Source organism: Spirosoma fluminis (genome assembly GCF_054778895.1).
Genome location: NZ_BAAGZD010000041.1, coordinates 517618 through 632960, shown reverse-complemented (window position 1 = coordinate 632960; position 115343 = coordinate 517618). Strand labels below are relative to the sequence as shown.

The window sequence follows — 115343 nt, the reverse complement described above, 5'->3', positions numbered from 1 at the left end:
TATACGATCTAACTTGATGGTACGCTCCTGACCAAAGGTATCGAACGAAAACGAAGCCTCTGCCTTGGTTAACAGACCAAGAGCTATACCGAGCCAAAGCAATCGGTTGATAAACAGCATATCTGAAAAGCTTAGCAACGCGGTTGAATCAGCTGTCCAGTTGATGTCGTCAACAGATGCGCGAATCATGCCTACTCCAAACGGATCTAGTAGCAGCCATAAATCAGAGTTAGCCAGTTCTTCCGATTGGGTACTACTGAGCAAGAAGTATAGCACCGTCAAAAATAGAGCGATATATGCCCCCCGAATGCTACGCAAAAAGACAGTCAAGGAAAAGGTCAGGCTAACAACAACGAATACATGCTCAACCACTAAACATAGGTACCCGTCGATCAGCGCCAGCCACGGAATAGGCTTATTGTCAACAAACGAAGCCGCCAGAGCAACACCCATTGGGTAGAGGGTCGCTAGTAAGAGAACACTCACAAACGCTCCCAGGAATCGACCCGCAAAGTAGGCCCGGCTGTTAATAGGTAAGGTGTAGAGGTAAAGGGCTGACTGGTATTCGAGATCTTTTGTGATAGATTGCCCGGCTACTAACACGGCAACGATGGCCAGGACCACCCCCAGCGATGCCAACGTAAAATAGGAATTGGCTGAGGCATTAACACTAGCATAAGACTCACTTACTAATATGGAATACCAAATGCCCTGCCCAAGAATTAACCCGCCTAACAGGAAAATAATGGGCTGACGTAGGTTATACTTAAGCTCAAATCGGGTAACGGTCAGGATTGCGTTCATTGAGCCGTAAGATACGCCGGAACCTGAATGAAATCAACCGGTTATAATCCGCTTCGCGTAAGTTTTGCCACGCCAACTCCCGAGTCGGCCGCGCCGTAGTATACCCAGATGCTTCCGTCGGGTTGCGGTACCCAGCCATTTGAGAACACTACGTTCGGAAAGAAACCTTCCCGCTCCCAGGGTAGTTCGGGCTGGAGCATGGGCAGCTCCGAACGGTCCAGCACTTTCGACGGATCATCTTTGTCGAGCAGAGCCAACGCCAGGGAATAGGAGTGGTTGGCATCCGCGCCGTGATAACAGACCAGCCAGCCCTCGTCGGTCAGGATGGGTTCAGGCCCCGCGCCAATCTTACCGCCTTCCCACGCATAGGCTGAACCTGAGAATCCCCGGCCGCCAAACAAAAATTGATGCTGCCCCCAATGAACCCCATCTACGGACTCTGACAGCCAGATCGACGGCTTTCCGATCTCTGATACCATCGGCCGGTGCAGCAGCATGTACTTCCCGTTGATTTTTTGGGGAAACACCGCTACGTCTTTGTTCGGGGGCGGCAGAATGATACCCATGCGCTCAACGGTTTTAAAATCATTGGTCAGCGCCATACCCACGGCTGGCCCATGTTCGGAAACGGCGGTATACAGAATCCAGTACTGACCGTCCAGGAACGTAATGCGGGCATCTTCGATGCCATAGGATTCGTCCAGGCGGGCTGGGAAAAGAAACGGTTTTTCGTCGATCGTAAACCGAATGCCATCGGTGCTGCGCGCCAGGCGAAGGTGACTCAACGAAGTCAGGTATTGCTTGCCGTCGATGGTAACAATACGGGGATCATAGGGTTCCTGAGGTTCCGGCAGGTACTTAACGGTTAAGGAAGGAACGCCGTCGTGGTCTTCAATCAGGGGAACGGCGATATGACCAGCCCGGGCGGGTGGGGCTTCGGCGACACGTAGCAGCAGGATCGTTTCGTCGCCGACCCGACAGGCCGCCGGATTAAAAGCGCCGAGTACGTCAAAACCCTCAATCGAGGGTTTTACATCCTTTGTTTGTAAAATTGGCTGCTCAGATAGCCGTTGTAATTGATAGTTTTTCACAATATTTGCGCGTTGTGTTCCCGGATTTTGGGCGACTGACGGTTCCTGACAGCCGCAACGGGAAGCCTACCTGTAAAACCCAAAAGGCGCTTCGCTGTTCTTAGGCCGTTTACTCAATTAGTTGACGAACCGGTTAACCATATTCGAAAGAGCCGCGTTATGACCAGAAACCAGAATCAACCTACACATATTTCAACTATGATTAACCTGCCAACGTTTGATCAGGACGATGACGTGCTGATGCTGAACCCTGATCCGGAAACCGCTGCTTTCGACGACGATGATGAGTTCGACGAAGGAGCTGATTTTGACGAACTGGGGTCTGGAGCGACCAGCGGCTACGGTGAAGATGATCTCGGCGATATTGATGATGAAGCATTCGGCGATGACGACGATCTGAGCGAAGAACTGGACGACGACATTGACGATGATCTCGACGACGACAGTATGGACTAATCTACTTTTTTAGGCAAGTTTGATTGCGGATTTCTGATTGTATGCCTCAATCCGTGGTGTAACCGGGAATCCGCAATCCTTAATCTCAATAGTTATGAACCCATCCGAAATTCAGGATTCCGAAGAAAACAAAGGCGCAGCGGGCAGCAACAATGGCCCCGGTAATACTGCGCCTGATAGTGAAACTCAATCGTCGGCCGCCAGCGCCGATGGTGGACGTACCACCGAAGAAGGTTCACGCGCAACCAGCGACCCCGCCGAAGGCCGGGATGAGTAAACCCTAATTCTTATCCGTGCCAGATTAGCATTCGCTGATAATCTGGTGCGGGTAATCAATTACTGTTCGTTAAGTACCGATAAAAGCGTCTGGCATTTCATTTCGGTTTCCTGCCATTCCCGTTCAGGTACCGAGTCTTCGGTTAAACCAGCACCCGCGTACAGCGTGGCCTGCTTTCCTTCTAGTTTCATGCACCGGATATGCACAAACAGGTCAGTTGCTGACCCTTCGTTTGCTGCGTTCATATTTACGGGGCCAATAAAGCCGCTGTACAATTCCCGGTCGTGGGCTTCGTGCTGGTTGATGAACGCGAAGGCGGCCTCGCGGGGCATCCCGCAAACCGCCGAAGTCGGATGCAGGAGCCGTAGCATAACCGTACCTAGTTGTGGGTAACGCACCCCATGAATGTCGACCGTAAACTGGGTGCCGAGGTGCATCAGATTGCCTGCCACAATCGTTTTGGGCCCTTCTTCAAGGTATTCACGCAGGCGGATTTTCTTAAAGCACTCAATAATATAACGGCTGACGAGAGCCTGTTCTTCAATTTCTTTTTGGGACCATAAGGCATCCGCCGGACGTTTTTGCGTGCCATCGGGGTTAGCCGCCGATTGCGTTCCCGCCAGCGATACCGTTCGGAACATCCCCTCCGCATCGACACTGACCAGGCGCTCGGGCGTAGCACTGATCCAGATTTGGCCTTTCTCTGGAATCGATACCGCCGACACGAACGCGGTTGGGTAGCGTTCGCACAACTTATCGAAGAAAGCTACCGCATTGGGAGCATCCGTAAATGCAACCCGTTTGGTACGTGATAGGACCACCTTCCGAAACTCACCGCGTTGCATAGCCTGAACGGCTTCCGCTACGGTTCGGACGTAAATGGCCTGGGCGGTCGGGTCAGCAAGCTCAACAAGTTTCGCCGGGGCCGACTGGTCAGCCGATCGGGAGATAGGCCGGTTAGCCAACGCTTCCCGGAAGTGAGTGGCGGCTGACTTATCGTTTATGGTTAGCTCCGGCGCACCCGTATCCGAGAAAGTAGCCTGTACATCGGCCCTGATGAATACGGTTAATGCCGCCGGACTGTCGACTCCCGCGTCGAGATTCGCGAAGGGGCTAACCAAAAAACCCGCTGGCAACTCCTCCAGATCGGCCGTCACGCGGGGTAGTACTTCATCGAACGAGACGATCAGGTGCTTCTCGCGCTTGTTGGGCAATCGCCACAGCGCGGCTGGAAAACCTAGTGAGTGGGCGGTTTCCCAAATGTCAATGGCGGCTGGCTGACCAAGTCGCTGCCGATTAATGGATAAGTCAGAAGTTACGGAATCGATAGCGTGATCAGGTTGCATAGCCAATAGACGTCTTTCTGTTTGACTTCTAAAGTAGTAACAGATTGTGATGCAAAATTGTGCACTGAAAGTAGTTATTTAACGGTCAGATGTTTACAAACACCTATAACGAGTTTACACCTGTCTGGACTGCTGAATCAACGCGGATAGTTATCGGCTGTCTCCGAGAAAAGTACATCAACACATTCGGCAGACACCAGTTTTCTGCGAACTTTACGCTGGGCCCTACAACTGGGTCGCTCAACTCCTATGATCCGCATTTTTCAGCAGGACGAAACGGCCGTCCGTAAAATTCGTGATATCGACTCGTTCTCCAACACCGAACGCACGCTTTGGGTTGATCTTCAGAACCCGACACCAGCCGAGATCGAGAGCGTAGAGGAAAAGTTTGACGTTGATTTTTTGAGCCAGCAGGAGCAGCAGGAAATCGAAAGCAGTTCGCGCTACATCGAGGAAGATGACTACATGATTGCCAACTCCAACTTTCTGGTGTCCGACCCCGAACAGCGCTACGTAACGGTGCCGGTCAGTTTTATCCTGAAAGACGATACGTTGTTTACGTACCGACACGCCGATCTGAAATCGTTTGCTGATACAGTGAAGCGGATCAAGTCGCGCCGGGCGGTTTTCTCCGACGGGGCGCAGATTATGATCTATATTTTTGAGTCACGGATTGACTACGATGCCGACCTGGTCGAAATGGTGTCGGGCGAAATCAAGGCCATTAACCGGATGCTCGATCTGGATGCTACGCTTGATCGGGAAATGCTGCTGAATATCAACGATTACCAGGAGCTGACCATGTCGATTCGGGAGAGCGTAGTGGATAAGCAGCGCGTGATTTCGGCCATGATTCGGTCGGATGGCTGGTTCAACGAAGCCGAACAACTTCGGCTGCGGACGCTCATCAAGGACATTAATTCGCTGATCGACCATACCAATTTCATTTTCGAGCGGCTCGAATTCTTACAGAATACCTTTCTCGGGCTTATCGATCTGGAACAGAACCGGATCGTTAAAATCTTTACGGTTGTCTCGCTGGTATTTCTGCCGCCAACCTTGCTGGCAAGTATCTGGGGAATGAACTTCGATGAAATGCCCGAGATCCACTGGAAATACGGGTACGTATTTGCCCTGGCCATGATGGTGTTATCGTCGGCCCTGACGGTCTGGGTCTTCCGGCTTAAGAACTGGCTATGAGTTCGTGGTTATTGGTAGTCATTCATTGTTCGTTGATGGCATTTGTGCTGTTGTGGCAACCAATGACCACCCAATGACACAATGAGTGACCAGTGACAAAAATAACCAAGCGGGTAGGCCGTGAGTTGTAGCAGGTAAACTCAACACATTATGGATCATCTCACCAGCACGAATATTACCCGTTCATTGGGCAGTGGCCTCGGTGGTGCCATTGCGCTGAACCTGCTGCACGAAACAGTACGTCGGTTCGTACCTACGGCCCCACGCGCCGATCTGCTCGGTATGCGCGCGATTGCCAAAAGCTACCGCAAAGCGGGCGAACAGCCACCCGCCGAAGACAAACTCTACGCGCTGGCTATGGCGGGTGACGTAGCGTCCAACGCACTCTATTATAGTTTGTTGGGTACGTATTCCAGGCATCCGATTGCCACGGGGGCGGCTCTGGGACTATTGGCGGGCGTTGGGGCAGTAACTTTACCCGGACCGATGGGCCTGGGAGAAAAGCCAACTAAACGTACCACCGCCACAGCCGCCATGACTATTGGCTGGTACTTTTTCGGGGGCCTGGTAGCCGGCGTCATCTACGACCGGCTTCGTCGGCCAACAACCGCGTAGAGCGGATCACTCCAACGGCCGGGGCTGCGGTCCAGTACCTCAATGTCCGTGAACGTCCCGGCCTGTTCATAATATGAACGAACCAGCTGCTGATGCCCTCGATCATCGAGCGTCTGCCAGATGGCGACTGCCTTGGTGGGAAACATCCGATTCGAGAAAACCGTCAGAAACGGCGCGCCGGGACGTAGCACCCGGCCAATTTCCTGGTACACGGCCACCGGATTTGTTAAGTACTGCACCGAAACCGTAACCATTCCTCCGTCGAAACCGGCGTCGGCGTAGGGGAGGTAGGGGGTTTTGTTTAAATCCTGAACGACGTAATCGGTCAACTGCGGGTTTTCGTGCAGTTCCGTTTCGTTCATGCCTAGTCCAGCCACCCGCGCGTATGATACGTCGGCCGGCAGATGACTGCGCCAGCTGCTCATCAGATCAAGAACGGCCCCGTTTGTGGGTAAATATTCGCGGAAAAGTTGGGTAGCCGCCGTAATGGCTGCTTCGTCGATGTGCACAACCAGTCGCGGCTGGCTGTAGAACATGGCATCGTCGGTCGGATCGTATCGCGCAAAAGGGTTGTTGGGCTGCATAACGGGAGAAGCTTGTATAGCTTGACGCAACTGCCTGTGCAGTCGCAGAGTTTTCGAGATGAGGCATTAAACCCTGACCCGATCTGGCTGTCTAACCAGCACACAAGGCATTTCGCCGTTAATTGTCGGGACACATGAACGCGTCAATAAATAAAGCTGTATGGGGTCTGCTGATGTTGCTGACCATCGGGCTGGCTGGGAACCAAACAGCCGTGGCTCAGCCGGGTTTCAACGTACCGGTTGAGTCGTTTTATACGGAATTGGCTCCCTACGGGCAGTGGGGGCAGCACCCAGCGTATGGAAACGTATGGCGGCCCAATACCGGGCCGGAGTTTCAGCCCTACGCCAGTAATGGGCACTGGGTGGTTACAGAGTACGGAAACACCTGGGTTTCTGATTACGACTGGGGCTGGGCACCGTTTCACTACGGTCGGTGGGTACTGGACCCGGCCTATGGCGGATGGATCTGGATTCCGGCCTCTGAATGGGGGCCTGCCTGGGTGTCCTGGCGTTCGGGTGGTGGCTATTATGGCTGGGCTCCCCTGGGGCCGGGCATCGATATTAACGTAAACATCAACATTCCGGCGCCGTACTGGACTTTCGTGCCACAGGTGTATATCACCAGCCCAAACCTATACAGCTACCGGGTGCCGCATCCCCGGGTAATCAACATTTACCAGAACACGACGATCATCAATAACGTCTATCGGTACAACAACCGGGCGTATGTGTACGGCCCGCAACGCGTTGAGATCGAGCGCGTAACGCGCCGACCTGTTCAGGTATACCGGGTCGATTATATGGACCGCCCCGGACGGTCGGTTGTCGGCAATGGGTCCGTTGGTTTCTATCGGCCGAACCCATCAGTAGCCTACGGTCGGAATTACGAAAACTCGGGCCGCTCCGACAATGGCCGTAGTTATAACGACTATACAGCACCCAATCGGGGCTATACGCCAAACTATGCACCCAACGATCGGCGCGGAGGCTATGCGAATGGCAACGCACCAGCTGAATCCAGGACGTATAACCGGCCGGGTCAACCCGACGGCAACGACCGTGGCTGGAATAACCGGAGGGCCAACGGTACATCGGATGGGTACTCGCCCCAGCCGAACCGGACCTACGAACGACCAGACCGTCAGGCACCCGTAGTTAACAGCCCTGCGCCTAATCCGAGCCCACGCGCTGAGAATACGTATCAGCAACCCTCACCTGACGTTCGGGGGCAAGGGTATCCGCAACGTGACCGGGCGCAGAATCAATGGCCGAGCCAGAACCGGGGCGGAGAAGCGAACCGCACGGGGCACTCACGCGGTCCTCGGTAGCCAGAGCTAACGGCAGCAAACGTTACGTAGTATTGATAAAGACAACAACTGCGTAACGTTTGCTTTATAACGATTACGAGCCAGCTATCCGATGCATAGCTGGCTCGTTGCTTTACGGGCGATAAGACTGTATTGCTGGGGGCAAAGCGGTACTTTTGCGGGGTATGCGTTATTTTATGGAAGTCTCTTACCGGGGCACGGCTTATCATGGGTGGCAGGCACAACGTAATGGCGTAAGTGTCCAGACAACGCTCGAAGCCGCGTTGAGCCGTCGCTTTGGCCAACCTGTCTACATTGTTGGCAGCGGTCGGACGGATGCCGGTGTTCACGCGGAACAGCAGTTTGCTCATTTTGACAGCGACGCACCTTTGCCACTGACCAGCGAACTGCTTTACTCCCTGAATTGCATGTTGCCTGACGACATTGCCATTCACACTATATTCCCCGTTCGCCCCGACGATCACGCCCGGTTTTCGGCCGTAGCCCGCTATTATCAGTACCACATCACCCGGCATAAGCGCGTATTTCAACCCGGACTTACGTATCATTTTCGGCCTTATCTGGCTATTGATCAACTTAATGCCGCCTGCGAAATTCTGCTAACGTATCGTGACTTTCAGAGCTTCAGCAAAGCCCGCGCGAACGTAACAAATTTCTTATGCCGACTCGATTTTGCCTACTGGGAGCAGACCAGCGACGATCAGCTTACCTTCCACATCAAAGCGAACCGGTTTTTGTGGGGAATGGTCCGCACGATTGTGGGTACGATGGTCGAAATTGGCCAGGGGCGGATGAGCCTTGCGCAGTTCGAGCGGATTATTCAGGCCAAAGACCGCACGATTGCGGGTAGGGCTGCCCCCGCCAACGGGTTGTATTTAATGGAAGTAACTTATCCCGTCGAAGTCTTTCAGCACCGCGTTTTGTTGGAGTAGGGATTATGGGTGGGAACAGTCCTTCCGTTTGCCGGGGAGGCACAGCCGTCATCAACGTAGCGGTGGGTGGTAATCCGGTTAGGTATGAGTGGTACAAGAATAACCTCACCACGCCCAAAATTATGGAAACTCCGCAGCTATTCTGCGGTACCGCTACGTAGAGTCTGACCTTTATTTACGATGGCTGTTGGGCAGCCTGTCCGGAACAGGAGCCGTATGAGCAAGCTGTTACGTCCGACGAGCCTGGACCAACGGTTGAGTTACGAGTTCTGGTGAATCGTCGGAATCTTTTCGTTACGGATATTCGTATAAACCAATCAAAACGAACAGATTGCATTTCGGAGCCGATTTGTTTGGCTGGATAGTTGTAACTACTTATCTTGATGAGGCCCGTTAATTAACTGCGCTTTTTAATGCGTATCCTGGTTTACACAACGTTATTTTTTTGTTGGATGCTGCTTGCTGGTGGCAGTGTCCAGGCCGCTGACCCGGTCATAAAGTTGTCGGATACAACCCAGTTTGTGCCGGTCGGTCGCCAAACGGCTATCTTGGAGGACAAAAGCGGGCGGTTAACCCTTGCTCAAGTCAGGCAGCGGACAGACTTCAGACCCAGCCCTTCTGAGAACTTCCAGTTTGGTTTTAGCAACAGTGCGTATTGGGTTCGATTTGAGCTAATCAACCAGAGTCGGGAAAACACAAAGCACTGGCTGCTGGGCCTGATCGATGCGGCCACCCTCGATTATGCTGATCTGTATCTGGTTTATCCGAATGGCCAAATTAAACACCAGACTGGCGGGCTGAAGCGTCCTTACGTTGACCAGGGTTTTTTTGCGACCACTCCGTTCTTCCGCGTTGAACTGCCCCCCAATACCCCTGTCACTGCCTATTTCCGCATTCAGAGCAGCCTGGCTATGTTTGGCAAAGTAACCGTCTGGGACGAATACTATAATCTCAGCAAAGGGCGGGTCATTATTTTTGCCATCTGGATGTTTTTAGGGCTGTTTATTCTTCGGTCGCTGAACAATTTTGTGCTGGCCCGTTTCATTCCTGATCCGCAATTTCGCTTCTACGCCGTCTGTACGTTTCTGCTGTATATATCGACCCTTTCCCGCACGGGTGTGTACCCCATCCTTTTTTCAGGATACCCTGGTCTGCTGGACTGGATGCACTACGGTATGGGTCGTCTGCTGCCATTGGGATTGGCTGCCTGGATGTATAGCCTATTGGACAACCGACCTCTCCTCCGTCCGCTCCGGTGGCTGTTGCTGAGTATTACAGGTGTTTGCGCGGTAGGCGTTTTTCTTCCCTTTTTCGTTCAAACAGCTGCGATTGGCCGGTTTAATGCGATCATCGTTCTGGTGATGTATGGCCTCTTTTTCCTGAATGTGTTTCTGATCTGGTTTACCAGGTCAAGGTCGGCGGTCCATTTTGTTTTGCCCATTGCCCTTTGCACAATTCCTTTTTTTCTGTTTCAACTGCAATCGTTGTCGGTGATTCCGTACCGACCCGTGATTAGTCAGCTGGCTCTGCTTGCCCTGGCTATTGAGATGGTATCGATGTCGCTCGTACTGGGGCGGATCGTACAGTCCTACATTAAAGATCGGGTTGCCACGGCAAATGCACTGACTCGTGAGAAGCTGGAAGTTGATAAACTACAGGAGCTGGACGCCGTCAAGACGCAGTTTTTTACCAATATTTCGCACGAGTTTCGGACACCACTTACCTTGCTGCTTGGTCCGCTTTCCGACCTGAAACAGAAGTTCCCTGCCGAGCCGCTGGTAGCCTTGATGGAGCGGAATGCCAACCGCCTGCTGAGTCTGATCAACCAGTTACTCGACCTGAGCAAGCTCGAAGCGGGTGGGTTTCAGGTACAGGCGGAACGGGGCGATCTGGCTGCATTTTTCCGTACACTGGCCAGTTCGTTTAATTCTTTGGCCGAGAGCCGGCAGATTCGGTTCAGTTTTACCCAAACCAAAACCGACTATGAGCGCGTATTTGACCGCGACAAACTAGAGAAAATTGTTACGAACCTGCTTTCCAACGCGTTTAAATTCACCCCAGTGGGTAATGAGGTACGCATGTGCGTACGCTACCCGGAAGCGCCAACGTCGGGGCTGGTGCAACTAATCATCGAGGATACGGGTATTGGTATCGCCCCTAAACACCTGACGCACATTTTTGAGCGTTTTTATCAGGTCGATGGTAAAATCAACCGCTCATACGAAGGAACCGGCATCGGTCTGGCGCTGGTCCACGAATTGGTAAAGGTGATCGGCGGGACAATCAGGGTTGAAAGTACAGAAGGTGTTGGCACTCAATTCACCGTTGAGCTGCCGCTGCTGGTTAGCGCAGACAGCGCTCAACCTGTGTCGAGCGCTGATGTACCGAGTGCCGAGCGAGCTTTAACTATGTTGCCCCCCGAACCGACGTTGGGCAACCAGTGGGCTTCTGTTGATACGCCAGCCATGGTGGATAATATGCTCCTGATTATTGACGACAATGCCGATATCCGAGCTTACGTGCGGAGCATCTTTGAAGCCGACTACCAGATTCTGGAAGCTGTGGATGGTCAGGAAGGGCTGGAAATGACTACGGCTACGTTGCCCAATATAATAATCTGCGATCTGATGATGCCCCGGCTCGACGGTTTTGCCTTCTGTAAAGCCCTGAAAACCCAGGAGGCTACCAGTCATATTCCGGTGGTGATGCTCACGGCAAAAGCAACCGTTGACGATCGTATTCAAGGGTTTGAACTGGGAGCTGACGATTACCTGACTAAGCCGTTTAATCGCGCCGAATTGCAGGTCCGGGTACGTAACCTCGTAAAGCAACGCCAGCATCTGTACCAACGGTTTTCGGCTGCAGCGCCCGACCCGACTCCCGCTAATGAGGTCCAGCAACCGGTTGAATCTGTAGCGATGAAGGCGGAGCAGCAGTTTCTGGAACGGCTGAAGGCGGTCGTGTGGCAACATATTGACCGGGCTGACTTTACAGTCGAAGAACTCGCCGAAGGAGTTAATATGAGCCGCGTTCAGCTCCATCGTAAACTAAAAGCGTTGGCGGGTTCGACGGCTACCGAATTTATCCGACATATCCGATTGGCCAGAGCCTCCGAACTGTTACGTATGGGTGGTCAGAGTGTTTCGCAGGTAGCCTACACCGTTGGCTTTGATAACTTGTCATATTTCGCCAAGGTATTTCAGGAGCGCTATGGTGTACCTCCTTCTCAGTACGGTCGGGTCGCGCCAGACCGGGTCGCGCCAGCCCAGGTCACCGCACCGGCGGACCGGCCAGACCAGACTACGGCATCGTAGAGAGGTACTACGTACTGACATGAATGAGTCGTATAGTCATCGCGTTCAAAAGCCTGAGTTTTCAGGCTTTTTTTATGCCTGTGTAACATGAGTGGTAAAGAATGTAACGTGAGCGTTAGCGCCTGATTTGGTGTTTGTGGTACTTGCCGGGAGTATAGGATCATACATTGTGCAACTGACCGGTCACCTATCCTAAGCTTAGTTTTAGAACTAATTCTCTTAATCAGCGCTATGATGAAGAATAAATGTACCGATGAGCAATTAGCCAACGCCTTTTTGACTGACCATTCAGAAGATAGTTTCAGCGTGCTCTACGCTCGTTACGTCCATAAAGTTTATAAGACCTGTTTATCACTGACCAGGGATACAACCGCAGCTGAAGATTATACGCAGGACATCTTCATAAAAGTATTCGAGCGGTTAGGCTCGTTTCGGAACCGCTCCTCATTCTCCAGTTGGCTCTATGCCATTTCTTACCACTACTGCCTGGATCAGCTTCGACTCCGCAAACGAATGGCTGTGGAACCGTTGCCGCCTGAACTGACGGATGAGTTGGAGGACTTGTCTTTAGGGCCGAATCGGGCAGAGGCAACAGAAGATCGGCTGGCTTCCCTGGAACATGCCCTGAAGCAGTTACCGGCCGAAGAGGTCAATCTGCTGAAGCTTAAATATGAGCAGGGCTTATCAATTCAGGCCATCGGCGAACAGTATAACCTCTCCCAGAGCGCAGTAAAAATGCGGCTCAAACGCAGCCGACACAAACTCCAGCAGGCCTATTGTAAACCAGTATTTTGAGCAGTCTGGACAACAAAAAATTGTCATTTTGCCTAAAATGTAACAACAGTGTTAAAGAATGTAACACCAGTGTTAGCCTCTGGACAACTACCCCCCTTACATTTGACCGCCTACAGTAGTGGTAGTTTTATAGCGAATATAATCTGCTTCCTTTTCAAGCAACTCCTTATGAAACACCTGTGTACTCTTCTCGTTTTACTCTCTGGCTGGCTCAGCGCATCAGCTCAGCAGGTACAACCCGTTATCTCGCGACAGGAACGTCGGGAGGTATCTCGCCCTAAACCGGCGGCAAGTCAACTCAGGACGGTTGCCCCTGTTAAGGCAACCATCATGCGGCCTCTGCCCAGCGGTCGGCTGGCCGCTGTTACCTCAGAAACGTTTGCCTACTCGGAGACTATTGTAACCTGGACCGTACCAGCTGGGGTCACTTCCCTAACGATTGAGGCCCGGGGCGCAGAGGGCGGCACATCCCCGAAATCGGTATATGCGCCAGGGAAAGGAGCAATCATTACAGGTAAAGCCACCGTTACACCGGGTCAACAGCTATCTATTCTAGTAGGAGGGCAGTATATTGCTTTACCTTCGGGCGGGGGTGGTTCGTTTGTAGTTACAGGTAGCAACCCCATTCAGCCACTGATCGTTGCCGGGGGCGGTGGTGGCAGCGGTGGTGCCGCTGGCAATACCATCAACCTTGATTCAGAGTCGAAGCATGGTCAGCTAACCAACAACGGTGGGGCGGGCACTGCTCCCAACAATGGGGGCGGTGCAGGCGGCACAGGCGGCAATGGCGGTAGTATTGCTGGATTAGAAGATCCAGCAGCGGGCGGTGGAGGCCTATTCACAAATGGCCAGAATGCGCCACAATACCAAGTAAGTGGCGGTCGAGCGTTTGTCAATGGTGGGGCCGGTGGCCTTTTCGGAGCCGCGGGCTTCGGCGGTGGCGGTTTAGGCTATTACCAAACCACTGGTTTTTTAGCGGCAGTTGGTGGGGGTGGAGGTGGCTACTCAGGGGGGGGCAGTGCTGGTATTATATATGACATTGGTAGTGGCGTTGGTGGGGGGGGCGGCTCGTTCAGCATCGACCCCAATGGCACCGCTACAACCGGAGCCCAGGATGGCAACTCGGGCAATGGCCTGGTGATCATCTCCTATGTTCAAACGCTACCTATCCGTTACGTCAAACAGGACGGTACGGGTGACGGCTCTAGCTGGCAACAGGCCAGTGGCGACTTGCAGGCCATGATCGATGCCGAGGGTGTGCAAGAGGTCTGGGTGGCCCAGGGTCTTTACAAACCCACCACCGGCACCGACCGCAGCATCAGCTTTGTGATGAAAGCGGGAGTTAAGGTTATTGGGGGCTTTGTAGGAACTGAAGGGCAGCTGGGAGATCGGCCGACGATCACACCCATTACGGGGCAACCAAGTAATAGTATACTGTCGGGCGACCTGAATGGAGATGACGGCCCTAACTTCGCCAATACCTCTGACAATAGCTACCATATTATCAGAAACGATGGAAACCGTCTGGACAATACAGCGGTACTCGATGGGTTTGTTATCAGTGGCGGCAATGCGAATGGCAACGGTAATATTGACACACGGGGCGGGGCCATTTACAACTTGGGTAGCAATCCCAGCCTAATCAATTGTAGTCTGCAAAACAATTCAGCTGCAATCAATGGCGGGGCCATCTATAACGTGAATGGCAATCTTGGCCTGATCAATTGTAGCTTTCAAAACAACACGGCCTCTAATGGCGGAGCTATTTATAACAATGTCAGTAGTCCCAGCCTGGTTAATTGTTCGCTACAAAACAATTCGGCTACATCAAATGGCGGGGCCATCTACAATAATATCAGCAGTCCCAGCCTGGTCAATTGCTCGCTACAGGGCAATACAGCTACAATCGATGGCGGAGCTATTTACAACCGGGACAACAGTAACACCAACCTGATCAACTCGGTGTTCTTTGGCAACGGCGGTGCTAACACCTTTGTACTAACAGGAGTGGGCAGCTTATCAGCCAGCTACAGCGTGTTCGAGCCTTCGGTAAGCGGCTATACCGACGCGGGCAACAACCTTACCACCACCCTGACACCTTTTGTGAGTACCACCTCCACTCAACTGCGGGACTGTTCACCAGCTATCAACACGGGCAGCAATGCCGCTTACTCGTCGGCTAACGGCCCCTCGACTGACCTGGCCGGTGCCACCCGTCAGTACAACGGTGGCGTCATTGATCGGGGGGCGTATAAGTACCAGGGCACTCCCACTAGTCTGACGGTGAGTAACCCGGCCATAAGCACCGCTACGGTGGGCCAGCCCTTCAGCCAGAGCTTCACGGCTCAGGGGGGCAGTGGCTCCTACAGCTACTCAGTGGTCAGCGCCAACCTGCCTTCGAGTCTGAGCCTGTCGGCCAGTGGCGTCTTATCGGGTACGCCCACCCAGGCGGGCAGTTACTCGGTGTTGGTCAGTGCTCAGGATGCCAGTGGCTGTGTTGGAGTGGCCAGTTCGGCTTACACCCTGACCATTACAGATGCGACCCCAATACTGACCGGCTTTGCCGCCAGTCTCAATGTAGTTTGTGTAGGTAGCCCTGTCACCTTTACCGCTACGGTGGGTAACGTAACGGGTCTCTACACCTACACGCTCAGCAACGGCAGTAGTACCCCCACCAGCGGCACGGCCAACGGCAACTTCAGCCAGAACGTAACGGCCAGTGGGCCGGGTACTCAAAGCTTTACCCTAACGGTGAGCCGTAATGGGCAGGTGGCTTCGGCAGTTACGTCACTAACGGTGAACACCCCACCCAGCCTGAGTCTGACCAGCAGTGGACCGCTTTCGTTCACCAACGCCAGCGTGACCCTAACGGCCACAGCAGGCTTTGCCAGCTACGTCTTTAGTTCAGGAGCCGCTCAGCAGGGGGGCAGCAGCGGCAACACGGCCAGGGTCAGTACGGTAGGCATCTACTCGGTCACGGCGACCACCAGTGGAGGCTGTTCAGTCACGGCCAGTACAACGGTGACGGGTGGCTCAAGTAGCCTGACGGTCTGTAGGGGAGGCACAGCGGTGATCAGCGTAGCGGTGAGTGGTAGTCCGGTCAAGTATGAGTGGTACAAGAACAGTCTGACTACGCCCAAGATCATGGAGAGCCCGCAGTTGTTTAGAGGTACCGCTACGTCAAGTCTGACTATTATCAATGCCCAGACCAACACCCAGGGTGACTTCTACCTCAAGACGACGGATGGGGCAGGGACCGTTACTATCTACGGCCCGTATCGGCTGTATGTAGACGCCAGCTGCCGGGCTCGTGTGGGTGCAGAAGTGGCCATAGCTGAATCCGCTTTAGAGGTATCTGTACTGGGCAATCCCTTGGTAAATGGTCAGTTACGGGCGGTGGTCAAAGGCGCGGCTGGTCAGCCCCTAACCGTGAAATTGATTAACGCGCAGGGATATTCACTACGTCAGCAGGATTGGAAATCAGCCGCTCAGGAACAAACCGTGGAGTGGGATATGAGCAATCAGGCGGCAGGCGTGTACATGCTGTACGTCCATACGGCCGGACAAACCAGGCAATTGAAAGTGGTTAAGCTGTAAAGGCAGTCAGAAATAAACACGTAGCAAAGGCGGGTGTTCCCTGGTTAGCGTCCGGGGAACACCCGCCTTTCTTCATTAACTTTCTTTCAGTAGACGTAGCAAAACGCCGTTGGTCCAGCCGAAACCGTCCTGATTCGGGTATTCGCCACCCTTAGCGGCTCCCGTATTGATAACGTCGTATTTCTCCACCATTTTGCCAGCGGCACTGTATACCCGTAGGTTTTCCGTCATCCAGTTGAGCTTTACCCGGTTGGCCAGTTCCGTCTGATTGTAGTTTCGAAGCCCCTGAATAGCCAGCCATTGTAAAGGAGCCCAGCCATTGGGCGAATCCCACTGCTCGCCCGTACGTACCGTTGTGGTTATCAAACCGCCAGGCTTCAGGAAATCACGTTGCAGCACCCGCGCTACGCCCTGCGCCTGTTCGGGTTTCGCTACCTTCACGAAGAGAGGGTACACAGCGGCCAGCGAGTAGATGGTAGCCGGTTTTTGCGCCACAAAATCGTAATCAAAAAAGAACTGACGCCGTTCGTTCCAGCAGTACCGCAGAATAGCGTCGCGCCGTTGCTGAGCCAGCAGCAGGTACATTTTATGCCGACGCTGATCACCTTTCAGCCGATAGCCTTCGGCCAGTGTCCGCTCCAGGTTAACCAGCAGACAGTTCAGATCGATCGGAATAAAATCGGTGGTGTGAATGGTACGTAGGGTCTTGCCATCCTTGAACCAGCGGCTGCTGTAGTCCCAGCCCGACTCGGCTCCGGCCCTGAGGTGCCGGTAAATCGTTTGCGGATCTTTGCTTTTTCGGGCCGTTTCTACGTCTTCTTTATACGACTCGGGCCGGGGTGTATTTTTATCGTCGTAATACCGATTCAGGTACACCCCATCGGCCAGTCGGACAATACGCCGGTAAACGGGATTCTGAGCGGTTAGCTGCGGTTTGCCGTTCATCCAGAAGTTATATTCCTGCTGCAGATACGGCAGGTAGTTGAGCAGCACCCGCCGACCCTGGGTTTCGCTCAGCAGGTTGACCATAAACGAAAAGAACGGAGGCTGCGACCGGCCCAGAAAGTACGTGCGGTTGCCGTTGGGAATGAAGCCGAAGGTGCGGATGAGGTACGCAAAATTATCGACCATATTCCGGATCAGCGCCGTCTGGCCGGACGCCTGTAAGCCCAGCATGGTAAAATAACTGTCCCAGTAATAGATTTCGCCGAATCGGCCGCCGGGCACTACGTACGGCTTCGGCAGCGGAATCAGTGAGCCCGCCAGCGGGTCTGGTTTTGATTTGGCACTGGCGGGTCGGGTCAGAACCGGCCAGAGTTCGGTAATGTGCTGCTGAGCTGATTGGTTCGCCTTGCTCGTGTAGCCCGAGGCCGGGGTAACGGGCAGGGTGAAGTGCTGCTCTACAAACGCCTTTACCGTAAAGCCCCGTTGCTGACGGGCTTTTTCGTAATTTGCCAGGATGATTGCCGGGCTAACTTTCGGAGTACAATCGGCAAAAGTCTTTGAATCCGGGAAAACGGCCTTTAGTTGAACGTCTTCAAAAAGTTTACCGAACTGCTCATCGGGACCCGCCAGCGTCTGACCCGGCTGAACGACGGGCTTCTGGTCCGTGATGGGCGAAAAACCCAGAAAGAGGAGCGCAGCGGTAATAAGTGGTTTGTTTACTCGATTCATGCAGTAGTTTTTCGTAAGATTAGCGTACTTGCCACCCAAATTGTTTTGCCTTATGTTTATTCGCGTATTCGCCCTGCTAGTTTGTCTAGGGGCCGTTTCGCCCACGCTATTCGCTCAACGTACAAGCACTGATACAACGTATAAGCAGCCCCTGCGGTCGCAGTATCATTTTTCGCCCCGTCAGAACTGGGCCAACGACCCCAACGGGCTGGTGTATTACGATAGCGAATATCATCTTTTTTTTCAGTACAATCCGTTCGGCATCCGCTGGGGGCACATGACCTGGGGGCACGCCATCAGCCGTGATCTGGTGCACTGGCGCGAATTGCCGCCCGCCATTCCGGAGGAAGGCGAAACCATGATTTTTTCGGGAAGCTGCGTGGTTGATAAAAACAATACGAGTGGCTTCGGTCGCGACGGAATCGTTCCGATAGTCGCGGTCTATACCGGCCATCGGCCGAATAACCAAAGCCAGCATATCGCCTATAGCCTGGATAAAGGACGTACCTGGACCAAGTACACGGCGAACCCTGTCCTTGATTTGAAGAAAAAGGATTTCCGCGATCCCAAAGTATTCTGGTACGAACCAACCCAGAAATGGGTAATGATTGTATTGCTGCCAACCGAGAAGAAAGCGCTTTTTTACAACTCGGCTGATCTGAAGCGGTGGACGAAAACCGGTGAGTTTACAGCCGCCGACAGCCCCGCCAATATCTGGGAGTGCCCCGATCTGGTGGAGGTACCGGTGGACGGCACAACCGAGCGGAAACACCTGCTGCTGCTTTCCATGGGCAGTAACGGAGCGGCTGGCGGTTCGGGCATGCAGTATTATGTCGGGCGATTCAACGGGTCAACCTTTGTGAACGAGCTGAAACCCGGCGCGCCCCGGTTTGTAGATTGGGGGAAAGATTACTACGCGGCCATTACGTATAATAACCTGCCCATCCGGGGTAATCGAGGAGCGATCAGCATTGGCTGGATGAACAACTGGCAGTACGCAAACGATATTCCCACGACGCCCTTTCGGGGAACCATGTCGCTGCCCCGCGAACTGCGCCTGGCCAAGGTCGGCACGAGTTATGAACTCCGACAGCGCCCCATTCAGGAGCTGAAACAACTGGTAGGGAAGGGGATGCAGGGGAATGGATCAGACCTGGCCCTGCTGAATGAAAGCTTAAGTGCGGGTGGGGTTTCGGGCGATACGTATCTGCTGACCATGGAACTGGATGCAACCAAGCCCGCGTCGGGCGTTCGGATCCGTAAAGGTGTTTCGGAAACGGGCGTAAACGAAGAGACCGTTATTGGATACGACCCGACCAGGTCGCAGGTGTACGTCGATCGTACGCGGTCGGGGCAGGTATCGTTCAAAAAAGAATTTCCCGGACGATTTACGGCTCCTTTACAGGCGCAAAACGGCCGGATTTCGTTACAGATATGGGTCGATCGTTCTTCGGTAGAAGTGTTTGCCAATGAAGGGCAGGCCACCCTCACGAATCAGATCTTTCCAAGTCCGACGAGCCGGGGTATTGAGTTTTTTGGAAATGGGATCGGTTCCGTATCGATTCAGCCGGTGGAGTCCATCTGGCGGTAGGCGAGTGACGTAGTGACCATAAGCGTCTGGCTCAGGCTAATTTCCCTTAAATTTTCTTAAATTGGGCCGTTGCCCGGTTGAATCAGTTATTTTTGTTTCCTAACACGAACCCCTGAATGGCTCGTAAGAAAAAGAAGGTAGGTACGTATCCCAGTGGCATGATTCTGTTCAGCCTGACGCTGGCGTTGTTTTTAATTGGTTTTTGTGGAGTGCTGGCGATTCAGTCGAAGCGGCTGGTAACCTATATCCGGGAGAACTACGAGATGCGGGCATTTCTGGATAAAGATATGGACACGACGAAAGTGGTTAAATTGTACAAGACCATTGCCGAGCGTCCGTATATCCTGAAAGCGAACGGATCACCCCAGTTGAGTTTTGTGCCCAAGGATGTGGCCGCCAAAGAGTTTATCGCCGAAACCAAAGAAGACTTTTCTAAGTTTTTGGGCGAGAACCCGTTACGGGACAGCTACCGTATCAAGTTGAGTGAAGAGTTTTTTGAAGAAGCGAAGCTGCAGGAGGTAAAACAGGATCTGGAGCAGATCGACGGTGTGTTCGAAGTCGTGTATCAGGAGAACCTGGTCGATAACATCAACCGAAACATCACGAAAATCTACGCCCTCATGGCGGCTTTTGCGGTGATTCTGCTGGTGATCATCGTCGTATTGATGAACAACACCATTCGGCTGGCGCTTCATTCACAGCGGATGCTGATCCGGAGTATGCAGCTTGTGGGCGCGACCAATGGCTTTATTACCCGTCCGTTTCTGGCGCGGGGCATGTGGCAGGGATTTCTGGCCGGTTTGCTGGCCGTTGCCTTATTATTGGCGGCCCTGCAGATTGCCATTCGTAACCTGCCCGAAATGGCCACGTTTCAGGATTATGACAAGACCGCCATTCTATTGGCCGGAATTGTGGGATTGGGCGTACTGATTGGCTTTCTGAGTACGTTTCAGGCCGTTAACCGATACCTGGGCCTGACGGTCGATGAACTTTATTAATGAATAAAGCACAGGAATAATGAACATCTGCCGGGGTTTTGTAAGCCATTATCGCTTCCCACTTGTTCATTAGATACTGATAAATAGAAAGAACATGGCAAAAGACAAACAATATGGCTCGACTACGCTGACGCGCGAAGAACCAGCCAAAAAAACGACCGCACCGGCTCCAGCTGTTACGGCGGCTCCCAAAGCTGCGCCACTACGTTCGGTTACGGCCGAATCGGGTCGACGGGACCTCGTAAAAGCGCCTGCCTTACCTTTTAGTCGTCGGAATTACACGCTGATGCTGATTGGCATTGGCGTTATTCTGGCTGGTTTCTTTATCATGAGTCTCGATAAAGAAGAGTTTGGGTTTGGCTTTCTGGGCCTGACACTCGGCCCCATTGTGGTGATGAGCGGCTTCATGCTCGAATTTTTCGCGATTCTGGCCCGGCCCCAAAGCGAATAGTTACAAGTGTCTCCGGTCATAAAGTTGTAAAGTTTATACTGCGTCCGCCAACTTTGCAACTTTATGACTGCTGGACTCTATAACTTTGCGGAATGGATCTTATTCACGCAATTGCGTTAGCCATCATCGAGGGCTTAACGGAATTTCTGCCGGTTTCCTCTACCGGCCACATGATCATCTACTCGTCGCTGGCCGGCATCGCCGGAGACGAATTCACCAAGCTTTACACTGTCGACATTCAGTTCGGCTGTATCCTCTCCGTTCTTGTTCTGTATTACCGGCGGTTCCTGCGCGACACCCGCACCACTGAATCGGTACGTTGGTTTCAGAGTCTGCCTCCTTCACTTCAAGGGCTGATTGGCCCCTATACGAGCCAGATTGACTTTTACCTCAAATTGCTGGTTGCATTTTTACCCGCGGCTGTCATCGGCTTTCTGCTAAACGACTTCATTGACTCCCTGCTCGAAAATGTGGTTGTTGTCGCCATTACCTTGTTGCTGGGCGGCATTGTCCTGGTGTTCATAGACCGGGTGTTTCAGGATAAGCCCCGCGACTACGACATTACGTTCCCGGAAGCGCTGAAAGTAGGGTTCTTTCAGTGTATCGCCATGATTCCTGGGGTGTCACGCTCGGCGGCTACCATCATCGGTGGTATGACCCAGGGTCTTACCCGCCAGCAGGCCGCCGAGTTTTCATTTTTCCTGGCCGTTCCTACCATGGCAGCCGCGTCGGGATACAAGCTGCTTAAAACCTATAAATTGCTGCAACCTGCCGATTACCAGACGCTGCTCATTGGCAATGCCATTGCGTTTGTCGTTGGCCTGCTGGCGATTCGGGGTTTTGTTGGATTTTTGAACCGCTACGGGTTTAAAGTATTCGGCTACTACCGCATTGCGCTCGGTCTGCTGCTGTTAGGGCTGTGGGCCGCGGGCGTGAAACTACAAGTGTTATAAACGTTTACTGGCGAGCCGCACAGGACGACCTGAGTTTCTCTCCGCGTCTTTACGTGTTCGCTTCGGCGATTCAATCCGTGTCACAACAAAACTTACCATCGCCAGATCCAGGCCAGGTCATTCTGATCGATAAGCCCCTGACGTGGACGTCGTTCGACGTTGCCAACAAGCTTAAATATGCCTGTAAATTCAGAAAGATCGGTCATGCCGGTACACTTGATCCGCTCGCTACGGGCCTGCTGATCCTGTGCACCGGAAAAATGACCAAGCAGATTGATCAGTACCAGGCGCAGGAAAAAGAATATACCGGTACGTTGGTGCTGGGTAAAACTACGCCCTCCGTTGATCTCGAGACCGCTTTTGACGCCGAATTCGATACGTCGGGCATCACGACCGAGCAGATACAGCAAGCCGCCGAGCAACTGACGGGTGACATTCTACAGGTCCCGCCAATTTATTCGGCCGTGCGGGTGAATGGCGAGCGGCTCTATGAGAAGGCCCGGCGGGGAGAAACCGGAAACGAAATCGAAGGTGGCATTAAAAGTCGTCAGGTTACGGTATCGGTCTTTGAAACGGATGCCACCCGGTTCCCCGAAATCGATTTCCGCATTGTGTGTTCGAAAGGCACGTATATTCGCAGTCTGGTGCGCGATCTGGGCCTTTTACTCGCCAATGGAGCGTACATGAGCAGTCTGCGTCGGACACGTATCGGAGCCTTTCGGGTAGAGGATGCCGATACGCTTGAAGGCTTTATTGCCAAGTGTCGCGCCGAATTGCCCGCACCACCGCTACCGCTATGATGATTCACCGTGGTCTCGACGACCTCCAGCCTTTAGTTAATGCCGTTGTTACGAGCGGTACCTTCGATGGTGTTCATCGGGGGCATCAGACGATTCTGTCCCGCCTGACGGAAGTGGCCAAGCTCAGTGGTGGCGAATCTGTTCTGATTACGTACTGGCCGCATCCCCGAACGGTGGTGTCGAACGATAGTCAGAACTTAAGATTACTGACAACGCTCGATGAGAAAATCGAACTGCTGGCGCAGGCGGGCGTTGATCACCTGATTGTCATTCCGTTTACGCGTTCGTTCTCGCAACTGACCTCCGAAGAATACATCCGGCAGATCCTGATCGACAAGATTGGCACGAAGAAGCTGGTGATCGGCTACGACCACCGCTTTGGCCGCGACCGGGAAGGGGGCTTTGACTACATTCAGGCCCATCAGAGTGAGTACGGATTTGAAGTCGAAGAAATACCCCGTCAGGATGTGGAAGCGGTAGGGGTTAGTTCGTCCCGGATTCGGGCTGCGTTGAGCGAGGGAAATGTACATACCGCAAATCTGTTTCTGGGGCGGGAGTACAGCCTTACCGGTACCGTCATCAAGGGGCAGCAGTTAGGCCGTACGATTGGTTTTCCCACGGCGAACTTACAGGTTGATGATCTGATCAAACTGATTCCGGCCAATGGAGTCTACGCCGTAGATGTGCTGTACGGCGGTCAGACGCTCGGCGGAATGCTCAACATCGGCTATCGCCCTACCGTTGGCGGAACGAACCAGACGATCGAGACCTATATCTTCGACTTCGACAAGGATATATACGGCGAACACATGACGCTGAAGTTCCGGGCGTTTCTGCGGCCCGAACAAAAATTCGACGGCCTGCCAGCCCTGGTCGCCCAGCTCAAGCGTGACGAAGAATCGGCCCGGAAGATATTAGGGCATTAGTTGCTATACTGATAATCAACTAACTGCCAATATTGCGGCCCGCTACGTAGCCGGTTGTCCAGGCGTTCTGGAAGTTGAAGCCGCCTGTTATGCCGTCGACGTCGAGCACTTCGCCCGCAAAAAATAGCCCCGGCTGGGTTTTACTTTCGAGGGTCTGCGGATGGAGGCTGTCCATGTCGATGCCTCCGCACGTAACAAACTCGTCTTTAAACGTACTCTTACCCGTAACCTGAAACTGGCTGTTGGTCAATCGCTCGATGAGTCGGTTCAGAAGCCTGGCCGGTAAATCGGCCCAACGCTGCTCATCAGCAATGTCGGAAGCTGCCGTAAAGGACTGCCACAGGCGAGTGGGTAGCCCAAACGGATTCTGCGAAGCAACCTGTTTGCGGCCGTTCTGCTGCCTGAAGTCCTGCAAAGCCAGGCGGAGTTGGTTGTCGTTAAGCGTTGATACCCAGTTGATACGTAACGTAAACCGATACGCTTTTTCTGCCAACTCACGGGCCGCCCAGGCCGACAACCGCAGAATGGCGGGGCCGCTGAATCCCCAGTGCGTGACCAGTACCGGCCCACGCTGTTCCTGCTTGGTACCCACTACGTATACCTTCGCGTCGGGTACGGATACGCCTGCCAGGGGTAACAAGGGATTGTCCGGCACATTAAACGTAAACAGTGAAGGCACCGGCGAAATAAGTGACTCACGTTGCTGGGGTAACCAGCCGTAGGCAGTGAGCTGTGGATAACCGCCCGTTGCGATCAGAACCCGATCAGCTAGCAGAGTTTCACCGGTTAGCAGTTGAATGGCCCACTGTCCCTGTGGGGTGCGAATGAGCGAAGCCACTCCGCAGCTCGTCCGTACCTGAACGCTGAGTCGTCGGGCCGTTGTGAGCAGACAATCGACGATGGTATCTGACGTATTGGTGCTGGGAAACATTCGCCCATCCGCTTCCGTTTTGAGCTGAACGCCCCGATTTTCAAACCAACGTACTGTGGTGGCCGCATCAAACTGAGTCAACAGCGAACGGAGCGGCTTTTCACCACGCGGGTAGTGCTTTATCAACTGCCGGTTGTCGAAACAGGCATGGGTAACGTTACAACGGCCTCCGCCCGAGATGCGGACTTTATTCAGGACAGTACGGTTTTTTTCAAGAATGGTAACGGCGGCATCCGGGAAGGTTTCGGCAGCGGTGATGGCCCCGAAAAAACCGGCGGCTCCCCCGCCAATTACAACAATAGTCAACAACGGCATAGTAGATGAACAGCAGCGTATACCTTGTAGTTCGCAACTGAGGGCGATCGAATAGGCGCGCATACGCAGATAATTGTAGTTTTGCAGGTATGTTCTTTCCGCCAAATTTTCGTTCGAAAAAGTATTATCGGCGCGGCTTCCGGCTGCGGGGTAATACGCTTGTGCTGCTGTTCATCTTTTTTCTGATCGGCCTGTTTCTGCATTACGGTGGCCGCACGCAGCCGGTAGTTGCGTTCTGGAACGACATCCGCAAGATTGTAGGGCTGGGCCCAGCTCGATCAGAGCGGAAGGATAATCCTTACAAAGCTCCTGAACCATCGGAAGATAGAGCTTCCGACGAGCGGCCGAATAAGCAGACGCCATCGGATGAGGAAAGCTCCGCCAGTGACGAGCGCGGATCGGTACCGGTTCCCAGTACACGCGGCAAAACTTTATTTAGTTTCGAAAAGCAGGTCGACTTTATCTTACCGGCTTTCTCCGCTTCGGATGATGTCGTGCGGCATAATGGCTATACCCTTCGTTTTCGGGATAAATACAAGCAGGCCGACTGGGTGGCTTACCCACTGCTTCCGGAAGAGATCAACGGCGGTACGGACCGCGAAGGCTCCAAGTTTCAACCCGATCCGGCTGTGCGGACCGGCTCGGCTTTACCCGCCGATTACACGCGTTCGGGTTATGACCGGGGGCATCTGGCTCCGGCGGGCGACTTCAAGTTTTCCCGCCGAATGATGCAGGAAACGTTTTACATGAGTAACATGTCTCCCCAGGTACCTGCGTTCAACCGGGGTGTCTGGAAGGAGCTGGAAGATCAGGTACGTCGGTGGGCGCTGCGCGACAACGGGCTTTATGTGGTTACGGGACCGGTGCTGAAACCGGGCTTACCCACTATTGGCCGCACGAACGAAGTCAGCGTGCCGCAGAAATTTTACAAAGTTATCCTCTACTGCAACAGGCCAGAGATTCGCATGATTGGCTTTCTGTTGAACAATGAAGCTTCTGAGCGTTCGCTAAAGCAGTTTGTAGTACCCGTCGATCAGATCGAGCAGCTTACTGGCATTGACTTTTTTCCCAGGCTTCCCGATGATCTGGAACGCAAGCTGGAAAGCAAAGGCCGGGGTGAAATGGTTGATGAATGGTTTTAAGTTCTTTATGATTTCAGTTTGAGCGCAATTTTGTCATCCCGAGGAAGGATCTTCGGATGAGGCTGAGAAACCTCCAACTACAGAAGATCCCTCGTTCCTCGGGATGACAAAATCGCCTAATTCTTATCCATTTTTCTAAATCCTAAACAGGGCCTTTCTTTGTAGTTAATCCGTTAGTATTCAAGGAAAGAAAACAAAAAACAGGGTGCCAGATTCTCAAACCTGGCACCCTGTTTTTAATACAGCTACACATCAGGGATAAGCCTATGTCTTCTGTTTCTTTTTCTTTGCCGCCGGGAAGAGAATGTTGTTCAGGATCAGGCGGTAACCCGCTGAGTTGGGGTGCAGGTTCAGGTCGGTGGGTTCTTCACCGATTTCGTGCCGGTAATCTTCGGGGTCGTGACCGCCGTAGAACGTAAAGAAGCCGCGGCCGTAAGGCGAATGAATATAACGAGCCTCACCAACCGAGCGATTTTCGGCCATGATCACCACTTCGGGCTTAATCAGATTTTTCTTGAAGGCTGTCGTCTGCCCCATAAAGCCTTTGATGACGTTGAGGTGATTCTGCGTCAGCATGGTCGGGATCGGGTCATATTTCGCCGAGAATTGAAACAACGAAAAATAATCGTTATGCTCGCTTAAGCCGCGTTCTTCGGGCTGGTTATCAATGTTCGAGAATTCGATCAGGTAGGGGTTGGTATACACCTGAAAGTTTCTGAACGCAAACGTCTGACTGAAATCGAGCTTGTTGTTCGCATTGGCGTCGGCGGGCGTGCCGTCGTAGAACGCATCAACGATGTCGGTGTTATGCGCTGCGAGCGCAATGTCGAAGGTGTCGGTCGCATTGCACATGGCAAACAGGTAGCCACCGCCCAATACGAAATCACGAATCTTCTGCGTAACGGCAAGTTTAAGCTGCGGTACTTTCGAGAAACCAAACTTACGGGTAATGTTTTCGGCTTCCTGTTTCTGGGCGATGTACCAGGGCTGATCCTTGAAGTGAAAAAACTTGCCGTACTGACCCGTAAAATCCTCGTGGTGCAAGTGCAGCCAATCATATTCGGGCAGTTTGCCGTTCATTACCTCTTCGTCGAACACTACGTCGTACGGAATCTCGGCGTAGGTCATTACCATAGTAACGGCATCGTCCCAGGGCTGTTTGGTTTTGGGCGAATAGACCGCTACTTTAGGGGGCTTCTGAAGCTTCACCGCGTCCATGTTTGCATCGGCAGCGGCAACTTCGGCCAGAATTTGTGCCGATTGCGCATCGGAGATAACCTCGTAGCTGACGCCCCGGATGACCAGTTCGTTAACAAAGGCCTGGGCTTGCGGCATCATAAACGAGCCGCCCCGATAATTCAGCAGCCAGTCGATTTCGGTGTCGTGCGTTTTCAGTACCCAATAGGCGATGCCGTACGCTTTTAAATGATTCTTCTGGCTCTCGTCCATCGGAATCAAAATTTTAGAGGCCCAGACACGGCCCGTCAATGTCAGAATTAGGATAAGCGGTAACAGCAGCCGTTTCATTGGTTTCCCCATTAAGATTGCTCGCGGTAGTTTTGTAATAACGAAAGATAAGCAAATTTTGTGCAGGATTTTAATGAGCGAAAGCGTGAAAGCGTAAAAGAATGGGCCTTATAACTCGCTTTCGCACTTTTGTTCTTTCGCACTTTCATTCTTTGAGTCAATGAATGTTATTGAAAATATTCGGGAAGGGCTGCGGTCGATTGCGGGAAACCGCCTTCGGACCATTCTTACGTCGCTTATCATCGCCATCGGTATTACGTCGCTGGTGGGTATCCTGACCGCTATTGACGGCATTCAGAATTCGGTGAACAGCAGCTTTGCGGGGCTGGGAGCCAATACGTTCAATATTGTGGCCCGGCAGGATGCGTTTCGGCGCGGAGGACGGGTTCAGCGGCAGGACGCCCCCATCGATTATTTTGATGCGGTGCAGTTCAAACGCCGGTTCCCGTATGGGGCTACGATTTCCGTCTCGACCATCGTTAATGGGGCCGCGCAGGCTAAGTTTGGCTCGAAAAAAACAAACCCGAACATACAGTTAACGGGGGGCGACGATCGATACTTACCCGTCAAGGGGTTCACCCTCCAGCGTGGCCGCAACCTGACTCCAAACGACATTACGTATAACCTGAACGTAGCGATTATTGGCAGTGAAGTGGCTACTACGTTGTTTGAGCGAAAGCTGGACCCGCTGAACCAGGTCATTCGGGTATCCGGCAATCAGTATAAAATTGTGGGTGTGCTGGCTAAAAAAGGAGGGTTGGCCGGAGGGGGCGATGACCGGATTATTCTGATCCCCATTGACAATGCCCGCGCCCTGGCCGGAACGCAGAAGCTTTCGTTCGACATCACAGCGTCCGTGCCCTCCGTATCGGATCAGGACGAAGCCATTGGCGAAGCACGCGGGGTTATGCGCCTGGTGCGCCGTGATCCGCTTGGCCAGCCGGATTCATTTGAGATCGAGCGGGCCGATGATCTGGCCAAAGAAACCGAAAATATTACGGGCTACCTGCGCATGGGGGGCTTCGGGATAGGATTCATTACGTTGCTGGGAGCCGCCATTGCGTTGCTGAATATTATGCTGGTCTCGGTTACAGAACGTACTCGTGAAATCGGCATTCGCAAATCTTTGGGTGCAACGCCCAAACGCATACGGGAGCAATTTCTAATTGAGGCCATTGTGATCTGTATTCTGGGCGGCATCGGTGGTGTGCTGCTTGGCCTCGGCATTGGCAACCTGATTTCAACCCTCGTTAGTCAGGGTGAGGGCGGCTTCGTTGTGCCCTGGGCCTGGATGGGACTGGGTATCGTTGTATGCGTAACGGTCGGCCTTTTTGCCGGTATTTATCCTGCCGTTCGGGCTTCAAAACTTGACCCCATTGAAGCGCTTCGGTATGAATAAAGCTATAAAGTCATACATTTCGTCAGTCAACTTTATAACTCTTATTTGCGTACTTTCTATTTGCCCACTGGCAGGTAAGCGGTGAACGTTGATCCCTTCCCGACTTCGCTGCAGGCCGTAATGGACCCACCGTGGTTTTCGGCTACTTTTCGGCAAATGGCCAGCCCAATGCCCGTACCGCTGTACTCACTACGTCCGTGCAGCCGCTCGAACAGTTGAAAAATCCGGTCATGGTGCTGCTCGTCAAACCCAATGCCGTTGTCCACTACGTCGATGGCTATCCAGGATTGGTAAGGGCGATTGTGCAACGAAGCCGGGAGTGCATCGGCGGAGACTACTCGGGCCTGAACGTGTACCCGTGGTTCGGTATGCGGTCGGGAAAACTTGAGGGCGTTACTCAATAAATTCTGAACAAGTTGCCGCAACTGAAGCGGGTGGCCTGCTACGGCAAGCGGATTCGTCATGTTATTACCGATGGTTATCTGAGCTTTCTTATCCTGAATAGCCATTTCTAAGTCATTGATTACTAAGGCAAACAAGGCCTGTAAGTTGACCAGCTCAAACGGTTCCGGCTGAGTCGATAAGCGGGAGTAGGCGAGCAGATCCCGAATCAACAGGCTCATGCGCTTAGCCGCCGACTGCATCCGCCGGAGCATGTCCTGTCCTTCGTCGGGAATCGCATCGCTGTATTGATTGAGCACCAGATCGCCGAATGATTGAATTTTACGCAGGGGCTCCTGCAAATCATGCGACGCTACGTAGGCGAACTGCTCCAGATTCTGATTGGATAGCTTAAGGTCGTTCACGAGCTGTTCGGCGCGCTGAAGCGTATGACGTAGCAGGGTCTGGTCATTAGCCGCCAGTACAATACCATCGCCCTGCTTCACGATAGAGATATCGAACCAGCCGTTAACGTGGTTGTCTTCCAGGCGGGTTTCAAAGCGTATCGGTTGTCCAGATTCAACGACCGATACGTATCGGTCGAAAACGCCCGACGTTTTCAGGTTCGGCAGTACCTCCAGCATTGTCCGGGTTGTCGTCTGGGCTACTGGATGGCCCACAACGCGGGCATTGGCTTCGTTTTGCAGCAGATACCGGAAGTCGACAATCTGGTTCGTCTGGTCGCGGATGGCTTCAAACAGCACAATCGGCATCTGGCAGCTGTTCAGAACGCCCTGTAATAAGGCGGCCTGCTGTTTTGCCTGTAATTCGGCCCGTTTCTGGTCATTAATGACAGAATAACCGCAGATGGCCCGGTTTTCGTCGAGTTGCGTGATCCAGTTATCCGTATAATTGTCATACCCATCGCTGGTGTAATGAACCTCGAACCGCTGCGGCTCGCCGGTAGCAAAAACGGCCTGATAGGCAGGCCAGTAAGCAGTTTTCATTACGCCGGGAAACAGCTTCAGCATGGTGGTGCCAGCCAGCGTCTCCCAGGAAAGACCGGTATGGTCGAGCACGGCCTGGCTCACCCGGACGTAACGCAGGTCAACCATAGCTCCGTGTTCGTCGCGAATGGCCTCCACGATGTTTAGTCCGTTCGTGATGTTCGCTAATACGCCATTGAAGAGGTTCGCCTGCTCTTCCAGCTTCTGAGCTGCCTGCTGCGCCAGCGTAATGTCAGTGAGCGTAACCACCAGGCCGTTGCCCAGTTTATTGATGGCTACGTCATACCATTTATCAAAATTGGGGAAGTAGTGGTTTGCCCGAACCGAATTACCTGTTTCATAGACCGAGACATAGTACTTCCACAAACCGGTTTGCTTGCTTTCCGGGTAAAGGTCGGTGACGAGCTTTCCTGCTACGTCGCTGGCCGTTAGGCCTTTATACTGGAGTGAGTACCTGAGCGAGGCTTCATTTAAGAATAGAAAACGAAAATTTTCGAGAGTTCCCTGATCATTCAGCACGGCTTCATAAACAACAACCGCATGTTCGGAAGTCCGTAAAACGCCGTCAACAAGCTTGTTTTGCTGTTCCAGCTCCAGCGCGTTCCTACGCAACGTAGTCACATCGTTAAAGAGCACGATAATGTGTTCCTTATCCATGTGTGTGACGGTTAATTCAAGATACTTGTCGATGGATGCGTAGTAGGACTCCGTTTTAAAAGGTTGACCAGTTTCCAATACCTCGCAATAGTTGGCGAACAGGCCCGACGGCTTGAAAGCCGGATTCAGCTCACTGATTGTCTTGGTAAAGACATCTTCCTGTTTGTAGCTGCTTATCGCAAAACTGGCGGGATTGGTGAGAATCGCCTGAAAGTCGATGATCTCACCTGCCTCATTACGTAGTGCCCGTTCAACGGTGATGCTGCTGGGCGCAGCGTTGAGAACGCTGTGGAGCAGGGCCTTCTGTTCGGCCAGCCGTTCGACCGTTTTCTGAAGTTCAAGGTTTTTTTCTTCGAGTGCCGCCTGTGTTTGTTTTAACTCGTCAATGTCTTTAAATACCGTGAAGAAACCATCGCCCAGCGGACGGCTCTGCGACTCGACCCACCGACCGGTCTGTTCGTTAAAATAATGGAAGTCTGCGGGTTCCTGTAGCTCAACGACCCGCCGTAATTGATCCGCAAAGAGGTGACCTCCGGGCGAGCGTTGGAACAGAAGCTGGTTTTCGAGCTGCGCGCTGGAAAATCCGGTAATCAGTAAGGCTGACGGCGTGTAGTAAAGCGTGCGGTAGTCAAGTATCTGTCGGTCGGCACCACGTACGGCTTCATAAGCAACGATGCCCTGCGGAGACGTAGCGAGTAGTTCAGCAAGGAGGGGAGGAGAAAGCGTGGTCATTCCCGTTGAATACGTGGTAGCCATAGACGAAAAGGTAAAGGTTGTAAAGCTAAGAAAATGAGACAACATGCACTCACCAATCCATTCGTTCCACAAATCGTGCGGCTTAATCCCACTTTTTTCTTGCATAACACCGCACAGCGCCCTACTTTTGCACCCACGTTCGCGTTCGGAGACGGGTTTAACCGACTCCGAACCGATTCTTAAGCCGGGATGGCGGAATCGGTAGACGCGATGGTCTCAAACACCATTGTCTGCAAGGACATGCCGGTTCGAGTCCGGCTCCCGGTACAATAATCCCCTGCAATGTGCTGTCAATCAGCATTTTGTGGGGGTTTTTGATTTCTATGGTCTGTGATACCGTTATCAGCCGAACAGTACGTTACTTACTGGCCATTAATTATGGCTGATCCAACACTTATCTGTTAGCTTTACTGAATACCAGTATCGTTTTTTTTAATCAAGTTGCCTCAAAGTTTCTAAGGAGAGCCCTGTAGGGAAATCGTCTAACGCAAGATCCCTATTCCAACCAACGCTGAGAATCACAGTGTACAGTAGAAATGTAAGCTGGTTCAACGGCCGAATAACGTGAATATAGGTAGCTGATTGTAAGATAGATAGGGCTAAATTCATTTGTGTTAATGTTCAGCAACGTACAATCATTGTGGGGTTCTGGCTACAGTATTGGGTAAGGTTCGTCATTGTGCGTTTTAACTTAGATTAATATATAATATATAATGCGCTGATTTTTAGTGGTTTGGCTCTAAGTGCATAACGTTGGCACAGTTTAGGTAATGCACTGAGTGGAAGGTCCTAGCTTCAGTTGTTCGCGGTCTGAATCGGCTGCTCTACCATAGATCGAGTATCATGTTGATATACGTGACACTTTTAACAGATAAACCAAAAGCCCGGCAACAATCGGGCTTTTGGTTTATTAATCCTGACGAACTTGTATGCACATAGACGAACTACCAATTGTTTTCATTGATGCCGACGAGGATGATCACCTGACCTTCAAACAGGCACTGGCTGAGTTATCGTTACCCAACCCTATACTTGTGTTTTCACAGGCGGAACTTGCTTTGGATTACTTAGTTATAACTGAGGATCAACCTTTTCTGATTATCTGCGAGATCAGCATGCCAGGTATGAACGGACTGGAGTTACGCCGACAGATTGAGCGTGACAGCAACTTACGACGTAAGGCAACGCCGTTCGTTTTCATGACCAACCCCGTTATCGATTACCTGGTTGAAGAAGCCTATGAGTTGACGATACAGGGCTTATTTGAGAAAAAGACGGTTTTTGACGATTGGAAAAGGCAGTTGGGTGCCATCATTGCTTATTGGAAGGAGTGTCAACATCCCAAATGGTTTGGAGGGTAGCGAAAACCTGTCTGGGATTCGGAAAACGAGATAAGGATAAACCGTTTACTGCAAACCTGGAACCGCTTTACTGTAAGCCTAGTGCTGAAACTGCCCCAACAGGTAGCTTGTACAAGCTACCTGTTGGGGCAGTTTCGTAGAAAAATTCTACCTTGAAAGGCCGGTTTTAGTCAACGTAACACACATGGCCCGTTACATTTCTTGAGGCTTCCGCCGTTATGTACCGAGGAGTTAGTGGTGCTGAGGCAGCGGTTTTATTAACTTTACACAAAAAAAAGCCCAATCCAGGTGGATGGGCTTACTGCATTACAAGGTATACTTAATAATATACTGATGTCAATATTAAGACGCGAGCGTAACCTTTTGGTCACCTTTTTATTGAAAATATTTCTAATTTTCCGTAGCTGACTATTTGCAATAGCCGCTAAGCCTTATGATACGCATCCCGATTTTGGAGTTCGCTTAGTATAATTTCGGTTTGGCTGTCTTGTTGAGTCAACAATAGTACAAATTCCATTAGACCCTAATCACCCTTGTGGTTAGGGTTCTTTTTTGAATGATTGCATGTGTTATACGCTGAAGAACACCAGCAGACACAATTGACGAAAGCGTATAGATTCCAAAACGAGTTTCACCCGCCCGAATCGTAAATGGCTTGGTTGGCTTAGGATCACCCGTTTGTCTAATGTGATCCGTAAAGGTCGAAGCAGCCAGGGTCGAGGTAATAAATTTTCTACGTTACCTGCACAGTTCTTTTTAAAATTGATAGGCAAAATTGATTGAACGCTGAGCGTATCTGGCGGTAAAAAATGGTCATTTTTAGTCTTTTCTGAGAAGAAACGTATCATCAGCCCAAACGAATTATATGCTGTCGCAAACAGCCCTCTGATTGTCGCATACACCCATACTGCATTACGTCGGGCAGCGATACCTTTGTTCTGTCGTGTGCTGCCTTTCACACGTCGACCAGTAAACAGGAGAATGAACAACTAACGAACAGACAGATGAGAAAACTAAAGCTGCAGGTACAAATGACCGTCGACGGATTCATCGCCGGGCCAAACAACGAAATGGACTGGGTCGCGTTCGACTGGGATGATGAACTCAAACGCTACGTGACCGCCCTGACCGAACCGGTTGACTGCATCGTTCTTGGCCGAAATCTGGCTCAGGGTTTTATCCCCCACTGGGCTTCGCAGCCGGAAGAGGAGGGGGCTGAAAAGATAAATAGCACCCCGAAAATTGCGTTTACCAAAACGCTTAAAGACACCGAGTGGGCCAATACCGTTCTGGCCAAAGGCGATCTGGTTGAGGAGATCACGAACCTGAAACAACAGACCGGGGGCGACCTTATTGCCTACGGGGGCGCTACGTTCGTGTCGGCTTTGATTAAACACAACCTGATCGACGAGTACCATTTGCTTGTCAATCCCGCTGCTATTGGGATCGGCATGCCGATCTTCGATCAACTCGACCGCAACCGCCCGCTGACCTTAGCACAATCGAAATCCTTTGCCTGCGGCATCGTAGTGCTCCACTATGAGCCAAAGCGCAACGAATGAACTACTAAAGCAGGCTTGCTTGGACCCATAAACACTACGTAACACGCGCGAGTGTGCAAGCCGGGCTATGCAAAAAGTACGCTGATACGTGTTTAAACAGGATACAATCAACAATTTAAACCGGTTCTAAGGCATGCAGCAGGACAGACCAATTACCGGCTGACTGTTCAATATATCGTCCCAGTAATCTCGGCCAGACTCACTCAGGCCATCGGGAGAAACTTTCAAGGCATGCCACTGAATTTCTGAAAGGCCAGCCTGATTCAACACGGTTTCGTGGGTAGACTTAGCGAGGTGGTAGTTTACTACGCTGATGTGCGAAGCGTTTGATTGGTAAAAGCGATAAAGGATTTCGGCGCCCTCCGAGTAGCTCTCGTTCTGGCGGGTGAAGCCGTAGGGAAACATCAGTTCGACGGTGGCCTGATAATCCGGGTTGCTATTGATGGTAATGAACCGCCCCCCCGGTTTTAAGTGATTGGCGATAACGGTGCTCATTTGCAGCAGTTCGTCGGCATTGCGGGCGTAATTGAGCAGATAGGTGGCCGTAATCAGATCGAACTTCTGCCCAAGATTCAGTTCCAGCGCGTTCTGGCAATGGTAGGTCAATCCCAGCGAATTATTGGTTTCTGCTTCGTCGGCAAGGCGAATCATCTCTTCTGAAATGTCGACGCCAACTACATTAGCGGCTCCTCTTAACTTGATCTGCCGCGTATAAAACCCTTCTCCGCAGGCGAGGTCAAGCACGGTTAGGTCAGTTACATCGCCCAGTATATCAAAAAAGGTATGTGATTCAACGTGTTTCCGCCACGGCAGCATTTTTGAGGCCTGGTATTCTTTAGCAATGGCATTGTAGTTGGTCGGCATATCGGTTCAGGTAAGGTTTAGATGTTAAAAGAGATTATTTTTACTGCCGATTCAAAAAGTATTTACTATACGTATCAGCCTTGGCAGATAGCGGCCCGATGACTTGGGAAACCCCCTCAACTTTAATAGCTTTGGTGCCGATTTACCAATAGGAGACATGAAGTTTGCTTCATTACGTCTAAACTATGGCTCGGGCAGGCCCGCTAAAAAGGCCGGTTTAACCCGAAATAAATCATCACAGTAATTCCAAACACGTTTTTCATGAAGGTATTATTTTTAGCGCTGTTGATTGGCCTACAGACCCAGTTCGCAGCAGCGCAACAGATTCAGCGGGAGACCGCCCAAAGTCTGCTCGTTGTGACCTTTAAAGATTCCACCCAGTTACGGGCCGCCACCGGGTTTATCGTAAAATCGAAGTCCCGCCGTAATTACCTAATCACGAACTGGCACGTTATTACCAACAAGAACCCGGTTTCGCAGGCCTGGCTCGATCCTAAAGCGCAGATTGAGGCCAACCGAGTTGCGATCGTGTACAACGGCAAAAACCTGGGCGATCATAACGCGAGGATTGAACGATTGGTGGATGCCAAAGGCGCTAAGCTGTATCAGCAGTTTCCGTTCGGTAAAGAGATGGTTGATATGGTAGCTATCCCGTTGACCGATACGGCCAAGAACATCAGCCTGTTTTCGGTGAATTATAAAGCTCAGCCCGACTCGGCATTCATGGCTCCAGCCGATCGGTTATTTGTCATCGGTTTTCCGCTGGGTTACGCCAGTGTCAATGCGTTTCCGATCTGGAAGTCAGGTTTGGTTGCGTCTGATCCGGATCTTCCCCAGGAAGGAAAGCCCATTTTCTGGATTGATGATATAGGTTACCCAGCCATGTCGGGCTCACCGGTTTATCGCAAAGGGGCTAGTTACTTTGACCGAAAGGGCAACTTAAAAACGCTTCCAACCGGAAATGACTCTTTTTTTGTGGGTATGTACAGTAACATTGGCATCAACGGATTAGGAACCGTCTGGAAGGCTGGCTACCTAAAACAATTCTTGGACAAGTTACCCTAACCAATACGTTGAGCCGGATACGATGGTGATACCGCTTGAATCCGTGCCCCGTTATTCGCGACTTCAAGAGCCTGGTTACTCTCGTAGCCGGGCTTCTTTGTGAACTGATTATTGCTCAACCTGCACCGAATGATCCCTGGCTATTGTGGGGAGTCGGATAGTAATATTTTACAGAGATAACTCTACTTACCAGTCATAACGGTGGTAGACAATTACCGGAATATTGTAAACAGTCGTTGTTCCTGGCATGCGTCAGCGTTAGTTCTGCTGCAGCTACGGGTAAATCAATAAACCGTTCGTCCGTAGCTGTTGGGTGCTTGTCGTTATATAATCCGAGCGATACGTGCGTTTTGTCGGAGCAGATGGCTGCTAAGCCAGCTTACAAAGAGAGTGCTCACAAAGACTACCCTAAATTTGCCGAAGACTGGCCAGTTGGTTTGTAAAAGGGTAAATTGAAACCAGTGACAAACCCGTAATGGATGCAGTAAATGCCATACGCATTGGCGGACAAACTCGTCCAGACTTCTGCCGGGCGGCTCATAAACCGCTTGAAATAACTCAAGCAGGCGCATACACTCATTAAGCAGCTCGCCACAAAAGTGAGATCATACAGGAAGTAGCCTTGCGCAGGCGTCAAACGCCCTTGCCTGATCTGTTCGGCACCGAAGCCCGATTCCCAAATCACCAGTGTATAACTCGTAATGCTCAGGATCAGCCAGAAGAGCCAGCCCCTGTTCAAGAATCTACCTTGGCTGAACAGAATGCGTTGCCAATCCACAGCTCCTAAACTACTGCCCAAAAGAAAAAAGAGCCTGTAGAACAGGAGCCGGTTAAGCTGAACGTCGAAAGGACCCCACCGCCCTACCCAGGTATAGTGGCCTATCCATAAACTAAGCGGAATCAGGCTCAGGGCTACCATCGAGTATAGCACCAGTCCAAACCAGATGGGCTGCTTACGTAGACGAATCAGCCATTGGCCCGCGATCAGGAAAGCCGTCGGCTGGAGGGTGGCAATCAGGACAGTTACGCCATCTAAGGCAAGTAACAGCCAGATGAACCAGGGTGGCCCTACTGGCCACTGTTGCGCAACGAGATAGTCTGTTAGGAAGGCAACAACGTCTGTCGAATGCGTGGCCTGATAGAAAGAAGGGAAGTACGCTGCCGGAATGAGCAGCAACTCGGTTACCAGAACGGAATTCCCAATCGGACAAAACGATCTGCCAGATACGCCTTTGTCCCTTTTTTCTTTATCCCCCGATCCACAAACAGGCCGCTGATGAAAAACATAAGCGGCATGAAAAACACGTCGTTAAAACCAATGAACGTATCTATAACCAGCCAGCGGTGCGTATCGACAATAGGGGCGGTTGACGAGATATAGTGCGTAGGATCAAAATAAGCGAAGGTTGGATAAGCCAAAGCCGCATGATGAGCGACGACCAGTACGGTAACAAACGAACGCAGGTAATCCAGCCAGACCACCCGGTCGTTGCCAGTTTTCATAGTACCATCGCGTTTGAGTCAATCCAGTCAATGATACGGATAAAGCGGGAAGGTTGCATGAACAGGACGAACCAGTTCCGGTTTTGTATCAAATCATGCCATGCGTAAAGTCAAACCAGCCTTACGTAGAGTCGTCCCGGTGCCCCGCTGTCGGTTGTTGTAGTATTGAGGACTAAAACTCCCGCGCAAATGCATCCACGTTTCCTTAATTCCTTTCCTGATTTACAAAGTAATCAGCCGCTGTTTATGAACGGCCTCACAACAGGCAACTCCCGGCTTATTTTGGGGTTGCTTCCAGATTTCCGCCAAACAAAGTCAATTCGTATTTGTGCAGGCTGGTTGTTCTGCTTGCTCTTTCTCGGCCAGGCCCTGATCAGCCTGGGGCAGACCGGAACCACTGTAGCAGGTGGACAGGGGCCTGGAGCGAATCCTAACCAACTAAATAATCCTACCGGTCTTTACGTAACGTCCAACAGTGTCGTCTATGTGGCAGATTATGATAATAACCGGATTCAGAAGTGGGCGGTAGGAGCTACGGCTGGTGTTACGGTGGCCGGGGGCGGGCCAGCCGGATCTGGGGCTCATCAGTTAAATAAACCGTTTGGTGTCTTTGTCGGCGCTGATGGGGCAATCTACGTTTGCGATGCCGGCAATCACCGTGTCCAGAAATGGGCTCCAAATGCCACAACTGGCGTAACAGTGGCCGGAGGAAATGGGGCCGGTAAAACCAGTACGCAGCTAAATGCCCCAACGGGTATCTACGTATCGGCTGATGGTACGTTATACGTTGCCGATTTTCTTAATGACCGGGTGCAGCAGTTTCCGCCCAATTCTACCTCCGCTACACCCGGGCAGACAGTGGCGGGTGGGCACAGCGAAGGAGGAAATGCCAATCAGCTCCGGCACCCGGAAGGAGTCGTGGTGGATGAAACTACAGGGACTGTCTATGTGGCTGATACGTATAATCACCGTGTTCAGAAATGGTTACCTAATGCCAACGAGGGCATAACGGTGGCCGGAAGCACGACGGCGGGGGCCGGTGCCAGCCAGCTAAATACTGCATTTGGGTTATATCGGGACAGCAACGGGTATATTTATATTGCCGATGCTTACAATCACCGTATCCAGAAGTGGGGGCCGGGCGACACGCAGGGGACTACCGTTGCTGGACTAAACGCGGCAGGCGCGGATGCCGACCATCTTGATACACCTCAGGGCGTATTTCTGGATGGGAACAAACGGATCTACGTCGTTGATCATGCCAATCATCGGGTACAACGATTTGGGAGCTGTCTCTCGCCCATAGCTACACTCAGTAACAGTGGAACAATAACGTGCGCTACAACCAGCGTACTACTGACCGCGGGTGGCGGAGGCTCCGAGGATACGTATACGTTTAGCAATGGCGCCATTCCACTCGACAACAGCGGGACCAGTTCTATGGCCAACGTTACCAAAGGAGGCACCTATACGGTAACCGTAACGAACAAGACCAACGGTTGTACATCGTTCACGACAACAACGGTCAGCAGTAATACGGCTGCCCCGTCAGTTAGTTTTAGCAATACAGGGCCGCTATCATTTACCAACGCGAGCGTTTCGCTCCTGGCGAGTGCTCAGCTGGGCGATAGCTATGTCTTCAGTGCGGGTGCTATTCGGCAAGGCAGTGGGAATACTGCCAGCGTGACTACCGCGGGTGTCTACTCCGTAACTGTGACCCGCTCCGATAATGGCTGCTCAGCTAGTGCCTCTACCACCGTTCTGGGTGGCAACAGTCCCACCGTTTGTCGCAGCGCTTCGGCTACTGTTAACGTGGTTGTGGGTGGTAATCCGATGAAATACGAGTGGTACAAGACCAGCCTCACTACGCCTAAGCTCATGGAGACTCCCCAGCTCTTCCGCGGTACCGCTACGTCGAGCCTTACGCTGATCAACGCACAGAGTAATACCCAAGGTAACTTCTATCTGAAGGTACTCGACCAGTCAGGTACCGCCACCATCTACGGACCCTACCGCTTGACGGTAGACGCTAGCTGCCGGGCTCGGGGGCTGGCCGAGGCTCAACCCGAGATACCGGTACGGGTCGAGTTAGCGCCTAACCCCATCAGTCAGGACCGGCTTCGGGCGCTGGTGCGGGGTGCTGCTGGACGTCCACTGAGTATGGCGTTGGTCGACCTCGTCGGCAAACCGATTCGTCAGCAGCGCTGGGAACAAGCGGAAGCTGAACAGCTCGTCGATTGGGACCTGCAAAGTCAGGCCAGCGGAGTATATGTGTTGCTGGTGATTAGCGAAGCCAGTGATGGGCTGCCCGTCCAGCGGCAGAGTCTAAAGGTAATTAAGCCTTAAATCACCAGGTTATGTTTTCTGGTCAACTCCCCAGGATCGACAGTACGGGAACGGTCCTGGGGAGTTGAGTAATTTTTTATAAGACATATCGGTAAAAGGGGCTGGTTCTGTCGTTTAGACAGGAGAATTTGACTGGTCCATGCAACGCCCGCTACGTCGCTTACTATTGTATCTGAGTTGTGTTAATCTCCTGCTGGCCTGCGTATATCCGGAAGATCTTACCTTACGGGGAACGGTGAACATCGTAGTCGTCGACGGAACGATTACTAACCTGGTCGAAAACCAGAGCATCCGGTTGAACCGCTCAAAAGCCGATCCCTTCACCGGCCGCTTCGGTACCCGGCCCATTACCGACGCCATTGTTGACGTAGTAGTAGATTCGATCCAGGTCATTCGTTGTGCGGAAACAGCCGACGGTACGTATCAATTGCCGGTTGATTTTAGAGGGAAACCGGGGCATGCCTATCAGTTGCGCTTTACGCTCGACGATGGCACGCAGTACGTATCCGACCAGCAGGTCATGCAGACCGTACCCACCATCGACAAAGTTACTTCGCAGTTTAATCCCAATAGTCTCTTTCCGCCCCTGCACGGGTTTTATACGGCCGGTCACGATTTATTTGTGGATTTGAACGATCCGGCGCAAGTGCGTAACTACTACCGCTGGGACTGGAAGCTGTACGAGAAGCAGGAGTGGTGCCGCACGTGCTACCGGGGCATTTATTCGCAGTATAAAGTCATGGCCGAATTACTTTCGGGGCCCTTTCCGCCGGGCAACTATTATATGTATCGGTCCGATAATACAACCTTGCTTGAGGACTGTTACGAAGAGCTGACGCCCGTACCTCCTTCCGTTAGAAACCCCGTACCTGAGTATCGGTATGACTATAGCTGTCGAAGTCAGTGCTGGGAAATCATGTATAGTTATACGCTCAATCTGTTCGATGATCAGTCTACCAACGGGGGCTCGATCCGTCGGCGTAAGGTTGCTCAGATTCCGTTCTATGATCATAACCCCGGCCTGGTTGAGATTCGTCAGAGTTCGTTGACGGCGGACGCGTACCGGTATTTTAAACTGGTTCAGAATCAGACGCAAAACACGGGTGGATTGGCCGATACGCCCCCGTCGGCGCTGGTCGGAAACCTACGTAACGTAGCGAATGCCGAGGAAGCGGTTGTCGGCTATTTCACGGCATCGGCTGTATCGGCCGAACGCTACTGGCTCGACCGTAAAGATGCCTCCGGGCCCTCACTGGGTGGCTCCGGCCCAACCGGTTACTCGGGTTTAGCGGGCGGGGAGTTGTTCTACGCGCTTAACCTGCGTCAGCCCCAGCCTGAACCGTCTCCGCCGTATCAGGCTGAACTTTACCTGATCGATAGCCCACCCCGGCCGCCCACGGCTTTGTGTGCACCCAGTGATAGCAAAACTCCCTTCAAACCCGTGGGCTGGCGGGATTAACTTTTCGGCCTGAGAAATCTATAGGTAAGCAAAACGTCGCATATCATTTCCCGGTAGTACGTTAGCCTGCTCAGTTCGATTGAATAGGAACGAAGGGAAGGTTGAAGAGCATGGAATTTGTTAAAACCTTGCTAGTTTTACCGTTAAACACCATACTATAATGATGCGATTTTTACGCGACTCACTTCTGCTAGGCCCGTTACTGGTATTGGCTATGGGCTCCTGTCTTCAGGATCATCGGTCTAACATCACTCCCGACGGAAGACGTTTTCAATTGAAAACGATGACCACTACGGGTAGCGCAACGGACAGTCGAACCTTTAGCTACAACAGTGCAAATCAGCTCATCGGTATTCAAACCAGCGTAGCCCGAGGCAGTGGATTTACGATCAATCAAACTAATACATATAACAACCAGGGATTGCCCGTTCTGCACAAAGCGGTTGTGCCAACTAGTGGAGGGGACCTTGGCGGACGAAAAGTATTCGAATACAACAGTGAAGGCAAGATAAGCCGGGTGACATTATACAACATATTCCCGCCCCCCATTTATGCGTACCAGGAGTACATCGTTTACGACGACCGAATTCAATACGATGCCAAAGGCAGGGTTACGCATGTTGAGCGCGATCGGTATATGCAACCCGTGCGAGGAAGCAACTTTAAGGAAGGATCGGCCGTGATTACGATTGAGTATGACAGTCAGGACAATCCAGTTGTTGTCAACACCGTATCGACGTTAACATCTATACCGAATCGAGTTATCCGCAGCCGGGCGGTGTATGAGTATGATGATAAGCCTAATGTCCTTAGCGGAATAGATTTCCCGTCTCTACGCGAGTACGGATTTTATGCACCCTACACGGTGGCGAATTCCTATGAGCTTACTTCCTTCATGAAGCATAATCCACTAAAAATAAGCGTATACGAATCTAAACCATTAAGCAACGATCTAGACGATCTCGTTTTAACGCAAACTGAGTCAGCCGTTTATGAATACATGGATGGTTTGCCGACGAAAGCTACCTGGACGGAAAGCGGTACCTCTTTCCCCCCTGGCTATGTATACACCTATACCTTTGGTTACAATTTTTATTGATCATGTCATTCCGCACATTCGCGTTCTGGGCGGCTCCACATAATAGGTTGTTATTTCTGGTGAAGCTAACATAAGTAGAATTGGAAAGCCCGGCTACCGATAGATAGCCGGGCTTCTTACTGCTAAGCGGTACAACGAAGTCTAAAAATTGCTGATTAGCCAACGATTCCAACAATCTGATTGAAGACCTGATTGCACAGAATGGTTGTTTTTCCCAATCCGGCCAACATATTGCCTTTTGTGGTACTGGTTGCCACAACGCTCGAGGCTGTATATGACCGACCGAACAAAATCTAGTGTTAGATAAGCCTAACCATTTAATCAAACGCTAATAGTACAACTTTAAAGATAGGACCTGGTACTGTGGGGGCTATGTAACCGACAAGCACAGTATGAATTTCTTGCTGTTGTAACTTGTTGGCTTGGTTTATTTGACTTAGCTGGCGAATTTTAATGTGCAAAACGCTTTCCCTTTCTATTCACCGTCAACTGTTTCCAGAAACCCCAACCGTGCACGACGAGTTGGGATTTCTGTTTTAGCTACGTCGAACCACATCTGGGCAGGTAACCACCGATGCCCGGTTGGGCGATGACTACAAGCTACCGTACATAATGGAAAGAAATTCCTCGTTGGTAGAAACAAGTACCCAGATTAGCAACGCTAACGTAGTGGCCAGGCCAGTCTTTAGTATGGATTGCGGGGCTCGATGAGCGAGAAACCTGTCATACGCAATGGCCAGGTAGCTAGCTGAAAGACAAGTTACAGGGCGAAGTACCCAAAAACACCGATGAACGAACGGAGTTCATAGTACCGTAATAGCCAGTACGTTATTCGCAGAAAGATTCGACGAGCCTGCGAACTGTTACGTACCGATCAGAATTCGATAACGTCGATTAGCGATACGTTGGGCTTTGCGTCGCCCGCTCATTTTTCGGCCGCGTTTAAACGAACACTGGGAATGGCCCCACGCGAATTTCAGCGAGGTAAACCGGGCCGTTAAACAGCGAGATTAAGTAAAGACAAAGCAAGGATCGAATACAGCAGGCAACTGCCGATGCTGACCTTTGTGGAGTACATAAATGCAATCTGAACAAACGAAAACGAAGACAATGGCAGCAACAATTCTGATAGCGGGCGGAACCGGCAATCTTGGCGGACGAATTATTCGTGAACTGCTGACGCGGGGTGCGGAAGTACGGGCGCTGGTACGCTCCAGCTCTGACGACGAAAAAGTAAAGAATCTTGAGCAGCAGGGTGTACAGGTGATTCAGGCCGATATGTCGGATGTAGCGCAGTTAACAAAGGCCTGCGAAGGCGTTTCCTGCGTCGTTTCATCGCTGCAAGGGCTGCGCGACGTGTTGATTGACGCGCAATCCCGCTTACTCAACGCGGCTATTGCGGCTGGCGTGTCTCGATTTATTCCTTCTGACTTTGCCAGCGACTTCACCAAAATTCCCGATGGGGAGAACCGGAATTTTGACCTACGGCGCGAGTTTATGCGCCATATCGACACAAAACCCATTGCGGCTACGTCGATTTTGAATGGTGCCTTCGCCGATATGCTGCTGTATGGCATGCCGCTACTGGACATGAAAAAGCAGCAGGTCACGTACTGGGAAACCCCCGATTGGCGAATCGACTTTACCACGATGGATAATACGGCAGCGTATACAGCAGCCGCAGCCCTGGATTCCTCCACACCTCGAATACTACGTATTGCCAGTTTCCAGATTTCGCCGAACGAGCTCGCTGCTGTGGCCGGTTCAGTTACGAAGCAACCGTTCAACGTGGTCCGCCTGGGGAATATCGATGAACTTGCGGCCTACAACCAACGGGAACGGGCGGCACATCCTGAAGGCGAGCAGGAGGTGTATCCGCGCTGGCAGCAAAGTCAATACATGCAGAGTATGTTCAGCGTGCAAAATGCTCCGCTCGACAATGACCGCTACCCGGACGTATCGTGGACCAGCGCGCAGGAACTGCTGACGGCGCGGTAATCGTCCAGAATAGAAAAATGCTGACGCGAAGCTTCGCCACAGTGGAGCTACGCGTCAGCATTTTTCGTGAACAACAGCTATTTGCTTTTCTGTCTATCCGTAAATTACGTACCATAAAAGAGGTATCGCTGCCTACAGCCTTTGATGGCTTATGAGTTCGGCTGATAGGGGCCACCCGGAACACCCCATCCCCAATGCGGCATTGGCTCGTCGGGCTGAACGGGATTATCGGTTGTCGTTGAATTCAATACCGCAATGCGGCTGCCCCACTCCAGATACCCGACCAGGGCCGAGCGAAACTCGGGGTCATCGGGTAACCCTAACTCGTCGGCGCTTTCGAGCAGCAACGTCATCCAGCGCTGCCGCATCCGTTCGTTGAGGTGTTTGCCGATATGGTGCGTTACCATACGGGCGTGGCTGCCTTCATCCGCCTGTGTGTAGCGGGGCGGTCCGCCGAACACTTCTCCGATAAAATGAGCGACATGCTGGGCGTGATCCGGCGACATGTGCCGAAAAACGGGTTCCAGCAGCGCATCCTGCCGTACTTTTCTGTAAAACAACTCCGTTAGTTTCTCCAGCCGGTCGTTGCCGCCTGCCCAGTCATATAAAGTTGGGATTGCTTTCTGCTCCATACTACGGGTGTCGGTTTTGGCGGCTATTTTATTGTATAAAGGGCTAACTACGAGTTGACTACTAACCAAAAGTGAAGGTAGTGCACGGGGCGTTACGTATTATCGACAACCTGGTACTAATTGCCCAATTTTCATGGATATAGCCTCTCAGGCATCCATAACGTATGTAGTGAGCTGCTCAAAATACCACCACACGCGGAGTAACAGGATCTTTAACGGGCTAAGATAGGTCCGATTGGCCAGGGCTGTTTACACCACTACAGAGCATGAAGTAATGGAAAGAACTGAATAGGAGAGGCCGCTACGTCGTTCGCATACATGAGTAGTAGAGAGGGACGTTTGCACTTTGTACGATATATGAACCGGACCTTCCATTGCACACGTAATCAACTACATATACCCTAACCCAAAGCCATCACTGCTCAGGTTTGCTGCAACGAACCGATCTAAAGAGTGAGACTGACCAGGTAAAATCTTTATCCGAAATCCACAGTATACGGCTTAATCTCATGAACAAGCTCTGTTTAATTATTCCCTTCCTATTAGTATTCCTGTTGGTGCCTGGCCCCGACAGCTCGGCGCAGGCTCCGAAAGCCAAATTAGCCCCCGATCCCGAAAAAGTTGATCGCGACTATGCTCTGGAAGCGACCATGCTGGGCTTTTTTGCCAAAGATGGTGCCCGTAACCCCACGCTCAAAGCCAACCGGGGCGACCGGGTTCGCATCACAATTACGAATGGCGAGTTGATGACGCATGACATTACGCTGGAAAAGCTCGGGTTGAAAAGTAAAACGATCCAGGAAAAAGGTACCCAGGCCAGCATTACGTTTACCGCCGACAAAAATGATACGTATTACTGTTCCGTGCCCGGTCACCGGGCGGCCGGTATGGTAGGTAGCGTTGAAATCGTGGAAGGAGCGATCTCGACGGCCACTATTGCCGGACAACTACCCATGCGGAACGGACAGCCGCTGAACCTGAATTTCGAGACGGGTACGTTGAAAGACTGGACCGCCACGGGCGACGCCTTCGCAAACCCCATCTTCGCGCAGGACGACCCGTCGCCCGTACACGAGAAAGAGATGCACATTGGCTTTACGGGTAAGCATTTTCTGAGCAGTGGCGGCACAACCAATTACAAACTCACCGGCACCCTGACCTCGGTTCCGTTCAAAGTAACCCAGCCCTTTGCCGCCTTCAACGTATCGGGTGGCGCCTTGCAGGATACCCGCGTTGAACTCGTGCAGGCCGGAACGGATAAAGTTATTTTTCACAGTACGGGGCAAGGTCGGGCGACACTTCAACCGGTGGTCGTCGATTTACAGCCGTATCTGAATCAGGACATTTTTATCCGGATTATCGACAACGAGACCGGCATTTCGCAGATTCCGTACATTCCGAATGACAAGTGGGCGCACATTAACTTCGATGATTTCCTGTTCTATCCGACCCGGCCGACGTTTCCGAACGAGCTGAATCAGAAAGACATCATTATTCTGCCCCCGCTAGACCCGGTGCTTCATGCTGGGCTTTCGGGCGTTGAAGCGGCTAAGGCTATGACTCCGCCTAAAGGATTCAAGATTACGCTGGCCGCGGCCGAGCCGGATGTGGTCCGGCCGATTTGCTTCACTACCGACGCCCGAGGCCGACTGTGGGTCGTTGAAGGCCATACGTACCCCGTTCCGGCTGCGGAGGGGCAAGGGCGCGACCGCATTCTGATCTTGGAAGATACCGATGGCGATGGGACACTGGATAAGCGCAAAGTCTTTACCGAGGGGCTGAACCTGGTGAGCGGTATCGAAGTGGGAATGGGCGGGGTGTGGCTCGGTGCCGCGCCTTATCTGCTGTTTATCCCGGCTGATTTCAAGAACGATAAACCCTTAGGGCCTCCACAAAAACTGCTCGATGGCTGGGGTGCTCAGGATACACACGAAACCCTCAACAGCCTGCGCTGGGGCCCCGATGGCTGGCTGTATGGCACGCACGGCGTATTTACTCAGTCGAACGTGGGTAAGCCGGGGGCTCCGGATGCTGAACGCACGAAGCTCAACGCCGGGGTATGGCGCTATCACCCAACTACCCAGCAGTTCGAGTTATTCTCGGAAGGAACCAGCAATCCGTGGGGACTTGACTTTAACGATTACGGCCATGCATTCATTACCGCCTGCGTGATTCCGCACATGTACCACATGATCCAGGGCGGGCGTTACCAGCGGCAGGCCGGAAAGCATTTTAATCCCTATACGTACGATGATATCAAAACCCACGCCGACCATGTGCACTGGGTGGGCGAACGCGGTCCCCATGCCGGTAATTTCCGGTCGGCGTCGGCGGGGGGCGGTCATGCGCATTGCGGAGCCATGATCTACCTCGGTAATAGCTGGCCGCAGGAGTACCGAAACGATATTTTCATGAACAACATCAACGGGGCCAAGCTGAATCAGGATCGGCCAACCCGAGCCGGGTCAGGGTACATGGTGACGCACCGGCCCGATTTCATGGCGATGAACGACTCTTGGTCGCAGTGGCTGAATATGAAATACGACGCCAGTGGTTCCGTGTGGGCGATTGACTGGTACGACAAAAATCAGTGCCACAGTCCGAATCCCGATGTGCACAACAAAACGATGGGCCGTATTTTCAAGATTACCCACGAAAATGATAAATGGGTACAGGTCGATTTAGTGAAAGCGTCGGATATGGAACTGGTAAATTATCACCTGAATCCGAACGAATGGTACGTCCGGCAGGCCCGGTTGCTCTTGCAGGAGCGCGGTCCTAACAAAAAGGTACACAAGGCGCTGAAAGAAATTCTGGTCAAAAATCCGGACCCAACGCGCAAACTTCGGGCGCTCTGGACCCTGCACGTAACGAAAGGACTTACCGAAAAGGAACTGGTCGACCTGCTCGCCAGCGACAATGAATACCTCCGGAGTTGGGCCATTCAGCTGGTCACGGAAGGCAAAACGGTTTCGCCGGAGACGCTGAAACGGTTTGCGGCCTTAGCCCAGAGCGATAATTCGGCGCTGGTACGGCTTTATCTGACCTCGGCTATGCTGCGGTTAGACCCCGCCCAGCGGTGGGACGTTCTGGATGCGCTCGTGCAGAAAGTGGAAGATAAAGACGATCACAACCTGCCACTTATGCTCTGGTATGCCGCCGAACCGTTGGCCGCCATTGATATGAAACGGGCGCTGGCCCTGGCCCAGAAGTCAAAGATGGCCCAGCACTTGCCGTACACTATCCAGCGGGTGGCCGCCATCGGTACCGACGATGCCAAAAAGCTGTTGAAAGAGTTAAATGATCGGGTGGGCAAACTGGAACACTCTCACCAAAACCACGAGCTTCAGACATTGATCGCTAAAGCGCTGGACGAGTAAACGGATATAGACATGAGAAGAGGAAGAACTAAGACTAACCGATACGTAGTAAGCGGCCTTCTGCTTTGTGGCTGTCTCGCTAATGCATTCGGGCAGTCGAACGAGGTGGTCAGGATTAAGCAGCAGATGGCTGACGGGACATCAACCGCCCGGGCGACCAGTCAGACGGCGGTTGCGTCTACAGACTTTAAAAAGACAAAAATTACCGGTGATTTCATCTCCGAGGGCGTTGCCGTGGCCGATCTGAACAAAGATGGAAAACTGGACATTGTTGCCGGTTACTATTGGTTCGAAGCGCCCAACTGGACGCGGCACGAACTGGCTCCGTCGCGTACGTTCGACCCACGCAAGGAATACAGCGAGTCGTTCTTAAACCTGGGTATGGATGTTAACCAGGATGGCTGGGACGACGTTGTCATTATTGACTTTCCCGGTAAACCCGCGCTCTGGCTCGAAAATCCGAAAAATCCGCCCGGCGCAGCAGGGCCGTGGAAAAAACATATTCTGGCCGACTCGGTCGGAATCGCAAACGAGTCGCCGGGATTCATTGATATCGACGGAGATGGACGGCTCGATATTTTGTGTGGCGATAAAGCCAAAAAACAGATCGTCTGGCTAAAAGCGCCGTCGAAGCCTGGCGAAACCGAATGGAAGCGGTTCGCTTTAAGTCAGGAGAACGTACCGGGAACCGAAATCTTTTCGCACGGTATTGGCTATGGCGACGTCAATAAGGATGGGCTAAACGATGTGGTGGTTCGGGAAGGCTGGTTTGAAGGAACCGCCGACAAGAAAGCCGGAAATTGGGTGTTTCATCCAACCAACATCAGCGAGCCCTGTTCGCACATGCAGATCTTGGACGTAAACGGCGACGGGAAAAACGACGTAGTGAGCGCTTCGGCCCACGCGTTGGGCGTCTGGTGGCACGAGCAGGTGACGGACGAACAAGGCAAGATCAGCTTCAAAACCCACCTGATGAGCAACACCACGGCGCAGACGCACGCATCGATCATGGCTGACCTAAACGGAGATGGTCGGGCCGACTACATTACAGGCAAGCGTTTTCTGGCTCACCACGGCCGCGACCCCGGCGACAGCGACGCGCCAATTCTGATGTGGTTTGAGTTTACACCCGGCAAAGCGCCTTATTACAAGGAGCACGTCATTGATACAGATTCGGGTGCTGGACTAAATATCGTGGCGCAGGACATGAATGGCGACCGTAAGCTGGATATTGTCATCGCCAACAAGAACGGCGTGTATCTGTTCGAAAACAAGATCAAAAAGTAGACAACGCTATCTAACGCATTTGTACGCGCATACAAGAAACGGTTAATACACCCGCCTGAATAGATCGGGGTAATCGACCACAAAACCAGTCGGGTCAACTTGTATGTCAGCACTTAACGTCAAGGGCCTTATCAGATGAGATAAGGCCCTTGACGGCTACTTTTTTGTATACAAACTGGGCACTAAACCCAAATGCGGTGATTTGCGCTGATGCCAGTAAGGATAGACTGGAGGGCGTTCGCTGGCTGCATCGAGCCGCTTTACCTGGTCGGCAGTTAAATTCCAGCCGACGGCACCGAGGTTCTGACGGAGCTGCTCCTCGTTTCGGGCCCCAACAACGATGTTACATACGGTAGGCCGCTGCAACACCCAGTTCAGCGCCACTTGGGCAACGGTCTTGCCGGTTTCGGCGGCTAGCTCGTCCAGTACGTCCACGATACCGTACCAGTACTCTTCGGGAATAGCCGGACCTTCGCCACCACCCTGCGCAATGCGGCTATCGGCAGGCATAGGGTTATCCCGCCGGTATTTTCCGCCCAAACGCCCCGCCGACAAGGGACTCCACACCATAGTGCCAATGCCCTGGTCAACACCCAGCGGCAGCAACTCCCACTCGAATTCCCGGCTCAGCAGCGAGTAATACGCCTGATGGACTACGTATTTCGACCAGCCGTAGCGTTCTGAAACAGACAGCGATTTCATCAGGTGCCAGCCCGAGAAATTCGAACAGCCAATGTAGCGGACTTTGCCACTTTCAACCAAGTCGTTGAGGGCGCTCAGCGTTTCCTCAACGGGCGTTCGGGAGTCGAAGCCGTGCATGAAGTAGATGTCGACATAATCGGTTTTTAACCGGCGCAGACTGTCTTCGCAGGCTTTGACTATGTGGAATCGCGAGGAGCCAAAGTCATTGGGACCATCGCCCATTCTAAAGGTCGCTTTGGTCGAGATCAACACCTTGTCCCGGCGTCCGCTGAGCGCCTGCCCCAGAATCTCTTCCGACATACCGCGGGAGTAGACGTTGGCTGTATCGAACAAGGTCAGACCCGCATCGAGGCACAGATCGACCATTCGGGTTGCTTCGTTTACCTGTGTGCTGCCCCAGGCTTTAAAAAATTCAGTGCCTCCGCCGAAGGTGGCTGTGCCAAAACTTAATACGGGCACCTGAAGCCCGGAGTTTCCTAACTGTCTGTATTCCATGCGTGCGCGTTATCTCAATCATACATGTAACTGGTTCCGGACGCAATGGTTGCGGTCAATATACGAGCGTCGTCTGCCTTTGTGCCGTGTCGGTTGCTTTGTTCGTATCCATTACGCTGCTATTAAATTGTTTACTGGTAGCCCGTAGAACGTAGCGTACTGGTCAATAGCCTGATCAATCAAAACTTGCTCGGATTCTGTCAATATACGGAATGGGTGCAGCGTTACCTTGCTCGCCGATTTTCCGCGTACTACACTCCAGGTGCCCGCAACGAGACCGTTAATGACCAGGCTTCGGTGGTTTAGAATCTGGCCCTGAACGCGTAACGGCCCTTCGTAGGTCGGCTCGAAAAGCGTGCTTCGATCCGCGTAACCCACTACGTATTCGTCGAAGTTGGGCAATAGTTGGACGGTATTCGAGGAGCGACTTCCTGCCGTTGCCGGTACGTACCAGTACGTCTTATCGTCGATACGTTCACTCGCCAATTTATCGTCGATACGTTCACTCGCCAATTGTGACCTGATGGATTCCAGTCCAGACCGGGCGTCGGTTAAGGTGAGTCCCGACCACCAGCTGAAATCCTGCACCGTAGCGGGGCCATGACTCCTGAAGTAACGACTGGCCAACTCTGCCAGTGCTTCGTCGCGTAGCAGCAGCCTAGCCTGGGGAGCCCGGTGTTCCAGCAGGGCATAGGTGTGCTGCCGACCGCGTAAGGCACCGCTGCAAACGACACCGTCGATCTCGGCCCGAATCATTACGTGTGCCAGCGCGGTTGCAACTACCCTAATGCCATTTTGCCGGAGCACGTCGGCCAGTTCGGCGCGGGTCAGGTGTTGGCCGTCCTGTAGCGCCTGCTGAATCAATGCATTGGTGCGGGAGTAAAGGGCATCGTCCATGCCAAGTTTGCGGTCGTTGGTTTTCATAAACGACTTGATTCTCGGGGCTGTCAGCGCAAGCATCCAACGGAGGTCGGCCGGGGCTACGAAATGCCAGGTAGGCCGCAGTACGTGCGTGCGTACGATGGCTCCTTCGTTAAACGCCTGCGTAAACTCGTCTTCAGTAAAGCCCGTCGGCATCCGCTGAGCTATGGACCATTTCGCGTCGGTGAACTCCTGCGATTGAACGGCACCCAGCCAATGCACGATTTCCTGCACTGTGCTGCCCGGCGAATTGATCAATCCCTGCGTCGATCGGCGCAACTGAACAAGACGGCTTTGATCCATAGCTGATATATCTGATTAATTGTAGCCCTGGTTCCCTACATTAACGGCTTTACCGGAAGAAGGCAGTTGGGTTTCTGTGGAGTGCGATTTGCTGTCATAAAAATACTGGCTACTACTGACAGCCGTATGTCAGCAGCCGGGGTAATCGTTCTACTATTTATCCGGTTTTACGGTGTCAGGATTGGTCGGGCGTTACGTTCAGCGCCCATGCTTAGTTCACCTCCTTCTTTCGTCAGCATGGCAACGATTTTTTCATCACCAGCCAGCCTTTTCCGGTTTGTCAGTAATCAACGGATGATCCGTTGATTACCGAGGTTGCTGTGAGCAGTCCGTATCTCGTTTGGATCGGCTCGCAGATCGCAAATCTCCCTGGATTCACCCTCGGTTTGTTAACCTTATGGCCGGATCACAGGTTATCTTACTATTCAACGTAATGAGTGAATTATGAGCGTATCGATTCAGACAAAAGCTGTGCTGTGGGGCTTGTTGGGCGTTGGCGCGTGGATTACGACCAAGGCGCTGCTAGGCCAGAAACGGAAGACTGATTTCCGGGGAAAAACCGTAGTCATCACCGGAGGCTCGCGTGGGCTGGGCCTCGAACTGGCTCGTTTGCTGGCCGAGCAAGGGGCTAACCTGGCGATTTGCGCCCGCGACGGGGAAGAACTCGACCGGGCCGAATCGGAACTGAACCGGTATGGTGTTACCGTTTACGCGCAGCGCTGCGACATCACCGATAAACTACAGGTCGAACACTTCATCGAAAACGTTCGTCAGGCAATAGGCCCGGTCGATGTGCTCATCAACAACGCCGGTATCATTGTCGTTACGCCCTATGAACACGCTACTGAAGCCGACTTCCGGGATGCGATGGACACGAACTTCTGGGCCGCTTTTCACATGACCAATGCCGTTCTGCCGCACATGCTGGCCAGAAATGCCAATGGCGAGTCGAAAGGGCGGATTGTGAACGTAGCGTCGTTCGGAGGGAAGGTATCAGTGCCGCATCTGCTCCCATATTCGACCAGTAAGTTTGCGCTGGTTGGCTATTCGGAAGGGCTGCGGGCGGAACTGCTCAAGAACGATATTTACGTAACGACGATTTGTCCCGGCCTGATCCGGACGGGCAGTCCGCGCAATGCGATCTACAAAGGTCAGAACGAAAAAGAATATACCGTCTTTAAAATTGGCGATTCGCTGCCGCTGCTGACGATCGATTCCACCGAATGTGCGCGTCAGATCATTGATGCCTGTCGCTACGGCGAAGCGGAACGGATTATTTCGTTCCCGGCCAAACTGGGCGCAGCGATCGAAGGCCTGGCGCCTAATCTGGTCAGCGAACTATCGGCCGTAGTGAACAGGCAGCTTCCCGATCCGGGTGGTATTGGTGAGCAGCGGGCAATGGGGCGGGATAGCGAAACTCCGCTTTCACGGTCGTTTGTCACACAGTTGACCGATGAGGCCGCTGAAGAAAACAACGAGACGGTCCGTTAACGGACTGCTTCACCACCGGTCCCAATCAGGCCCGTTCACCATTATCCAGTTCTGCACGACTGCGTAAACGAACGGAACGGCGTCTCGTGGCTAATCTGTATTGATGTCGACGCCGTGCTTTTTGGCGGCTTTTCGGATGCGATCTTTAATCGTGTTCACGTCGTCTGCGTCGTACTTAGCCGCATTGTCTTTGTGGTTGATGTAACTCCATGCGGCCCGAACGTGCTCGGGCGTATCGATGGGGTATTTTTTGTTCGTTGGGTCCGCAAACTCAACGTCTTTTCCATATTTGCGTTCGCCCTCACTTGCCTGAACATCGTCGCGTTTGTCAATTTTTGAAGTAGCCATGTCATTGAGAGATGTTTCAGCTACAACCACTACAATTCAGAATAGTTTGGCGTGACCGGCCTCGAACTGCAACCTGCCTTTGGGACGCTATCGGCTATCAACACGAATGCCACCAGAAAATCCGGTGGCATTCGTAATCGTACATAAATAAACTACCTCAATTGGTTAGTAACCCGGATTTTGTCCTTTTAAACCAATGTTTGGGTTATTGTCGATTTCCTGCTGTGGAATCGGCAGCAGCTCGTGTTTGCCTTTCTGGAAATACGCAAGGGGCTCCGAGGTTAACTTGCCCTGTTTACGCCAGCGTAGAATGTCCCGGTTCCGGATTTCTTCCCCGTTTAATTCCACCCGACGCTCGTGTACGATAGCCGCGAAAACCTGCTCTTTGGTAGATACAGGATACTTCGCCGTTGGGTACGCAGGCATGGCTACGCTGGGCCGGTTGCGAATCATGTTCAGGTACGTAACGGCGCCAGCCGAGTTGCCCAGTTCGTTTTCGCACTCCGCCATCGACAGCAGCGTTTCGGCGTAGCGCATGATCCGCTGATTGATGCCGCCCGTTGTTGATACGCCTGCTTTGTACATCAGGGTGAACTTCCGCCAGCTTACTTTTTGCTCCTTGCCGTCGACCATCGAGCCGAATCCGTTCTGTTGAGCGTCGGTCAGGACGTCCTGATCCCGATTGTATTTGTCGCCGGTCGTGTAGAACGATTTAGCATAGCGCGGGTCGGTCTTGGTGTCGCCTTTGCTGGTTTTTTCAAACTCGGCCAGCAGGCTGTTCGATGGGATGATGTTGCGCCAGCCGATGCCCGAGTACTCCTGCGTCCGAACGGTTTCTTCACCGGCCGAAGCGCCGTCGGCATCCCCGTTCCAGTTGAACGTACCGCCCGAGGGCAGGAAGTTTATTTCCCAGATGGATTCTTTATTGAATTCGGTTTCTTCGATAAAGTTGTCCGAATACTCATCCACCAGTTGATACGTTCCTGAGCTGATGATTTTCTGAAGCTCGGTTTTGGCGTTGGCGTAATCACCCTGGAACATATACACCCGAGCCAGCAGCATCGTCGCAGCTCCTTTTGTTGCCCGGCCCTGATTGGCTGCATCATACGTAGCAGGCAAGGCTTCCTGAGCCGCTTTCAGGTCCGCTATGACGAACGCGTACACTTCGGCTTCCGGCGCACGGGCCGCAGCCCCCGCCAATGAGGTGACGTAGTTTTTGTAAAGCGGAACCGCTCCCCACAGACTCACCAGTTCGAAATACGACCAGGCCCGCAGAAACTTAGCCTCACCTACTGCCTGCGTAGCTACCGCAGGCGTAAGTCCCGTTGCAGCCGCTGCTTTGTCGATGACTACGTTGGCCCGGTGAATGACCCGGTAGGCACCCGTCCAGACCGAACCAGACACGGAGTTGCCCGTATCATGAACGCCGGTCAGCAACTGATTTCGCGGTGTTTCGAGCTGTCCACCGCCCGACGATACGTCGTCGGAACGCAGGTCGTGGGCGAAAAACCACTCACGGGCTACTAAGTTCGTCGACTGCAGCGCGGCATAAATGCCGTTCGTCGCACTCCGGATCTGAACATCCGTTTTAAAGTAGCTGTCCGTTGTAACTGCGTTGGGGTTCAGTTGATCGAGCGCTTTTTCGTTGCAACTCACCGTTAGGCCGAGCAACAAAGCGCTAACAAAAAAATAAGGCCTTTTCATCGAAAATGTCAGGTTTTAAGTTCGTCTAAACTATTAGAATGTGATTTGAAGACCCGCCAGTACCGTACGAGCCTGCGGATAGTTTGCGTAATCGATACCACTACGTAACAGCGTACCGTTGCGCGAGCCGATTTCCGGATCGTAGCCCGTGTACTTCGTGAAGGTCAGCAGGTTCTGGCTGGATACGTATACCCGAACTTTGCTAACTACGCCATTGGTCAGACCCGATAGCGATTTGGCTGGGATCGAATACCCGATGGTCAGGTTTTTCAGACGCATGTACGAGCCATCTTCAACGAAGCGATCCGATGTCCGGCTGTTGTTGTTTGGATCACCACTCACTGCCCGGGGGATGTTCGTATTGGTGTTGGTTGGCGTCCAGGCGTTCAGCACCTCAGTACCGGCGTTGAACAGGCGCAGCATCCCCTGGGTTACCACTTTCGTGCCGTTGTAAATCTTGTTGCCGTAGGTGCCCTGTAAGTACAGCGTGAAGTCGAAGTTTTTGTACGAACCGGTGAAGTTGGCGCCGTAGTTGAACTTAGGTAGGTAGCTGCCTAAGTACGTCCGGTCGTTCGCGTCGATTTTGCCATCGCCGTTGATGTCCCGGAACCGAATGTCACCCGGTGCGGCTTTGTCCTGATACAACGACTTGTCATTTCCGTCGATGGCGTTCGCTGCGTTGATTTCAGCCTGGTTCTGGAAGATACCGTCTACCACCCAGCCGTAGAACGACTGAATAGGCTGGCCAACTTCGGTTTTGGTAAGATCAAATCCGCCGTAGTCGGCATTCTGACCAGCATAGATCGACGCGGTCGGCGTAGCCAGGCTTAGCACCCGGTTGCGGGTGATGCCCATGTTCGCCGACAGATTCCAGCGGAAATCGCCTTTGGCGTAGTTATAACCCGCCTGGAACTCATAGCCCCAGTTTTTCATGCTGCCAATGTTCGCCACCGGCGCTGCGCTATACCCAATCGAGTTTGGAATCGGTACGGCCAGAATCAGACCGTCCGTAAAGCGGTTATAGACTTCGCCCGTGAACGTAATGCGGTTGTTGAACAGGCCCACATCGACACCTACGTTGACCATGTCGGTCGTTTCCCACTTCAGATCGGTGTTACCCAGCGCGTTGAAGTACGAGCCCAGGCCGTTGGCGCTGCCGAATGGATATGCTGTTGCATCGGCCTGCACCAGCGACTGCCAGGCGTAGTTGTTGATGCCATTGAAGCCCGTGCGGCCGTAGCTGGCCCGTAGTTTCAGTTCGGAGAGTTGTGGCAGCCCTTTCATGAACCCTTCCTGGTTGATGCGCCAGCCCACCGAGGCTGATGGGAAGTTACCCCACTTGTTACCCGGTGCGAACAGCGAAGAACCGTCCCGGCGAATCGACGCGCTGATGAGGTACTTACCGTCGAAATCATAATTAACCCGACCGACGTACGAAATCAGATCGACTTCAGCACGGGTGCTTGTGATGGCGGGATTACTTACGCCCTGAATAACGTCAAGATCGTTGTTGGGGCGGGTACCCGATCCGGTCAGACCGGTCGACAGAACTTTCTGGGTCTCAGCAACGGCCAGCAGGCTAAGGCTGTGCTTGCCGAACGTCTTGTCGAACGAAAGCTGATTCGTTATCGTCTGTGCGATGTTGGTGTTGCGCGTTTGCTGCACCGTAGCCGAGGTACGCTGTACGTAGCCGTCGTTATAAATCGGGTTGAACGTACTGCCGTTGGCAAAACCTAAATCGACACCGTAGTTGAACCGATATTTCAGATAGCTTGTCAGCCGCACATCGGCATAGACGGTCGCGAACGCCTTCAAAAACTTCGTCCGGGTGACGTCTAAGGCAGGAGCGCGAAGTGGGTTTTCCGGGTCAGAGCCATCGGCAGCCGTTGGGGCGCTGAAGCCGCCTACTTTGGTAGGGTCCATAGTGGGCCAGTAGGGCATCATCCGGATGGCGTGCATCAACTGGGACCGGTCGCCCGTGGTTTCACCGCGCTGGTTGCTGTAGGCTGCGGTGAGCGTCTGGCCCACCGACAGAAACTTGGCAACCTGGTGATCGGAGTTCAGCCGTAAGGAACCCCGCTCAAAATCAGTACCACGCATGATGCCGTCCTGTTTGAAGTAACTGCCGGAAGCGAAAAAGCGCGATGCCGAATTACCTCCTGATAGCGAGAGTTGATGCTGCATGATCGGTGCCGTGCGGAACAGCTCATTCTGCCAGTTGGTTTCGGTCTGCGCGAACGTCTGGGTAGCGCCGTTATAAATAGGCTGGTTCAGGTTGCTTAACCGGGCAGGTAAGGCAATACCCGCGTTGGATGTCAGCGCCGTTGCGTATTGTACGTACTGATCGCGGTTGAGAACGTCAATCTTATTGGTCGTACTTTGGGTACCTACGTACGAATCGATCGAAATACGAATCTTGCTATCCCGGCTGCCTTTTTTGGTGGTGATCAGGATAACCCCGTTCGAAGCTCTCGACCCGTAAATAGCGGCCGAACTCGCGTCTTTCAGGACCTCAAGCGACTCAATGTCGTTGGTGTTGAAGCTGTTAAGGTCGCCCGTTGGCACACCGTCAATGACGTAAAGCGGACCTGACGCGTAGTTGATCGAGCCAACCCCGCGAATCTGTACGATTGGCGAACTGCCGGGGCCACCGTTGTTCACAACCGATACGCCGGGTACCCGGCCTTGCAGGGCCGATGATACGTTCGGTACCGGAAGGGCGGTGAGTTCTTTTGGTGTCACGGTTGAAACAGCGCCCGTTAAGGATGAACGCTTCTGCGTACCGTAGCCCACAACGACTACTTCTTCGAGCGCACCGGCGTCGCTTTCCAGCGAAACATTGATGACCGACTGATTATTGACGGTAATCTCCTGTTTCTTATACCCAATATAACTGAATACGAGCACGGTATTTCCATTTGGAACATCGATCCGGTAAGCTCCGCGCGCATCGCTGGCCGTTCCGCGCGTGGTTCCTTTAATCTGAATGTTAACCCCTACGAGCGGGCTTCCCTGTTCGTCGAGCACCGTACCCGAAACGGTTTGATCGAGGGCGTGTGCCCGCACGACCGAAGTGAGCGCAAGCAGGAATAAGACCTGGTAGAGACGAGGTCGCAGAAATTGATGGAGGAAGCGGCTAAGTTGTAATGAATTCGACATAAGTAGAAAGGTTATTGGTTTTTTAACGTGCGGAGTCTGCTTGAAGCAGATTTAACGGAGATTCGCGACCCGCTGAGGCTGGATCAGCGTGAATGGATTAGAGGATCAACTGAGCATGGGTTTAAAGTAGGGGTTAAGGAGTGAAAAGAGCAGGTTTACAGGCTATTATAAAGCGTTTTAATAAGAGTAGAATCTATAATTTTTATTAGTACAAAACATATTGACTAAGCTGGTATGTGTCAAACTGACACTTTAGTTGTTGGTTGAATAACGGCTTGATAATGAAATAGTATGAGTTGGCCGACCGTGATGAGTGATATTCTGTATGATCTACGTGCAAATATAAAAACTATGAAGATTATAGCAACCGATTGCACAATAATAAGATTTTTTAAAATATCATTTCCGTATACAAAGGAAATTTCAAATTCGGTACGCGCATTCAGCCAGTAGAAACCACTACGTTCCTTGGCAGCGCCAAAAGGCGTGAGTAATTTTGGTAGGAGATAATGTAAAGGCAACTTTTGTAGAAGAAAGGCTTTAAGCGTCAGTATAGTACGTATTTGATGGGTTAGTTCGCTGGCTTGCCCGAAGCTGTAATGGTTATAATTAATTGAGACGCTCGAAGGCCATCTGACCTGGCGGTAACGGTTATCTGGCCGGGCTGGCCTGCTTTTGCCCTGGCAATAACCAGAGCCAGGCCGCTAAACGCCTTTCGCTCCGTTGACGGAAACAATACCAGGTCAGCAGGGTCGCCGTTATCGGTGGCAACAATTTCGCCGGGACCCGAAACGGTGAACTGGATGGCGTTATTCGCTCGTATTACCACCGAGCCGCGGCTGCCTGTCATTCAAACGGTAACAAAAGATAAATCCTGACCCTCGGCTTTCAGTACGCTCCGGTCGGCCGCCAGTTGCAGTTGAACTGCACCAGAAGTGGTTCGCACGGTGTCGGTAGCCCACACTTTCCCTTTCTTGTACGTAACGACCCGTAACTCGCCGGGTTGATACGTTACACTGTTCCATCGAAACCTATATGCGGATAGGCCCTTCTTTTCCGGCCCAACTCGGCTTCATCAGCCGATGAAAAAACATGAACCGTCGTAATCTGTCCGACGCGGTCGGGCCAGGTTCAGTGCGGAAGAATATGCGCCATTTTATGGTCGGGACGCCAGCGGGACTGGTACAGCTGAAAGCGATCTTTCTTAAACCCGGTCAGATCGATAATGCCCGAATAGGAACTAGGGGCGGTATAATACGGCGTTGGTTCGCCCGGATAGTCCCAGCCGGTCCAGACAAATTCACCGGCTACCTACGGGTGTTTATCCTGCGAGGCAAATACCTTACCGGGCGAGGCTCCGAATGCGGCCGTGTACAGTTCATACGTGCTGGCCTGCTGGAGTTGGGCGTTGCCGCCATGCCTTCACTGACTGGTGCGCTGATATCGGCCGATACCGGAAACAGGTACGTACCACGGGTGCTGAGGGCAGACGCCGTTTCGCTGCTTACGATGAATTTACTCGGAAATTGCCGCTGAAACGCCGGGTACAGAGGTGAGGTTCGGATGCCTTTCAGATGGGCGTACGCTGGGGCGTCACGAATGCCTTCACCCTGTTAATTGAGACTGAGAATGTCCAGTACGGGAGGAACGCCATAGCCGGCTTGGCATAGTTCATTGATGCGGTGGCGGGTCGGGTCTTTCTCGCGCACCATGTCGTGCGGTTTTTTAGCCAGTGCCGCCCCCGCTTCATTGGTATATTGCCCGCCGACTTCATCCCCGAAGCTCCAGGCGATAACGGACGGATGATTTTTATCTCGTCGGACAAACGCCCGGATGTCTGGTTCGTGCCAGTCGGGAAAGATCAAATGAAAATCCAGGGGTGTTTTTTTGCGTTCCCGATTGTCGAATATCTCGTTGATCACCAGAAAATCCATGCGGTCCGCTACGTTTAGATTCGGCTTTTGAGCAGGCAGCGGTCCCCGCAACAAGGAATTTTTAAGGATAACGGAAACCGCTAGTTTCTGCTATTTCCGGTCGTGTCCCAACGACTGAGCGGGGGAATTCGGCTGCTTTGCCGCCTGTTCGTTTCAGTTCGCTATCTACTGGATAAACCTCTGTGTCGACTTCAACGGGTTGGTCGGTAGTGGAGATATTCTCAACCTGCACCACCCGACCAACCGTAGCCGGGACCTTTGACGCACTGGTCGACGCAACACACGTACCTCATTGTGCTACGTGAGTCGGGTAGACTTTCGTGAGCCATACGTTCCGGTAGTTACCGCCCCCGGATACCAGCGTGCGGATTGGTCGGGTTGCCTAGCCGGATGGCCAGTTGATTATCGTCGCCGGGTTTCAGATACTTACTGCTGATGATAAGCGATTGCGGACTTTTACAAGTCACCAGCCATAACGAACTCGATTAAGTGAGAATGCAGACAGAGCGAGATAGACTGGATGGAGTCAAAAAAACACGATACCTGAGTCATTTAACCTGTACCTGTTATCAATCGTATACGGATGTATACATCGAACAAGGAGTTGGGAAAGCTTGACACATACGTAATTGGATGCGCTCAGCGGAGTGATTGGCCGAAAACGGTTGGCAGCGATTCTAAAGGACCGTAACAGAAGTGAAGTCAGTGCTGCGCGATTAACCTTAAGAAAATCGAAAGCCTATCAATACCGCTTTATACCCGCTGCTTGAAACAGAACGTATTAACCTTTGCTACAAATGAAGCAGTCAGAAAATCTGGGCAATCGGTTGCATGGCCGCCGAATGAACATGAGTCTCTTTACATTGTCGCTTTAGTTAAGCCAGCTGGCTTACAGAAAATTTTTGCTCACCCCTGCCAGACGTGAGCTTTTTATCAACAAGACCGTGCATTCCCTGCTAACCACGTTTCTTAAATTTTGGCCTGGAATCGGCCGCTTACAACTGTCTAGGGGTTATAAGTAGCATCTGATATGAGCATCTTTGCTATTAGCCATCAGTAGATTTCTACGTATTTGGGCATTACGTGTGTAACCGATTGCAAAGACAAAACGCAAAAAAACGTACCAGCCTGATTGCCGGTCAGATCCTGATCTATTCCTTTTTTACTCGTATGGTTTTATCCTATTATCAACGACTACGTATCTATTCTCTTACGAAGATTTTCCTGATCTGTTTGTTATCACTGGCGGGTCATGTAACGCAGGCTCAGCTTCGATTACCTAAATTGATCAGTGATGGGATGGTGTTACAACGCGACGCCAAGTTAAGAATATGGGGCTGGGCAAAGCCGGGGGAACGGATTACGGTACGCTTCAAAAACAAAACGTTCAAAACCGTAACCGATGCCGATGGGAAATGGCAGGTTGAGCTGCCGCCAATGCCAGCGGGTGGCCCGTTCACGATGGACATTACCGGTAGTTCCCAGATTAAATTAACCGATATTCTGATTGGTGACGTATGGTTTTGCAGTGGACAAAGCAATATGGTTCACCAACTGAACATCCACGACGTTACGTATGCAAAAGAGATTGCGGCTGCCAATGATCCGCAGATCCGGCAGTTTTGGATACCGACGCTTACAAGCCTCCAGAACCCGCAAAGTGATCTGCCGACGGGGCAGTGGAAGGCCGCTGTAGGCGAAGATGTCAGACCTTTTTCGGCAGTGGCTTATTTCTTCGCCAGGAAGATTCACGAAAAATACAACGTGCCGGTTGGGATCATCAATGCCAGCGTGGGGGGCACACCAATCGAAGCCTGGATAAGCGAAGAAGGGGTAAACGACTTCGCTTCTTTAAAATCCACCGTTGAAAAAAACAAAGACACTACGTATGTCAACGGCCTGACCCGACGGGCTGCCACCGCGCCCCGACCTGCGCCCCCGGTCGATCTTGGCCTGGCGGGTACTACAAAATGGTACGATGTGACGTATGTTCCCAAGGGTTGGCGGCCGATCAATATTCCGGGCTATTGGGAAGATCAGGGCATAAAGGATTTGAACGGCGTGGTGTGGTACCGGCGGGAGATTGAGGTGCCGACTTCGATGGTAGGTAAACCCGCCAGGGTGTTTCTGGGACGAATTGTCGACGCCGACGAGCTGTACATCAACGGCAAATCGGTCGGCAAAACGACGTACCAGTATCCGCAGCGCCGGTATAGCGTGCCCGCCGACGTATTGAAAGCGGGAAAAAATGTATTTGTCGTACGCGTCACCAATATGGGAGGCAAAGGCGGCTTCGTCCCCGATAAGCCGTATTGCCTGTTCGCGGGTGCCGATACGGTTGATCTGAAAGGCAGCTGGTCTTACAAAGTAGGTACGGCCTTCCGGCCCGTGGCGGGTGGAGGCTTCGGGGGCGGAATTGTGGCCCAGAATCAGCCAACGGCATTATACAATGCTATGGTAGCCCCCGAAATCAAATATGCCATCAAAGGGTTTTGCTGGTACCAGGGCGAGAGCAACGCCGGCCGACCTGAGGAATACGAGCAGTTGCTGCCCGCGTTAATCAACGACTGGCGACGGATCTGGAAACAGGGTACGCTGCCGTTTCTGTACGTACAGTTGCCGGGGTTCATGGACTATAACTACCAGCCCTCCGAAAGTAACTGGGCCATCCTGAGAGAAGCGCAGCTCAAGGCTCTATCCGTCCCGAATACGGCGATGGCCGTGGCGATTGATCTGGGCGAGTGGAACGATATCCACCCCGACAACAAAAAAGACGTAGGCGAACGCCTGGCGCTGGCCGCCCTGAAAACCGCCTACAAGGAGGATCTGGTTTATTCGGGTCCGCTCTACCAGTCGTCAACCGTTGACGGCAACAAAATGGTGATCAGCTTCGCGAACACGGGCGGTGGGTTGATCACCAACGATGGCGAAGAGCCCGGTGAGTTCGCCATTGCGGGCAGTGATAAAAAATTCGTCTGGGCAAAAACAAAGCTGGAGAACGGTAAAGTGATCGTGTGGAGCAACGAAGTACCGAACCCGCAATACGTGCGTTACGCCTGGGCCGATAATCCCGTAAATCCAAATGTGTACAACAAAGAAGGACTGCCAGCTTCGCCATTCAGAACCGATAAATAAACGTATTGTCTTCTGAATATGCACACAAAAATCCCTGACCTTCGCGCTACTTACAGGGATTATATAGGCGGCTGTAGCCCAGCAGGTGGCCGTTGATAGCAGTAAATAACCGCGTTTTAAAACAATGACGGCCGTTCAGGACCAAGCCGATAGGATGCCGCAATTGGGGATTCGTACGAGGCCGACCCGAACCACGATGAAGCATTAGCTGATCCGATACCGATGCCCCCAATTTTTAGTATTTCATCCTCTCGGCAAACCGAAAGCTTGCCGATGAGCGGGCTGCCAGCTAATTTGAGTTGATCGAAGAACACATAACATGCGAAAGCCGCCCGGTCGGAGAAATAGGTTGCTATACCTAAACTTCACCGGGCGGCTTTTCTTCAATGGTTGATTTAATAAAATCAACCATTGAAGAATTACCTCGAATCTCATTTGCATCAGCAATGCCGGTAGTTGTCCTGAACCAGTTTACGTAATGCGGGCTACGTGGGACGACAGGCCGGGGCCAGACTCTAAGTTTATACCGAACCAATCAGGCGTAAATCAATTTAGCGTGTAGATAGTTAGACGAATAGCAGTCGGAACGGTTATTTTCTGCTGCTGTAAGCGGTAAATCTATATACGATGTCAATTCTTTTGTCTCCAATTACCATCCGGACTGTTCATCTAAAAAATCGGATTGTAGTATCCCCTATGTGTCAGTACTCCAGCGAAGATGGATTTACCAACGACTGGCACCTGGTTCATCTGGGTAGCCGGGCTGTAGGTGGGGCCGGTCTGATTTTTACGGAAGCTACCGCCGTATCCGCAGAAGGACGGATCACGCCCGACGACCTGGGCATCTGGAAAGATGAACATATCGCCGGTTTAAAACGAATTACAAGTTTTATCGACGCGAACGGGTCCGCAGCGGGTATTCAGTTAGCCCATGCGGGGCGGAAGGCAAGCCACCGTCGGCCGTGGGAGGGAGGCCGCGCCATTGCGCCAGACGAAGATCGAGGCTGGCAAACGGTTGCGCCAAGTGCGGTTCCGTTCCGGGAAACAGAGCCATCGCCAACCGAACTGGATAAGGATGGGCTCGAAAAGGTCTGTTCCGATTTTGAAAAAGCTGCCCAAAGAGCCATTGAGGCTGGTTTTAAGGTCGCCGAGATTCACGCGGCACACGGGTATCTGCTGCACGAGTTCCTGTCGCCCCTGAGCAACCAACGTACCGATACCTATGGGGGCTCGTTCGAAAACCGGATCCGGTTGCTACTGGACGTGGTGAAGCGGGTGCGAAACGTGTGGCCCGACGAGTTTCCGCTATTCGTACGTATTTCTGCTACCGACTGGACCGAAGGCGGTTGGACAGCCGGCGACTCCGTTGCCTTAGCGGCTGTGCTTAAAGGCCAGGGTGTTGACATAATCGACTGCTCTACGGGGGGTAACGTACCGAAAGCTAACATACCGTCTACGCCCGGTTATCAGGTTGAGTTTGCCGAACGGATCAAGCGGGAAACAGGTATACTGACGGCCGCTGTCGGGTTGATTACGTCCGTTGAACAGGCGGAGACCATTCTGGCCAGCGGGCAGGCCGATCTGATCCTGTTAGCCCGTGAATTTCTGCGTGATCCGTATTTTCCGCTGCATGCCGCCCACAAACTGGGCGAGGACATTCGCTGGCCGGTGCAGTACGAACGCGCGAAACCCCGCTGAGTAGATTCCCGGACCAATCGGATGGAGAGCCGCAGGCAAGTGCGTTCATAGTCTTGTGAACAAAACCAGGTTGATACGTAGTAAAAGCCATTTTTAAAACAGCTATATGGAATACAGAAAACTGGGAGAGTCAGACTTATCGATATCCGTAATCACCTTTGGCGCGTGGGCTGCTGGTGGGTGGATGTGGGGCGGAACCGAACGTAACGGTGCCATCGAAGCTATTCGAGCTTCGTATGATCTGGGCGTAACGTCCATTGATACGGCCGCTATTTATGGGCAGGGAGCCAGCGAGGAAATCGTGGGTGAAGCCATTAAAGGACTGCCACGCGACAAAGTACAAATCCTGACCAAGTACGGAATGCGCTGGGATCTGGCCAAAGGCGATTTCGGCTTCAAAAGCCAGGACAACAACGGTAATCCAATCGATGTCTACAAGTACTCGGGCAAAGAAAGTATTATCAAGGAATGCGAAGACAGCCTGAAGCGACTCGGTACCGACTACATTGACCTGTACCAGATGCACTGGCCCGATAAAACGACGCCCATCGAAGAGAGTATGGAAGCCGTTTTGCGGCTGATCGAGCAGGGGAAAGTGCGGGAGGCCGGTGTCAGCAACTACAACGTAGCGCAGATGAAGCAGGCCGAAAGCGTACTCAAACTAGCCTCGAACCAGGTGCCATTCAGCATGATCAACCGGGGCATTGAAGAGGAGCTGGTACCGTATTGCCTGGACAACAACAAAGCGATTCTGGCGTATAGCCCGATGGAGCGTGGGCTGCTGACGGGTAAGATTAAACCGGGTCATCAATTTGCTGAAGGCGATCACCGGGCGGGTTACCGGTTCTTCAAGCCTGAGAATATTGAGCAGACCGACCAGTTTCTGCAAAAAATCAAGCCATTGGCCGACAGTAAAAACGCTAGTCTGGGTCAGTTAGTGATTCGCTGGACCATCGAGCGCCCAGGGATTACGGTGGCGCTGGTCGGTGCCCGCAATGCCGAACAGGCCATTCAGAATGCAAAAGCAATCGACATTCAGTTGTCTGCTGACGAGATTGATTTTATTAATCAGCAGCTCGACCAACTGGAACTCGTATAAGCCTTGAACAGGCAGAGATATGGTAACGTGGCGTTAGAGTAAGACTCCAACGCCACGTTGTTTTTAATAAGAAAGGATAATTGACGGCCCTGTCTGGTCAAACTGAACCGTAATTTTCGGGTTATCAGGTAAATGTATTACTCAACTAAAATACTAGAATAGTGGGAAATCGACTTGACAAAAAAGTAGCCATTGTAACCGGGGCGGGTCCGGTATTGGTGAGGCTATCTGTAAGAAATTTGCGCAGGAAGGTGCCCGGGTTATTGTCGCTGGACTGCCCGAGGATCCCGTCGATGCCGTCGTCGCCGAAATTGAGAAACAAGACGGTATAGCGGTTCCCTTCAAAGGGGATCTATCCGTAGAAGCCAATGCGAAGGCTTGTGTTGAATTATCCGTACGCATGTACGGGAAGCTGCATATTCTGATCAACAACGCGGGTGTTTTCCCCGAGACAAACTACCTGCAGGATTTCTCGGAGGAAGCGTTTGATTACCTGATCAAAAACAACATTAAAACCACCTTCCAGATGACAAAGGCGGCCCTGCCGGAATTGCAGAAAACCAAGGGCAATATTGTTACGGCCGGATCGGAAGCGGGGCACATGGGCGAACCCCAGGCAACACCGTACGGGGGTACTAAAGGCTTTAATCATGCGTTTGCGAAAGGCCTGGCGAGTGAACAGGCTCATTTTGGCGTACGGAGTAATATCGTTGCGCCCGGCCCGATCGATACCGCCTGGACCCACAGCAGCACCGGCCCAATGGATGCTGAAATGGAAAAATCCACAACGGCCGGTACGTTGATGGGACGCCGGGGAACACCCGAAGAGGTTGCCAATGTATACCTGTTCGTCGCGTCTGATGAGGCTTCGTACGTAACAGGTGCGATTTATTACGTCGACGGCGGCACAACTATTGCCAAAGGACCGATGGGCGAAAAAGCCGCCGACAACCTGAAAAAGGAGCCGACCGGCGAACTGGAATTGCAGCACGCCAAAGACGGTCACACCGATATTCGGTAAAAACAGCCTAAGTTGAGTCAATCGGCCAGCCAGTACGTACTGGCTGGCCGATTGCATATTAACGAATCACAATACCGGTGTTTAGGGGTATACGTAACGGCGCTATTGCTTGTCTGCCGGGGTTTACCGTTCTTTCGGCAAACAACTCGTTATCCTCGCATGGAACCACAACCCTATTCCCAACACCAGCCTCCTTTTTTAACTGCTGAGCAGGTCAGGCGCGAGCAGGCCGCTTTTATGACGCAGGTATACGGCTGGATGACCGTCGCGCTGCTGGTTACCGCCACCATTTCGATCTGGGTCGCCAGTACGCCCGCCGTTCTGGAGCTGATCTTTGGCAATCGACTGGTGTTTTACGGCTTGCTGATCGGCGAAATCCTGCTGGTCATGTCTTTGTCGGCGGCTGTGCAGCGTGTATCGGCAAAGGTTGCAACGGCTATGTTCCTGGGCTATGCCGTAATGAACGGCCTCACGCTAGCGTCCATTTTTATGCTGTATACGGGCGGCTCTATTGCTTCTACGTTCTTTGTCACCGCCGGGACGTTCGGAGCCATGAGTGCCTATGGTTACTTCACCAATCGGGATCTGACCTCGTGGGGCGGTTTCCTGCTGATGGCCCTGATCGGGCTCATCATTGCCTCGGTCGTCAACCTATTCTGGCAGAACGAAATGCTCTACTGGGTTGCTACGTATGCCGGGGTGCTGATTTTCGTGGGATTAACAGCCTACGATACGCAGAAAATCAAGCAAATGAACATCATCGGCAATGCGGGTACTGACGAAGATCGAAAAGAAGCGATTATGGGGGCTTTAACACTTTACCTGGATTTCATTAACATGTTTCTGTACCTGCTGCGGCTGTTCGGACGTCGGCGCTAATTGGCAATTAACGAGTCAGCCTAAAGTACTCGAAGGGAAGCTGTCTACTGTCTATCTGAACTTCATTCGTTTGCTCACCGTTGACGCCCAGAACAATCTGTATGTGGTGAGTCCTGGTAAAGCAATCGTGTACGATCAGGTTATCAAAATCAGTCCCGATGGCATGGTCACGTTCCTGGCCGGTGGCTCGGGTGAATCGTATAAAGATGGGAAGGGTAAAGACGCCCAGTTTTAAAAGATTGAAGGCATTGCGGTCGATAAGCAGGGGACAGTATACGTAATGGATCAAAGCCGCATCCGAAAGATTATGCCTGTGCAATAGGCCGCTTTTAGTCGCCCTGCTTTCAGGAGGTATAGGGCAGGTAAATAGATTGTAAAAAAAGAAAGTTAGGCGGTGTGTAAATAGGTGTGCAAAACACTTTGCCGGATGAAACAGTAGTTAAGGGTGATCAACTATTTAACTACACGATACTATGCGTTGGCTAGGAGGACGCGAAAGCGATAATGTTGACGACCGTCGCGGGAGCAGTGGCGGGGGATTAGTCGTTGGTGGTGGTATTGGCACCATCGTCGTGGCTCTGATTTATATGCTGCTCGGGGGCGACCCAACCGATATAACCAACCGGCAAACCGGCTCGCAGGTTACGCAGGCACCGACCAGCCCGCAGGCTGATGATGAAGCGGCCCGGTTTACCAGGCGGGTACTCACGAGCACGGAGGATGTCTGGACGGAACTGTTTGCCCAGCAGGGCCTGCAGTACCGCAAACCGGTTCTGGTTATGTTCCGGGGGGCTACAACTTCGGGTTGCGGCACCGCGCAGGAAGCGATGGGACCCTTTTACTGCCCGGCCGACCAGAAGGTGTACATCGATTTGTCGTTCTACGATGAACTGGCCCGTCGGTTTCAGGCTCCCGGCGACTTTGCGATGGCGTACGTGATTGCGCACGAAATTGGGCATCATGTCCAGAATCAACTGGGCATCATGGATAAAGTCGACCAGTTCCGTCAGCAGGGAGTCAGTAAGCGTGACTATAACAAAGTGTCCGTGCGGCTGGAATTGCAGGCCGATTATTTCGCTGGCGTTTGGGCAAACCACGTACAGGGGAAAAGTTTTGAGTTCGAGCCCGGCGATATTGAGGAAGGACTCACGGCCGCCAATGCCATCGGTGACGATAAAATTCAGGAACAGACGCAGGGGCGCGTTGTGCCCGATGCCTTTACGCACGGTTCGTCGGCGCAGCGGGTCTACTGGTTTAAAAAAGGCTTAAAAACGGGTGATATTAATCAGGGCGATACGTTCAACAGCCGCGAAGACGCTACGTTGCAGTAACCGTGATTTACTTTCTGAAAGCTCAATAACGCTTCGTTGTTGGGCTTTTTTATGGAAAATAGGCCAATTGCCGATTCGTTAAAAAAGCAATTATAAAGGTATTTGAGTTTATAGAATACGAATACAGCAGGCAGCGGCCTGTGGGCCGCGCTTCGCAACGTTTACTCAACCCGAAAAACAGGCGGTTAGCCGCGTATAAAGCCATGAAAACAGGACTCATCGTCTTATCCATATTGCTTACGGGAGTAATTGCCCTTGCACAAACCAAACCCGCTGCCGCAACTCCGCCCGCCATTGTTTCAGTCGTAGAAGGGGTTACGGGAAAAGATTTTCAACCGGATACGGTCTATGCGGCTCTATCGGACGAAGACAAAACCTTACTGGCTAAAGAGCCAATCGCCAACTGGGGATTGCCGCAGGAGTCGGGCGCAAACATGATGTATTATAACCTCATTATCGGCACCCGGTCCTATCAACTGGTCATTGTCAAGTCGCCGAAAGTATCGTTGCCCACCGCAACTTTACTACGTTTCGTCGATCCGAAATCGAAACCTGAGCCTATTGCCCGCGGTACGTTGAAGCCGAAGGAAGAAAAAGCAAAATAACCGCTTTGTTGCATTTGAACAGGTCTGGTCTGCTACGTAGCCAGACCTGTTTTGCTACGTAGACTCAGTAGTAGGGCCGGTCGTAAACAATCCGCCAACGATTTAACCCGTGCCGAGTAGTTACCAATAAGCGATGCTCAACGTAACCAGCGAATGACTCCTGCTTTATGGTCACCATCAACAACCCGACAGCCGCTGTTTTTCTTTGTCTGCTCACCATGCTCTTTTGGGGGTCGTGGGCAAATGCCCAGAAATACGTAACAAAGTCGGCACCGCTGTACGTCTTCTACCGCGACTACGTCTACGGGATTCTGGCAACATCCATCCTGGTTGCGTTTACGTTGGGCAGCCTTGGTGAAGCGGGCCGACCGGTTATGGTCGATCTACAGCAGGCCGCGATACGTAACATACTGATGGCATTGGCGGCCGGGGCTGTGTTTAACCTGGGAAATATGTTGCTGACGGTGGGCATGAGCATCGCGGGCATTTCAGTCGCCATGCCGGTTGGCACGGGCCTGTCGCTGGCTATCGGATTAGTCGTAAACTACCTGGCAGAACCCAAAGGAAGCGTAGCACTGCTGGCAGTAGGGGGCGGTGCCATTATCGTCGCGATGGTCTTCAGCGCTCTGGCGTACAAGGAAAAACAAAGCCAGGACGATCAGTCAGCGTCGCAGGGCGGCAACAATCGGGGCATCTGGATTGCACTGGCGGGTGGATTGGCCGCGGGCTTCTTTTTTCGGATTGTCTCCGACGCAATCGCCAAAGACTTAACCAAACCCGAAGCCGATCTACTGACGCCGTATACCGGACAACTTTTGTTTGCGATCGGACTTACCATCAGCAATCCGTTGATTGAGTGGCTTGTCCGTCGCTTTGCCTTACCCGACGAAGATGGTCAGCCAGGTTATCGGGAGACCGGGCGTCGCGAGCACCTGGCTGGTTTAGGTGGTGGCTTAATCTGGGGATGGGGGCTGATCATGCTGCTGATCGGCTCAAAGCAGGCGGGCGATGCGGTATCGTTTGGACTGAGCCAGGGCGCAACCATCGTTTCCGTGCTTTGGGGGTTATTGGTCTGGCAGGAGTTCAAAGACGCGTCTCCCAAGGCAAACCGCTATCTCTGGCTCATGGGTATTACTTATGGTATCGGCCTCATCCTGATCGTATTAGCCCGATCGGAGTAACTACTCCAGCACAACGCATCTATAGGCTGGTGGTGAATGGCTCTTGTATCGAATACTTATCCAGACTTAACCATACTGAGCTAAGGCTTTTGCTAGACAGGTGTGAATGCGTTCGCGTAGTATGAATGGTTCTAAAACCTCTACATCCGGTCCAAACTCAAGAATTTTAGCTTCCAACTCTCGATTCAATTCAACCGTTAACTGAACGAGCATGCAACCGTCGGGTTGTTGCTCTGTTTGTTGCGATGCATGAAGTTTTTTAGTTAATACGTAGTTTCTTCTCTGCTGGCTAAAGCGTAATAACACCTGAACCGGGTCACCTCCCCTGGTAACGCCGATCTGGCTTTCGAAATACGTCCGGGCATTGAACGGTCGTGCCGCGACTGATAGCGCTGTAGGTGTCACTGCATTAATCCGGTCGAGCGCATAAGTTTGTAAAACGTCTATATCTCCGCGCCAGCCAAATAAAAACCAACGGTTATTAAACTGCCGCAGTAAAACCGGACGAACTGCAAATGTTGACGGATTTTGGCCAAACGGTTCGTACGTCAGCAGCAGAGTTGCATTTGATAAAATACCCTTATACAGCGGCAAAAGATGTTGCCGCCCTTTCAAATCTGGCTCGTCGAATTGGAGGATGTCAGTCTGGTTCGTGTTGAGTTGAGCCGCACGCTGCTCCAGTCGTAACAATAAATCTTCTAATCCGGCAAATTCCGGTTTCCGGGCTAATTGGCGTACAAGCGCTAGTACTTCATCCAATGTACCGGCAAAGCTATCGTCCAATCCTTCAAAAATTGAATAACTTTCTTCATACCTGAACCCGTGCCAGCGGTTGGCTCGTTCGGGTAAGGGTGCCTTGAGTTCATCACGCAAAAAAGCAATGTCAGCCGCAATGGTTCGTTCCGTTACACCTTCGTGAATCTCTTGACAGGCTTGGGTTAGGGTCGCCAGGTCGTAGGGTTTTCCCGTGCGAAAGAGCCGGTGTAACTGTAGCACCCGTTGAAGTCGAAGCTGGCTGACAGCTCCGTCAGTTCTTGCCATGTCCCAAACTATTTTTCGTGAAAGTAGTCATCAACTACAATAAGTCTGTAGTTGATAGGCTTTGTTTTGTATCAGAACCAACGCCAACCAGATGACGTCGACTGATACCGCTACGATTTTCAACCACTTACTATTCACTGCAACCCGTGAACAGGCCAATGCCTTATACGAGTTGGAGGAGTTCGTAGCTGCTGACTGTTCCGACGACATCTTTGTCTTACAGGGAGCCGCCGGTACGGGAAAAACGTCATTAGTTAAAGCGCTGGTCGATCATCTCGAAGCCAGTGCTATCCGGTACTTTTTGGCAGCACCAACGGGCCGGGCGGCAAAGGTGATAAGCTTAAAGACAAATGCATTGGCGCATACTATTCACCACATACTGTACACGCCCGAAACGCTGGCCGATGACCGGGTGATGCTGACCCGTCGGCCAACCGCGGATGAACCATACAGCATCTACGTAGTTGATGAAGCGTCGATGATTAGCGACCAGCGCGATGCCAGTGGCCAGTTTCTGGCTGCGAACTCTTTACTGTTCGATCTGCTCGACCACATAAAGAAGGGCAACCAGCGTAGCAAGGTCATTTTCATCGGCGACCGCTACCAGTTAGAGCCTGTGAATGAGTCATTCTCTCCGGCCCTTCAGGCCGATTATTTGCGCAGGAAATACAAAATGGACGTTCGTACGGCTGAACTGACGGAGGTGAAACGGCAGGCTGGAAATTCGCCAATTCTGGCTTTGGCAACGGATCTGCGCCAACGGAGTGACGAAGGCTTGCCCTTAAATCGGCTGAATGTACCGCGCCTGCAATGGTTTAGCGATGCCTTACGTCGGTATGAGCAGTTATATGACCCAATTTGTCCTGACAACGTAGTCGTGATTGCCTACAGCAACCGTGATGTGAATTACATAAATAACGCCGTTCGCAAACGGTTTGGATTGGCGAGCCAGCCACTGACTGTGGGAGACTTGGTTGTTGTTCACGAAAACTGGACGGACGGGCATCAACTGCTGGTAAAAGGCGAAACCGGGCGTGTGGTAGCGCTTCATCCATCGACGGAAAGCAAAGCTGGACTTACCTTTGTGCAGGCAGAACTGGCTTTTACTGACAGTGAGGGGCAATCCTTTATTATACAGACGCAGGTGCTGCTGGATACACTGTCGAGCGAAAAGGGCCAGATTGACGGCGATATACTGCGGATGCTCAAAGCCGAGCGCATGGCCAAGAATCCGACGTATCGCCAAAGCGAACGAGCGCACAACGACCCGTATGTTGGTGCCATGCGATTACGCTATGGGTATGCCTTAACCTGCCATAAAGCGCAGGGTGGTGAGTGGAACCATGTGTTGCTGCATCCATGGTTTCGGCAGAACGATTACCGCTACGCCTACACCGCTGTAACACGGGCGCGTGAGTCGGTGCTAAGCTGGGAGCCGGGCGGAGCGAACGTCGTGATGTGGCTGTAAACGCAGGCCGGGATTTTGTTTATATTGCGTACCGTCGATAACGAAGATTACATATGGAAACGTACTCTGTCGAAATACTCAATCCGAAAGCAACAAAGCTGTTGCAGGATTTAGCGGATTTAGAGTTGATTACTATTAAACCTACGGGGCCATCGGTCAATACGGTTAATGAAGAGGAGAGAGCTAAAGCGCGGGAACGTATTATGCGGGGGGGAGCCAAACGCTTGACGTTGAAGAAATGATTGCGCATGTGAAAGAAACACGGGAACGTAAACTGCCTTTTCAGGACGAGTAATGAAGTTGTTTGATTCAAACCTGATTATTTACTCAGTCTCGGACAAGTATAGGCAGCTACGACTGATGATCACTGAGCCGGACGCTGTAGTCTCGGTGATAACCAAAGTGGAGGCACTAGGCTATCACAAACTACCCGCCGATGATAAAGATTACTTCGAGACGCTATTTGCATCCGTCCGTATGATTCCAGTAACAGGTGCTATTATTAGACAAAGCAACGGAACTTCGAAAGCAGCAAAAAATGTCGCTCGGCGATTGTCTGATTGCAGCCACTGCCCTGCTCAATGGTCTTGACCTGTATACAAACAACACAAACGATTTTACTCACATCTCTGGCCTGACAGTAATCAACCCGCTGGCTATTTAACTATTATGGCACACCTCTCCGGCTTCGGCCTTGAAAATTTTCGCGTTTTTAAAGAGTACACCTGGTTCGATTTCGCACCAATTACAATATTGGTTGGCCCAAATAGTTCAGGGAAAAGCTCGTTGATTAAGGCGTTACTGCTAATGCAGGATAATATTGAAAAAGACTTTTCCAAAGAGGGGCTCAATTTCGATGGAATACTACACAACTTAGCTAGCCCTAGCAAAATCATATCTGACCATAATGATAGAAATACTTTTTCATTTATAATACCGTATTTATCCACTCCCTTATTTAGTGAAAATATATTTCGACGTTACGATTTCAAAGTAGTTGAGGGTAAAGCTCTTTCCTTGTTCCAAGAGAACTTGGTTCTTGCTGATCTTACCCCAATCTATACAAGGCGAGATTTTGGCAAAGTGTATCTCAATTTGCCTTTGCTAATAAATTTGCTTCACAAACCTAGTTTAGGTGGGGACTACTCTGATAATGAGTCTACTCAACGCAAACTGGACGCTATAAGAGTTCTCAGAGGCTCTCTGATTGGCCTTGAAGAGCAGAGGAAATTTTATGAAGTTAATCTTTGGGATAAGTATCAGGTTGACGAATTTACCGACGTTGGAACTGATCGAATATGGTATGGCGAAGGTCAAGATGATTATGAGGATATACCTAGAGAGAGCTTTTTTGGCCAAGTTGAGTATGAAGGTATTAAATATCAGTTGCCATCTAACGTAAAATCTACGTTTAGGGAGCCGTTTTCAATAAAAAGTTATTTGGCAGTACTATTTCCCAATAATAAATATATTGAAAAAATAGCACAAGCTGTTTGTGTTTGTTTGAATCTTAATTATAAAAAACTTCAGCTTTCAGATCGAGATAGCAAACAGAAAGAGCATTGGCCAAACAATCTATTTTACTTGCCTTCCATAAAAGGCAGTACAAAACGATCTTATCAAGGTGGTGACGATCATATCCTAAATTCACTTATTGATAAAATGAGATTTAAAGCATTAAGCTCAACATCTAGAGAATTTATTAATCATTGGACGCAGGTGTTTCAGTTGGGTGAGATTCAGACAGGTAGAATCGATAACCTTAATATAAATTTTGTTGAAGTGAATGGCCGTTCATTAGCGGATGTAGGCTACGGATATACGCAACTTACCGCCCTAATTTTGTCTATTGTATCTGATAATATAAGAGACAAAGATTTTGTTTATGAATCGGTAAAAGAAGTAAATATTATCGAGGAAATTGATTTTTTTCTGCCAGACATTGATAGAACTTTTTTATTAGAAGAACCGGAGTCAAATCTACATCCAAAGTTTCAGAGTTTATTATCTGATATGTTAGTTAGTGCTAAGAATAAGTTTGGATACCAATTTATTATTGAAACTCATTCTGAGTACCTCATCCGTAAATTACAATATCTGACTGCGAAAGGTGAAATAAAACCAGAGGACACAGTTATTTACTACTTCAACGACCCAAACAACGTACCAGCAGGCGAGAAGCAGGTAAAGAAGATTAATATCTTAGAAGACGGTAGTTTATCCGATGATTTCGGACCAGGGTTCTATGATGAAGCAGCACACTGGAAATTTGAATTGTTACGTCTGAAAAATACGCGGAAGAATTAAACTATGAATACGATACGTTTCGAGATATATATCGACCGTGATTTTGTAAAGGAAGTTGATGAAAAACAGTTGGCTTTCGATCGTGATCCAGATTTACAGGATTTTTACCGATTCCTGACTAAACTTCAAGGTGTTGATATAATAACGAATTATGATTCTTTGGACGAGCTTGAGAAAGTGGTTGACTCTTCACCTTTCTGGTTACGTTTATATGATGGTACTGTTATACCAATAATTCGAAAGGATTTTTGTAATGAGATTGGCAAGTCAAGCTTTTATGAAAACTCTACTGGTTTCAAGCTGTTTTTTGTTGAGCGCGACGATGTAGATGCGTTAAGTCGCAATTTTGGCCTTCTTTATATTAATTCATCTAACTTGCTGAAGATATGGCGCTACTTCTCAGATGAGCGAGATGATTTAGCTCTTCCCATAACTGATAACCCTGATTGCGATCCAAAATTTGATAACTGGTCTTATCTGCGAAACTTCACACATCCTTTTAATTCAATCATTTTGTGTGACCGTTACGTTTTGCAGAGCGAGCAGGATTTTGAAGCCAATCTATTCGACCTATTTAAATGCCTCAAATGCTATAATTTGCCTCACCTTAATGTAATTATTATATCAGAGCTGATGGGGGTGGAATGGGAGGGGGTAAATAAGAAGATTGTTCACAATGATCTTGATAAATATGCTAGGGCAATTGAAAATAGGCTAATAGGACAGCAAAGGATTAAACAGCTAAACTTTAACGTAACTAAGCTGGATGGAAACAAGCAACGAAATTTCTACCGTGAACATGATAGGAGTCTGATAACGAACTATTGGTATATCAATCCTCAAAATTCATTCAACTTCTTCGATCGAAGAAATCACAAGAAATTAGTAGTTCGTAGTAATATAGATTTTCGGTTTGTTTTTCGTAAATCCATTCGTAACCTTCTTAAAGAGCGCCTGCGTGTGATTAGCGAAATTATTAAGCACACACATGATGAACCTGGCGTTAGAAAGGTTTATACAACCGGAACAAGAACTTCAAGTCTACTAACCAATTAATGCCCTATACTATTCTACTTTAACATTCTCATATACCTCACTCCACTTTGCCTCACAACCGTTAATCATAACTGTTTGCACATGTCGCGCAATGACGGGACTTTCTTGATCGGGCGACTAATTTAGTGATACAATCCGCTGTTCGGCTAGACTTCGTTCGCAGATGTAGTTGTCTGGAATGTATGCCCCCGACAAGAGCGTTGTTACGTGTATTGCATCATGGCCTTTCGCTTGTAACCAGTCGGCTAGCATAAAGGGTAACTGTTCATCAACTAAGAACTTCATGCTGCCAGCGGTAGTGTACTGAATTGCGCCAACTTGACTGCGTAATCCAGACAAGCCTGAATATCATCCGATTCTAAACCGGGATAGTCTTCTAGGATCTCTTCCCATGTCATATGACTAGCTAGTAATTCGAGGATAGTGGTTACTAATATTCTTGAGCCACGAATGGTTGGCTTGCCATAGCAAACAGCAGGATTGATTGTGATGCGACTTAGCATGGTTCCCAAAGGTTTTTGTAAATGTACGCCTGGTAAGACCAAATGGCAATCGGCAGAGACAACTACTCCATCACTACGCAGCTATAGGCTGGTACCGTTACCCGATCGTTTTTGAAGGAGCTGCCGGGTGTGGTTTCGAACATGATCCGCTGGCACCAGGCTTCGTCGGGTGAGAAGACGACGTTGATGGGTTTACCCGTTACGTTATGCACAACCAACACCCGCTCTCCACTAGCACGTTGACGAGCAAAGGCCATGATTCCTTTTTGCCGGATACCAGTCAGTTGCAGTCGACTCAGGTTGTCGTTCAGCACTGGATGACCGTTGCGGTACGTAATCAGACGTTTGTAGTGATTAAAAAGCGAATCAGGGTCAGTACGTTGCTGTGCAAGCGGCCGAATGGTGCGGCTGGTGCTGTATTTTCCCCGACGCCAGCGGGTACGTTGCTGATCGTTCGCGCGAATGTCCCACAAAAACGGCTCCCGGATGTATTCGTCGGGTTTCAGGCCGAGCATACCAATCTCTTCGCCGTAGTAGAGGTAAGGAAGACCAGGTAACGTAAACAGCAGGTTAGCGGCAACTTTCAGGTGGTTTGCATTGCCTTTCAGCACACTGCCAATGCGGTTCTGGTCATGGTTAGACAGAATCAGGGCATCAATGAATTGGGGATTTATCTCGGCAAAGGCCTTCTGAACGTGGTCGAGGAACGTAATTAAATCTTCTGTGTCCTCTTCCTGCCCAACCACTTCCGCCAGAACGAGTTGCAGATCGAAGTTGAAGTTGGCTTTCAGACCCCGGAAATACGGAGCGATACGTTCGGGGCGGGTCCAGACCTCGCCAACGGTGTAAGCACCCGGTTTGATCGCTTCGACTACCTGGCCGAATTCTTCCCAAAACTCATAATTTTTAGGCTCTTCAAACTCCCGGTAGAGGTGGCGGGCCGCATCGAGTCGAAAGCCATCAATGCCAATGTCGTTGAGCCAATAGCGCGCAATCTTGAAAAACTCTTCCCGCACGGGTCGATGATCAAAATTCAGGTCGGGCATTCCTTTCCAGAACATGCCGTAATACTGTTCCCGGTATTTTGCTCCCGGTACCGAATGCCACGGATTACGTTCGCCCGAATCAGCGGTAATATCGCGGGTAGCTAAGTTTCGGGCTTTGATTTCTTCGGGCTTTAACCATTTGTAGTAATGCCAATACGGGTTATCAAACCCTTTTTTTGCTTCCAGGAACCAGCTGTGCTGTAAGCTCGTGTGGTGCAGTACCAGGTCAATCAAAACCGCAATGCCCCGACGGTGCGCTTCGGCCAGCAACCGTTTAAAATCGTCGAGTGTGCCATACTCGGGGTCGATGCCATAATAGTCCGTTACGTCGTATTTATGATACGTCGGCGACGGATTAATGGGCATCAGCCAGATTGCCGACACGCCCAGTTCTTTCAGGTAATCGAGGTTGTTCGTTACGCCGTTTAAATCGCCGATGCCGTCCCCGTTGGAGTCGGCAAAGGAGCGGACAAAAATTTCGTAATGAACGCCGGTGTGGCCCACGGTTGCTAAACCGGGTCTTGTGTGCGTAAGTGCGATGTCAGGCTGATTGGTAGGAATTGACGGCATGCTGTGCTGGACATTGTTCGGATTTAGAACGGGCAAACGGCGGAATGAGTTTAAGCAACCAGCTACGGGAGCACTTCGTAAGGCTTTAAGGCCTGATATACGCGATGCGTTGGTAAGCCCATGACGGTATAGAAAGAGCCTGCCAGCCGCTCGATGCCAACCAAGCCGATAAAGTCCTGAGCACCATACGAGCCGGCCTTGTCGAATGGCTTACACGCTTGAATGTAATACGTAATTTCCCCGTCGGTCAGTGAAGCAAACTGGACGGTCGTTTCGTCGGTGAACGATTCCAGTTTGGTCTTGCTTGTTCCGTCCGGCGACAGAATCGCCACCCCCGTACGAACCCGATGGGTATTTCCAGACAACGCCCGGAGCATACGTCGGGCATCGGTCTCGTCGGCTGGCTTGTTCAGGATTTGGTTATCCAGAATGACGACCGTATCGGCGCAGAGCACTAACCGCTCGCCTAAGTCGTGTTGAAACTGTTCCGCTTTTTGGCGGGCCAGGTACTCGGCAACTTCATTGACTGGCATCGTGGGCGGAAACACTTCGTCGGTAGGGCGCGTCTCGATGGTAAACGAAAAACCGGCGTCAGTCATGAGTTGCTTTCGCCGGGGCGAACCTGACGCCAGCACGAGCGGATAACGTAATGATAGCATGTATCTTTTCGGTAAACAGAGCGCAAAAGTAAGCCAGAGCCCGTGCTTTTACGTAAATTAGTGGGTTACTTACCTCAGTCAATGACCATTCGACCTGCTGCTGTTACCGATGCGGCTTTGCTTACTGAACTGGCCACCAGTACGATGCGTGAAGCCTTCGGCCCACCCCATAACCCCATTCATCTTGTTGACGAATACATCCAATCTGCCATTAACGAACGTATACTGGAAGCGGAATTGGCCGACCCTCGGTCAACCTTCTTTCTGATGTTGTCGGACGAGGGAACCGCCATTGGCTACGCCAAAATGCGTCGGCATGCGCCACCCCGCCGAATGAGTGAACGAAATGCCGTGGAGATTCAGCGGATTTATCTGTTGCAGGATCACATTGGACGGGGGCAGGGCCGATTCCTGATGCAGCATTGCTTGGATTGGGCGGGTGAGCAGGGCTTTAAAGCCGTGTGGTTGGGTGTCTGGGAGCGTAATGAGCGCGCCCTGGCTTTCTACAAAAAGCTGGGCTTTGAGCACTTCGGATTTCATTATTTTCAGTTCGGCTCCGAGCGCCAGCGGGACTATTGGCTTCAAAAACAGTTAATTGCCTGATACGCTGGCAGCCGTTAAACCATTTAGGCCGAGTTCATTCTAATAGAGCATCTGTACCTCATGAATCGTCTGTACCCGAACAAACACCTGCTAGCCTGGCGCCCGTTGCTGGCGTGGCTGCTGCTGTTTATGGGCTACAGCCTCAACGGGTCTGCCCAGCAGGACAGCACGGCAAAAGCCCGGGAGAAACTAGTTACCGACTCGCTGGCTACCGTTTACTCAACGGCTGTGGCAGATAGTGTGCTCATGCAGCGGGACAGTGTATTCTACAGCCGCCTGAAAACCCGAATGTACAAGCGTCGACTAACCCGCCAGCTCTACGACGCCGTTTTTCGGGATGTGTACAACAGCCGTATCCAGACGGGCGAAGTCAATCAGATTGAAGTCAATCCGTTCAAACCGTTTGAAGGACGTATCATCGGCGACATTTATATCCGGCGATTGGGCGTATTTGGGCAAACAGTATACGATACGCTGCGGAAGCCGGGCAACTGGTTCGAGCGAACGGGGAACCGCCTGCATACCAACACCCGCGAGCACGTAATTCGTCGCTCGTATCTGCTTTTTAAAGAAGGAGATGCTTTGAACCCGAACGTCATGCGGGACAATGAACGGCTGTTACGTAATACGTCGATCTTTCACGACGCCCGGATTCTGGTGCTGCCCCGTACCGGCAGCCGTCAGTTTGTGGATGTGTACGTGATTACGCAGGATGTCTGGTCGCTGTTGCCTGCGGGGGGTGTCAGCGGACTAACCAATTTCAGCGTTGGCTTTGAGCAGCGGAACTTCCGTGGGCTAGGGCACCTGCTGTTTGCGCAGTTTGCTTACAATGGGAATGATCCCCGCCAGAAAGCCGAGTATCAGGGGCGATACACGATTCCGTTTATCGGCAAAACCTTTTTAACCGCCCAGGCCGATCTGCTGTACCTGCGCGATCTGAAGCAGGCTGCCGTTCGGCTGTTCCGGCCGTTTCTGACGCCCGACACCAAGTACGCCGGTTCTATTGAACTGAATCATACGCAGATTAATAATCGGGTCATCACCCGCGACGATAGTGTTCGGTTGGTGCCGGTTGCGTACAATTACTCGGACGTGTGGATTGGCCGGTCGTTCCGGTTGTTTTATCGCCAGCAGGATTCCGACGAGAAAGGACGGACCCGGCTCGTTGTGGCCTTACGGAATACGAACTACGAATACACCCGCCGACCCGGCGTTACCGCCGATACCAACCAAATCTATCAGGATAGCCGCACGACCTTGTTCAGCGTAGGATACTCCCGGCGCAAATACGTTCGCGACGTCTTAATCTATGGCTTCGGGCGTACGGAAGACGTACCGGTAGGGGAGTCGTTCGCCGGCATTATTGGGGTCGATAACGCTGAACTCGGGCAGCGGCTGTATACGGGCGTCAACTTTTCGCAGGGTAAATACGTCTCTAAGGTCGGCTACCTGTACGGACTGATCAACCTGGGCGGGTACTCGCGGACCAGTGGTATCGAACAGGGCGTTTTGTCGCTGGAGTCCAACTATTTTAGTCCACTCCTGAAAACCAAGTGGGGCAATATGCGGCACTTCTTCAACACCCGGTTCACCACCGGTATAGGGCGGTTTACCAACGAATACATTTCGCTAAGTAGTAACGGCAGCGGCATCAATACCGACGGGATCGGTATTAATAATGATGCCCTGCGGGGAACGAAACGCTGGCTGATCAACTACGAGAATATTCTGTTCTCGCGCCTGAGCCTGGTCGGATTTCGGGTAGCATTCGTTACGTTCGCCAATCTTGGGCTGGTCAGCTTTTCGGACCGATCGCTGCTACGGGGACCGCTCTATCAGGGATATGGTATTGCCTTCCGGCTGCGGAACGAAAATCTGACCTTCAACAGCTTCCAGATCCGGTTATCCTATTTCCCAAATATTCCGAACAATACGATACCGTTTCGGCAGGGATTCGAGGGGATTCCCGTGCTCAGGTTCCGCGATTTCGACCTGTCGGCTCCGCAAATTGTTCCGTACCACTGAATTTTTTTCGATTAAATGTTGTTACATTAATTGTAGACGTATTATATTTGCACCATGTCCATAGAAACAGACATTAAACAGACGACGCCATTTAAAACGCCCTATCACCGGGCGATGGTGAATCTGATTTATACGAGTAACTGGATTGCCGACCGACAGACGCAGATTCTAAAGCCGTTTGGTCTGACGTTGCAGCAGTACAACGTTCTGCGCATTCTTCGGGGGCAGTATCCGAACCCGGTTAAGGTGAGCGACATCACCGAACGGATGCTCGACAAAATGTCGAACGCGTCGCGATTGGTCGACAAGTTGGTGGCTAAAAAACTGGTTCTTCGGACCGAGTGCCCCAGCGACCGGCGGGCCGTTGACGTTGTCATCACCGATCAGGGAATGGCCTTACTGAAACGGCTGGATGTAAGTCAGGCCGAGTGGGACGGCGCCCAACGCTGCAAATTAACCGAGGAAGAAGCGGTACAGCTCAGCTCTCTGCTGGATCGCCTTCGGGCTTAGCACACGCATTTACTTACAATCACGAATACAACCAAAAAAGCAAAACCTGATTTTTATGAAAACACGTCAATTCCTAACGGGCCTGTTCGCGGTGGCCGTTCTGGCCGGTACTTCGGCCTTTGTTGCTCCCGGAGTGGATGCTCCCGGAGTGGATGCCCCCGGTGCTAAAAAAGCAACTTCGCTTAAAGTCGATACGCAGAAAAGCGTGCTGAACTGGAACGGAAAGAAAGTAACGGGCGAGCACTTCGGCACCGTCAAACTGAGCGATGGCGCGCTGACCGTCGATGGTGGTAAACTGACGGGTGGTACGTTCACCTTTGATATGAACAGCATCGTCAGCAACGATCTGACCGACCCGGGCTACAACGCCAAGTTCATTGGTCACATGAAGTCGGAAGATTTCTTCAACACGGCGAAATTCCCGACCTCTACGTTCAAAATCACGAAGGTGACGCCAAAAGGCGGTAATGCGTATGACATTACGGGCAACATGACCATCAAAGGCATTACCAATGCCGTTACGTTCCCGGCGACGGTGAAAATGAGCGGTAACACGATCGAAGCCGATGGCAAAGCAACGCTGGATCGTACGAAATATGACATCCGCTACGGCTCAAAATCGTTCTTCGAAAACATCGGTGACAAAGCGATCTACGACGACTTCACCGTTGAAATGAAGGTCGTAGCCAGCAAATAATTACCTATCGTACCCACCGCCATCCCTGACGCCCAACGGTGTCAGGGATTTTTGTTTTTTAAAGAGAGTTAGGGAACGGGCGTCAGCCTTTTATCCGAACCTCACAGTAGTATAAGGGACGGCAAAACATCACTCGAACGGCGGAAAATCATCCAGAAAACTGACCTCGGCGGTTGAGTGGTTCACGCAGCAGCAATAATGCGTCAGGCCGTTGGAGATCACCAGATACGGTGCGCGATGTACGTGGTTATAGCGGGCAACCTGGTCGAACACCGCCTGCGTCAGCGGGATATGCGGAGCCTTACATTCCACGAGTAAAAATGGTTCGCCCTGCCGGTTGAATACGACAATGTCGGTACGTTTGTGGGTTTGATTGAGCGTCAGGCCACCTTCTGAGCGAATCAGCGCTTTGGGGTAAGCATAATGCGTCAGGAGCAGATTGACAATATGCTGCCGAACCCACTCCTCGGGCGACAGCCGGACGTACTTCTTCCGGATCAGGTCGAAAATGTAAGGTTTCCCTTCGACTTGCTTAGTTTTGCAATCAAAAGCAGGCAGATTTAACGCGAGCATACATCAAAGATAAAGAGTGAAAGAGTGAATGAGCGAAAGAGCGACTAAAAAAGCTTACGGTTTCGCTCCGCATTGCGGCACTCGTTCGCTCATTCACTCATTAATACATGAAGACTAAAGAAGAAATTGTCAATAACTGGCTGCCGCGCTATACGGGTACGCCCATTGAGCAGTTTGGCGAGTACATTCTGCTGACCAACTTCATCAACTACGTTGAATTATTCGCCAACAAGTTCGATGTCGAAATTTTTGGGATGGGGCGGGCCATGCAGACCGCTACGGCCAACAACATCACCATCATAAACTTCGGCATGGGCAGCGCGATGGCCGCTACGGTCATGGATCTGCTCTCGGCCGTTTCGCCTAAAGCCGTCTTGTTTCTGGGTAAATGCGGTGGATTGAAGAAAACGCAGGTAGGGGATCTGATTCTGCCGATTGCCGCCATTCGTGGCGAAGGTACCAGCAACGACTATATGCGCCCCGAAATTCCAGCGCTACCATCGTTCCGGTTGCAGCGAGCCGTTTCGTCGACCATCAAACGGTACGAACTCGATTACTGGACCGGTACAGTTTATACGACCAACCGACGGATCTGGGAGCACGACGAAGTATTCAAAGATTACCTGCGCGAAATTCGGGCGATGGCCATCGACATGGAAACGGCTACCGTATTTACCGTCGGCTTTGTCAATTCGATTCCGCACGGGGCCCTGTTGCTGGTGTCCGATAACCCACTGGTGCCCGAAGGAGTTAAAACCGAAGAAAGTGACAAGCGCGTGACGGGGCAGTTTGTAACCAGCCACCTCGATATTGGCATCGACGCCCTGCTCGAACTCGAATCCTCCGGCGAGTCGGTGAAGCATTTGCGGTTTGAGTAAAATAGCGTTTCTTCACGCTATTCTTACCTACCGTACATGATCACTATTCAAATTGACGAACGCGACCCCGCCTGTCTAGGCGTTTATTTTCCACAGGACCCCATTGGTAATGACCTGATCGGTCAGATACCCGGCCGACGTTTTAGCTATTCCCGACGTGGCTGGCTGGTGCCAAATACCCGCGAATCGGTTGTTCAGCTCGGGAAGCTGTTTGGAAAAGAGTATTGCCGCTTCGACGAAGCCGTAATCCAGCTGTACAAACCAACGGCGACCCTCGCGGAAGTTGAACAAGCCACGAATCCACTTTGGCCACCTCCTGCAAAGCGAACCCGTCTTATACCATTTCGGTATGTTCCGCCCATGCGTGCGTACGACCGGCACCCGGTTGTTGTGGCCCTTACCGAAGCGTTGAAGCTGGGCAACTACAGTTTTAAAACGTATAAAAACTATAAACAGGCACTGATTACGCTGATTCGTTACGCTGGCGACAAGCCGATTGACGAAATTACAAAAGTGCAGTACCAAAAATACCTGTTGTTTCTGATCGGGAAAAAGCGACTGAGCAGCGCTACTATCAACGTACATATTAACTCATGGAAGTTTTATCAGGAAAAAGTATTGCAACGTGATAAAGAGTATTACGACGTAGCCTATCCGCGTCAGGCGGTGAAACTGCCAACGGTTTATAGCGTGGCAGAAGTCAAAGCTATCTTCAACGCTACAACCAGCCTGAAGTACCTGACCCTGTTTCAACTCGTATATGCTACCGGTATGCGCGTTAGCGAAGTGGCAACATTGCGTTTGACCGACCTTGATTGTGCACGTCGGCTCATCACAATTCGGGGCGGCAAAGGTAAAAAAGATCGCATCGTTATGCTTTCGGAGAAGCTGGAAGCGTCGTTGACCCACTATGTATTAAGGCATAAACCGAAAACGTACCTTTTTGAGGAGGCTGAGTTAAACGAGCCGCTGGTTGTCCGTACGATCCAGCACGTCTATGCGCTCACAACACAGGCTGCGGGTATCCAAAAGCGCGGAGGCATTCACACACTACGACACAGCTTTGCGACCCACCTGCTCGAATCAGGCCTCGACATTCGCTATATTCAACAGCTATTAGGTCACGAAAGTATTCTGACCACCATGCGTTACACACACGTAACGGCGGATAAGATCAAAGCCATCAAAAGCCCATTGGATGATTTGTAACGTCATGTTGGCGGAGCAGAGGCCGTAGCTGAGTCAGACTATAAAATTTCCGTTTAAGAATGTAGCCTTGCGTGGTGCCAATAACGATGCGTTTGTTTCGTTTAATCTGCCCGCGCGAATCGAGTCGATAGAGCTGTTTATCCTGCCCGAAGAAATAGTTTGGGAAGCCCTCAATATCCCACGACCGAATAATAAATTCAACTTTAGGGAGTGCTAGTTTGCTAGTCATTAGTTTGGGGATAGGGTGTCGGATAACTATCATTGTATGATACCTTCATACGATGATAGCGAAGGTACGACAAGAATAGTACGCTTAATACTAATTCGCTGATTTTGACCTTACTGATATTAAGCGCTTTTGCGTACAATAACATGTTGGGCGGGATGCTGTTCTGGCTACGCGCTCCCCTTCCTGTTCTGGCACGGCTTGCAGTAGCGTAGTGGGTCGGCCTGGTGCTGGCGCTAGTTGTGGACATGGCAGGGGTAAGCCCGTAGGGTGCGGGGCACGTTCGGCACGAGAACCAGTTCGAGGGGAACGCGGGGGCCGGACGCAGAAGAGGTAGCGAACCAAGGGCGTATAAAAAGTTTTGGGAATAATATACCTGATTGGACAAAAACTTACAATTGCACTAAATTCAGAAAATATATAACCCCTAAAAGTATTTTCAGAATCCTTTAAAAATAATTGATTTTTTTGCATGGCCCGGTAAGGTTTTCCCTATCGGGCCATTGTTTGTTTTAGGGAAACCCTTATGTTTGTAAAACAAAAACATGAGCCATGTTGCCTGAAAACATAGACCCCGCTCTTCGTGAAGCTGCCCTTCGTTCGTTTCGAGAGAGTTTGTCTAAATCTAAGGAGAACAATGCGAACGATCAAAACGAGGTTAAACGGATTGAGAAAGAACTAGAGGCAGCTAAAAAGCGCCTTGATTTATCAGAGGCTGACTGTAAAGCGTATGCAGATTTAATCGAAGCGTATTCTATAGCAGACGATGATGATGATGACGATGATGACGATGACGATGATAGCTCTTCACAATCAGGCTTCAAATTGGGCGATGTTCAAATTATACGTAAACGAAAAGGCCGTTTAAATGCCCGCCCTAAAACTTTCGAAGTAATTCAAAGAGGAGGGATAGTTAAAACAGTAGGCCAAATAGTTGATGCTGTTAAAGAAGAGTATGAAGAAGGAGTTATCAAGGAAAAGACCATCAAAAACGCGGTTTGGGATTTGACAACCTCAAACGAGTTAAAAAAATACTACGACAAGACGATACGAGAGTATGTTTACGGCCCTCCTTCATGGTTTGATGACGATATACCAAAGCCCGATCATTCTTTTAAAGCGAGTGCTGTAACATCTAATAAACAGGTAGAGTCGGATATAGCCAAGGAATGGGGCGTTCATCCTGGTTTTGCCGCTATAATGTCAACAGATTTCGAGGACGATGATTGATTATAAAAAACCCCTGTTGACGCAGGGGTTAGTGTAAAGGGTTTTCGCGGCCCAAAGTACATAATAAACCTAGTAGAGACCCAGCAGGGGGTCAGGGGCGAATTATGTTTTGTAAATATAAGAAAAGATTCGTTACAGCGCAAGCAGTAACATAAAGATATTGACCGAAACGGATTCGCAAAGCGGGGCCGTAGGACAGAATGAGTCTCCAAAACTCATTCTGGGAACTCACAAACGAAGGGGCAGCTTCCAAAACTGCTTCCGTTTCGGTCAACCAATATTGACCCCGTCAGAGGTAGGAGTCTGACGGGGTATCAATCGGTGAAGCTCTCGAAACCGTTGTTCTTGAGCCAGTACTACTCCAAGCTGATGTTTGGAGTCACAATCACAAATGCTATGGCTAGGCCCACAGTATGCGATTCGTGTATCTTTCGGCGGTCTGCCCGTTTAAAAAACGGTCGGGTCATTTATGCCCGCAAAGGTAGCGCGTTGCGAATCTGCGTAAACAAGTGCAAATAAGCGCTTACCTAAGGTAGTTGTCGGGAGTGACCGCTATCGAGTTTTGCTCTTCTTCAAAGGTTCTTAGTTAGGGTGGCAACCCTGAGTGAGAACCTTTTTTGCTTTAAAATCTACGCTTCAAATGTAGCGTTTGGAATTTATAACGCAATATCTGCTAGTAAAATTTTACCAGACATGGTTCATTTATTGTGACCATGTTACTATCCAGTAACGCTATTCCGTATCTTCATCGCCTAGCACTTCATCCATCAACCGTTCATAGATTGCCCGGTTCTTCTCAATTTCTTCCGGCGTAAGTGGGGGTAAGTTTAGCGGGCGAATCCACGCCGGGTCATTTGGGCGGCTTTCGGCAGTTTCCATTGTCGTGAATTTTTAGTGTCTTGTGAGTCATTCAGGCACGGTCGGCAGTGAGCTTGGTCGTGCTCTTTGCGAAGGCCCCCAACATGCGAAGTGTGTCAAGGCTCGCTACGCTCACCAGACAGCACTTCACGGCGTTGGGTGTTTCAGCTAATTCTTGCGTGTTTGCCGGTGTCGGTCGACACGAGGGCCGGCTCGGACAGCGAGCTTTGGGTTCGTTTGCTGGTTTTGGTCGACATGAGAATCGCCCCGGCAGGCCAGCTTCTGGGCTCGTTTGCTAGGTCGTGTGTGACAAGTTAACCGCCCCGAAGGGAAGCGAAAACTGGGCTGGGTCTGAGACGAGAAACGTAATGAAAAGGCGGCTTAGAAACGAAGCACAGGCTTCGCGCTCGGATTGAATCGGTCTAGTGCGTTGTTGTCTGCTTCGGGCCTGTCGTCCTTGGGGCGACAGGATGCTCGCCGGTGAGGAAGCTTGGCAGCCCAACCAAACAGGGGTGTAAAGGCAGGGAACTCCGGTTGTTGTTTGAGCCGGTCTCATTATCCATCAGCCCCTGTGGGTGTTGGGTGCAGCCAAACAGCGAAGGATTCCATTTCCAGCTCCGTGTGACAGGTTACACGTCTCGACAGGTCAGCTTTGGGGTTCGTTAGGCGGCTTCCGCTCGACACGAGAATCGCCGGAGTTGGTCAGGCCGACAAAAAGTGCGTTGACAACGTAGCGTTGGACAAGGCAATCGTCCCGACAGACAACGTAGTGAAATAGCTACGCGCTCGGCGATACGTAGTGAACGGCTTCGCGCTGGTCTTTCATCGGTTGGGTGCGTTGTGGTTCGCTCTGCGTGGTTTCCCTGTCTGGCGACAGGGTGCTCGTCCCGGGGTGAGGTTGGCAGCCCAACCCAATGAGGGTGTAAAGGTGGGGAGTTGTGGTTGTTCAATGACGTAGCGTTCTCATCCATCAACCCTCATGGTCGTTGGGTGGAATGCTCAAGCCGCTTGCTGACACGGCCGCCCAACATGTTATTGTACGTTTGACAACTTAGTAAGTCAGTTTCTCGGCGACAAAGCGAACGCCCCGATTAGGTAGATTTTGACTTACAATTTCGGCTTCTGGCTGACAAGCCAAACGCTTGAGCGAGGCAAGTTTGAGGCTTACGGTTTTAGATTATGGGCGATAGAGCATACTAATAAGTAAATTAAGTTCCAGCGACACAAGTAACATCTATGAGCCACCTAGTTATAACGCAAGTTGGATGCAGTTTAACTCCAGCCGATCTGGAATCAGCCGAAGAAAAGTTAGGTCTAACGCTCCCAAACTCGTATAAAGAGTTTTTGCTTAGGGCAAATGGAGGCATTCCAGACCATAAGTATTATACATGGCAGGATACATGGGGAGAGACTACAGGAAACCGCATAGACAGTTTCTATTCAGTTGATGAGATGGTTAAAGGAAATTTATATAATCGTGATTATATACCGGAGATGCACGCTGCTAACTTGGTGATGATAGCAGACACTTGGGCTGCCTTAGTGGTTTGTATTGGTGTCGGTACAGAGAATTTCGGCAAAGTGTTTGAGTTTGAGCACGAACCACAATTAATCTCGGAGAATCTCGACGACTTTATCAGCGGGTTACGGGAGTACATTTAGGCTTAAAAGTGGCTTCTCGGCGACAGGCAGCTCGCCTGTGGTGGCGTGCGACAGCCCAACGAAGCCAAGTGTGTAAAGGTATCAGGTACGTCCGTTATGGTTATCTTGCTTGCTCACCATCAACACTTGGGGCGTTGGGTGCTGCCTAAACCGTTTGCCCGTGGGCGAGGTCGCGGGCGACAGGGTAAGCCTATGATACACAACGCTTTTTGCTGGCGGGGGCGGGTTGCGGCTGACAGTACAAACTCCCTCCGACAGCACGTACTTGAATGATAAACCAACGTACCTGCGACAGGCCATACTCCTTCTGAATCAACAATAAAATTCACATCTCATGGATAAAAGAGACTACATTGCCCGGTTAGCCGCGTTTCTAAACGAACACCACACCACCATGTCGGTCGTTGAATTAGCCGACCATTTGAATCGTAACCAGTTTAAAACTGGCTATGGCACCGACTATGAAGGTGGCCGTGGTTCCTACAGGCTTGTCAGTACAACGTACGATTGGTTAGTAGCGGCTGGCAGACAAGAAGAAGCTAACTACGTGGCAGCGGCATTTCCTAAATCGGATGGCGATTATGCTTACAAATAGGTTCCGCGTGGCCGGGTCTCGTGTGACAGGATAAACCTGAGTAAGTCAAGGTTTTCATCCCAACGAAAACGGGGGTGTAAAGGTCAGCAACGTACCTGCGTTCAGTCGAGTGGTCTGCCCGCCATCAACCCCCGTGGGCGTTGGGTGGGTTAACGGCGGAATGCCTCAATGATGGGGTAATTTTCGTAGGTCTGCCAATCTGGGCAACGCACTCCGTTCGCCTTGTGTTTTCGCGACACATAAGCAGTCCCGTCCCCATCTTTCGGAATTACGGCACCAACTTCCTTTCCACAGGTCGAGCAAATTAACCTGTATAGGCTGCTAAATTGTCGGTTCGGCTTGTCCTGCGACATGGAAATTACGATTAAGGTTAATTTGTGAAGCCCAACGTTTTGAGGGTGTAAACGTCAGGCTTCACTTCGTTAGAAACATTGCATCAACCCTCAAGCGTGTTGGGCGGGATGCTGTTCTGGCTACGCGCTCCCTTTCCTGTTCTGGCACGGCTTGCAGTAGCGGTACGGGTCGGCTAGGTGCTGGCGCTAGTCGTGGGCATGGTAGGGACAAGCCCGTAGGGTGCGGGGCACGGTCGGCACGAGAAACGCCCCGGTTGGGTAGCTTTTTTGCTCGTCAGGTAGCTCCCTGCTGACATAATGAACGATTTGACAGGGTACTATGACTTATCCAGAGTTTACTAAAAAATTTAAATTACAATCAGAGCGTCTTTCTTATGAGCGCAAAATTCATTTCGCAATTATAATTTGTAAAAAGCTCTATATTGACTACCTAAAATTCTACCAAGAAAATGAATGGGGGGATCCAGATTTACTTTTAGACACAATCGCATTTATCGAAAAGTTACGAAACTCGCACCCAGACAGTTCCATTATTAATGAAAGACTTCACTCGATTGAAGCGATTACACCAGACACGGAAGATTTCGAAGATGCAAGCTACGCTCTAAATGCTTGTGTAGCTGTCTATGAGGCTTTAGAGTTTCTGATAGATCGAAAGCCAGAACATATTTATAATATTGGGACATGCTTAACTGACACAATCGATTCTTTAATACAGGAGGAATCATCTTTAGAAGAAAGTGAAATTGATATAAACCCTCTGATGATTGAGACAAGAGAGTTTTTATTAGCAATGACCCAATAACAAAATTCAATCCAAAGGAGCAGTTTTCCGGTGACAGGAAGCCCGTCCCGCAGGACGCTTGGCAGCCCAACCAAACGGGGGTGTAAAGGTGGAAGTGGTTTGTGTTCAGTAACGTAGCGCCATCATCCATCAGCCCTCATGGTCGTTGGGTGAACACAATAAGCAATAACGTAGCGGTTGGCTTGTGTGCGACAGCCAGCACGGCTCGACAGGGCACTTTGGGCTTCCATTTGTGGGTCTCCGCTGACAGAGCAGACGCCCCGGTCAGGACGGTTTAGGTTTGTTGGCCAGTTTCGGTTGACACAAGAATCGCCCCATATGGGTCAGCTTTCATTAATAACTGATTAGTTGCTGCTGACTCACGACCAGCATACCGACATCTTGAGCTAACAATTCTTCCACTAAAGCCCAGCGAGTTTCAAAAAAAGCGGTCAACTCCCGATTACGCATGTTGCCTAAGCGCAGATAAACCAGCCGGGGCGGTGCCCCTTTGAGAAAAAACGCATCGGGAAAGTCGGAGTCTTTAGTCACAATAATACGATCTTCTTGCAGAGCTATTTTGGCAATGTCCGCATCCTGCAACAGATGACCTTCGGGAAAGTGGGTCGTGTGAATGGCGTCCGCACCCTTCCAGCGCAGATAAGTTGCCAGCATGGGCGGTAGCTGGGTATCGACCAGAAACTTGAACACGGGTAATTAAGATGCTAATGGCAAGGCCACGATACTACGGGCGTTGGCAATATGAGCCGCATAGAGTAAAGCGGCTTGAATATCAGCTTCTTCCAGGTAAGGATAATCAGCTAAGATTTCTTGATGGGTCATACCCGCGGCCAGCAGTTCGAGCAGTTGGGCCACTGTGAAACGCATATTGCGCAGGGTTGGCTTGCCTTGACTAACAGCTGGATTGAGTGTGACACGAGCCAGAAGATTTTCCATCATGAATGAACGTTTCACGAAGCTACGACTTTTTAGCTTTCTTTGCTATCTATCGTTCATTGGCGGTTTGTCGGGCGACAGGGAGCCCGTCCCTGCGGAGAGTTTTCAGCCCAACTGAAACAGGTGTGTAAAGGTACGAGTACGTATGTTCAGTGAAGTAACTTACTCACCATCAACCCCTGTGGGTGTTGGGTGGTATATACAAGTAGTGGTCTGTAAGTCAGGGTTCTGGCGACAGGTTGTACGTCCCACACGGGCAGGTTTAGGCTTCCATTTCGGGTTTCGGCTGACAGGCCAAACGCCCCGTTAGGCAAACGATTATACGAAGTTTGTTATCACGAATCCAGGTATTTTTCAAATCAAACTAAGTCTATCATGGAACGTAAAGATTTTCTTGCAGGGATCGTGGGAGGTTTTTCACTTCTAAACCTACCCACCTTTGCTTCTGGCTCTCATTATGAAGACCCTCTAAAGCCTTTTTATATTCCACCCACTGCCCCTCTGTTGCCCGGTCCTGGAAATTCAGACATACGCACTATTATTCATGCCAAGCAAACTAATAAACAATTCTCAAATGTAGAAGTAGCTATGGCTCCAAAACAAATGGGACCATCCCCGCACGTACATGAAGAGTTAGACGAATTAATGTACGTATTAGAAGGAACCGCTACCGTAATGATTGGAAAGGAAATATACGAAGTTGAAGCCGGTGGCTGGAATTTTCGACCTCGACGTATTGTGCATTCTATCTGGAACGCTTCGGATAAACCGTTACGTTTTATAGACAATTTTTTCAATCAAAACTTTGAGGATTATTTGGAGGAGCTAGTTCATAAAATAGTTCCTGACATGATAAGCAGACACCTGAATCTGACAACACCGGAGATTGCCAATAGATTAGCTGCTCTTGATAAGAAATTCGGCGTAACGTGGTTTCACAATCAACGACAGGCTATTATAGACAAATACAAGTTGCAAGGATGAAGCTTGATAGCGTATAAAAAAGTGGAAAGTACGTTGTCATCGCTCCGCGTGGGGTAGCTGTCGGGTGACAGGAGGCAGGCCGCAAGGTCAACCACAGCAGCCCAACCGGCAGGGGGTGTAAAGGCAGGTAAGTCGTTCGCCCCTTTCAGCTTACGTCCACACCATCAACCCCCTGGGTCGTTGTACGAGATACTCCCTACATCCCCTTGCTTTTGTCCTATTTTTTGGGTTGCTTGCCACAGCGGGAAGCTCGCTTAGCAGCGAGGGCAAGCAACCCAAAAAATGCCCGGTCAACCGCTTCAGTCCATCCCCCGGACTGGATAGATGAAAACGGCCACCAAGCTGTCGGTCGAGCCGGTCGACCATCGATACAACATGGCAAGGGTGTACACTGCCTGTCGGTCGCGTCAACCCCTGTGGGTATTGGGTGGATAGCCAAGCGAATAACGTAACGTGTTGAAAAATAGCGTGTTTGCTACGTATCATGCATTCGCTCGGCGCGGGGTAGCTGCCGGGGTGACAGGAAGTCATCCTGAAGAAAGTCGACAGTCCAGCTAAGCGAGGATGAAAGTCGAAACAATTCGCGTCAAATCAACTAACTCGCTCATCACTGACTCTCCCTGGCGGTAGATTATATAACCAGGTCTGACAAGAATACCTAGCTGAAAAAAGTGTAGTTTCAGGTCATGAATGTGCTTACAATCGACCAGCCAGTACCGATCTACAGATTGGAGGATGACCCAATACTAGGCAATAAATTATTCAGTATGATTCGGTTTGAGGGGATGTTGACGCACCAGTCTGATCTGCTGATCCCGCACCGCAAAGATTATTTTCTGCTTGTTTTCATTCGGCGGGGCAACAGTCGTCATTGGGTGGACATGAGGCCCTACGTAATCAAAGACAATACGCTTCATTTCTCCGTACCCAATCAGCTCGTCGTCAAAGAAGAGCCGAAACCGCTTTGGGGCACGGCACTGGCGTTTACAAACGAGTTTCTGGCCTTGCAGGAGAACGCTTCATTAAGCGGACTGCCGTTGATCCGAAATCCACAGAACGCACACGAATTGCGGCTTACAGAAACCGATATAACCTTTACAGAGGATATACTCGCTAAAATCTATACCGAATATAACCAGCCCGGCGAATGGCAGCAACGTATGTTGACCGCCTACCTGACCGTGTTCCTTACATACCTGAGCCGACTGTATACCGAACAGTTTGAGGGCCAGCCGCTTTCGACCGACAAGCTTTTGCTCAGAAAATATCAGGCCGAAATCGACGAGCACTTTCGTGAACTGCACCAGGTGAGTGCGTATGCTTCACTACTCAACGTATCGGCCGGGTATTTAAGCGAAGCCGTGAAAGCCCAAAGCGGCAAACCCGCCATTACGCATATCCATGAGCGGCTAATACTGGAAGCCCGGCGGCTGCTGTTTCATACCCAACATTCATTGAAGGAGATCGCCTTTGACCTCGGTTTTTCGGAGGCTTCCTACTTCAATCGCTTCTTTAAACGCGAAACCGGCGCAACCCCGGCCGATTACCGAACCAGTATCCGCAAAATGTACCAGTAATACCGATGGATGTGTCCCGACCGGGCGCAGGGAGTCCCATAGCTTTGTACTGTCAATTAACGTAAAATCATGAAGACAGTACTTATTACAGGGGCCAACAAAAGCATCGGTTTTGAAACGGCCAGACAGTTACTACAACAGGGCTATTACGTGTATCTGGGCAGCCGCGATGCGCAAAAAGGGCAGCAGGCGGTCAATCAACTGAAGTCAGAAGGGTTCGACAACGTAGAACCGATTGTAATAGACGTAGACAATCCAGAGTCGATAAAAGCGGCCCGGACGACGCTCGGTCAGAAAACGAGCACGCTGGATGTGTTGATCAACAATGCGGGCATCAGCGGAGGTCTGCCGCAACCTGCGCTCGATACTGACATCAGCGTGTTTAAGCAGGTGTTTGACACCAATTATTTTGGGGTGATCAACGTAACACAGGCGTTCATCGACTTACTGAAGCAATCAACGGAGCCCCGAATCGTCAACGTTACGTCGGGGTTAGGTTCGCTCACGTTGCATAGCGATCCTACCTGGAAATACTACGCCGTTAAGCCAGCTTGTTATGCAGCCTCCAAAGCGGCCCTGAATGCGTATACAATTGTGCTGGCTTATGAGCTGCGCGATACACCGTTCAAGGTAAACGCCGTTGATCCGGGCTATACCGCTACCGATTTCAATCACCACAGCGGCCCTGGTACGGTAGCCGATGCGGCTGCCCGTCTGGTAAAAGCAGCTACCTTAAGTCCGGATGGTCCGACGGGTCAGTTTTACAGTGACGACAATGCGCCGGAAACCGGGATAAGCCCATGGTAATTAATACAAAGCGAGCCTGATTTTTATCCGTAAAAGCTGTCTGCCAGCAACCTACAGGGTTGATCAGGAATTATCTTTCCTAAAGGCAATCGAGCTGCCCGCTCAACAGAATTCTTTTATCAGTACGTATTGACTGACCACCGCCTACGATGAAGCAACGGCTTTGTCTTGGGCGGTGGTCTCTTTCTATCAGCGTCCTGCCATTACAAGCGATTCAATTTACCAAATATGTAAACTAGTAGGCTACCAATCTCCATTTTCCGCTCAGGTATTCTTTCTCTCAATTGGGGTAACGTTTCAGACGGTTCACCGCTGTATCGAATTTTTAAGCAGGACGGGCACAATAGGTTTGCCCCTGCTTTTATTCCCCGAAAAGCATCCATCACATAAACCACCCGTTGGGGAGCGGGCGATTTTTTTATGAAACAACCAATTTTATGGGTTCTGGTCTGGTTACTGACCACGTATCGCAGCCTGGCTGCACCACCCGGCACGACCGATCGCATCCGGGTCGATCAGTTCGGGTATTTACAGAATTCCCGCAAAGTCGCGGTTATTGTTAGTCCGCAGGTTGGCTCCGATGCCGGTCAGCCATTTAACGCCAGCACCGGCGCGAACCAGTATCAGCTGCGCCGATGGTCCGACGATGCCGTCGTGTTTACGGGTACCATTCAGGCCTGGAGCAACGGCGTCACGCAGGCGTCATCGGGCGACAAAGGCTGGTGGTTCGATTTTTCAACGGTCAACACGGCCGGTTCGTATTACGTCTTCGATGTTGGCAACAACGTCGGCTCGTACCGCTTCGAGATTGGTGACAACGTGTACAACGAAGTCTTGAAAGCGGCCGTACGCACGTATTTCTATCAGCGCATCAACTTCGCCAAGCAGCCCCCGTTTACGGATGCGAAATGGGCCGATGCTGCCACGCACGAAGGAGCCGGTCAGGATCGGCAGGCCACCAGTCAACAGGCCAAGGGCGACATGCGCACCGCCAAAGACCTGCACGGCGGCTGGATGGATGCCGGGGATATGAACAAGTACGTGACCTTCGCCGAAGAGCCGGTGGCCCTGCTGGTGGAGTCGTACCGGCTGAACCCATCGGTGTTTGGCGATAACTTCAACATTCCAGAGTCGGGCAACGGCATACCGGATATTCTGGATGAGGTGAAGTGGGAGCTTGACTTCATGCGCCGGATGCAGGACGCAACCGGTACGGGTGGTCTGCTGCTGAAAGTAGGGGTTGACAATTACAACGAAACCAATCCGCCCAGCGCCGACACTCGGCCCCGCTATTACCTGCCCGAATGTACGTCGTCGACCCTGTCGGGAGCGGCTATGTTTGCCGCAGCGGGGGCCGTCTACAAAACCATCCCGGCCCTGAACGCCTACGCGCAGGACCTCATCGCCCGCGCCGAGCAGGCGTTCAATCGCGCCAAAGTAACGACCAGCAATTTTACCTCATTCCAGACGAGCTGCGACAATGGCGACATCAAGTCGGGGGATGCCGACAAACCAACCGATATTCAGCGGCAGTCGGCGGTGGTAGCGGCCATCTACCTGTTCGAAGCGACGGGCAAGGCGGAATACAAAGCCTTCGTGGATGCGCAGTACAACCAGATTCAGCCGATTGCCAACGAATGGTGGGGGCCGTACCTGATGCATGTTCACACGGCACTGTTGCGATATGCCGCTAACCCGGCCGCTAACCCGTCGGTCGCATCACGCATCCGGAGTCTGAAAAGTCAGCAGAACAGTGTGCTGTCGATCAACGACTATAACGCCAAAACTGACCTGTACCGGGCGCACATGGCCGATGCACAGTACCACTGGGGCAGCAACCAGGTACGGGGCAATGCGGGCGTGGCCAACATGGACTTCGTGGATTTCAACGTAAACACGGGGAATAAAGCGCTTTACCGCGAAGTGGCCGAGCAATACCTGCACTGGTTCCACGGGGTCAATGCGCAGGGTAAAGTGATGCTGTCGAATATGTATGCCTTTGGTGCGGAGAACTCGCAGAACGAGATCTACCACACCTGGTTCGCCGATGGTACCGCCTGGGACAACGCCCTGACCTCACCCAAAGGCCCCGCACCGGGCTACCTGACGGGTGGTCCCAATAACATGGACCAGTACGACGGGACACAGGGATCCATCCGCAACGAACCGCTTCAGAAGCGGTATAAGGACTGGAACGCCGGATTCCCCGAAAATTCGTGGATTTTTACGGAGGTGGCCATTTACAATCAGGCTCCGTACATCAGTCTGCTGAGCCGCCTGATGACGCCCACCTCGGACCCGACCGATACCGAAGCGCCAACGGCACCCGGCAACCTCGTAGCGTCGGATGTGTCGCCCTACTCGGTGAAGCTGGCGTGGACAGGCTCGACCGACAACCGCGCCGTAACCGCCTACGAAGTGTATCAGAACGGCACCAAAATCGCTGAGACGCCCCAGACGTTTATCACCATCGAAACGCTGTCGCCCAGCAACAGCTACGAGTTCACGATCCGGGCCATCGACTTCTCGGCGAATCGCTCGAACCCCAGCAACGCAGTGACGGTGAACACCCCCGCGCCCAGCCCGAATGATTACATCATCTACGGCGACGCGCTGCGCAGTACATTCTCGAACTGGTCGTGGAACAGCACCCAGAATTTTGCCAATACCAGTCCCGTTAAAATGGGCGAGCGGTCAATACGGGTGGACCCAACGGTCGCCTGGGGAGCCCTGAGCTTGCGCAACAGCGAGGTGCTGAACACGGCCAATTATCCTGGTGGTCTGCAATTCTGGTTCTACGGCTCCGACAAACCGGTACGTGTCACGATGAGTCAGGTCGATACCGGCCCGACCACCGATTTCTACCGGATTACGGCTGAACCCAATACATGGACACTCGTGCGGATTCCGTGGAGCGAGTGGGGCAACCCGGCGCAGGTGCAGCGCATTTCGTTCACCGACGGGTCGGGTGGCCCGCAAACCTTCTACATCGACGATGTCCGTCTGGTAGCGGGTGATGCCACCACCGATACGCAGCCGCCGACGACACCAGCGAACCTCTCGACCAGTAACGTAACGGCCACCAGCCTGCGCCTGAACTGGACCGCTTCGAGCGACAACATCGGCGTAACGGGGTATGAAGTTCTACAGGGTAATTCGGTGATCAACAGCAACGTAACGGGTACGTCGCTGGAGGTTACGGGCCTAACCTGCAACAGTTCGTACAACTACACCGTACGCGCCAAAGATGCCGCGGGCAACGTATCGCCCAACAGCAACACGGTGTACATCATGAGCGCTGCCTGCACGGACAACCAGGCTCCGAGCGTACCGGCCAATCTGGCCAGCAGCAACGTAACGGCCACTGGGTTTACGCTGAGCTGGGCCGCTGCTACGGATAATGTAGGCGTAACGGGGTATGAAGTCTATCAGAATGGCACGCTGCTGAACAGCAACGTAACGGGTACGTCGCTCAACGTAAGAGGGCTGACCTGTAACACGGCCTATACCTATACGGTACTGGCGAAAGATGCGGCTGGTCATAAATCGGCCCAGAGCAGCACACTCAGCGTAACGACCTCCGCCTGTGCCGACAGTCAGGCTCCGAGTGTCCCGGCTGGGCTAACAGCCAGCAACGTAACGGCTTCCGGTGCTACGTTGGCCTGGACTGCGTCGACCGATAATGTGGGCGTAACGGCCTACGAAGTATATCGGAACGGCACGCTGCTGAATGGTACCGTAACGGGCACATCACTGAACGTAACGGATCTGGTTTGCGGTACCGTGTACACCTTTACCGTGCTGGCGAAGGACGCAACGGGCAACAAATCGGCTCAGAGCGTCCCGGTGAACGTAACGACGTCGGCCTGCCCGCCTTCGGGAAGCGACATGATTTACGACGAGGCTCTGAACGCTGACTGGAAAGAGTGGGGCTGGTCGGTGAGCACCAACTATAGCGCTACGAATCCGGTTAAAATTGGACAGAAATCACTGTCGGTTCAGTACACCGATGGTTGGGGCGGCTGGGCCATTACGCGCAACAGCCACTTCATTACAACCCCGCAAACGGCCGTTCGCTTCTGGATTTACGCCACCACCAACAAGACCATCGGTGTGTGTACCAGTTCGGAGAACGAAAGCGGAGTAAGCCCATACGTATCGTTCCAGCCCACGCCAAATACCTGGCAGGAGGTGGTAGTGACCATGCCGCAGCTGGGCAATCCGGCCAAGATCAAACGGCTGACGATTCAGTCGCAGGGGGCGGGCACAAACCTGATCTACGTCGATAACGTTCGCTTCGAAGGCTCGTTTAACGTAACCGCCAGCAACGTAACCCCTACGGGTCTGCGGTTGAACTGGACAGCTCCGGCGGTTGACAATGTCGCCAGCTATGCTGTATACCAGAACGGTAGTCTGCTCAACGGCAACGTATCGGGCACTTCGCTGGACGTATCGGGACTAACCTGCGGCATGGCGTACACCTATGTGGTGCGCGCCAACAATGCCCAGGGGAACGAACTGGTGACAAGCGTTCCGGTGAGCGCGACTACGGCGTTCTGCCCCGGCTCCTCGACCGTCGAAATGATCTACGACGAAGGGTTCAACCCCGGCTGGGACGACTGGTCGTGGGGATTAGCGACCAACTACGCGAATACCGGCACGGTAAAAGCAGGCCAGAAATCGGCCGCGCTGACCTTCGACGGTTGGGGTGCCTGGTCGATTTTCCGCAAAACGGCGCTGCCCGTTACGGCGCAGTCAACGATTCGGTTCTGGCTGTATCCGACGACCAGCAAAACGCTGACGGTAACGACTTACGCTGAAAACGACAGCCAGGCCAGTACAACCGTCACGCTGACCCCCACGCCCAATACGTGGCAGGAGGTGACGCTGACGATGCCGCAACTAGGCAACCCGACGCGCATCAAACGGCTGGTGCTGAACATGCCGACCTTCGGACCAAATCCGGTTTACCTCGACAATGTCCGGATCGAAACGCCCAACGGTGCCGCGCGGGCCGCGGCTGCCGTAGCAGAGTTTCCCGCCGAAGGAGTGATGATCGTCAGCCCTAACCCAACCACGGGGCCGGTACGTGTAGCAGTACTGACAGACCACGCGGAAGCGGGTACGTTGTCCGTGCTGAGTTTGCAGGGGTCGTCCGTTGTCAGCCAGCCGGTAACGGCACAGCCCGGCCGGAATGAGTACACGCTCGATCTGGGTCAGCAGCCTTCGGGTACGTATCTGGTGCAATGGCAAACGGCCACCAAACGACTCGTACAGCGGCTCGTGCTGGTGAAGTAGCCTGCCCCTATACTGAATTCATTCACGAATGATTCAGGAGAAGAAAACCCTCCGGACTTGTGGGCTAATTCCACAGAACGGAGGGTTTTTGCGTTGGTCGGTCGCAGTTCGACCGGTTCAATCAGTTCGTATGATTCAGAATACAAGTTAACCTACACATTAATCTGCCCTGGTCTATCACGAGTCATTTTCAATCACCAAATACGGGCTGATGCGTACGGAGTTGTTAATGCGCAGGCATCCTTCCTTTATTCGTACGAAACCACCAGAAACAGGACTCTAGTAAGCCTTATAAAGGTCCGGCTGGACCCTTCGTTTAGTTACCTTCCGCAGTCGGCTGGCCCGGTGTCTGATCAGTACCCTCCGAAGCTGGCGGGGTGGTCGATTTGGGCAGACTTACCCGCTGCATTTTATAATTCCGCAGCGTTACGTCCTGCTCCGGAGTATGGTTTACCTCGATGCCACCCGTCGGCACGGCATTGGGCACCTGGCGTTTATAGTTGGCTACCTGCCCCTGGGTATAACCCGGTGCGCGAACCGCTACGCCTTTTTGGTTTTCCCACTGACGGGCAGTGGCTGCTTTGTTAGGATGCTTGTAATTGTGCGTCGAGTACGTACGGTCGTTCCGTAATTTCTGGTCGTCCTGGGCCGAAGCGGTCAGGACCGAAAGGCTTAAAAAGGCTAAAACCAACAGGTATGTTTTCATAGGGATCTTATCGTTTTCAAGGCCAACCAGCCCGAAATGAGCTGTTCTGCACTCACTTGCTGATTGACATTACAAATGTCGGATACCGGGGTTAGGCTCGTGTTAGAGCGACATTAGAACGGGATTAGAAATGATAAAGGGGCCCCGAAAAGCTGGATTAACTGACTGGTAGACGAAGGATAAATGCTTGCCTGATGGGAATTACAAACCAAATACTGACCGTCATTGAGCGATTCATCATTTTACGTACCGTAAAGACGAAATACGCAACCCGGCAGCTGGTGCGTCAGCGGGGTAAGGTAACCGTGAACGTAGTACCGGCCTCAGCCGTAGACTCAGCCCGGATTTCTCCCTGATGCAGTCGAACGATACGTTCCGTCAGCGAAAGGCCGATGCCATGTCCGGGGTGCCCATCCGCATTGCGGCCCCGCTGGAACGGCATAAAAATCGTCGACAGCTGATTGTCGGCAATCGTGGGTCCGGTGTTCTGCACAGTCAGGTGCAGCGTGCGTTTCTGACCGGATAAATGCACCGTAACGGTATGATCGGGCGAGAACTTACCGCCGTTCTCCAGCAGGTTAAACAATGCAGTACGTAATAAGGCTTCGCTGCCCGTAATCTGCCAATCGGCGTTCGGTCCCGCCGGCTGGTCGACTGCCAGATGAACCGTGTAGGTTGGTTGTAAGCGCTCAAGCTCGGCCTTGACCTGCCGCAGCAGGTTATCTACCGGCACCATACCCATCGGTACGGCGGAGGAATCCATGCTGGCGCTGGCCAGGGCCAGCAAGCCGTTGGCCATCCGGTTCAGGCCGCGCACATCATCCAGTACCGAGCGAAGGGTTGCCCTCAGTTCTTCGGGCTCATCGTCGGCCAGCAGCGATACCTCCAGCTGGCCGGTAATGGCCGTTAGCGGGGTACGCAGCTCGTGGGAAGCATGCGACACGAACGAGCGCTGTAGGCGAAACGCTTCTTCCAGCCGGTTCAGCATCTGGTTGAACCGCCCGGCCAGTTGGGTGAACTCATCGGCCTTCGCGCCTTCGGGTAAGCGCAGCGACAGATTCGAGGCCGTAATCGTATCGATCTGCTGGTTGATCTGATTGATGGGCTGCAGCGTTCGTCCCGCAAAAAAACGACCGGCTGCCAGAATCAATCCCGTCATCAGCAGCCAGCCAATGCCCAGAAGCTGCGCCAGATTTAACCCGGTCCGGGCACCATACGTATCAACTCCCGACGCAATAATCACAAATGACCCGCCGGTTACGGCAAACCGAATACCCAAAATCGCGCGGTTGGCCTCCCGCCAGTATAGCTCCCCCTGCCGCCGAATGCGGTGTAAGGTTTCGGGGGAGATGGTCTGGTAGTCAGTGCCGCTTTCGTACACCAGCCGATTCGTTGAATTATAAATTATAATTTCCTCCTGCGGTAATACCGTCAGTTGATTCTTGTCCAGCAGCTTATAGAGCGTCGGTCCGATCCGTTCCTTACCGATCAGCAGGTGCCCCGCCGTCAGGGCTTCGGAGCGCAGCCGATTCTGAAACTGCCGGGTCAGATACTGCCTGGCAACCACAAACAGAAGCAGACAGAACAAGGCCAGCAGCACCGAAACAAGGGCCGTAAACAACAGGGTCAGGCGACTGCGAAGGCTCATTTTTCTTTCAGTACGTAGCCCATGCCAATCAGCGTATGAATGAGCTTGACGGGCGAATCTTTGTCGATTTTAGCGCGCAGGTAACTGACGTACACGTCAATAACGTTGGTACCCGTATCAAAACCGATATCCCAGACCTGCTCGGCGATGTCGGCTCGGGAAACAACCCGTCCGGCGTTACGCATCAGGTATTCGAGCAGGGCGAACTCACGGGCTGTCAGCTCAATGGTATGTCCTCGCCGACGGGCAACGCGCTCATGCAGATCAAGTTCCAGATCAGACACGCGCAGGATTCTGTCAGTTTCCTCCCCATTTCCCGACCGGCGGAGCAGGGCTTTTACGCGGGCCAGCAGTTCCAGAAAGTCAAAGGGTTTTACCAGGTAATCGTCGGCTCCAGCCTCAAATCCGAGCAGTTTATCGGCCGTTGTGCCCAGGGCAGTTAGCATCAGAATGGGTACGTGAGGATTCTGACGGCGGATGTACTGAGCCAGGTCAAGTCCGCTCACATCAGGCAGGTTCACATCCAGAATGATCAGATCGTACGACGTAGTATCGAGAAATTGTCTGGCCTCCTCCCCGGTCAGGGCAAGCGCTACCGAGTACGCCTGGGTCTGTAATCCTTTTTTGATAAAGGTTGCCACTTTGGGCTCATCTTCCACCAGAAGCAGGTTTGCGTTGGAACCAGTCGTCATACAGTTACACGTGGGTCATCCCGAAACAGGCTTTTCAACCAATTCCGGACACCCTCAAAAATAGGCTGAAAGGGCCTAGACACCACGTATCGACGGTTATTTAATGCAGATCTGGTGTCATTTATTGGGTTGAGTCGGCCGAACGGTCTTCATCTGAATGATATCGACCAGAAACGCAAAGGCCATCGAGAAATAGATATAGCCCTTCGGTATCTCAAAATGCAGCCCTTCGGCCACCAGCGACATGCCGATGATCAGCAAAAAACACAAGGCGAGGATTTTGAACGAAGGGTGCTGACTGATAAAGGAAGCAATCGGCTTAGACGCCAGCAGCATGATACCTACCGTAACGATGACGGCGGTGTACATCACCCAAAGCTGATCGACCATGCCCACGGCGGTGATAATGGAATCGATTGAAAATACCACATCCAGTACCAACACCTGAATCAGTAAGTCGCGAAATGTAGATTTAGTCGTGTCCGGTGCGTTGGCATCGTCGCCAATCTCAGCTTTGTGGTAAATTTCGGTCGTGCTTTTATAGATTAAGAACAAGCCTCCCGCTATCAGAATCAGGCCCTTACCACTAATCGCAATAGTAAACACGGTAAACAGCGTTTGGTCGAGTTTCATGATCCAGGCAATCAGCGCCAGGAGCCCAAGTCGCATGACCATGGCCAGGCCAATACCCCAGTAACGCAGCTTGTCCCGCTGGTCAACGGGTAGTTTATCGGCCAGAATCGAGATAAAAATAATGTTGTCGATGCCCAGAATTATCTCCAGCACAATCAGCGTTAGCAGGGGTACCAGGTTATCGGCAAATTCCATTTGTCATTGATCGGTTTAGTCAGGACTTGATACTCACCCATAGTCCCTGCCAGTCTAACCAGCATCAGGCGCGGTGTGTTTAAGAACGGGATCTACGTACCACCGCTATTGCAGCCCAATTCCGTACGAACTGAGCCCCTTCTCCACGCGCGAAACGCCACGCCCTTGGCAGTTGCATACGGCTTCTTCGGCGCTGCTAGTTCAGGTAGTCCGATCACTGTCATTTTCCGGATTTCCTATAGTTGCCGTATGAGGAGGGCACCCATGTTATAAATTCCCTTCCCCGATGTCGCTCTGACAGTCAGCCTTTTCGAAGGCGCGTTTTCCTATTGTCTTTACGTAAGATCATCACTTGAAGTAAGTGCTTCACCCGATACGTCAGCTCGTTCTGCATTCGCGGTAACGTACCCTTGTGTAGCCTTTACCGCTGATTCGTTTTCTTTTCCCAAAAGCAGTTTGAGTTGATAAGCCTCAGCTCCAGGCGGCCAAAGCGATACACTTAAAATAGCTTCTAAACTTTGTTTTCCATGCAAAACGGTTTGACCGACGACCAAATCAGACAATTCATAGATAGTGGTTTTGTCCGCATCGATAAGGCTTTTTCGCCCGAAGAGGCTCTGGCAGTACGTACTATTCCCTGGCGTGATATGCCGGGCGCACCAGACGATCCCAGTACGTGGACAAAGCCCGTAGTATGGCTCGGCATGTACCCACAGGCCCCTTTTATCTAGGTAGCTAATTCGCCGGAGTTACACCAGGCCTTCGACCAGTTAGTCGGGCCGGGAAAATGGCTGCCGTTACAGAGCATGGGGACGTTCCCGGTTCGTTTTCCGTCGACGGAAGAATCCGGTGATGCGGGCTGGCATGTCGATGCTGGTTTTCCGGGTGACGATCCGGCCGACTTTTTTAGCTGGCGCATCAATGTCCGGTCGAAAGGCCGGGCCTTGCTGATGCTGTTCTTATTTTCGGACATCAGCGAACAGGACGCGCCGACCCGCCTTCGGATCAGTTCCCACTTAGACGTTGCCGGTCTCCTGAAAAACGCGGGCGAAGAAGGACTTTCATTTATGGAACTGGCCACGAAGCTGACTGAATTACCGGAACGCGACGTAACGCTAGCCACCGGCAAAGCGGGCACGGTCTATCTATGTCACCCGTTTCTGGTTCATGCCGCGCAAGCGCACCGAGGTACCGAACCCCGATTCCTAGCCCAGCCGCCCCCTCGTGCTCAAGAATGAATTGACTATTGCGGATAAAGTGACTGACTATACCCCGGTAGAAGCGGCCATCCGGTTAGGATTACGTAGTTAGGGTGTTTAAAAACTGGGGGAACTGGTATTTTGCTGACGCCAGGTCGGACCTGGCGTCAGTCTTTTGCTTATAACTATGGCTGCCCACCGCCACCAGCGGCTCCGTACACTTGCCCTGTGGCGTAACTACCATCGTTGGCGGCTAGCTGAACATAGATTGAAGCCAGTTCAACGGGTTGTCCGGGGCGGCCCAGGGGCGTGTCACCACCGAAGTTCTTCAGCTTCTCTGCCGTAGCACCTCCGCTCGGCTGCAGAGGTGTCCAGATTGGCCCCGGCGCTACGCCGTTCACCCGGATTCCTTTCGGACCAAGCTGTTTCGCCAGCGACTTCACAAAATTCATCGTGGCCGCCTTGGTCTGAGCGTAATCGTACAGGTTAGCCGACGGATCGTACGCCTGTTCGGAGGTTGTACCGATGATGGACGAGCCAGGCGGCATGTGCGGCAGAGCAGCTTTGATGATCCAGAAGGGCGCGTAGATGTTGGTCTTCATGGTTGCATCGAAGTCTTCCGACGTAAGGTCCAGAATGGATTCGCGCTGCTGCTGCCGGGCCGCATTGCTGACCAGAATATCCAGCCCACCCAGGCCTTTCACCGCTTCATCGACCAGTCGCTTGCAGAACGCTTCGTCGCGGAGATCGCCGGGAATGGCAATCGCCTTCCGGCCTTCTTTCTTGATCAGGTCAATTACCTCTTTAGCATCGGGCTCCTCGGCGGGCAGGTAGTTGATCGCTACGTCGGCTCCCTCACGGGCATAGGCAATGGCTGCGGCCCGACCCATACCCGAATCGCCACCAGTGATCAAGGCTTTGCGTCCCTGCAACCGGCCCGACCCTTTGTAGCTGGTCTCCCCATGATCGGGGCGAGGGTTCATTTTGCTCGCCAGACCAGGCCAGGGTTGCATGGGCGTGTTAAACGGTGGCTTGGGAAATTTCTTGGTCGGGTCGACAAGCGGTGCCGGAGCCGACGTAGTTGAGTTCGGCACCGCCGTTTCCGAACCGGCAAACACCGGAGGAGCCAGTACGGTAGCCGCTAAACTGCTGCCAATACCGCCAATCACCTGGCGCCTGTTGAGTTGATTGTCAGTAATCATAGTTGTATTCTGTCGTTGAGTATACGTTTGTCGAGAAGTAATCTACTTTCTCTATAAGCATACGACTAACTACATGTTACAGACTATGGTTAGATTTTTTGTGGTATTTAATTTGGAAGCCTTTACCTGCGGCCTTGTGGTTCTCTACTGCGTGCTACAGAGTGAGTCGGGAAGCCGCCCTTCTGAAGAACTGATACTGCCAAGCAGGAAACCGACTCCGGTTCACAATACCTTACCCAAAACGGGTATATTGCGTCTAAACAGCTTCTCAGTTTGTATTAACGCAACTTTACTGCGTCTATTTATGAGTTAACGGTCATTGTAAAGCGACTCCCTACAAATATTGACAAGAAAAGAAAATGGCAACAGAACAATATCCAAAAATCTATTTGTACAGACGAATTGTTCAGGCAAAACTCTACATTGACAAATTCTATTCTGAAAAAATTGACCTTGACAATATTTCAGACGAAGCATATTTCTCCAAATTTCATTTTATAAGATTATTCAAATCTATCTACGGAAAAACACCACATCAATATCTCACAACAGTAAGAATTGAAAAAGCTCAACAACATTTGCAACTAAACAAATCTGTCAAAGATGTTTGCTTTTTGATTGGTTTTGATAGCGTGAGCACATTTAGTGGACTCTTTACCAAGATAATTGGCAAGACACCTTCGGATTATACAAACCAATACAACGAAAGAAAAAAGAGAATTGAAACTTCGCCTTTAGCATTTGTACCAAGTTGCTATTCATTTATGCACGGTTGGACAAAGAATAGCAATTTTGAAGATGGCAATAAATAAATCATTTCTGACCTTTGCCTTGAGTTTAACAAATAAAAGAAAAAGCAATGATAACAAAATTGACGGTAACAAACATTCACGTCATAGACCAAAATAGTGCCTATGATTTCTATGTAAACAAATTAGGGTTCAAACTTGTGGACGACATTCCAATGGGACCAGATACTCGTTGGCTGACAGTCTCCCCAACTGAACAACCAGACTTACAGCTTGTATTGTTTCCAGTTAAGGTAAGCAAAATGTTTCCAAAAGAAGTTGCAGAATCATTAATTGACCTTATCAAAAAAGGAATATTTGGTTGTGGTGTATTGACCTGCAATGATATTTTTGCTACATACGAAGAACTGAAGGAAAAAGGCGTAGAATTTATTAAGCCCCCTACAAAAGAATTTTATGGTACGGAAGCATTATTTAAAGATGATTCAGGCAATTATTTTTCATTACAGCCTCTGAACAACTTTGATAAATGAAAACAATATTTGACAAATCTACAAGAGATGAGTTAGTTAAGAGAATTAATTCACTAAATGAAAATAATAAATCTGTTTGGGGTAAGATGAATATTTATCAAATGCCCAAGCACTGTACAATATGGAACGAGTGGGTTTTGGGCACGAAAGATTTTGTTTACAAACAAGATTTTATTGGAAAGATATTTGGCGAAATGGCGTTAAAGAGCAACACGAAAGACGATAAACCAATTGGAAAAAATATGCCAGCTGGAAAAGTATTTACAGTTAAGGGAAAAGTTGAAGACTTAACAACTCTAAAATCAATTTGGGTAGAACAGATTAAATCCTACGAAAGCTATTCAAACGACAATTTCATTCACGACTTCTTTGGCAAAATGACCAAGGAGCAAATCGGGATTTTTGCATTTAAACATAATGACCACCATTTAAGACAATTTAATGCGTAGAAGAACAACGAACCGCTAACATCACATTTGCAATAGGCGGGGTTTCGTGCTCTGCAAACAGTTTTGTGGTAGCCGAAAGTGCAGTGCTCCGAACGAACAATTGTGCTGAAAAGCCCGCCCATCGCAAATCTGCAAAACGTTAGTGGCAATCGCATGACAACACAACCAAAACATACTATTTCAATTGACCGGGCGAATAACTTAATACAGTACGGACAGCCGTTGGTTGACTCATACATTGACGGGGAAATCAAAATAGAAACAAATGAAACTGCAAAAAGGAAGTTACTTTCGAGACCAGGCCTTTAACGCTAGCTATTGAGTCCGGAAGATATAACATAACATCGACAGGCAAAATGACAATTAAAAAGCTCGTTAAAACTACCGGGACAATTCTGATAAACAAAGACACAGAAAGTGTGTTCAACTTCTTCGCTAATCCAGTCAACGATACTTTATGGCGAACAGAAATAAACAAATCAACGCTCAATGGTCCTTTGCAAGTAGGCGTAACGGTTTATGAATATTCCTATTTGTCAAAAAAAGCACCTGATAATTTGATAGAACTAAAGTGTGTTCAGTATGATAAAAGTAGACTTGCAATTTTTGAAACACCCGGAAATGCCGAATTTTACTTACGAAGTGAACGACAGGTAAACCCTATTTTCGACATTACGACAGAAATTGTTTATACACTTGAGTTTGACATAAACGTAGTAAAATTTGCGTTGGGTTTTCCTCTACCCAAATTCATTATTTCATTTAAAGCAGGTAGTGACATGGAAAAATATTTACAACGATTAAAGTCAAAACTTGAAAACCAAGAACAAAAGCCTGGCCACTAATCTCGATTGGATTAGGGTAATGAAATCAACGTTTTCGCTTCTGGTAGTCATTTTATGCAAATAATAGGCGGTCGTTCGATACGTTAGCCGTTATCGGCTAAGGCAACCGTTAACCAAAGTAATCTAAGAGCGTATGCGTAAGCTGTTGATAATTGGTTTGCTATTCAGCTATTCAAAGGCCCTGCCTGCTCAGCAGCCTGTACCGGTCAAGCCGCGCGTTTTGGTGAGTACGGATATTGGGGGCACTGATCCGGATGATAATCAGTCGATGGCGCATTTGCTGATGTACAGTGATCGGTTCGACATCGAAGGGCTTGTTTCTTCGCCTTCGTATGGCGATGGATCGAAAGCCGAAATCCTGCGCCTGATTGACCTGTACGCAAAAGATTTACCCAAATTTAAAAAACACAGACAGGGCTTTGCTTCGCCGGATGACTTACGTGCGGTTTGCAAGCAAGGGCGGCACGGGGCGGCCCCTTACGCCGGGTATGCCACCGCCACCGAAGGATCGAACTGGATTATTCAGTGTGCCAGAAAACAGCGTAAGCAGCCTCTATGGGTATTGGTCTGGGGTGGCCTGGAAGACCTTGCCCAGGCCCTGCACGATGCCCCTGAAATTCAGAAGACCATAAAAGTTTACTGGATTGGCGGCCCCAACAAGAAGTGGAGCGTCAACAGTTACGCCTACATCGCAAAGAACTTCCCGAACCTTTGGTTTATCGAAGCCAATGCCTCCTATAACGGCTTCTTTTCAGATAATGGAGTACCTGACAGCCTGCACAACAAAAACTACTACGATCGGTACATTCGTGATACCAGCTATCTAGGTAAAGATTTCAGGGATAACCGCTACAAAGGCATTATCAAGATGGGCGATACGCCTTCCCTTCTCTATCTGATGGATGGCGATCCCAACAACCCGTCGCGCGATAACTGGGGCGGTAGCTTTGAACGATTTAATTACAGTCCACGCATCGTTTATAACCGCAATACCACCCTTGCCGATACCGTCCCGGTGTACTCAATCGTCGAACTTCATTTTAAAGGGCCGACGCTAGCCATTCGCCCGGATTCAGCCTGCTTTACCATGACCGTACAGGCACAAATTGGCGAGCAGACGTGGGCTGGCTTTTACCTGGGCGACGGCATCTATGCCATCAAATATGCACCCAAGCAAACCGAAACGTTGACGTACACCATTACGTCAGGGATACCCGGTTTTCAGAAACAACGTGGACAGTTTGTGGTCGACAATCACTGGCCCGGCGAACCCCGTTCCACGAATTATAAACTAGGTCCCAACTGGTACACAGACCGCAAAGACCCGCTCTTGTTCGACGGCATCTGGCAGGGTGCCCGGACTGTGCTGAAATGGCGTAATGAAGCCTTACTGGATTGGGCAAAACGGTGGGCCTGGCTTCAGTAACAGACATGTTTTGCGGGCAAGTCCGTTCGAACAGCCCTTTTTACACGCTTCGGTACGTCTGCAACACGTAACAGATCGTTTCCATTCTGCGCCCCTGACAAGCTGCGTCCTCATACGTAGCGCAAGTCTTTCCACAAACTTCTCATAAAATTTGCGTAGTCAAATAGCTACATGTATATTTGTAGTCAAATGACTACGCAATGAATTTAAGACGAGACGTATTCCAGGCTATAGCCGACCCTACCCGAAGGGCCATCCTTCTGCTGGTCGCTTCGCAGGCCATGACGGCCGGGGCCATTGCCGCCAACTTCGACACGGCCAGGCCGACAGTATCCAGGCACCTGCAAATCCTGACCGAGTGCGAATTGCTCGCTCAGCAGCAAAACGGCCGCGAAATCTACTACCACATTAATGCAAAGAAGATGAAAGAAGTCGCCGACTTTATCGAACCCTTCCGCCAGATGTGGGACGACCGGTTCAACAAGCTGGAGGCCATCATGAAAAATTACGACTCGAAAAAATAAACTCGTATGGAGCGAAAAACGAAAGTGGCTGCCGAAGACGGCAAACAGGAAATCCTGATCACCCGGGAGTTTGATCTGCCGCTGGAATTGCTGTTCAAGGCGTACGTAGAGCCGGCGATTGTTGAACAGTGGATGGGCACTAAAGTGCTTAAACTTGACAATCGAAAGCACGGCAGCTGGCAGTTTGAAACGACAGACCCGCGGGGCAACAAACATGGCTTCAGTGGAGTCATTCACGAGTTTGTTCCGAACCAGAAAATCACGCGGACCTTCGAGATGGAGAACGTACCCGCGTTTGCGGTCCAGCTTGAATTCCTGGAGTTTGAATCGCTCACCGAGAGCACCAGCAAACTCACCATGCACATCATCTACAAATCGGTCTCGCTCAGAGATCAGATATTACAGATGCCTTTTGCTCAGGGCATTAACATGGCGCATAACCGATTGCAGGACGTATTAAAGCAAGGAAGACACCATGACAAAGCGCACTAAAATCATCTATTGGGTTTCCACAATCTGGCTTGCGCTGGGAATGGCCTCGACCGGCATGGTCCAGTTAATGGGCATGAACGAAGAGGTCGATAAAATGTCCCACCTGGGCTATCCGGCCTATTTCCTGCCGCTTCTCGGAAGCTGGAAGATCCTGGGCGTTATAGCGGTGCTCATGCCTGGATTCGCCTTATTGAAAGAATGGGCTTACGCAGGCTTTTTCTTTGCTATGGCTGGTGCAGTCGTGTCACATATCGCCAGTGGAGATGGTGCCGTCGAGAATTTTGGTCCTGCGTTGTTGCTTACCCTGACGGTGGTGTCGTGGTATTTCAGACCTGTGAGTAGAAAACTCAGTTTCATAACTCAATAAGCCCAACTTAAATCATGAGCCAAAAGCAATTGCCAGCCGACCGTCAGAAAGAACTTCTCTCTGCGTTGAAAGCTCGTTTTGAAAAAAACACGAACCGCCACATAGGGCTGGACTGGGCAGCCGTACAGGCCCGGCTGGAAGCTAACCCGGAAAAGCTGTGGGTACTGGATGATATGGAGACAACGGAAGGTGAACCGGATGTAGTTGGGTACGATGCAGCGACAGGCGAATACGTTTTTTACGACTGCTCGGCGGAAAGTCCCAAAGGTCGCCGGAGTGTGTGTTACGACCGGGCAGCCTGGGAATTGAGAAATGAGAACAAACCGGCCAATACGGCGCTGGATATAGCGGCAGAGATGGGCATTGAGCTGTTGACCGAAGATCAATACCGCGCGTTGCAGCAACTTGGGAAGTTTGATTTGAAAACATCGTGCTGGGTGCAAACCCCGGCCGCGATCAGAAAACTCGGCGGTGCCCTCTTCTGCGACCGTCGCTACGACACCGTTTTTACGTACCACAACGGGGCCGAGTCGTACTATGCCGCCAGAGGCTTCCGCGGCTCGCTCAGAGTCTGATCTTGCCCAGACAGCGACGTAAGGTCTTTCGTGGATTGGCTGCGAATCAACCATTACGTTGCTGCTGTTACAGCGAGAACTTATCCTTTATCGGTCAATAAAAGCCCCTGCCGGATGCGGGTCAGCGTTTCCCGCGATACGCCCAGATACGAAGCCACCATGTGCAGCGGCACCCGCCGGAAAATGTCGGGGTACGTATTGATGAAGTGGAGGTACCGCTCCT

Annotated in this window: 105 protein-coding genes, 1 tRNA gene and 1 pseudogene (2 of these 107 only partly in view); 70 read left to right on the top strand and 37 right to left on the bottom strand. The window is 51.4% G+C overall.

The genetic code is table 11. The annotated features are described in order from the left end of the window. Both ACYVBJ_RS24580 and ACYVBJ_RS24575 read right to left on the bottom strand, forming a co-directional pair. A protein-coding gene (locus ACYVBJ_RS24580; protein WP_460984937.1) for an ABC transporter permease crosses the window boundary here: on the bottom strand, window positions 1-804 show its start. Its footprint begins 2004 nt before the window's first position; only the first 804 of its 2808 coding nucleotides appear in the window; its start codon is at window positions 802-804; the stop codon falls past the left edge of the window. 41 nt (window positions 805-845) lie between these two features. Next, entirely contained in the window at window positions 846-1895 is a 1050-nt protein-coding gene (locus tag ACYVBJ_RS24575) for a glycoside hydrolase family 130 protein (RefSeq protein ID WP_460984936.1), read from the bottom strand. A 198-nt stretch (window positions 1896-2093) separates the two neighbouring features. On the opposite strand from ACYVBJ_RS24575, the gene ACYVBJ_RS24570 reads away from it, so the two are divergent. Together ACYVBJ_RS24570 and ACYVBJ_RS24565 are read left to right on the top strand one after the other, a co-directional pair. Next, window positions 2094-2351 carry an adhesin gene (locus tag ACYVBJ_RS24570; protein WP_460984935.1) on the top strand — a complete coding sequence of 86 codons (258 nt, stop codon included), beginning with the start codon at window positions 2094-2096 and terminating at the stop codon, window positions 2349-2351. Window positions 2352-2445: 94 nt separating this feature from the next. Beyond that, window positions 2446-2628 (top strand): hypothetical protein, encoded by a 183-nt coding sequence (locus tag ACYVBJ_RS24565; protein WP_460984934.1) that lies wholly within the window; start codon window positions 2446-2448, stop codon window positions 2626-2628. 59 nt (window positions 2629-2687) lie between these two features. Here the strand turns inward: ACYVBJ_RS24565 and ACYVBJ_RS24560 are convergent, their stop codons facing one another. After that, a complete protein-coding gene (locus tag ACYVBJ_RS24560) occupies window positions 2688-3974 on the bottom strand; it encodes a chorismate-binding protein (RefSeq protein WP_460984933.1) in 1287 nt (428 codons plus the stop codon). 249 nt (window positions 3975-4223) lie between these two features. Between ACYVBJ_RS24560 and corA the strand changes: the two genes are divergently transcribed. Together corA and ACYVBJ_RS24550 are read left to right on the top strand one after the other, a co-directional pair. Further along, window positions 4224-5174 (top strand): magnesium/cobalt transporter CorA, encoded by a 951-nt coding sequence (corA, locus tag ACYVBJ_RS24555; protein WP_460984932.1) that lies wholly within the window; start codon window positions 4224-4226, stop codon window positions 5172-5174. A gap of 150 nt (window positions 5175-5324) precedes the next feature. Beyond that, window positions 5325-5789: a hypothetical protein gene (locus ACYVBJ_RS24550; protein WP_460984931.1), complete on the top strand. Its 465-nt coding sequence runs from the start codon at window positions 5325-5327 to the stop codon at window positions 5787-5789. On the opposite strand, the gene ACYVBJ_RS24545 is transcribed toward ACYVBJ_RS24550, so the two are convergent. Further along, complete coding sequence (locus ACYVBJ_RS24545; RefSeq protein WP_460984930.1) at window positions 5756-6373, bottom strand: class I SAM-dependent methyltransferase; 618 nt, start codon at window positions 6371-6373, stop codon at window positions 5756-5758. The two genes, ACYVBJ_RS24550 and ACYVBJ_RS24545, sit on opposite strands and share 34 nt — an antisense overlap. Before the next feature lie 134 nt (window positions 6374-6507). Between ACYVBJ_RS24545 and ACYVBJ_RS24540 the strand changes: the two genes are divergently transcribed. The 6 genes from ACYVBJ_RS24540 (at window position 6508) to ACYVBJ_RS24515 (ending at window position 16339) form a co-directional block, all read left to right on the top strand. Then, a complete protein-coding gene (locus ACYVBJ_RS24540) occupies window positions 6508-7701 on the top strand; it encodes a DUF6600 domain-containing protein (protein WP_460984929.1) in 1194 nt (397 codons plus the stop codon). Window positions 7702-7865: 164 nt separating this feature from the next. After that, the gene (gene truA, locus ACYVBJ_RS24535; protein ID WP_460984928.1) at window positions 7866-8633 is read left to right on the top strand and encodes a tRNA pseudouridine(38-40) synthase TruA; all 768 of its coding nucleotides are present in this window, start codon (window positions 7866-7868) and stop codon (window positions 8631-8633) included. Between the two features lie 5 nt (window positions 8634-8638). Further along, window positions 8639-8794, top strand: a complete 156-nt coding sequence (locus tag ACYVBJ_RS24530) for a hypothetical protein (protein ID WP_460984927.1) — start codon at window positions 8639-8641, stop codon at window positions 8792-8794. Window positions 8795-9085: 291 nt separating this feature from the next. Then, window positions 9086-11947 (top strand): 7TM-DISM domain-containing protein, encoded by a 2862-nt coding sequence (locus ACYVBJ_RS24525; RefSeq protein ID WP_460984926.1) that lies wholly within the window; start codon window positions 9086-9088, stop codon window positions 11945-11947. Window positions 11948-12178: 231 nt separating this feature from the next. Continuing rightward, window positions 12179-12742, top strand: coding sequence for an RNA polymerase sigma factor (locus ACYVBJ_RS24520; protein WP_460984925.1), 564 nt, complete (start codon window positions 12179-12181; stop codon window positions 12740-12742). 168 nt (window positions 12743-12910) lie between these two features. Further along, complete coding sequence (locus tag ACYVBJ_RS24515) at window positions 12911-16339, top strand: T9SS type A sorting domain-containing protein (RefSeq protein ID WP_460984924.1); 3429 nt, start codon at window positions 12911-12913, stop codon at window positions 16337-16339. Between the two features lie 75 nt (window positions 16340-16414). Here ACYVBJ_RS24515 and treF read toward each other — a convergent pair whose 3' ends face one another. After that, window positions 16415-18013, bottom strand: a complete 1599-nt coding sequence (gene treF, locus ACYVBJ_RS24510) for an alpha,alpha-trehalase TreF (protein ID WP_460984923.1) — start codon at window positions 18011-18013, stop codon at window positions 16415-16417. A 52-nt stretch (window positions 18014-18065) separates the two neighbouring features. On the opposite strand from treF, the gene ACYVBJ_RS24505 reads away from it, so the two are divergent. The 6 genes from ACYVBJ_RS24505 to ACYVBJ_RS24480 all read left to right on the top strand — a co-directional run bounded on the left by ACYVBJ_RS24505 (window position 18066) and on the right by ACYVBJ_RS24480 (window position 23732). After that, window positions 18066-19604, top strand: coding sequence for a glycoside hydrolase family 32 protein (locus ACYVBJ_RS24505; protein ID WP_460984922.1), 1539 nt, complete (start codon window positions 18066-18068; stop codon window positions 19602-19604). Between the two features lie 116 nt (window positions 19605-19720). Then, window positions 19721-20602, top strand: a complete 882-nt coding sequence (locus tag ACYVBJ_RS24500) for a cell division protein FtsX (protein WP_460984921.1) — start codon at window positions 19721-19723, stop codon at window positions 20600-20602. A 94-nt stretch (window positions 20603-20696) separates the two neighbouring features. Beyond that, a complete protein-coding gene (locus tag ACYVBJ_RS24495; RefSeq protein WP_460984920.1) occupies window positions 20697-21053 on the top strand; it encodes a DUF3098 domain-containing protein in 357 nt (118 codons plus the stop codon). 92 nt (window positions 21054-21145) lie between these two features. Further along, window positions 21146-22006, top strand: a complete 861-nt coding sequence (locus ACYVBJ_RS24490) for an undecaprenyl-diphosphate phosphatase (protein ID WP_460984919.1) — start codon at window positions 21146-21148, stop codon at window positions 22004-22006. A gap of 77 nt (window positions 22007-22083) precedes the next feature. Beyond that, window positions 22084-22806 carry a tRNA pseudouridine(55) synthase TruB gene (gene truB, locus ACYVBJ_RS24485; protein ID WP_460984918.1) on the top strand — a complete coding sequence of 241 codons (723 nt, stop codon included), beginning with the start codon at window positions 22084-22086 and terminating at the stop codon, window positions 22804-22806. Then, window positions 22803-23732, top strand: coding sequence for a bifunctional riboflavin kinase/FAD synthetase (locus ACYVBJ_RS24480; protein ID WP_460984917.1), 930 nt, complete (start codon window positions 22803-22805; stop codon window positions 23730-23732). The genes truB and ACYVBJ_RS24480 overlap by 4 nt, the downstream gene beginning before the upstream one ends. A gap of 19 nt (window positions 23733-23751) precedes the next feature. Here ACYVBJ_RS24480 and ACYVBJ_RS24475 read toward each other — a convergent pair whose 3' ends face one another. Then, window positions 23752-24978: a BaiN/RdsA family NAD(P)/FAD-dependent oxidoreductase gene (locus ACYVBJ_RS24475; RefSeq protein ID WP_460984916.1), complete on the bottom strand. Its 1227-nt coding sequence runs from the start codon at window positions 24976-24978 to the stop codon at window positions 23752-23754. An 89-nt stretch (window positions 24979-25067) separates the two neighbouring features. On the opposite strand from ACYVBJ_RS24475, the gene ACYVBJ_RS24470 reads away from it, so the two are divergent. After that, the gene (locus ACYVBJ_RS24470; RefSeq protein WP_460984915.1) at window positions 25068-26120 is read left to right on the top strand and encodes a DNA/RNA non-specific endonuclease; all 1053 of its coding nucleotides are present in this window, start codon (window positions 25068-25070) and stop codon (window positions 26118-26120) included. A 264-nt stretch (window positions 26121-26384) separates the two neighbouring features. On the opposite strand, the gene ACYVBJ_RS24465 is transcribed toward ACYVBJ_RS24470, so the two are convergent. Further along, a complete protein-coding gene (locus ACYVBJ_RS24465) occupies window positions 26385-27647 on the bottom strand; it encodes an asparagine synthetase B (protein ID WP_460984914.1) in 1263 nt (420 codons plus the stop codon). A 160-nt stretch (window positions 27648-27807) separates the two neighbouring features. Between ACYVBJ_RS24465 and ACYVBJ_RS24460 the strand changes: the two genes are divergently transcribed. Continuing rightward, complete coding sequence (locus tag ACYVBJ_RS24460) at window positions 27808-29046, top strand: ABC transporter permease (RefSeq protein WP_460984913.1); 1239 nt, start codon at window positions 27808-27810, stop codon at window positions 29044-29046. 56 nt (window positions 29047-29102) lie between these two features. On the opposite strand, the gene ACYVBJ_RS24455 is transcribed toward ACYVBJ_RS24460, so the two are convergent. Beyond that, a complete protein-coding gene (locus tag ACYVBJ_RS24455) occupies window positions 29103-31847 on the bottom strand; it encodes a PAS domain-containing sensor histidine kinase (RefSeq protein ID WP_460984912.1) in 2745 nt (914 codons plus the stop codon). 183 nt (window positions 31848-32030) lie between these two features. On the opposite strand from ACYVBJ_RS24455, the gene ACYVBJ_RS24450 reads away from it, so the two are divergent. The 3 genes from ACYVBJ_RS24450 to ACYVBJ_RS24440 all read left to right on the top strand — a co-directional run bounded on the left by ACYVBJ_RS24450 (window position 32031) and on the right by ACYVBJ_RS24440 (window position 34770). Then, window positions 32031-32114, top strand: a tRNA-Leu gene (locus ACYVBJ_RS24450). A 662-nt stretch (window positions 32115-32776) separates the two neighbouring features. Beyond that, entirely contained in the window at window positions 32777-33208 is a 432-nt protein-coding gene (locus ACYVBJ_RS24445) for a response regulator (RefSeq protein WP_460984911.1), read from the top strand. A 1004-nt stretch (window positions 33209-34212) separates the two neighbouring features. Continuing rightward, window positions 34213-34770, top strand: a complete 558-nt coding sequence (locus ACYVBJ_RS24440; RefSeq protein WP_460984910.1) for a dihydrofolate reductase family protein — start codon at window positions 34213-34215, stop codon at window positions 34768-34770. 126 nt (window positions 34771-34896) lie between these two features. Here the strand turns inward: ACYVBJ_RS24440 and ACYVBJ_RS24435 are convergent, their stop codons facing one another. Next, window positions 34897-35634, bottom strand: coding sequence for a class I SAM-dependent methyltransferase (locus ACYVBJ_RS24435; protein WP_460984909.1), 738 nt, complete (start codon window positions 35632-35634; stop codon window positions 34897-34899). Between the two features lie 261 nt (window positions 35635-35895). On the opposite strand from ACYVBJ_RS24435, the gene ACYVBJ_RS24430 reads away from it, so the two are divergent. After that, window positions 35896-36699, top strand: a complete 804-nt coding sequence (locus ACYVBJ_RS24430) for a S1 family peptidase (RefSeq protein ID WP_460984908.1) — start codon at window positions 35896-35898, stop codon at window positions 36697-36699. Between the two features lie 403 nt (window positions 36700-37102). Here ACYVBJ_RS24430 and ACYVBJ_RS24425 read toward each other — a convergent pair whose 3' ends face one another. Next, window positions 37103-37876, bottom strand: coding sequence for a hypothetical protein (locus tag ACYVBJ_RS24425; RefSeq protein WP_460984907.1), 774 nt, complete (start codon window positions 37874-37876; stop codon window positions 37103-37105). A gap of 5 nt (window positions 37877-37881) precedes the next feature. Next, a complete protein-coding gene (locus ACYVBJ_RS24420) occupies window positions 37882-38202 on the bottom strand; it encodes an acyltransferase family protein (protein ID WP_460984906.1) in 321 nt (106 codons plus the stop codon). Between the two features lie 189 nt (window positions 38203-38391). On the opposite strand from ACYVBJ_RS24420, the gene ACYVBJ_RS24415 reads away from it, so the two are divergent. From ACYVBJ_RS24415 to ACYVBJ_RS24395, 5 genes are all read left to right on the top strand, one after another. Next, on the top strand, window positions 38392-40548 hold the full coding sequence (locus ACYVBJ_RS24415; RefSeq protein WP_460984905.1) for an NHL repeat-containing protein: 2157 nt from the start codon (window positions 38392-38394) through the stop codon (window positions 40546-40548). Between the two features lie 139 nt (window positions 40549-40687). Beyond that, complete coding sequence (locus ACYVBJ_RS24410) at window positions 40688-42007, top strand: DUF4249 domain-containing protein (RefSeq protein ID WP_460984904.1); 1320 nt, start codon at window positions 40688-40690, stop codon at window positions 42005-42007. A gap of 160 nt (window positions 42008-42167) precedes the next feature. Further along, window positions 42168-43106 (top strand): hypothetical protein, encoded by a 939-nt coding sequence (locus ACYVBJ_RS24405; protein ID WP_460984903.1) that lies wholly within the window; start codon window positions 42168-42170, stop codon window positions 43104-43106. Between the two features lie 830 nt (window positions 43107-43936). Beyond that, window positions 43937-44107, top strand: coding sequence for a helix-turn-helix domain-containing protein (locus ACYVBJ_RS24400; RefSeq protein WP_460985277.1), 171 nt, complete (start codon window positions 43937-43939; stop codon window positions 44105-44107). 109 nt (window positions 44108-44216) lie between these two features. Further along, complete coding sequence (locus ACYVBJ_RS24395) at window positions 44217-45104, top strand: NmrA family NAD(P)-binding protein (RefSeq protein ID WP_460984902.1); 888 nt, start codon at window positions 44217-44219, stop codon at window positions 45102-45104. A 149-nt stretch (window positions 45105-45253) separates the two neighbouring features. Here ACYVBJ_RS24395 and ACYVBJ_RS24390 read toward each other — a convergent pair whose 3' ends face one another. Then, a complete protein-coding gene (locus tag ACYVBJ_RS24390) occupies window positions 45254-45736 on the bottom strand; it encodes a group II truncated hemoglobin (RefSeq protein ID WP_460984901.1) in 483 nt (160 codons plus the stop codon). Window positions 45737-46245: 509 nt separating this feature from the next. On the opposite strand from ACYVBJ_RS24390, the gene ACYVBJ_RS24385 reads away from it, so the two are divergent. Continuing rightward, window positions 46246-49116: a PVC-type heme-binding CxxCH protein gene (locus ACYVBJ_RS24385; RefSeq protein WP_460984900.1), complete on the top strand. Its 2871-nt coding sequence runs from the start codon at window positions 46246-46248 to the stop codon at window positions 49114-49116. A gap of 126 nt (window positions 49117-49242) precedes the next feature. Next, window positions 49243-50403: an FG-GAP repeat domain-containing protein gene (locus ACYVBJ_RS24380; protein ID WP_460985276.1), complete on the top strand. Its 1161-nt coding sequence runs from the start codon at window positions 49243-49245 to the stop codon at window positions 50401-50403. Window positions 50404-50559: 156 nt separating this feature from the next. On the opposite strand, the gene ACYVBJ_RS24375 is transcribed toward ACYVBJ_RS24380, so the two are convergent. Together ACYVBJ_RS24375 and ACYVBJ_RS24370 are read right to left on the bottom strand one after the other, a co-directional pair. Next, window positions 50560-51600: an aldo/keto reductase gene (locus tag ACYVBJ_RS24375; protein WP_460984899.1), complete on the bottom strand. Its 1041-nt coding sequence runs from the start codon at window positions 51598-51600 to the stop codon at window positions 50560-50562. A gap of 111 nt (window positions 51601-51711) precedes the next feature. Next, a complete protein-coding gene (locus tag ACYVBJ_RS24370) occupies window positions 51712-52824 on the bottom strand; it encodes a winged helix DNA-binding domain-containing protein (protein WP_460984898.1) in 1113 nt (370 codons plus the stop codon). A gap of 444 nt (window positions 52825-53268) precedes the next feature. On the opposite strand from ACYVBJ_RS24370, the gene ACYVBJ_RS24365 reads away from it, so the two are divergent. Continuing rightward, the gene (locus tag ACYVBJ_RS24365; RefSeq protein WP_460984897.1) at window positions 53269-54315 is read left to right on the top strand and encodes an SDR family NAD(P)-dependent oxidoreductase; all 1047 of its coding nucleotides are present in this window, start codon (window positions 53269-53271) and stop codon (window positions 54313-54315) included. Window positions 54316-54405: 90 nt separating this feature from the next. Here ACYVBJ_RS24365 and ACYVBJ_RS24360 read toward each other — a convergent pair whose 3' ends face one another. The 5 genes and pseudogenes from ACYVBJ_RS24360 to ACYVBJ_RS24340 form a co-directional block, all read right to left on the bottom strand. Continuing rightward, a complete protein-coding gene (locus ACYVBJ_RS24360) occupies window positions 54406-54663 on the bottom strand; it encodes a DUF6582 domain-containing protein (protein ID WP_460984896.1) in 258 nt (85 codons plus the stop codon). A 165-nt stretch (window positions 54664-54828) separates the two neighbouring features. Next, window positions 54829-56367 carry a RagB/SusD family nutrient uptake outer membrane protein gene (locus ACYVBJ_RS24355; RefSeq protein WP_460984895.1) on the bottom strand — a complete coding sequence of 513 codons (1539 nt, stop codon included), beginning with the start codon at window positions 56365-56367 and terminating at the stop codon, window positions 54829-54831. A 33-nt stretch (window positions 56368-56400) separates the two neighbouring features. Next, window positions 56401-59526, bottom strand: a complete 3126-nt coding sequence (locus ACYVBJ_RS24350; protein WP_460984894.1) for a SusC/RagA family TonB-linked outer membrane protein — start codon at window positions 59524-59526, stop codon at window positions 56401-56403. Between the two features lie 571 nt (window positions 59527-60097). Further along, window positions 60098-60376, bottom strand: coding sequence for a hypothetical protein (locus ACYVBJ_RS24345; protein WP_460984893.1), 279 nt, complete (start codon window positions 60374-60376; stop codon window positions 60098-60100). Continuing rightward, window positions 60377-60577 (bottom strand): annotated as a pseudogene (locus ACYVBJ_RS24340) (DUF4982 domain-containing protein); the annotation flags it as partial. Window positions 60578-60618: 41 nt separating this feature from the next. Here ACYVBJ_RS24340 and ACYVBJ_RS24335 point away from each other — a divergent pair. Then, window positions 60619-61062, top strand: a complete 444-nt coding sequence (locus tag ACYVBJ_RS24335) for a hypothetical protein (RefSeq protein WP_460984892.1) — start codon at window positions 60619-60621, stop codon at window positions 61060-61062. A 77-nt stretch (window positions 61063-61139) separates the two neighbouring features. On the opposite strand, the gene ACYVBJ_RS24330 is transcribed toward ACYVBJ_RS24335, so the two are convergent. Together ACYVBJ_RS24330 and ACYVBJ_RS24325 are read right to left on the bottom strand one after the other, a co-directional pair. Then, entirely contained in the window at window positions 61140-61514 is a 375-nt protein-coding gene (locus ACYVBJ_RS24330) for a glycoside hydrolase family 2 TIM barrel-domain containing protein (protein ID WP_460984891.1), read from the bottom strand. A gap of 287 nt (window positions 61515-61801) precedes the next feature. After that, window positions 61802-61927 carry a hypothetical protein gene (locus ACYVBJ_RS24325; protein WP_460984890.1) on the bottom strand — a complete coding sequence of 42 codons (126 nt, stop codon included), beginning with the start codon at window positions 61925-61927 and terminating at the stop codon, window positions 61802-61804. A 703-nt stretch (window positions 61928-62630) separates the two neighbouring features. Between ACYVBJ_RS24325 and ACYVBJ_RS24320 the strand changes: the two genes are divergently transcribed. From ACYVBJ_RS24320 to ACYVBJ_RS24280, 9 genes are all read left to right on the top strand, one after another. Then, window positions 62631-64595, top strand: coding sequence for a sialate O-acetylesterase (locus ACYVBJ_RS24320; protein ID WP_460984889.1), 1965 nt, complete (start codon window positions 62631-62633; stop codon window positions 64593-64595). Window positions 64596-65222: 627 nt separating this feature from the next. Further along, on the top strand, window positions 65223-66293 hold the full coding sequence (gene namA, locus ACYVBJ_RS24315; RefSeq protein ID WP_460984888.1) for an NADPH dehydrogenase NamA: 1071 nt from the start codon (window positions 65223-65225) through the stop codon (window positions 66291-66293). 106 nt (window positions 66294-66399) lie between these two features. Further along, window positions 66400-67392 (top strand): aldo/keto reductase, encoded by a 993-nt coding sequence (locus tag ACYVBJ_RS24310; RefSeq protein ID WP_460984887.1) that lies wholly within the window; start codon window positions 66400-66402, stop codon window positions 67390-67392. A gap of 214 nt (window positions 67393-67606) precedes the next feature. Continuing rightward, window positions 67607-68413: an SDR family NAD(P)-dependent oxidoreductase gene (locus ACYVBJ_RS24305; protein WP_460985275.1), complete on the top strand. Its 807-nt coding sequence runs from the start codon at window positions 67607-67609 to the stop codon at window positions 68411-68413. Between the two features lie 159 nt (window positions 68414-68572). Continuing rightward, window positions 68573-69292 carry a Bax inhibitor-1/YccA family protein gene (locus ACYVBJ_RS24300; protein WP_460984886.1) on the top strand — a complete coding sequence of 240 codons (720 nt, stop codon included), beginning with the start codon at window positions 68573-68575 and terminating at the stop codon, window positions 69290-69292. Window positions 69293-69362: 70 nt separating this feature from the next. Further along, a complete protein-coding gene (locus tag ACYVBJ_RS24295; RefSeq protein ID WP_460984885.1) occupies window positions 69363-69527 on the top strand; it encodes a hypothetical protein in 165 nt (54 codons plus the stop codon). Window positions 69528-69765: 238 nt separating this feature from the next. Beyond that, window positions 69766-70623: a KPN_02809 family neutral zinc metallopeptidase gene (ypfJ, locus tag ACYVBJ_RS24290; protein ID WP_460984884.1), complete on the top strand. Its 858-nt coding sequence runs from the start codon at window positions 69766-69768 to the stop codon at window positions 70621-70623. A gap of 203 nt (window positions 70624-70826) precedes the next feature. Continuing rightward, a complete protein-coding gene (locus tag ACYVBJ_RS24285; RefSeq protein ID WP_460984883.1) occupies window positions 70827-71228 on the top strand; it encodes a hypothetical protein in 402 nt (133 codons plus the stop codon). A gap of 167 nt (window positions 71229-71395) precedes the next feature. Beyond that, window positions 71396-72409 (top strand): GRP family sugar transporter, encoded by a 1014-nt coding sequence (locus tag ACYVBJ_RS24280; RefSeq protein WP_460984882.1) that lies wholly within the window; start codon window positions 71396-71398, stop codon window positions 72407-72409. A 66-nt stretch (window positions 72410-72475) separates the two neighbouring features. Here ACYVBJ_RS24280 and ACYVBJ_RS24275 read toward each other — a convergent pair whose 3' ends face one another. Then, complete coding sequence (locus ACYVBJ_RS24275; RefSeq protein WP_460984881.1) at window positions 72476-73282, bottom strand: helix-turn-helix transcriptional regulator; 807 nt, start codon at window positions 73280-73282, stop codon at window positions 72476-72478. Window positions 73283-73541: 259 nt separating this feature from the next. Here ACYVBJ_RS24275 and ACYVBJ_RS24270 point away from each other — a divergent pair, with 259 nt between their 5' ends. The 5 genes from ACYVBJ_RS24270 to ACYVBJ_RS24250 all read left to right on the top strand — a co-directional run bounded on the left by ACYVBJ_RS24270 (window position 73542) and on the right by ACYVBJ_RS24250 (window position 78281). Further along, the gene (locus tag ACYVBJ_RS24270) at window positions 73542-74918 is read left to right on the top strand and encodes an ATP-dependent DNA helicase (protein ID WP_460984880.1); all 1377 of its coding nucleotides are present in this window, start codon (window positions 73542-73544) and stop codon (window positions 74916-74918) included. Between the two features lie 53 nt (window positions 74919-74971). Further along, entirely contained in the window at window positions 74972-75160 is a 189-nt protein-coding gene (locus ACYVBJ_RS24265) for a hypothetical protein (RefSeq protein ID WP_460984879.1), read from the top strand. Window positions 75161-75411: 251 nt separating this feature from the next. Beyond that, window positions 75412-75582: a PIN domain-containing protein gene (locus ACYVBJ_RS24260; RefSeq protein WP_460984878.1), complete on the top strand. Its 171-nt coding sequence runs from the start codon at window positions 75412-75414 to the stop codon at window positions 75580-75582. Between the two features lie 5 nt (window positions 75583-75587). Continuing rightward, window positions 75588-77225: a DUF3696 domain-containing protein gene (locus ACYVBJ_RS24255; protein WP_460984877.1), complete on the top strand. Its 1638-nt coding sequence runs from the start codon at window positions 75588-75590 to the stop codon at window positions 77223-77225. Window positions 77226-77228: 3 nt separating this feature from the next. Continuing rightward, on the top strand, window positions 77229-78281 hold the full coding sequence (locus ACYVBJ_RS24250) for a hypothetical protein (protein WP_460984876.1): 1053 nt from the start codon (window positions 77229-77231) through the stop codon (window positions 78279-78281). Between the two features lie 117 nt (window positions 78282-78398). Here the strand turns inward: ACYVBJ_RS24250 and ACYVBJ_RS24245 are convergent, their stop codons facing one another. The 4 genes from ACYVBJ_RS24245 to ACYVBJ_RS24230 all read right to left on the bottom strand — a co-directional run bounded on the left by ACYVBJ_RS24245 (window position 78399) and on the right by ACYVBJ_RS24230 (window position 81059). Further along, window positions 78399-78566: a DUF5615 family PIN-like protein gene (locus tag ACYVBJ_RS24245; RefSeq protein ID WP_460984875.1), complete on the bottom strand. Its 168-nt coding sequence runs from the start codon at window positions 78564-78566 to the stop codon at window positions 78399-78401. After that, window positions 78563-78784, bottom strand: coding sequence for a DUF433 domain-containing protein (locus ACYVBJ_RS24240; protein WP_460984874.1), 222 nt, complete (start codon window positions 78782-78784; stop codon window positions 78563-78565). Before ACYVBJ_RS24240 ends, ACYVBJ_RS24245 begins: the two co-directional genes overlap by 4 nt. Window positions 78785-78846: 62 nt before the next feature. Next, on the bottom strand, window positions 78847-80400 hold the full coding sequence (locus ACYVBJ_RS24235; protein WP_460984873.1) for an alpha-amylase family glycosyl hydrolase: 1554 nt from the start codon (window positions 80398-80400) through the stop codon (window positions 78847-78849). 62 nt (window positions 80401-80462) lie between these two features. Then, on the bottom strand, window positions 80463-81059 hold the full coding sequence (locus tag ACYVBJ_RS24230) for a Maf family protein (RefSeq protein ID WP_460984872.1): 597 nt from the start codon (window positions 81057-81059) through the stop codon (window positions 80463-80465). An 81-nt stretch (window positions 81060-81140) separates the two neighbouring features. On the opposite strand from ACYVBJ_RS24230, the gene ACYVBJ_RS24225 reads away from it, so the two are divergent. From ACYVBJ_RS24225 to ACYVBJ_RS24210, 4 genes are read left to right on the top strand one after another with little or no spacing between them, the layout of a single operon-like run. After that, entirely contained in the window at window positions 81141-81662 is a 522-nt protein-coding gene (locus ACYVBJ_RS24225; protein ID WP_460984871.1) for a GNAT family N-acetyltransferase, read from the top strand. Between the two features lie 60 nt (window positions 81663-81722). Next, complete coding sequence (locus tag ACYVBJ_RS24220; RefSeq protein ID WP_460984870.1) at window positions 81723-83687, top strand: hypothetical protein; 1965 nt, start codon at window positions 81723-81725, stop codon at window positions 83685-83687. A gap of 54 nt (window positions 83688-83741) precedes the next feature. Further along, window positions 83742-84197 carry a MarR family winged helix-turn-helix transcriptional regulator gene (locus ACYVBJ_RS24215; protein ID WP_460984869.1) on the top strand — a complete coding sequence of 152 codons (456 nt, stop codon included), beginning with the start codon at window positions 83742-83744 and terminating at the stop codon, window positions 84195-84197. 55 nt (window positions 84198-84252) lie between these two features. Continuing rightward, a complete protein-coding gene (locus ACYVBJ_RS24210; RefSeq protein WP_460984868.1) occupies window positions 84253-84894 on the top strand; it encodes a YceI family protein in 642 nt (213 codons plus the stop codon). A gap of 129 nt (window positions 84895-85023) precedes the next feature. On the opposite strand, the gene ACYVBJ_RS24205 is transcribed toward ACYVBJ_RS24210, so the two are convergent. After that, a complete protein-coding gene (locus ACYVBJ_RS24205; RefSeq protein WP_460984867.1) occupies window positions 85024-85467 on the bottom strand; it encodes a type I restriction enzyme HsdR N-terminal domain-containing protein in 444 nt (147 codons plus the stop codon). Window positions 85468-85574: 107 nt separating this feature from the next. Here ACYVBJ_RS24205 and ACYVBJ_RS24200 point away from each other — a divergent pair, with 107 nt between their 5' ends. Then, a complete protein-coding gene (locus tag ACYVBJ_RS24200; RefSeq protein WP_460984866.1) occupies window positions 85575-86345 on the top strand; it encodes an AMP nucleosidase in 771 nt (256 codons plus the stop codon). Between the two features lie 36 nt (window positions 86346-86381). Continuing rightward, window positions 86382-87554, top strand: coding sequence for a tyrosine-type recombinase/integrase (locus tag ACYVBJ_RS24195; protein ID WP_460984865.1), 1173 nt, complete (start codon window positions 86382-86384; stop codon window positions 87552-87554). Here the strand turns inward: ACYVBJ_RS24195 and ACYVBJ_RS24190 are convergent. Continuing rightward, window positions 87529-87783 carry a hypothetical protein gene (locus tag ACYVBJ_RS24190; protein WP_460984864.1) on the bottom strand — a complete coding sequence of 85 codons (255 nt, stop codon included), beginning with the start codon at window positions 87781-87783 and terminating at the stop codon, window positions 87529-87531. The two genes, ACYVBJ_RS24195 and ACYVBJ_RS24190, sit on opposite strands and share 26 nt — an antisense overlap. A 549-nt stretch (window positions 87784-88332) precedes the next feature. On the opposite strand from ACYVBJ_RS24190, the gene ACYVBJ_RS24185 reads away from it, so the two are divergent. Next, window positions 88333-89010, top strand: a complete 678-nt coding sequence (locus ACYVBJ_RS24185; RefSeq protein WP_460984863.1) for a hypothetical protein — start codon at window positions 88333-88335, stop codon at window positions 89008-89010. 732 nt (window positions 89011-89742) lie between these two features. On the opposite strand, the gene ACYVBJ_RS24180 is transcribed toward ACYVBJ_RS24185, so the two are convergent. Continuing rightward, complete coding sequence (locus ACYVBJ_RS24180; RefSeq protein ID WP_460984862.1) at window positions 89743-89889, bottom strand: hypothetical protein; 147 nt, start codon at window positions 89887-89889, stop codon at window positions 89743-89745. 1215 nt (window positions 89890-91104) lie between these two features. Between ACYVBJ_RS24180 and ACYVBJ_RS24175 the strand changes: the two genes are divergently transcribed. From ACYVBJ_RS24175 to ACYVBJ_RS24165, 3 genes are all read left to right on the top strand, one after another. Next, window positions 91105-91530 (top strand): SMI1/KNR4 family protein, encoded by a 426-nt coding sequence (locus ACYVBJ_RS24175; RefSeq protein WP_460977780.1) that lies wholly within the window; start codon window positions 91105-91107, stop codon window positions 91528-91530. Between the two features lie 334 nt (window positions 91531-91864). Next, on the top strand, window positions 91865-92125 hold the full coding sequence (locus ACYVBJ_RS24170; protein WP_460984861.1) for a hypothetical protein: 261 nt from the start codon (window positions 91865-91867) through the stop codon (window positions 92123-92125). A 672-nt stretch (window positions 92126-92797) separates the two neighbouring features. After that, window positions 92798-93283 carry a DUF416 family protein gene (locus ACYVBJ_RS24165; RefSeq protein ID WP_460984860.1) on the top strand — a complete coding sequence of 162 codons (486 nt, stop codon included), beginning with the start codon at window positions 92798-92800 and terminating at the stop codon, window positions 93281-93283. A gap of 333 nt (window positions 93284-93616) precedes the next feature. On the opposite strand, the gene ACYVBJ_RS24160 is transcribed toward ACYVBJ_RS24165, so the two are convergent. After that, on the bottom strand, window positions 93617-93973 hold the full coding sequence (locus ACYVBJ_RS24160; RefSeq protein ID WP_460984859.1) for a DUF5615 family PIN-like protein: 357 nt from the start codon (window positions 93971-93973) through the stop codon (window positions 93617-93619). Window positions 93974-93979: 6 nt separating this feature from the next. After that, on the bottom strand, window positions 93980-94222 hold the full coding sequence (locus ACYVBJ_RS24155) for a DUF433 domain-containing protein (RefSeq protein WP_460984858.1): 243 nt from the start codon (window positions 94220-94222) through the stop codon (window positions 93980-93982). Window positions 94223-94594: 372 nt separating this feature from the next. Here ACYVBJ_RS24155 and ACYVBJ_RS24150 point away from each other — a divergent pair, with 372 nt between their 5' ends. The 4 genes from ACYVBJ_RS24150 (at window position 94595) to ACYVBJ_RS24135 (ending at window position 102885) form a co-directional block, all read left to right on the top strand. Next, window positions 94595-95203, top strand: coding sequence for a cupin domain-containing protein (locus ACYVBJ_RS24150; RefSeq protein WP_460984857.1), 609 nt, complete (start codon window positions 94595-94597; stop codon window positions 95201-95203). A 767-nt stretch (window positions 95204-95970) separates the two neighbouring features. Then, window positions 95971-96780 carry an AraC family transcriptional regulator gene (locus tag ACYVBJ_RS24145; protein WP_460984856.1) on the top strand — a complete coding sequence of 270 codons (810 nt, stop codon included), beginning with the start codon at window positions 95971-95973 and terminating at the stop codon, window positions 96778-96780. Window positions 96781-96849: 69 nt separating this feature from the next. Then, the gene (locus ACYVBJ_RS24140) at window positions 96850-97587 is read left to right on the top strand and encodes an SDR family oxidoreductase (protein ID WP_460984855.1); all 738 of its coding nucleotides are present in this window, start codon (window positions 96850-96852) and stop codon (window positions 97585-97587) included. Between the two features lie 420 nt (window positions 97588-98007). Continuing rightward, on the top strand, window positions 98008-102885 hold the full coding sequence (locus ACYVBJ_RS24135) for a glycoside hydrolase family 9 protein (protein WP_460984854.1): 4878 nt from the start codon (window positions 98008-98010) through the stop codon (window positions 102883-102885). A 316-nt stretch (window positions 102886-103201) separates the two neighbouring features. On the opposite strand, the gene ACYVBJ_RS24130 is transcribed toward ACYVBJ_RS24135, so the two are convergent. The 4 genes from ACYVBJ_RS24130 to ACYVBJ_RS24115 form a co-directional block, all read right to left on the bottom strand. Beyond that, window positions 103202-103591, bottom strand: coding sequence for a hypothetical protein (locus tag ACYVBJ_RS24130; protein WP_460984853.1), 390 nt, complete (start codon window positions 103589-103591; stop codon window positions 103202-103204). Between the two features lie 286 nt (window positions 103592-103877). Further along, window positions 103878-105239 (bottom strand): HAMP domain-containing sensor histidine kinase, encoded by a 1362-nt coding sequence (locus ACYVBJ_RS24125; protein ID WP_460984852.1) that lies wholly within the window; start codon window positions 105237-105239, stop codon window positions 103878-103880. Next, window positions 105236-105931, bottom strand: coding sequence for a response regulator transcription factor (locus ACYVBJ_RS24120; protein ID WP_460984851.1), 696 nt, complete (start codon window positions 105929-105931; stop codon window positions 105236-105238). Before ACYVBJ_RS24120 ends, ACYVBJ_RS24125 begins: the two co-directional genes overlap by 4 nt. Before the next feature lie 117 nt (window positions 105932-106048). Continuing rightward, complete coding sequence (locus ACYVBJ_RS24115) at window positions 106049-106759, bottom strand: TerC family protein (protein WP_460984850.1); 711 nt, start codon at window positions 106757-106759, stop codon at window positions 106049-106051. A gap of 527 nt (window positions 106760-107286) precedes the next feature. Between ACYVBJ_RS24115 and ACYVBJ_RS24110 the strand changes: the two genes are divergently transcribed. Continuing rightward, window positions 107287-107490 (top strand): hypothetical protein, encoded by a 204-nt coding sequence (locus ACYVBJ_RS24110; RefSeq protein WP_460984849.1) that lies wholly within the window; start codon window positions 107287-107289, stop codon window positions 107488-107490. Between the two features lie 75 nt (window positions 107491-107565). Further along, window positions 107566-107997 (top strand): phytanoyl-CoA dioxygenase family protein, encoded by a 432-nt coding sequence (locus ACYVBJ_RS24105; RefSeq protein WP_460984848.1) that lies wholly within the window; start codon window positions 107566-107568, stop codon window positions 107995-107997. A 146-nt stretch (window positions 107998-108143) separates the two neighbouring features. Here the strand turns inward: ACYVBJ_RS24105 and ACYVBJ_RS24100 are convergent, their stop codons facing one another. Beyond that, window positions 108144-109160: an SDR family oxidoreductase gene (locus ACYVBJ_RS24100; protein WP_460984847.1), complete on the bottom strand. Its 1017-nt coding sequence runs from the start codon at window positions 109158-109160 to the stop codon at window positions 108144-108146. Between the two features lie 359 nt (window positions 109161-109519). Between ACYVBJ_RS24100 and ACYVBJ_RS24095 the strand changes: the two genes are divergently transcribed. The 9 genes from ACYVBJ_RS24095 to ACYVBJ_RS24055 all read left to right on the top strand — a co-directional run bounded on the left by ACYVBJ_RS24095 (window position 109520) and on the right by ACYVBJ_RS24055 (window position 115120). Next, a complete protein-coding gene (locus ACYVBJ_RS24095) occupies window positions 109520-109972 on the top strand; it encodes an AraC family transcriptional regulator (RefSeq protein ID WP_460984846.1) in 453 nt (150 codons plus the stop codon). 47 nt (window positions 109973-110019) lie between these two features. Next, window positions 110020-110442: a VOC family protein gene (locus ACYVBJ_RS24090; protein ID WP_460984845.1), complete on the top strand. Its 423-nt coding sequence runs from the start codon at window positions 110020-110022 to the stop codon at window positions 110440-110442. Next, window positions 110439-110891, top strand: coding sequence for a DUF1569 domain-containing protein (locus ACYVBJ_RS24085; protein WP_460984844.1), 453 nt, complete (start codon window positions 110439-110441; stop codon window positions 110889-110891). The genes ACYVBJ_RS24090 and ACYVBJ_RS24085 overlap by 4 nt, the downstream gene beginning before the upstream one ends. A gap of 356 nt (window positions 110892-111247) precedes the next feature. Continuing rightward, window positions 111248-111736: an SRPBCC family protein gene (locus tag ACYVBJ_RS24080; RefSeq protein ID WP_460984843.1), complete on the top strand. Its 489-nt coding sequence runs from the start codon at window positions 111248-111250 to the stop codon at window positions 111734-111736. A 133-nt stretch (window positions 111737-111869) separates the two neighbouring features. Next, window positions 111870-113162: a nucleoside hydrolase-like domain-containing protein gene (locus tag ACYVBJ_RS24075; RefSeq protein ID WP_460984842.1), complete on the top strand. Its 1293-nt coding sequence runs from the start codon at window positions 111870-111872 to the stop codon at window positions 113160-113162. 200 nt (window positions 113163-113362) lie between these two features. Further along, window positions 113363-113686, top strand: coding sequence for an ArsR/SmtB family transcription factor (locus tag ACYVBJ_RS24070; RefSeq protein ID WP_460984841.1), 324 nt, complete (start codon window positions 113363-113365; stop codon window positions 113684-113686). A gap of 6 nt (window positions 113687-113692) precedes the next feature. Next, window positions 113693-114178: an SRPBCC family protein gene (locus ACYVBJ_RS24065; protein ID WP_460984840.1), complete on the top strand. Its 486-nt coding sequence runs from the start codon at window positions 113693-113695 to the stop codon at window positions 114176-114178. Next, a complete protein-coding gene (locus ACYVBJ_RS24060) occupies window positions 114162-114545 on the top strand; it encodes a DoxX family protein (RefSeq protein ID WP_460984839.1) in 384 nt (127 codons plus the stop codon). Before ACYVBJ_RS24065 ends, ACYVBJ_RS24060 begins: the two co-directional genes overlap by 17 nt. Window positions 114546-114559: 14 nt before the next feature. Continuing rightward, entirely contained in the window at window positions 114560-115120 is a 561-nt protein-coding gene (locus ACYVBJ_RS24055; RefSeq protein ID WP_460984838.1) for a DUF4256 domain-containing protein, read from the top strand. A gap of 80 nt (window positions 115121-115200) precedes the next feature. Here ACYVBJ_RS24055 and ACYVBJ_RS24050 read toward each other — a convergent pair whose 3' ends face one another. Further along, on the bottom strand, window positions 115201-115343 hold the end of the coding sequence (locus ACYVBJ_RS24050; protein WP_460984837.1) for a Crp/Fnr family transcriptional regulator. 448 nt of this gene lie beyond the right edge of the window; only the last 143 of its 591 coding nucleotides appear in the window; its start codon lies beyond the right edge, outside the window; the stop codon is at window positions 115201-115203.

Bases quoted from the DNA above. Each gene is read 5' to 3' on its own strand.
- ACYVBJ_RS24570 (WP_460984935.1), top strand. From the start codon at position 2,094: ATGATTAACCTGCCAACGTTTGATCAGGACGATGACGTGCTGATGCTG.
- ACYVBJ_RS24565 (WP_460984934.1), top strand. From the start codon at position 2,446: ATGAACCCATCCGAAATTCAGGATTCCGAAGAAAACAAAGGCGCAGCG.
- ACYVBJ_RS24560 (WP_460984933.1), bottom strand. From the start codon at position 3,974: ATGCAACCTGATCACGCTATCGATTCCGTAACTTCTGACTTATCCATT.
- corA (WP_460984932.1), top strand. From the start codon at position 4,224: ATGATCCGCATTTTTCAGCAGGACGAAACGGCCGTCCGTAAAATTCGT.
- ACYVBJ_RS24550 (WP_460984931.1), top strand. From the start codon at position 5,325: ATGGATCATCTCACCAGCACGAATATTACCCGTTCATTGGGCAGTGGC.
- ACYVBJ_RS24545 (WP_460984930.1), bottom strand. From the start codon at position 6,373: ATGCAGCCCAACAACCCTTTTGCGCGATACGATCCGACCGACGATGCC.
- ACYVBJ_RS24540 (WP_460984929.1), top strand. From the start codon at position 6,508: ATGAACGCGTCAATAAATAAAGCTGTATGGGGTCTGCTGATGTTGCTG.
- truA (WP_460984928.1), top strand. From the start codon at position 7,866: ATGCGTTATTTTATGGAAGTCTCTTACCGGGGCACGGCTTATCATGGG.
- ACYVBJ_RS24530 (WP_460984927.1), top strand. From the start codon at position 8,639: ATGGGTGGGAACAGTCCTTCCGTTTGCCGGGGAGGCACAGCCGTCATC.
- ACYVBJ_RS24525 (WP_460984926.1), top strand. From the start codon at position 9,086: ATGCTGCTTGCTGGTGGCAGTGTCCAGGCCGCTGACCCGGTCATAAAG.
- ACYVBJ_RS24520 (WP_460984925.1), top strand. From the start codon at position 12,179: ATGATGAAGAATAAATGTACCGATGAGCAATTAGCCAACGCCTTTTTG.
- ACYVBJ_RS24515 (WP_460984924.1), top strand. From the start codon at position 12,911: ATGAAACACCTGTGTACTCTTCTCGTTTTACTCTCTGGCTGGCTCAGC.
- treF (WP_460984923.1), bottom strand. From the start codon at position 18,013: ATGAATCGAGTAAACAAACCACTTATTACCGCTGCGCTCCTCTTTCTG.
- ACYVBJ_RS24505 (WP_460984922.1), top strand. From the start codon at position 18,066: ATGTTTATTCGCGTATTCGCCCTGCTAGTTTGTCTAGGGGCCGTTTCG.
- ACYVBJ_RS24500 (WP_460984921.1), top strand. From the start codon at position 19,721: ATGGCTCGTAAGAAAAAGAAGGTAGGTACGTATCCCAGTGGCATGATT.
- ACYVBJ_RS24495 (WP_460984920.1), top strand. From the start codon at position 20,697: ATGGCAAAAGACAAACAATATGGCTCGACTACGCTGACGCGCGAAGAA.
- ACYVBJ_RS24490 (WP_460984919.1), top strand. From the start codon at position 21,146: ATGGATCTTATTCACGCAATTGCGTTAGCCATCATCGAGGGCTTAACG.
- ACYVBJ_RS24480 (WP_460984917.1), top strand. From the start codon at position 22,803: ATGATGATTCACCGTGGTCTCGACGACCTCCAGCCTTTAGTTAATGCC.
- ACYVBJ_RS24475 (WP_460984916.1), bottom strand. From the start codon at position 24,978: ATGCCGTTGTTGACTATTGTTGTAATTGGCGGGGGAGCCGCCGGTTTT.
- ACYVBJ_RS24470 (WP_460984915.1), top strand. From the start codon at position 25,068: ATGTTCTTTCCGCCAAATTTTCGTTCGAAAAAGTATTATCGGCGCGGC.
- ACYVBJ_RS24465 (WP_460984914.1), bottom strand. From the start codon at position 27,647: ATGAAACGGCTGCTGTTACCGCTTATCCTAATTCTGACATTGACGGGC.
- ACYVBJ_RS24460 (WP_460984913.1), top strand. From the start codon at position 27,808: ATGAATGTTATTGAAAATATTCGGGAAGGGCTGCGGTCGATTGCGGGA.
- ACYVBJ_RS24455 (WP_460984912.1), bottom strand. From the start codon at position 31,847: ATGGCTACCACGTATTCAACGGGAATGACCACGCTTTCTCCTCCCCTC.
- ACYVBJ_RS24445 (WP_460984911.1), top strand. From the start codon at position 32,777: ATGCACATAGACGAACTACCAATTGTTTTCATTGATGCCGACGAGGAT.
- ACYVBJ_RS24440 (WP_460984910.1), top strand. From the start codon at position 34,213: ATGAGAAAACTAAAGCTGCAGGTACAAATGACCGTCGACGGATTCATC.
- ACYVBJ_RS24435 (WP_460984909.1), bottom strand. From the start codon at position 35,634: ATGCCGACCAACTACAATGCCATTGCTAAAGAATACCAGGCCTCAAAA.
- ACYVBJ_RS24430 (WP_460984908.1), top strand. From the start codon at position 35,896: ATGAAGGTATTATTTTTAGCGCTGTTGATTGGCCTACAGACCCAGTTC.
- ACYVBJ_RS24420 (WP_460984906.1), bottom strand. From the start codon at position 38,202: ATGAAAACTGGCAACGACCGGGTGGTCTGGCTGGATTACCTGCGTTCG.
- ACYVBJ_RS24415 (WP_460984905.1), top strand. From the start codon at position 38,392: ATGCATCCACGTTTCCTTAATTCCTTTCCTGATTTACAAAGTAATCAG.
- ACYVBJ_RS24410 (WP_460984904.1), top strand. From the start codon at position 40,688: ATGCAACGCCCGCTACGTCGCTTACTATTGTATCTGAGTTGTGTTAAT.
- ACYVBJ_RS24405 (WP_460984903.1), top strand. From the start codon at position 42,168: ATGATGCGATTTTTACGCGACTCACTTCTGCTAGGCCCGTTACTGGTA.
- ACYVBJ_RS24395 (WP_460984902.1), top strand. From the start codon at position 44,217: ATGGCAGCAACAATTCTGATAGCGGGCGGAACCGGCAATCTTGGCGGA.
- ACYVBJ_RS24390 (WP_460984901.1), bottom strand. From the start codon at position 45,736: ATGGAGCAGAAAGCAATCCCAACTTTATATGACTGGGCAGGCGGCAAC.
- ACYVBJ_RS24385 (WP_460984900.1), top strand. From the start codon at position 46,246: ATGAACAAGCTCTGTTTAATTATTCCCTTCCTATTAGTATTCCTGTTG.
- ACYVBJ_RS24380 (WP_460985276.1), top strand. From the start codon at position 49,243: ATGGCTGACGGGACATCAACCGCCCGGGCGACCAGTCAGACGGCGGTT.
- ACYVBJ_RS24375 (WP_460984899.1), bottom strand. From the start codon at position 51,600: ATGGAATACAGACAGTTAGGAAACTCCGGGCTTCAGGTGCCCGTATTA.
- ACYVBJ_RS24370 (WP_460984898.1), bottom strand. From the start codon at position 52,824: ATGGATCAAAGCCGTCTTGTTCAGTTGCGCCGATCGACGCAGGGATTG.
- ACYVBJ_RS24365 (WP_460984897.1), top strand. From the start codon at position 53,269: ATGAGCGTATCGATTCAGACAAAAGCTGTGCTGTGGGGCTTGTTGGGC.
- ACYVBJ_RS24360 (WP_460984896.1), bottom strand. From the start codon at position 54,663: ATGGCTACTTCAAAAATTGACAAACGCGACGATGTTCAGGCAAGTGAG.
- ACYVBJ_RS24355 (WP_460984895.1), bottom strand. From the start codon at position 56,367: ATGAAAAGGCCTTATTTTTTTGTTAGCGCTTTGTTGCTCGGCCTAACG.
- ACYVBJ_RS24350 (WP_460984894.1), bottom strand. From the start codon at position 59,526: ATGTCGAATTCATTACAACTTAGCCGCTTCCTCCATCAATTTCTGCGA.
- ACYVBJ_RS24345 (WP_460984893.1), bottom strand. From the start codon at position 60,376: ATGACAGGCAGCCGCGGCTCGGTGGTAATACGAGCGAATAACGCCATC.
- ACYVBJ_RS24335 (WP_460984892.1), top strand. From the start codon at position 60,619: ATGAACCGTCGTAATCTGTCCGACGCGGTCGGGCCAGGTTCAGTGCGG.
- ACYVBJ_RS24320 (WP_460984889.1), top strand. From the start codon at position 62,631: ATGGTTTTATCCTATTATCAACGACTACGTATCTATTCTCTTACGAAG.
- namA (WP_460984888.1), top strand. From the start codon at position 65,223: ATGTCAATTCTTTTGTCTCCAATTACCATCCGGACTGTTCATCTAAAA.
- ACYVBJ_RS24310 (WP_460984887.1), top strand. From the start codon at position 66,400: ATGGAATACAGAAAACTGGGAGAGTCAGACTTATCGATATCCGTAATC.
- ACYVBJ_RS24300 (WP_460984886.1), top strand. From the start codon at position 68,573: ATGGAACCACAACCCTATTCCCAACACCAGCCTCCTTTTTTAACTGCT.
- ypfJ (WP_460984884.1), top strand. From the start codon at position 69,766: ATGCGTTGGCTAGGAGGACGCGAAAGCGATAATGTTGACGACCGTCGC.
- ACYVBJ_RS24285 (WP_460984883.1), top strand. From the start codon at position 70,827: ATGAAAACAGGACTCATCGTCTTATCCATATTGCTTACGGGAGTAATT.
- ACYVBJ_RS24280 (WP_460984882.1), top strand. From the start codon at position 71,396: ATGGTCACCATCAACAACCCGACAGCCGCTGTTTTTCTTTGTCTGCTC.
- ACYVBJ_RS24270 (WP_460984880.1), top strand. From the start codon at position 73,542: ATGACGTCGACTGATACCGCTACGATTTTCAACCACTTACTATTCACT.
- ACYVBJ_RS24265 (WP_460984879.1), top strand. From the start codon at position 74,972: ATGGAAACGTACTCTGTCGAAATACTCAATCCGAAAGCAACAAAGCTG.
- ACYVBJ_RS24255 (WP_460984877.1), top strand. From the start codon at position 75,588: ATGGCACACCTCTCCGGCTTCGGCCTTGAAAATTTTCGCGTTTTTAAA.
- ACYVBJ_RS24250 (WP_460984876.1), top strand. From the start codon at position 77,229: ATGAATACGATACGTTTCGAGATATATATCGACCGTGATTTTGTAAAG.
- ACYVBJ_RS24245 (WP_460984875.1), bottom strand. From the start codon at position 78,566: ATGAAGTTCTTAGTTGATGAACAGTTACCCTTTATGCTAGCCGACTGG.
- ACYVBJ_RS24240 (WP_460984874.1), bottom strand. From the start codon at position 78,784: ATGCTAAGTCGCATCACAATCAATCCTGCTGTTTGCTATGGCAAGCCA.
- ACYVBJ_RS24235 (WP_460984873.1), bottom strand. From the start codon at position 80,400: ATGCCGTCAATTCCTACCAATCAGCCTGACATCGCACTTACGCACACA.
- ACYVBJ_RS24230 (WP_460984872.1), bottom strand. From the start codon at position 81,059: ATGCTATCATTACGTTATCCGCTCGTGCTGGCGTCAGGTTCGCCCCGG.
- ACYVBJ_RS24225 (WP_460984871.1), top strand. From the start codon at position 81,141: ATGACCATTCGACCTGCTGCTGTTACCGATGCGGCTTTGCTTACTGAA.
- ACYVBJ_RS24220 (WP_460984870.1), top strand. From the start codon at position 81,723: ATGAATCGTCTGTACCCGAACAAACACCTGCTAGCCTGGCGCCCGTTG.
- ACYVBJ_RS24215 (WP_460984869.1), top strand. From the start codon at position 83,742: ATGTCCATAGAAACAGACATTAAACAGACGACGCCATTTAAAACGCCC.
- ACYVBJ_RS24210 (WP_460984868.1), top strand. From the start codon at position 84,253: ATGAAAACACGTCAATTCCTAACGGGCCTGTTCGCGGTGGCCGTTCTG.
- ACYVBJ_RS24205 (WP_460984867.1), bottom strand. From the start codon at position 85,467: ATGCTCGCGTTAAATCTGCCTGCTTTTGATTGCAAAACTAAGCAAGTC.
- ACYVBJ_RS24200 (WP_460984866.1), top strand. From the start codon at position 85,575: ATGAAGACTAAAGAAGAAATTGTCAATAACTGGCTGCCGCGCTATACG.
- ACYVBJ_RS24195 (WP_460984865.1), top strand. From the start codon at position 86,382: ATGATCACTATTCAAATTGACGAACGCGACCCCGCCTGTCTAGGCGTT.
- ACYVBJ_RS24190 (WP_460984864.1), bottom strand. From the start codon at position 87,783: ATGACTAGCAAACTAGCACTCCCTAAAGTTGAATTTATTATTCGGTCG.
- ACYVBJ_RS24185 (WP_460984863.1), top strand. From the start codon at position 88,333: ATGTTGCCTGAAAACATAGACCCCGCTCTTCGTGAAGCTGCCCTTCGT.
- ACYVBJ_RS24180 (WP_460984862.1), bottom strand. From the start codon at position 89,889: ATGGAAACTGCCGAAAGCCGCCCAAATGACCCGGCGTGGATTCGCCCG.
- ACYVBJ_RS24175 (WP_460977780.1), top strand. From the start codon at position 91,105: ATGAGCCACCTAGTTATAACGCAAGTTGGATGCAGTTTAACTCCAGCC.
- ACYVBJ_RS24170 (WP_460984861.1), top strand. From the start codon at position 91,865: ATGGATAAAAGAGACTACATTGCCCGGTTAGCCGCGTTTCTAAACGAA.
- ACYVBJ_RS24165 (WP_460984860.1), top strand. From the start codon at position 92,798: ATGACTTATCCAGAGTTTACTAAAAAATTTAAATTACAATCAGAGCGT.
- ACYVBJ_RS24155 (WP_460984858.1), bottom strand. From the start codon at position 94,222: ATGATGGAAAATCTTCTGGCTCGTGTCACACTCAATCCAGCTGTTAGT.
- ACYVBJ_RS24150 (WP_460984857.1), top strand. From the start codon at position 94,595: ATGGAACGTAAAGATTTTCTTGCAGGGATCGTGGGAGGTTTTTCACTT.
- ACYVBJ_RS24145 (WP_460984856.1), top strand. From the start codon at position 95,971: ATGATTCGGTTTGAGGGGATGTTGACGCACCAGTCTGATCTGCTGATC.
- ACYVBJ_RS24140 (WP_460984855.1), top strand. From the start codon at position 96,850: ATGAAGACAGTACTTATTACAGGGGCCAACAAAAGCATCGGTTTTGAA.
- ACYVBJ_RS24135 (WP_460984854.1), top strand. From the start codon at position 98,008: ATGAAACAACCAATTTTATGGGTTCTGGTCTGGTTACTGACCACGTAT.
- ACYVBJ_RS24130 (WP_460984853.1), bottom strand. From the start codon at position 103,591: ATGAAAACATACCTGTTGGTTTTAGCCTTTTTAAGCCTTTCGGTCCTG.
- ACYVBJ_RS24125 (WP_460984852.1), bottom strand. From the start codon at position 105,239: ATGAGCCTTCGCAGTCGCCTGACCCTGTTGTTTACGGCCCTTGTTTCG.
- ACYVBJ_RS24120 (WP_460984851.1), bottom strand. From the start codon at position 105,931: ATGACGACTGGTTCCAACGCAAACCTGCTTCTGGTGGAAGATGAGCCC.
- ACYVBJ_RS24115 (WP_460984850.1), bottom strand. From the start codon at position 106,759: ATGGAATTTGCCGATAACCTGGTACCCCTGCTAACGCTGATTGTGCTG.
- ACYVBJ_RS24110 (WP_460984849.1), top strand. From the start codon at position 107,287: ATGCAAAACGGTTTGACCGACGACCAAATCAGACAATTCATAGATAGT.
- ACYVBJ_RS24105 (WP_460984848.1), top strand. From the start codon at position 107,566: ATGGGGACGTTCCCGGTTCGTTTTCCGTCGACGGAAGAATCCGGTGAT.
- ACYVBJ_RS24100 (WP_460984847.1), bottom strand. From the start codon at position 109,160: ATGATTACTGACAATCAACTCAACAGGCGCCAGGTGATTGGCGGTATT.
- ACYVBJ_RS24095 (WP_460984846.1), top strand. From the start codon at position 109,520: ATGGCAACAGAACAATATCCAAAAATCTATTTGTACAGACGAATTGTT.
- ACYVBJ_RS24090 (WP_460984845.1), top strand. From the start codon at position 110,020: ATGATAACAAAATTGACGGTAACAAACATTCACGTCATAGACCAAAAT.
- ACYVBJ_RS24085 (WP_460984844.1), top strand. From the start codon at position 110,439: ATGAAAACAATATTTGACAAATCTACAAGAGATGAGTTAGTTAAGAGA.
- ACYVBJ_RS24080 (WP_460984843.1), top strand. From the start codon at position 111,248: ATGACAATTAAAAAGCTCGTTAAAACTACCGGGACAATTCTGATAAAC.
- ACYVBJ_RS24075 (WP_460984842.1), top strand. From the start codon at position 111,870: ATGCGTAAGCTGTTGATAATTGGTTTGCTATTCAGCTATTCAAAGGCC.
- ACYVBJ_RS24070 (WP_460984841.1), top strand. From the start codon at position 113,363: ATGAATTTAAGACGAGACGTATTCCAGGCTATAGCCGACCCTACCCGA.
- ACYVBJ_RS24065 (WP_460984840.1), top strand. From the start codon at position 113,693: ATGGAGCGAAAAACGAAAGTGGCTGCCGAAGACGGCAAACAGGAAATC.
- ACYVBJ_RS24060 (WP_460984839.1), top strand. From the start codon at position 114,162: ATGACAAAGCGCACTAAAATCATCTATTGGGTTTCCACAATCTGGCTT.
- ACYVBJ_RS24055 (WP_460984838.1), top strand. From the start codon at position 114,560: ATGAGCCAAAAGCAATTGCCAGCCGACCGTCAGAAAGAACTTCTCTCT.